This is a genomic window from Streptomyces sp. NPDC058773, from assembly GCF_042746015.1.
GTDB lineage: Bacteria > Actinomycetota > Actinomycetes > Streptomycetales > Streptomycetaceae > Streptomyces.
In genome coordinates this window covers 57392-172086 of sequence record NZ_JBHYPE010000006.1, presented here as the reverse complement: position 1 = coordinate 172086, position 114695 = coordinate 57392, and the positions used below count along the sequence as shown (strand labels likewise).

Below are 114695 nucleotides of genomic sequence, written 5' to 3'. Positions count from 1 at the left end.
ATGACCAGCGTGGCGTACCCCGCGGACGGCCACAGCAGCCAGTCGTGCGGCAGCAGCCGCCCGCCGCCGTAGCCGAGGTACTGCACCACGCACGGCAACGGGCCCGCGGCCGCGCGGGGGTACAGGAACCAGCCGCGGACGGGGTGCCCGCCGAAGCCGGCGAACGTCACGTCATGGGTGCGGAGCAGGGCGAGCCCCGTATCGATCTCGGTGAAACGCGGGTCCAGGTCATGGGTCCGGGCCTCGACCAGAGTGCGCCGCCAGAACGCGTCAAAGCCGGCCGGTTCGGGACGCGGCGGGCAATAGGCGTGCAGCTCCTCCAGAGGAAGGTCGGTGAACACGGGAAACCTCCGAGCCGTAGGCTGGCTTGCTGTCTGACGCCAACGGTGCCCAGGGTCCGGACAATTCAGACGTGCATTGTTCCAGGTTGGTCACCGAGTCCCGTATAACCGAGTAAAGAAGCGATCATTTCCCCATGAGCTTTCCGCCGCCCCCGCCTCCGAACCAGCCGAACCAGCCGCCCAACGCCGCCCCGGGCGGCTTCGGTCCGCCGGCCGGTGCATACGGGCCGGGCGGACAGGGACAGGGCGGGTACGGCCAGGGTGGCTACGGCCGGCCCCCGGGCGGCCACCAGGCCCCCGGCGGCTTCGGCCCGCCCGGGAGTGGCTACGGAACGGGCGGCCCCGGCGGCTGGCAGCAGCCGCCCGGCCCGCCCGGCGGTGGCGGCAACGGCAAGACCATCGCGGCGATCATCGGCGGTGGCGCGGTCGTACTGGCCGCCGTCATCACCCTCATCGTGATGAACACCGGTGACGACAACGGCAAGCACCGGGCCCAGCCGTCCAGTTCGAGCACCGGCGCCACCCCGTCCGAGAGCGCGTCCCCGACGTCCTACGACGAGCCCACCCCCACGGACGAGCCCACCGGCGGCCCCACCGACAGCGACTTCGAGAGCAGCCTGCCGTCGCCCCCCGCGGGGAAGATCCCCTTCTATCTGCTGAAGGTCGGCGACTGCTACGACCGCCCGGCGGACGGCGGCGCCAACAACGACGAAGCCTCCTGCAACGGTCCGCACGACGCCGAGGTCGTCACGCTCCACCGCCTGGGGTCCGGCCTCACCAGCGAAGCGGACATCAAGAACAAGGCGTCCTCGCTGTGCCGCAACGAGCTGGCGCGCAAGGCTGCACGGCAGCCCGCGGGCACCGCCGAGGGCACCCACATCGAGTACCCCAACCTCAACGGCTACCGGCTCGGCATCAAAACGGTCAGCTGCAGTCTGACGGGCAACAGCACCGGCACCAAGAAGCTCAACAAGCCGCTGTCCTGAAGCACCGCCCGGGACGGCGGCCCAACGGGGCGGGGGCAAAACCCTTCCGGCGTTCCGCCCCCGCCCCGTCGGCGCGGCGCACCACAGCGGACCGGTGCCCGCCGGGTCCGCCCACGCTCAGCGGTCGACCCGCTTGCCGGCCGGTCCGGTGTCCGTGACCTCGCCTACCTCGGCGGCCGCCGGATCCAGCACCCGCGCCAGAAACGTCCTGGTCCGCTCGTGCTGCGGGGCACCCACCACCTGCTCCGGTGTGCCCTGCTCGACGATCACACCGCCGTCCATGAACACCACCCGGTCGGCGACCTCCCGGGCGAAGCTCATCTCATGGGTGACGACGAGCATCGTCATCCCCTCCTGCGCCAGCCCGCGCATCACCGCCAGCACATCACCGACCAGCTCCGGGTCCAGCGCCGAGGTCGGCTCGTCGAAGAGCATCAGCTCCGGGTCCATCGACAGCGCACGGGCGATCGCCACCCGCTGCTGCTGCCCGCCCGACAACTGCGCCGGATAGGACGCCGCCTTGTCGCTCAGCCCGACCCGTTCGAGGTTGGCGCGGGCGATCCGCTCCGCCTCGGTGCGGTCGCGGCGCAGCACCCGCCGCTGGGAGATGGTGAGGTTCTCCAGCACGGTCAGATGCGGAAAGAGATTGAAGGACTGGAAGACCATCCCGATCCGCCGCCGGACCCGGTCGATGTCCACATCCGGGTCGGTGACCTCGGTGCCGGCCACCACGACCCGGCCCGCGCTCGGCTCCTCCAGCAGATTCACACAGCGCAACAGGGTCGATTTCCCGGACCCCGACGGCCCGATGACACACACCACCTCACCGCGCGCCACCGAGAAGTCGATCCCGCGCAGCACCTCCAGCTCCCCGAAGGCCTTGCGCAGCCCCTGTACGTCGATGGCCTGCGGGTCCACCGTCTCCGGTGCCGTCTGCTCGGTCGTCACGCCGCTCACCTGGCCTTCGCCGTACGGGCCTCCAGCCGACGGACCAGCTGGCCGAGGGGGAGGGTGATCACGAGATAGAGCAGCCCGGCGATCAGGATCGGGGTCAGACTCTTGTGCTCATTGAGCGCGTCCCGGCCGAAGTTGGCCAGTTCGAACTGGCCGAGGGAAAGCCCCAGCAAATACACCAGCGAGGAGTCCTTCGTCAGCAGGATCAGTTCATTGGTCAGCGGCGGCAGCACGATACGGAACGCCTGCGGAATGACGATCGAGGCCATCGCCCGCCCCTGCGACATCCCCAGGGAACGCGCCGCCTCCGTCTGCCCCTTCGGGACGGCCTGAATTCCCGCCCGGATGGTCTCCGCCATGTAGGCCGCGCCCACCAGACCGAGCGACAGCATCACGGTGACGTTCATATCGAGTGCGACCTCGAAGGCCAGCGGCACACCGAAGCCCAGCGCGATGAACACCAGCAGACAGGGAATGCCGCGGAAGAACTCGATATAGGTGACCGCGATCCAGCGGTAGGGCGGCACCGACGACAGGCGCATCAGCGCCAGTACCAGCCCCAGCGCCAGCCCGAACCCGAAGCCGAGCAGGGTGTAGAGGACGGTGTTCACCAGCGCCGTGGTGATGATTTCGGGGAACAGCGCCTTCGCGACCCCGACGTCGAAGAACGCCAGCCGCAGCTGGTGCCAGTCGGCGATCAGCGCGAAGACCACAACGGCGGCGACCAGCACGCCGTACTGCACGCCGCGGATGATCCGCGCGCGCTGTCTTTTGGACACAGACATGACGGGCGGCCTCAGCTCTGCGGGGTGGTGCCGAACCACTTCTTGTAGATCCGGTCGTAACTCCCGTCGGATTTCGCCTTCTTGAGCACCGCGTTGATCTTCTTGCGCAGCGCGTCATTGCCGGTGCGTACGCCGATGCCGTAGTGCTCGCCCGTATTGAATTCCGCGGTGACCTTGGTGTCCGGGTTCTGCTTCACGTAGTCGAAGAGCACCCCGTTGTCATTGATGCCCGCATCGACCTGGCCGGACTTCACCGCGGTCAGCAACAGCCCGAGGTCCTCGAACTCCACCAGTTCGACGCCCTTGCCGTGGTCCTTGGCGTAGATCCCGCCGGTGGTGGCCTTCTGGTAGCCGAGCTTCTTGCCCTTGAGGTCCTCGATCTTCTTGAAGGGCTTGCCCTTCTTGGTCAGCAGCGCCTGGGTGGCATTGAAATAGGGGTCGGAGAAATCCATGACCTTGTCGCGCTGGGGCGTGATCGTCATGCCCGCGGCGGCCAGATCGCATTTGCGGATGGTGAAGTCCTGGCCGGTCTCGATGCCTTCGAAGGGCGTGTTGACGATCTCCTGCTTGACGCCGAGATCCTTGGCGACCAGATCCACCAGATCCACGTCGAACCCGACGACCTTGCCGTCCTTCTTCACCTGGAACGGGGCGTACGGAAGGTGGGTGCAGGTTTTGAGAGTGCCGGAAGAGACCAGTTCCAGTCCGCCGGAACCCTTCTTCCCGTCGGACTTGGTGCTGCTGCACCCCGCCAGTACGACGACGGCCGTGGCGACGGCTATGACAGGCAACGCGGAGCGAGCGGACACAGGTCCTCCAGAGCGGATACAGATCTCCAAGCCATGCATGCTGCGATGTGGCTGCATACTGCCACCGGCCAGGGGCTCTGTCCCCGCCTCGTCGGTTGCGTCTGTGTAACGCCTTCGGACCGCGTCCGGGCCCGCCGGTGCCGCCGGCCCCGCTCCAGGGGCGCCGGTCAGCGGCCCAGACCGGCCGCCAGCTCGGCGATGGCCTCCGGCCCCACCCGGCAGCAGCCCCCGATGAGCCGGGCCCCGTCCGCGGCCCAGCCGGCGACCCGGTCCGCGCAGAACGCCGGGCTGCCGCACCACGCCCGCGCCTCGGCGTCCCAGCTCTCCCCGCTGTTCGGATAGACCACCACCGGCCTGCCGGTGACCTCCGCCGCCGTCCGCACCGCCCGGTCCGCGTCGTCCGGCGCGCAGCAGTTCACCCCCACCGCGATCACCTCGTCCACGTCCGCCGCCACCGCGAACGCCTCCGCGAGCGGCTGCCCGGCCCGGGTACGGTCCCCCGCGACGCTGTACGACAGATAAGCCGGAACCCCCAGCCCACGCACCGCCCGCAGCAGCGCCCGCGCCTCCTCGGCGTCCGGCACCGTCTCCAGCGCCAGCACATCGGGCCGCGCCGCCGCCAGCACCTCCAGCCGCGGCCGGTGGAACCGCTCCAGCTCCGCCACCGACAGGCCGTAGCGGCCGCGGTACTCGGAGCCGTCGGCCAGCATCGCGCCGTACGGGCCCGCCGAGGCGGCCACATACAGCGGCCCGGTGACCCCGCCGGCCCGCGCCCGCCGGGCCGCCTCACGGGCCAGCCGCACGCTCCGGGTGAGCAGCTCCGCGGCCTGCTCCGTGCCGATACCGCGCCGCGCGAAGCCCTCGAACGTCGCCTGATAGCTGGCGGTGATCGCGACCTGCGCCCCGGCCTCGAAGTACGCCAGATGCGCCCGCACGACGGCCTCCGGCTCCTCGGCCAGCAGCCGCGCCGACCACAGGGCGTCGCCGAGGTCGTGCCCGGCGGCCTCCAGCTGGTTCGACAGCCCGCCGTCGAGGACGACCGGCCCCGCGGCGAGGGCGTCGGCGAGCGGCGGGGGCGTGCTGACCATGGTGCGAAACCTCTCGGTGCTGCGGGCGCGCGGATCTCCACGTCTCATCGACGAGCGTAGTGCCGGGTGGCGCGCACGGCCTCGGCCTGTACCGGCGCGCTCGCCCCTGGCCGGCACCGGTGAGCGCGGCACCGCGCGGACCGGCGCCGCCCGGGACGGCGCGGCGCCGGCGTACGGTGCGGTGCGAGGCTCAGCCCAGCGGCCGGAACACGAACGAGAAGCGCGCCGGAGCCACCTCCAGCCGGTGCTGTGGCAGCACCCCGGGTCCGCACGACTGGCTGCCGATGCCGTGCTGCGCATGGTCGAGATGGACCCACAGGTCCCCGCCGGGCCGCAGATCCGTGGTGTGCCGGGCCGCGGCCAGCTCCTCCGTCGGCCACCGGCGCGCCGTGAAGAAGAAGTCCGGGTCACCCTCGATCCGCAGCCCCCAACCATCCGTACGGATCAGTTCCGCCCAGCGCACCCCGGGCCGCGCACCGTTCTCCTGCGGCCGGACATACGGCGTCTGCAGCGCGTCCACCGGCATCGACCAGCCGCCGACCCGGGCCGCGGCCCGGGTGTCCGGATAGCCCTCTCCGGGTCCGCCCCCGAACCACCTGGCGAGGCCCAGGCTGCCGCACACCCGAATCCGCACCCCCAGCCGCGGCAGCGGAACCGGCCAGTCGCCTTCCGGTTCGACACTCAACTCCAGCCGCAGCAGGTCGTGTCGGGCCGTCCAGCGGTAGACCGTGCGCAGCGCGAGCGGAGTTCCGGCCGGGGCGACCCGGGTGCGTACCACCAAGGAGTCCGGGCCGGTTTCGACGGCGTCGACGCGGTGCCGCATCCGGTGCAGACCGAGCCGCCGCCACTCGGTGGCCGGCCGGGGCTCCGGCTGCCAGGGCGCGGCCTCGTCGTTGTCGGTCGGCGCCCGCCAGACGTCCAGCCGGGGCCCGCCGAGCCGCACGCCGCCCAGGTAGCCGAGCGTTCCCGTGCCGGCGTCGAAGGTCCCCGGGCCGAGGACGATCACATGGCCCTCGCCGCGGCGCGGGGCGGCGGTGGCCGCCGGGGGAGTGGTGGCCGGGCGCGGCCCGTACGGCAGCTGGCCCCAGGCGACCTCGTGCCCGGCGGGCGCCCAGGCGGTGTCCTTCTCCAATACGGCGTCGACCGTCCAGATCGCCTCGCCTTCGTCGCCCGGTGCGTGCGGCGGCTCCGGCAGCTCCACCACGGCCGACTCGCCGGGCGCCAACGGGGGGACCTCCAGCCAACCACTGCCGCACGGATTGCCGTCCACCTCGTGGACGTAACGGAATTCCAGGTGGCCGAGGCCGGCGAAGTCGTACAGATTGGTGATCCGGACCGTGCGCCCCGCACCACCGTCGGGCCCGGCCTCGATCCGCACCGGTTCGATGACCTTCTTGAACTCCAGCAGCCCCGGGGACGGCACCCGGTCGGGCAGCACCAGCCCGTCGCAGACGAAGTTCCCGTCGTGCAGCTCCTCGCCGAAGTCGCCGCCGTAGGCGTGGAACACCTCACCGGCGGGCGTCCGCTGCCGCAGCCCGTGATCGATCCACTCCCAGACGAACCCGCCCTGACAGCGCTCAAAGCGCTCGAACAGCCGCTGGTACTCGCTCAGTCCGCCCGGACCGTTGCCCATGGCATGCGCGTACTCACACAGCACGAACGGGAGCGACCGCCGCCGGGCGTCCAGCTCCGGGTCGGACAGTGGTGCCTCCGCGCGCCGCCCGATGCGCTCCACCTCGGCGTGATCGGCGTACATCCGGGAGTAGACATCGGTGTCGGCGCAGCTGCGGTCGCCCTCGTAGTGCAGGGGGCGGGACGGATCGCGCTCGCGCATCCAGGCGGCCATCGCGGACAGCCCGCGCCCCGTGCCGCACTCGTTTCCCAGCGACCACAGCACGATGCTCGGGTGGTTCTTGTCCCGCTCGACCATCCGCCGGGCCCGGTCCAGCAACGCCGGTTCCCAGCGCGCGTCATCGACCGGATTGTCCCGCCAGCCCTGCTGGGCGAATCCATGCGTCTCCAGATCGCATTCGTCGACCACCCAGAGGCCCAACTCGTCGCACAGGTCGAGGAAGGCGGGGTGCGGTGGATAGTGGCTGGTGCGCACCGCGTTGATGTTGTGCTGCTTCATCAGCAGCAGATCACGGCGCATCGTCTCCGGGCCGAGGGTGCGCCCGGACTCCGGGTGGAACTCGTGGCGGTTGACGCCGCGCAGCAGGATCCGCCGGCCGTTGACCTTCAGCAGCCCGTCCTCGACGCGGACCGTACGGAACCCGATCCGCAGCGGAATCCGCTCGCCCGGGGTGGCCAACTCCGCGTCGTAGAGGTGCGGTTCCTCCGCCGTCCAGGGACGCACCGGCACCGTGGCGCTCTCCCCGGTCGCCAGATCGAGACCCAGCGCGGGGACGACCACCCGGCCGGCCGGTGCGCACTCCACCCGCAGGGTGCCGTGCCCCGTGACGTGATCGAAGCCGGCCTGCACGAAGTGGTCGGCGACCGCGCCCCCGGGGCGGCGGTGGAGCTGGACGTCCCGGAAGATTCCGGGCAGCCACCACTGGTCCTGGTCCTCCAGATAGCTGCCCGACGACCACTGGTGGACCCGCACCGCCAGCACATTGCGGCGCGGCCGCAGCAGCGGCCCGACCTCGAACTCGTGCGGCAGCCGGCTGCCCTTGAAGTGGCCCAGCTCCACCCCGTTGAGCCAGACCCGGGCGCAGGACTCCACCCCGCCGAAGTGCAGCACCGCGGACCCTTCGCCCCACCCCTCGGGCAGATCGAAGAGCCGCCGGTGATCACCCGTCGGGTTCTCGTCCGGCACCCGCGGCGGATCGACCGGGAAGGGGTAGGCGGTGTTGGTGTAGGCGGGCGCCCCGCCGGACTGCGGCCGGTCACCGCCCCCGTACGAGCCCTCGGCGGCGAAGCGCCCCTGGAGCGGCCAGTGGCCCGGCACCCGCAGCTCCGGCCACTGCGAGTCGTCGAAGTCCGGCCGGGCGAACGCCTCGTCCTCGGCGGTGGCGCGTGCCGAGAGACGGAACCGCCAGGCGCCGTGCAGCGAGATCCGGGCGGCATCCGAGCGCGCGTACCAGGCGCGGGGTGGCAGCACCCCGCTACTTGGCGAGCGGTCCTCGTAATAGGGGTGGTGTGGCGGGTGGCCGGGGTGCGGTGCGCTGTCCGTCTCGTCGGGGGTCCGCGCGGGCGGTGCGGACGACTCGGGGTGTGGCGCGTGCGGCGAAGTGCCGGTCACTGGTCCTCCTGCTGCGGGCGAGGTGCCTGGCGGTGGGGGATCGCTTCAGCGAACCATGCGCGGCGGCGCGGCGCAGCCGGATGGGGAGGATTGACCACACGGGGCGGTGTGCGGGGGCGGGCCGTCCGTCCCGGCGTCAACGGCCGTCCCTGCGTGGCTGACCGCCCCCGTCCCCCGCCTCACCCCTCCGCCGACAACCCCGCCAGCGCGCCCGCCGGATCGTCCGCGGCCGGACCCGCGGGCATCCACTGGCCGCCCTCCTTGCGATACGGCCACCAGCGGCCGTCCCGCCCGTAGCGCAACTGAGCCGTCCCGCCCACCACCGTCCAGCGGTTACGGATCGCCCGCAGCCGCGGCCGGGTCCCGTCGTCCTCCCACGCGGCCGCCAGCCGGGCGGTGGCCCGTGCCAGCGCCTCGGGCTCCGGCGTCCAGTCCTCCTCCAGGACCGCGAGCCCCGCCGCGCCGCCCAGCTCCCAGGCCCGTACGGCCGCCGCCAGACCCCGTCCGTCACGCCCCGAACCGGCCGCCAGCCGCGCCGATATGGCCGCCCCGGGACCGGCCGCCGCCAGCCGCACCGCGTCCTGGGCAGGTGTCAGGACGGGCGGCGGCGCACTCTCGGAGTGCCCGTCGGACAGCGCATCGGCCAGCAACCCCCGGGCCCGCGCCGCCGCGTCCCCGATGAGGAACTCCAGCGCGGCCACGTCCACCCCGGGCGCGGGCGGGGTGCCGCCACCGAGCGCCGGCGGGGCACCCGGCGCGTCGACCGGCGGGGGCGGCGCCGGCAGCGGCGGCAGAATGTCGCGCGCCGCGTACGCCTCCACCGCCGGCACCCCCGCGCCGGACCGCTCCGCCGCCGCCTCCGCGCCCGACGGCGCCTCCGCCCGCGACGCGCTGCGCGCCTGCAGCTCGTCCAGCAGCTCCCGCTCGCTGCGGCCGCGCATCAGCAGCAGGACGAACGGGTCCTGGTCCAGCAGCCGCGCCAACTGGTAGCACAGCGCCGCCGAATGCGCGCAGTGGTCCCACGCCCCGCAGCTGCACTCCGCGTCCAGGTCACCGATGCCCGGCAGGAGTTCGACCCCGGCCGCGGCGGCGTCCTCGACGAGCACCGGCGGCATGTCACGGTCCAGCAGCGCCGCGAGGTGCCCGGCCCGGTCCGCGACCAGGTCCAGGAAGCGGTCCCAGTCCGCCGGGCACAACTCCTGCAGCAGCACATCGGACCGGTGCCGCGTGTGGTCGCGGTCCTGCACCACCGCGGTGATCCGGCCCGGCCGCACCGACACCGCGCCGACCGCACCGGCCCGCGCATGCCGCCGGCCCAGCTTCACCTGCTGACCGTCCAGTGCGGTGTCCTCCAGCGCCTTGAGCCACGCCTGCCCCCACCAGCTCCGGGCAAAGGCCCGCCCACGCGCCGCGGGCAGCGCCTCGAACGTCCGCTCCGCACCGGCGGAAGCCCCCTCGTCCCGGTACACCGGCCCCTCGTCTCCAGACGTGTTCATCGCTCGTTCCCCCGCAGTGCGACCAGCTCCGCCAGTTCGGCGTCGCCGAGTTCGGTCAGCGCGGCCTCGCCGGAACCGAGTACCGCATCGGCCAACTGCTGCTTACGGGAGAGCATTTCGGCGATCCGGTCCTCGATCGTGCCCTCCGTGATGATCCGGTGGACCTGTACCGGCTGGGTCTGCCCGATGCGGTAGGCGCGGTCGGTGGCCTGCGCCTCCACGGCCGGATTCCACCAGCGGTCGAAGTGCACGACATGCGCCGCCCTGGTGAGGTTCAGCCCGGTACCCGCCGCCTTCAACGACAGCAGGAACACCGGCGCCGCCCCGTCCTGGAAGCGCCGCACCATCTCCTCGCGCCGCGCCACCGGCGTCCCGCCGTGCAGGAACTGCGTGGGCACCCCGCGCGCCGCCAGGTGCCCCTCCAACAGCCGTGCCATCTGCACGTATTGGGTGAACACCAGCACGCTCGCACCCTCGGCGAGGATGGTGTCCAGCAACTCGTCCAGCAGCTCGACCTTCCCCGAACGCCCCGCGATCCGCACCGCTTCCGCCACCCGGCCCGGACCGCTCTCCTTGAGGTACTGCGCCGGGTGGTTGCAGATCTGCTTGAGCGAGGTGAGCAGTTTGACCACCAGGCCCCGGCGGGCGAACCCGTCCGCCCCGGCGATCTCGTCGAGCCCCTCGCGCACCACGGCCTCGTACAGCCCGGCCTGCTCCTGGGTCAGCGCCACCGCACGGTCGGTCTCCGTCTTGGGCGGCAGCTCCGGCGCGATCCCCGGGTCGGACTTGCGGCGGCGCAGCAGAAACGGCCGCACCAGCCGGGCGAGCCGCCCGGCTGCCGCCCGCGCCTCCGGGGACGCCGCCGCACCACCCTCGACGGCCTGCGCATAACGCGTACGGAACCGGCCCAGCGGCCCCAGCAGCCCCGGTGTCGTCCAGTCCAGGATCGCCCACAGCTCCGACAGGTTGTTCTCCACCGGGGTACCGGTCAGCGCCACCCGGGCCTTCGCGGGCAGCGTCCGCAGCGCCCTGGCGGTCGCGGAGAAGGGGTTCTTGACGTGCTGCGCCTCATCGGCGACGACCAGCCCCCAGCCCGCCTCCGCCAGCTTCCCGGCATCGAGCCGCATCGTCCCGTACGTGGTGAGCACGATCTCGCCGTCGGCCAATGCGGCCAGACTGCGCCGCCCGGCGTGGAACCGGCGTACCCGTGTGCCCGGCGCGAACTTCTCGATCTCCCGCTGCCAGTTGCCCATGAGGGAAGTGGGACACACCACCAGGGTGGGTCCTGCCGACTCGGGAGCGGTCTGCCGGTGCAGATGCAGCGCGATCAGCGTGATCGTCTTTCCCAGCCCCATGTCGTCGGCGAGACAGGCGCCCAGCCCCAGCGAGGTCATCCGGTGCAGCCAGCCGAGTCCGCGCAGCTGGTAGTCGCGCAGTGTCGCGGTCAGCCCCGGCGGCTGCTCCACGGCCGCGCCGTCGCCGCCCTCCGGGTCGGCGAGCCGGTCGCGCAGCAGGGCCAGCCCGCCGGTGGCCGCCACCTCCACCCGGCCGCCGTCCCCGTCCTCCACACTGCCGGTGAGCGCGGCACCGAGCGCATCGAGCGGTGTGACCTTGCGTTCCTGCCGTTGTCGGGCGGCCCGCACCGCCGCCGGATCGATCAGCGCCCACTGACCGCGCAGCCGCACCAGCGGCCGCCCCGCCTCGGCGAGCCGGTCCAGCTCCGCCCGGTCGATCTCCTCGTCCCCCACCGCGAACCGCCAGCTGAACGAGAGCAGCGCATCCGCCGACAGCAACGACGGCAACGACCCCGCGCCCGTCCCCTCCGCCCCGTCACCGTCTCCCGCGTCGGGCGGCCCCACCACGGCCCGCGCGGTCAGCGTGCGCGCCAGCTCCTTCGGCCAGTGCACCTGCACCCCGGCGGCGGCCAGCGCCCCGGCGGCCGGCCCGAGCAGCTCGGCGATCTCCTCATCGGCGAGTTCCAGCGCGTCGGGCACCGCCGCGGACAGCAACGGGGTCAGCGGCGCCCAGGCATCCGCGGCCCGCCGCAACGTCAGCAGCGTGTCCGTCCGCGCCCGCGCCCCGAACGACTGCCCCGCCGTCGAAGTCCCCGCCCACACCTCCGCGGCATCCGCGACCAGCGCGGGGTCGGTGAGACTGTGCAACTGCAGCACGGCCCTGAACGTGCAACGGGAACCGTCGGGGCTCCCCTCGCCTTCCCCGGCGACCTCCCCGTGCAGCCCGCTTCCGGATGTCCCCGCCTCGTGGGCCCGCTCCTCGTCCGGCTCACCGGGGCCCCTCGCCCCGACGAGCCCACTCAGCTCCTCCGCCTCCGCGCCGTGCACCTCCACCCGCAGTGAGATCCGTACGCCCGCGTCATGCCCCGCGGCGACATCCGCCGCCCAGGCGCGCTGTTCGGGAATGTGCTGCGGAGCGTTCACCGCGAACGCCGGCGCCCCGGTGGCCGGCGCGGCACCGGGGGAGCGCGGCAGCCCGTCCGCCACCGCGTCGAGGAAGGCCCGTACGTGCCGTTCGGGATCCGGCAGCTCCCACGGGGCGGTGTCCGGGAGCGGGGCGGCGTGCGCGTATGGCGGCATCGCGGCGGCGAGATCGCGCAGCCGCGCCAGATCCGCCGGGTCGAGCGGCCCCAGCCGCCAGGCGTCGTATCCGCCCGGACTGACCCCGGGCAGAATCCGTCCACGGGCGGCGAGCTGCAGCGCCAGTACGGACGCCGCTCCCCAGAAGGCGGCAGCCGGATGGGCGCCCCGGCTCGCCCGCGCACGCGTGAGCAGCGGCATCGCCTCGGCCACCGTCAGCACCCGGGCCGGCACCTCGCACCACGCGACCCCGTCGCCGTCATCCGGCAGGACCACGCCGAGCGACGTGTCCCCCACCGTTTCACCATCGGGCCGCCAGAAGGCGATCCGCCCGGCCCGCGGCGGATCCGACGGCAGAAACACGGCTGCGCAGTGCACGAGTGCGGAGCGCTGAGCGGGGGTGACCGCGGGGAGGGATGTCACGTGGTCCCTGACTCCTCAAGTTTGACTACCGGCCCTGGAGCGCCCGAGAGTACAGGACGAAGCACCGCCGGAAGGAACCCGCAGCGCGAAAACGGCGTTCAATGGAGTACACAGAGAGTGGAGCGCGGCATGCGCCGCGGAAGGGGCGTGAAGGATGTCCACACAGGCGAAGGTCGCAGTAGGCGGCGTCGCAGTGGGAGTGATCCTGCTGTGGCTGCTGCCCTTCTGGGCGGCCCTCTTGGTCATGGTCGGAATCCCGGCCGTCGCGTATCTGACACTCGACCCCTCCCAACGGCGCCGTCTCCGCCGCGTCGGCCGCAAGCAGATCGGGCGCTGAGCGGGTTGCCGTGGGCCGGGCGCCGTTCGCCTACGGGCGGTGGTGGCCGGTCGGAGAGGATGCCCGGTAAGCCTCCTCCACCCCCAAAGGGGCGCGGGGAACTGCGCGCCCAGCCACCACCGCACCCGCGGCCGCACAACACCCCGGCCCACGCAAACGGCCCCGCCCGTCAGACCGGCCGCGCCGCCAACTCGTCGAGTGAGGACAGCAGGGCGGGCAGTTCGGGCCCCCGGCCCACCGGATGCACCTCGCCCGGCTCGTCGTCCAGCAGCACGAACGCGATGTCATCGGTACGGGCAACCATGCTCCACCCGGGCCCGTCCACCCGCAGCGTCCGCGCCTCGCCCGCCGCGAACGACGACCGCACCCGTCCGGGCGGCGGCGGATCGTTCACGTAGCCGCGCGCCTCCTCCAGCACCCGCCGCACGCCCTTGTGCGCCGCATCGCCCGGCTCGGCGAAGCTGATGTCGTTCTCCACCTGATCGCGCCACGCCGCCCATTGCATGGCGATCTCGTCCGCACCGAGCCGCCGCTGCGCCGGCCCCCACTCCTCGGCGTCCGGAGGCGCGAGCGGCGCCGGGTCGCCTTCCTCCGGCTCCGGGTCGTGCGGCTGCGGCACACCGGGCGCCGCCACGGCGAGCGCGAGCGGCCAGCCGGGCAGCGCCCCGACGATGCTGTGCTCGTCGGGCGAGAGGTCGTACTCCATACCGCAGTCCCAGGCCGCGATCGCGCAGGCGACCAGCGACACATCCTCCGTGACCACGGTCCAGCGCGCGCCGTCGCCGTCCTGACCGAGGACCAGCCCGTAACCCTCCGCGTACGGTTCGAGGCCCAGTCCCGCGCACACCTCGGGGTAGTCGTCGCCGAGCACGCTCGGGAACTGCGCGGGCGTCAGCAGCACCGCCGTCAGCACGAACAACTCGTCGTTGTCGGCGCTCTCGGTCGTGGGCACGCGGGCCTCCCCATCCGTTCCATTGCGGAGTACGTCGGCGCACCCTAATTCGCTTGGTGCGACCTTGTCACCAGCCATACGCTGCGCGGATGTGTTTTTACAGCCGCCGGATGCACTTCGTGTGCCTGCCCTGCCGGGCCGCGTGGAAGAAGGAGGCGGGCTCCCGGGGGCCCGGCCGCTGCCCGCAGTGCCGGGGTGAGTTGATCGACGCGGGCGCGGACCTGGCGGTGCCCAAGCGGCGCGATGCGGCCGGCTGGCGCGCGCTGGAGGCCGTGCTGTGTGCGGGGCTGACCTTCCACGGCGGATGCTGCGGTACGGGACCGGGTTACCGCCCGCGCACACCGCGCGAGGTCCAGGAGCGGCTGGCGCTCGCGGGCCGCACCGGCATGCCGGTCAGGACCGCGCTGGCCGTGGTGGATGCCACGGTCACCGACCGCTACGGCGCCGACGCGAGGACCCCGGGGCGCGGGACCCGCAGCCGTCACCGGCCGTCCGGTGTGCCCAAGCGCACACAAGAGGGCTCCGGGCGCGACTGATTCCGGCCACGGCGCGGCGCGATCCGGCGCCCGCAGAGCCGTTCAAGTGCCGTCCCCGCCCCTAAAATTAACCCTTCGGCGAACGAAGGGACGGTTGTCAGGTGCGGCGCTACGACTGGTTGCGGGAGATCCGGCGGCTCGACCCGGAGCGCGACTTCCTGCGGATCTACCGCATCACCGCGACGCATGAGTTCCCCTGGGACTTCACCCGGGCCCTGGAGCTGGCGCTCTACCGCACCTATGCCGTGCCGAGCATCGGCCGTCTGCTCGCCGAGACGGCGGAGCTGACGGACCGTACGCAAAAGCGCTACGACGACACCGCGCTCCTCCTGGACGGCGTCGTCGAGCACGGCTTCGACAGCGACGACGGCCGGACCGCGATCCGGCGGATCAACCAGATGCACCGCAGCTATGACATCAGCAACGAGGACATGCGCTATGTGCTGTGCACCTTCGTGGTGATGCCCAAGCGCTGGCTCGACGAGTACGGCTGGCGACGGCTGAGCGCCCATGAGCAGCAGGCCGTCGCCGCCTACTACCGGACGCTCGGCCGCCACATGGGCATCTCCGGACTCCCGCAGACCTACGAGGACTTCGAGCAGTGCCTCGACGCCTATGAGCAGGCGCACTTCGGCTGGGACGAGGGCGCACGGAGGGTCTCGGACGCGACCCTGGACCTGATGGCGGGGTGGTACGGCCCCCTCGCCCCGGTGGTGCGCGGCGCCAGCATGGCCCTCCTGGACGACTCGCTGCTGGACGCCTTCCGGTACGAGCGGCCCAAGCCCGCGGTCCAGAAGACGGTGCGCACCGCCCTGAAGCTGCGTGCTCGGGCCGTACGGCTGATGCCACCTCGCCGCACCCCGCACTACGCCCGCCAGAACCCCGAGATCAAGGGGTATCCGAACGGGTTCCGGCTGGCCGAGCTCGGTACCTTCCCCGCCTCCCGCCGCACCGGCAGCTGCCTGGTTCCGCACGGGGAGGATTCGGCGGGCTCCTGAGGCACCGGTGCCGTCCCACGGCGTCCCGCCCGGCGGACGGCGTGGCGTCATCCCCGGCGGGCCGTGCCGCGTCACCCCCGGCGGACCGCCAGCGCCAGGTAGCGGGCGTCCTCGTCCTCGTACCTGATGAGGTCCCAGCCGGCGCGGGCGAGCAGGGGCCGCAGATTCGGCTCCGCACGCAGGTCGCCGGGTGTGATCCGACGGCCCTTGCGCGCGGCGAGGGCCGCCCGCCCGATGGGGTGGAAGAGCGCCAGACGGCCACCGGGGCGCACGGCCCTGGCCAGTTCGGCGAGGCCGCCCGCCGAGTCCGGCAGATGGGAGAGGAGCCCCGCGGCGAAGACGGCGTCCAGCGCGGCGTCGGGCAGCGGGAGCCGGGCCACGTCCGCCAGCAGCAGCGCCGCGTGACGGGCCCGCCCGGCCTCCACGGCGGCTCGCAGCATCTCGGGCGTGAGGTCGGCGCCCAGCACCGTGCCACGCGGTCCCACGGCCGCCCGCAGCGCGGGCAGCGCGCGCCCCGTACCGCAGCCGGCGTCCAGGACACGGTCCCCCTCCTGGAGGGCGAGTTCGGCGACGCCTGCCTCATAGGCGGGGCCGTCGTCGGGGAACTTCGTGTCCCAGGCCGCGGCGCGTGCCGCGAAGAACGCCCGGACCTCGTGCGGACGGTCGGCGCGGTGATCGCTCATCGGGCTCCTCCAGGAGTGGGACGGCCGGCGGGGGAGGGGGCCCATCTTGCCGCACCGGCCCGGCCGTGCACGGGGCGCACGCCCGCCGAGGACGGAACGGACTCCCGGCGGCGGATGCCTCGCGAAGCTCCAACTATCACGAATCCGGGGCTTGATGGGTTTCTTGATCGGAAGACGTGACCGCTTTGGCGAATCCGCGGAAATCGCCGTCAACGGGCGGTACGGTCCTCGCCATGGATTGCGGACGGCCTTCTGCCGCCGCAGGCTCCCCTCGTCGAGCCATGGATCCGCATACCCCGTGACGCGCAGGACCCTGCTTCCTGGAGGAGACGGCCGATGAACGCCGCACAAGGGGCCCCGGAGGGCGCAGCCTCGGGCCTCGACGCCGAGTTGAACCTGAAGATCTTAGTCGCGGGCGGCTTCGGTGTGGGCAAGACAACCCTGGTGGGCTCGGTCAGCGAGATTCACCCGCTGCGTACGGAGGAACGTCTCAGCGAGGCCGGCGAGACGGTCGACGACACCGTGGGAGTGGGCCGCAAGGGCACCACCACCGTGGCGATGGACTTCGGCCGCATCACCATCCGGGAGGGCCTGTCCCTCTACCTCTTCGGCACCCCGGGACAGGACCGCTTCTGGTTCCTGTGGGACGACCTGTCGGAAGGCGCGCTGGGCGCCGTCGTCCTGGCCGACACCCGGCGTCTGCAGGACTGCTTCCCGGCGGTCGACTACTTCGAGCGCCGCGCGATCCCGTTCCTGGTGGCCGTCAACTGCTTCGCGGAGTGCCGGTCCTACGGCGCGGACGAGGTGGCCCGCGCGCTGGACCTGGACCGTGGCACCCCCGTCGTGCTCTGTGACGCGAGGGACCGGGACTCCGGCAAGGAGGTACTGGTGCGGCTCGTCGAGCACGCGGGGCGGCGGCACTCCGCGAAGGTGCTGGATTCGGTGGGATGACCGGCCGCGGCGCGGGGCGCCGTGCCGGACGGCCCGCGCCGCGCAGTCCTCAGCTCGCCAGGGCCGCCACGGCGATGACCTTGTCGATCCTGACCCGCACCAGCACCTCGCCCGGAACGCCGTTGCGTGCCCCGAACTCCTCCGCCCGCTCCTCGCCCATGTAACGGGCCGCGATCCGGGTCGCCCAGTGACGGACCTCCGGCAGATCGCTGCTGACCTCCGCAGTTCCCTGGACCACGGCGAAGGAGAACGGCGGCCGGTCGTCATCGACGCACAGCGCCACCCTGCCGTCGCGGGCGAGGTTACGTCCCTTGACGGTTCCCTCCCCGGTGTTGAACACCAACTCGTCACCGTCCAGGAGGAACCACACCGGTGCGACGTGCGGCGCGCCGTCCTCCCGGACGGTCGCCAGCTTGCCGGTACGGGTGCCTTCGGAAAGGAACCTCTGCCACTCGTCCTTCGTCATCTTGTGTGCCATGCCGACATCTTCGGCCATGCGGCACGAACCGGTCCGGCGTGGCGCGCCGTACCGCGGGGCCGCTTGCCGAGACGGCGGAGGTGGGACAGGCTGGCAGGACGGCCTTCGAACGGACCACGGGCCGCGGTCCGGCCAGGAGTGCGGGCCACGACACGGGGAGGAAGCAGCAATGGCATTGAGCAGCGGACTCGACTGGCTGCTGGACGACCTGACCAAAAGGGTGGAGAAGGTACGGCACGTCTTGGTGCTGTCCAACGACGGCCTGGTGACCGGGGCCAGCGAGAAACTGCAGCGGGACGACGCCGAGCATCTCGCGGCGGTCGCCTCGGGACTGCACAGCCTCGCGAAGGGCTCGGCGCTCCACTTCGGCGTCGGCCGGGTGCGCCAGACCATGGTCGAGTACGACGACGGGGTGTTGTTCGTGACGGCGGCGGGGGACGGCAGCTGCCTCTGCGTGCTGGCCGGCGCCGATGCCGACCTGGGCCAGGTCGCCTACGAAATGACGCTGCTGGTCAATCGTGTCGGTGAGCATCTGGGCGTCGCGGCCCGCCAGCCGGAAAGTTATCCACAGGTCTGAGGCGGGGGTTGACCCACTGTCACCGCCCGCGGCTAAAGTCGTCACTGTCAGTGATCGATCGAGTTGCGGGGGAAATGACATGACAGTGATGTGCGACGGGCAGCAGACCCTCACGATGGGGCGAGCCGCCCGCGAACTGGAGCTGAGGAACGGCGAGTTCGAGCTCGCCACCCAGCTCGGAAAGGTGCGGACGGTCCCCTCCGGGACCGGCGGCCGCCCGGGAGCCGCCGGATCGCTCGGCCGACGCCGGGTCCCGGCGGAGGAGATCACCCGCCTGCAGGCCGAGCCCGGCTTCCCGGACGCGCTCCGCGAACGCATCCGCACGGTCAGCACCAACGAAGCAGCCGCGCTGATGGGCATCGGCCCCGGACGCGTCCTGCGCCTGACCCGGGCCGGCTGCTTCGGCCCCGTCAGGTTCTACGTGAACCGCTTCGGCGCGGTGGTCTGGCTCTATCTCGCCGCCGAGGTCGCCGACTTCGCCGACCGCGAACCCGACCTCATGCGGGGCAACACCCCCGCCGCGATGCGGGTGATGCTCGACAGCGGACAGGACTGGCGGGCCCGCCAGTGGCGCAGCCGACGGGTCGCCCAGCTCATGCGGCAGACCCAGGATCCCTGGGAAGCGGCAGCGGTGATCGCCGCCGTACTGCCCCCGGAGGAGCTGGCCTCGGTGGCCGAGGACCCGCGCGAGCGGTCCCTGCTGCGCAGCCTCAGGCCCGTTATGGCATCCGTGATCACGGTGACCCCGGCCGCCCGGGATTCCTACGAACGCGTGCTGACGGCCGACGAGTTCGATGAAGTCATGTGGTACCGCGTCAACCTCTCCCGGGAACTCGAAACGGCCCGCAGGGAAGACCCGGGACGCCTGCGGACACCCGCCACCGCGCCCTCCGCCGCCCGCCCGGGTCAGCCGCCGAGCTTCCGGAACAGTCCCTCCTGGACGACCGAGACCAGCAGCTTGCCCTCCCGGTCGTAGATCCGCCCGCGGGCCAGCCCCCGGCCTCCGGTGGCGATCGGCGACTCCTGGTCGTAGAGAAACCACTCGTCCGCGCGGAACGGACGGTGAAACCACATCGCATGGTCGAGCGACGCCATGTCGAACCCGCGCGGACCCCAGAGCGGTTCGACGGGGATGCGGACGGCGTCCAGCAGCGTCATGTCGCTGGCGTAGGTCAGCGCGCAGGTGTGGACGAGCGGATCGTCCCCCAGCGGTCCGACCGCACGCATCCACACCGCGCTGCGCGGCTCCGCACCCTCGATCTCGTCCGGCGTCCAGCGCAGCCGGTCGACATACCGGATCTCGAACGGCATCCTGCGCGCCATCCGCTCCAGCCCCTCGGGCAGGCCGCGCAGGCGCTCCCGGACCTCGTCCGCGACCGTCGGCAGATCCTCCGGGCCGGGCACCGCCCGGCGCATCGGCAACTGATGATCGAAGCCGGGCTCCGGCTTGTGGAAGGAGGCGGTCAGATTGAAGATCGTGCGTCCGTGTTGGACGGCGACCACCCGCCGTGTGGTGAAGGACCGCCCGTCGCGGACCCGCTCGACCTGGTACACGATCGGCACGCCCGGCCGGCCGGGCCGCAGAAAGTACGCATGGAGCGAATGGACCGGGCGGTCCCCTTCCGTGGTCCGCCCGGCCGCCACCAACGCCTGGCCCGCAACCTGCCCGCCGAAGACCCGCTGCAGCGATTCCTGGGGACTGCGGCCCCGGAAGATGTTCACCTCGATCTGCTCGAGATCCAGCAGATCGACCAGCCTCTCGGCAGGATTGGTCATGACCGGTGGCCCTCCGTCGCATCCCTCGGCGCCTTCGGCCGAAGCCGCCTCACAACTGCCCCACGTCCGTGACCCGCACGACCGCGCGCCCCTCCTCGTCCGAGGCGGCCAGATCCACCTCCGCGGAGATGCCCCAGTCGTGATCACCGTTCGGGTCGGCGAAAGTCTGCCGCACCTTCCACAGCCCGTGCGCGGTGTCCTCCTGAATCTGCAGCAGCTTCGGGCCGCGCGCATCCGGGCCGGTGCCCAGCTCGTCGTACTCGTCCCAGTAGGCGTCCAGGGCCTCGCCCCAGGCGTCCGCGTCCCAGCCGGACTCGGCATCCATCTCGCCGAGCTCCTCGGCCTTGTCCAGCGCCGCCAGCTCCACCCGCCGGAACATCGCATTGCGCACCAGCACCCGGAACGCCCGCGCATTGGCCGTGACGGGACGGACCTGATCCGCCCGCTCCGCGGCCTGTTCCGCCGTCTCCACCTCCGGATTGGCGAGCTGCTCCCACTCGTCCAGCAGACTGGAGTCGACCTGCCGCACCATCTCGCCAAGCCAGGCGATGATGTCCTCGAAGTCCTCGGACTTCAGATCGTCCGGCACGGTGTGGTCCAGCGCCTTGAACGCACTCGCCAGGTAGCGCAGCACGATCCCCTCGGTACGAGCCAGCTCGTAGAAGGACGTGAACTCCGTGAAGGTCATGGCCCGTTCGTACATATCGCGGATGACCGACTTCGGAGACAGCGGATGGTCGCCGACCCACGGGTGACTCTTGCGGTAGAGCCCGTAGGCGTGGAAGAGCAGCTCCTCCAGCGGCTTGGGGTACTCGACGTCCATGAGCCGTTCCATGCGCTCTTCGTACTCGACGCCGTCCGCCTTCATCTGGGCGACCGCCTCGCCCCGTGCCTTGTTCTGCTGCGCGGCCAGGATCTGCCGCGGATCGTCCAGCGTGGACTCCACCACCGAGACCATGTCCAGCGCGTAGGACGGCGACTCGGGGTCCAGCAGGTCGAACGCGGCCAGCGCGAACGTCGACAGCGGCTGGTTGAGTGCGAAGTCCTGCTGGAGGTCGACGGTCAGCCGGACGATCCGGCCCTCCGCGTCCGGCTCCGCCAGCCGCTCCACGATCCCGCCGTCCACCAGCGAGCGGTAGATCGCGATGGCTCGCCGGATGTGCCGGATCTGGTTCTTGCGCGGCTCATGGTTGTCCTCGAGGAGCTTGCGCATCGCGTCGAAGGCATTCCCCGGCCGGGCGATCACGGACAGCAGCATCGCGTGCGTCACCCGGAACCGGGAGTTCAGCGGCTCGGGTTCGGAAGCGATCAGCTTCTCGAAGGTGTTCTCACCCCAGTTGACGAAGCCCTCCGGCGCCTTCTTGCGCACCACCTTCCGGCGCTTCTTGGGGTCGTCGCCCGCCTTCGCCAGCGCCTTCTCGTTCTCCACGACATGCTCGGGAGCCTGCGCGACCACAAAGCCCGCCGTGTCGAAGCCCGCCCGCCCGGCGCGGCCGGCGATCTGATGGAACTCCCGCGCCCGCAGCGTCCGCACCCGCGAGCCGTCATACTTGGTCAGCGCGGTGAACAACACCGTACGGATGGGGACATTCACGCCCACACCAAGGGTGTCCGTACCGCAGATCACCTTCAGCAGCCCCGCCTGCGCCAGCTTCTCGACGAGCCTGCGGTACTTCGGCAGCATGCCGGCGTGGTGCACGCCGATGCCGTGGCGGACGTACCGCGACAGGTTCCGGCCGAACTTCGTGGTGAACCGGAAGTTCCCGATGAGCTGAGCGATCTCGTCCTTCTCGGCCCGCGTACACATATTGATGCTCATCAGGGCCTGCGCCCGCTCCACGGCGGCGGCCTGCGTGAAGTGCACGATGTAAACGGGGGACTGGCGGGTCTCCAGCAGCTCGGTGAGCGTCTCCGTGAGCGCCGTCGTGCGGTACTCGTACGACAGCGGCACCGGCCGCGTGGCCGACCGCACCACCGACGTCGGCTTCCCCGTGCGCCGGGTCAGGTCCTCCTCGAAGCGCGACATGTCGCCGAGCGTCGCCGACATCAGAATGAACTGCGCCTGCGGCAGTTCGAGCAGCGGGATCTGCCAGGCCCAGCCGCGGTCCGGCTCGGCATAGAAATGGAACTCGTCCATCACGACCTGGCCGATGTCGGCGTCCTTGCCGTCCCGCAGCGCTATCGACGCGAGCACCTCGGCGGTGCAGCAGATGACCGGTGCGTCGGCGTTGACCGATGCGTCACCGGTGAGCATGCCGACGTTCTCGGTGCCGAACAGCTTGCACAGATCGAAGAACTTCTCCGAGACCAGCGCCTTGATGGGGGCGGTGTAGAAGGTGACCTGATCATTGGCGAGGGCGGTGAAGTGCGCACCGGCCGCCACCAGGCTCTTACCGGAGCCGGTGGGGGTGGACAGGATGACGTTCGCCCCCGAGACCACCTCGATCAGCGCCTCCTCCTGGGCAGGGTAGAGCGAGATGCCCTGCTGCTCGGCCCAGCCCGAAAAGGCTTCGAAGAGGGCATCGGGGTCGGCGTCGTTCGGCAGATGATCGATGAGGGTCACGCCCCCATACTGCCTGTCTTCGGCCCGGATCAGGGAACCGACGGCCAAGAGAGAGCCCGGCCGGAGACCGACGGCGCTGCAAGCCGGCCGCTCTGGGCGCCGGCCGGACCTGCGAAGATCCCTGCGGCAGCCTTGGTGGCCCGCGCGATATCCGCTCTGAGCTGCGGAAACATGGATCTCGCGAGGTGCGGGCGGATCGTCCCTCGCAGGGGCTTGGGGCTTCCCGGTCCTGAGGGCGGCTAGGCCGCGGTGGGCTGTCGCGGCTCTCAGAAGCCTCGGTGTCGGGGGAGGCATTCACGCAAGGTCTTTACAACCTGTACACGGCTGCATGCGCACTGTCGCTGTCGGCGGTCCTGCCTTGTATGGCGGTGGGCTCGGTGCGTGGCGGAGATCACCTGAGGGTGGCTGAGGCGGCGGCGCCATGGCGCCCGGAGTGCCCGCGCTGATGGGGGGAGGCTGGTGCCGGCTCAGGGGCCGGCGTCGGTTCGGGGGCCGGTGCCGGTTCAGCGTCAGGTGGTGGCGGAGGTGGTGGGCGGGGGTGGGAGGGGGAGGGGGAGCCCCCCCCGGGCCGTCTCTCCGCCCCGCCCGCCCCAGCCACTGGCCCGCCTGCGGCCGCCGCCCCCCAGTTCGTTTGTCACGCCCCACCGCGCACCCCCCCCGCCGACGCCCGTGCCCCAGTCGCGCCCTGTGGGTGCGCCCTGCTGGTGTGTCCTGCCTCAACGACACGCTGCGACCGCCTCACCACCGGCAACTGGCGCTGCATCAGGAAGGTGTGGTGGCGATGAGCTTTCCGTGGGCCCCGCACTCCTCCGGTAGCTGGAGTGGGCTGTCCCGGCCGGGCGGGGAGGGGTTGGCACCCGCTCCTCGGGCGGAGATCATCTGGCGCTACGCTGAGTCGCCGATCGGGCGTCAGTGGCACGGCCTAATGGCGCGAAGGCCAGACATCGCGCAGCGGCATGCGCAAGAGAACAAGGGGTGGAAAGAACCATGATGGGACCGGCGCACTCGCTGTCCGGGGCTGCGGCCTGGCTGGGGGTGGGCGCGGCGGCGGGTGCCGCGGGATACCCGATGCCCTGGCCGGTGCTCGTCTGTGGGGCTCTGATCTGTGCCGGAGCGGCGCTTGCCCCGGACCTCGACCACAAGTCCGCGACCATTTCGCGGGCGTTCGGCCCGCTGTCACGGATGCTGTGCGAGGTGGTCGACGCCATCTCGCACGCGGTCTACAAGGCCACCAAGATGCGCGGTGACTCGAACCGCAATGGAGGTCACCGTACCCTCACCCACACCTGGGTGTGGGCCGTGCTGGTCGGCGGCGGGATGTCGCTACTGGCGATGCAGGGCGGCCGTTGGGCGGTGCTCGGCATCCTCTTCGTTCATATGGTGCTCGCCATCGAGGGGTTGCTGTGGAGGGCGGCACGGGTCTCCAGCGATGTGCTGGTGTGGCTGCTGGGTGCGGCCTCGGCGTGGATCCTGGCCGGCGTTCTCGATCAGCCGGGTAATGGTGCGAGCTGGCTGTTCACCGAGCCGGGGCAGCAATACCTCTGGCTGGGGCTGCCGGTCGTACTCGGCGCGCTGGTCCATGACATCGGCGACGCACTCACCGTCTCTGGCTGCCCCATCCTGTGGCCGATCCCGATAGGCCGTAAGCGCTGGTACCCCGTCGGCCCGCCCAAGGGCATGCGTTTCAAGGCCGGAAGCTGGGTGGAGCTGAAGGTGCTGATGCCGCTGTTCATGGTGCTGGGCGGGATCGGCGGTCTGGGCGCGCTCGGGTACATCTGACCTGTGGGGCGGATTGGACACCTGAGAATGTGAGTCCCCCCGCCGTCTGCGGTGCAGCGCGGTGGGGTGCTGGTGTGGTGGCGAGGGGCCGGCAGCGGGCGGTTCGCCATTGCGCGGCGCTCGTGACCGCAACGGGGATGGCCTGTCGGGCACGGCAGTACGGCGCCGGACCGGTTGCTTGTCGAGTGGATCGACGAGCGGACCTTCGTTTGGCTGCGTGACATTCCTTGCCTGTTTTTCGATGCCTGCGCAGGCACCCTTCCCTTGGTCGCGGCTTCTGCCCTGGATGATCGATTCCCAAGGTCGGCGATCGTAGGCGGCCTGCGTTCAGCCGGTGTGACGTTTCCGGTCAGTCTCCTGCGGGGGCAGGCACCAACGCGACGTCCGTTTCCTGCCGGCACACACACGTGCGTCGGGCCAGCGTGGGCACATGACCAGGTACACCGCGCTCCCCGTTGCTACAGCCGTCCTCAAAGAGTTGCGGGTTGCCGATGACGCGGGCCGCCCCTGCGCCCCGTACATCGCGACCCGCGACGACGTGGGCTCCCCGCTGCGCTGCTGCCTGCGCCCCATCACGCTCGGCGAGCGGATTGCCCTTGTTTCGTACGCCCCGTTGCGTCGTTGGGCCGCCGCGAAAGGTGCCGATCCGGGCGCGTACGACGAACAGGGCCCCGTCTTCATCCACGCCGATGACTGCGGTGGGTTCACCCCCGGCGAGAGCTATCCCTTCGCCCGGCCGGGCGCCCTGCGTACCGTGCGCCGCTATGACGCCCGGGGTCATATCGCAGGTGGCCGCCTTCTGGAGATTCCGGCCGACGCCACGGCCGGCTTCGATGCAGCCTTCGACGATGCTTTCAACGATCCGGACGTGGAGCTCGTGCACATCAGGGCACTGGAATACGGGTGCTTCCACTTCGAGGTGCGACGACTCTCCGCTGAGGAGCAGTAGCCGCCGAGCTACCTGAATGACCGATTTCAAGGCATCGGCTGCCCGCAGGGGACGAAGGGCCCAAAGTTCGGTTGTGACGGCAGACTTGGACTCCCTTGTCACCGCGCCCCACGTGGGTTGGCGATATCAGCCCAAAAGCAAAGGCAAGGAGATCCACCTCTCCTTGCCACTCTTAACTTATAGCGCACAGGGGGCCTTGCGGCAAGCCCCCCGTTGTGCCGCAGAATCGCCCGCCGAAGCGAGTAGTTGCGGAAATGGGTGGGGCGAAGTGCGGGTGTTGTTGTCGACGTATGGGTCGCGTGGGGACGTCGAACCGTTGGTGGGGCTCGCGGTGCGGTTGCGGGAACTCGGGGTGGGGGTGCGGGTGTGTGCGCCGCCGGATGAGGAGTTCGCGGAGCGGCTGGCCGCTGTCGGTGTGCCCATGGTGGCGGTCGGTCCGTCGGCGCGCGAGCTGATGGCTGCGGCACCGCCGCCGTCAGCCCTGCCCCGGTACGCGGCCGAATTGATCGCCGCCCAGTTCGATGTGGTCGCCGCGGCGGCTGAGGGGTGTGAGGTGCTGGTGGCGACGGGCATGCTGCCGGCTGTGGCCGGTGCGCTGTCGGTGGCCGAGAAAATGGGCATCCGCTCCGTGTACGTGACCTTCCAGCAGCTCGACCTGCCGTCGCCGCACCACCCGCCACTGGCGTATCCGGGCCGCCCGTTCCCGCCGGGGGAGACCGACAACCGGGTGCTGTGGGACCTGGATGCCCGGAGCGTCAATGCGCTGTTCGGCGCGGCGCTCAACACGAACCGGGTGGCGAACGGTCTGTCCCCGGTGGACGACGTGCGCGCCTACGTCGTCGGCGACCGGCCGTGGCTGGCGACGGACCCGGTCCTGGACCCGTGGAGGGAGACACCGGACCTCGATGTCGTCCGGACCGGCGCGTGGTTCCTGCCCGATGAACGCCCGCTGCCGGCCGGGTTGGTGGCGTTCCTGGACGCCGGTGAGCCACCGGTATATGTGGGCTTCGGCAGTATGCCCATGCATGCGTCGGCGGATGTCGCCCAGGTGGCCATTGAGTCGGCCCGGGCACAGGGCCGTCGCGCGCTCGTCAGGCGCGGGTGGGCCGAGCTGGCCCTGCTCGACGACCGGGACGACTGCTTCGTTGTCGGCGAGGTGAACCAGCAGGAACTCTTCGGCCGGGTGGCCGCCGTCGTGCACCACGGTGGCGCGGGCACCACCACTACGGCGACCCGGGCCGGTGCGCCGCAGGTGGTCGTACCCCAGGCTGCCGATCAGCCGTACTGGGCCGGACGGGTTGCCGACCTGGGCATCGGGGTGGCACACGACGGTCCTGTGCCGGGCTTCGAGTCGTTGTCGGCCGCGCTCAAGGTGGCGCTGGCACCCGAGACCTGCGCACGAGCGAGGGCCGTGGCCCGCGTGATCAGCTGCGACGGGGCGGCGGCAGCCGCGAAGCTGCTGCTCGACGCGATCAGCTGAGAGAGGTCTTCGCTGCCGGCTTGGCCGCCGGTGTCCGCGTGAATTGTGCCGGGTGCTGAGCCAGTTCGGGAGCGGAGGAACTGAGAACCGAGGTGCTTCGCAGGCCCTTGGCCGCTGATGCCTGCCTGAACGGTGCGCGGGCCGCCGAGCCAGTTCGGGAGCACGAGCGCGCAACCAGGGAGCACCAGCCCCGCAACCCAAGGCGCTTCGCCCCCCCAGCCCCCCCATGGCGCGAGCCGCCCGAAAACGGAGTAGATGACATGAACCCACTGACCACCGCCCTGACCACCTCCCCGGCCACGTCCCTCACCACCCCCGTCTTCGACCTCCCCGAACACCTCTCCCCCAAGGCCGATCCGGCTCTGACAGCCCACGACGAGCAGTACTTCGCGGCTCTCGCGGAGAGCCTGGAGCAGACGATTGCCGAGTTGTCCGGTCGGCTCGATGCCGAGCGGCGGGCGCCCGGTGGGGTGGGACGGCAGGCGATGGAGCGGGACGCGGAGGTGCATCGGCTGACCGCTCGGCTTCGGGCGCTGCGTCGGTTCGGGCTGGATCTGTGCCTCGGCCGCATGGTCGGGACGGATCGTCCCGAGCCGGTGTACGTGGGACGGCTCGGTCTCACCGACGGCGCGGGGCGTCGGCTGCTGCTCGACTGGCGGTCCCCGGCGGCCGAGCCGTTCTTCGGCGCCACGCACGCCCATCCGATGGGTCTGGCGAGCCGTCGCAGATACCGCTGGACCCGCGGCCGGATCAGTGACTACTGGGACGAGGTGTTCACCGCGGACGGGTGTGCCGGGCACGCCGCGCTCGACGATCAGTCCGCCTTCATCGCGAGCCTGGGCAGCAGCAGGTCGGCACGGATGCGCGATGTGCTCGGCACCCTCCAGGCCGACCAGGACGCCATCATCCGCGCGGGTTCGCGCGGTGCGCTGGTCGTCGACGGCGGGCCGGGGACGGGGAAGACCGTCGTGGCGCTGCACCGCGCCGCCTACCTCCTGCACTCCGACCCCCGTCTCGGTCACCGTCGGGGCGGTGTGCTGTTCGTCGGACCGCACCGGCCCTACCTGGCCTACGTCGCCGATGTGCTGCCCAGCCTCGGCGAGGAGGGCGTGCAGACCTGCACCGTGCGGGACCTCGTCGCCGAGGGGGCCGCCGCGGCGGACGAGACCGATCCGGACGTGGCGCTCCTGAAGTCGTCGGCGGACATGGTGCGGGCGATCGAGGCGGCCGTCAGGCTCTACGAAGAGCCGCCCGCCGAGGGGATGACGGTCACGACGGACTGGTCCGACATCTGGCTGAGCGCCGACGACTGGGCCGAGGCGTTCGACGCACCGGAACCGGGCACGCCGCACAACGAGGCGCGTGAGCAGATCTGGGAGGAACTCGTCACGATCCTGCTGGAGAGGCAGGAGGGTGATGTGCCGCCCGACCTCTTCCGGCGGTCGCTGCTGCGTGACGAGGAGCTGGTCACCACCCTCAACCGTGCGTGGCCGCTGCTGGAAGCGGCCGACCTCGTCGGAGACCTCTGGTCGGTGCCCGCCTACCTGCGGATGTGCGCGCCCTGGCTCGGTCCCGAGGAGGTACGGAAGCTGCGGCGCCGGGACCCCCAGGCCTGGACGGTGTCCGACCTGCCGCTCCTGGACGCGGCGCGGCAGCGGCTCGGCGATCCGGAGGCGGCACGGAGGCAGCGGCGGCACAAGGCCGCTGTCGCCGCCGAACGCATGCGCATGGCCGATGTCATCGATGACATCGTCGCGGCTGACGCCGACGGCGAAGGCGCGGTGACGATGCTGCGCGGACAGGACCTCCAGGACCGGCTGGTCGACGAAACCGCGCCGGCCGGCGTCGACCCGGACCGGCTGGCCGGCCCGTTCGCGCACATCGTCGTGGACGAGGCGCAGGAACTGACCGACGCGGAGTGGCAGATGCTGTTGCTGCGCTGTCCGTCCCGGAGTTTCACCATCGTCGGGGACCGCGCCCAGGCCCGGCACGGGTTCACGGAGTCGTGGCAGGAACGGCTGGAGCGGATCGGGCTGGACCGGATCAACCTGGCCTCCCTGGGCATCAATTACCGGACGCCGGAAGAGGTCATGGCGGAGGCCGAACCGGTGATCCGGGCCGTGCTTCCGGACGCCAACGTTCCGGCCTCGATCCGCAGCAGCGGGCTCCCCGTCGTCCACGGATCGGTGGCTGATCTGGACTCCATCCTCGACACCTGGTCGGGCGGCGCATGCCGACGGGACCGCCTGTGTCATCGGCGATCCCACCTTCCGGGCGACGTCCCGTGTCCGGTCGCTGACCCCGGAGCTGTCGAAGGGGCTGGAGTTCGACCTGGTCGTCCTCGTCGACCCGGAGCGGTTCGGCAAGGGGGTTGGAGGGGCGGTTGACCGCTATGTCGCGATGACGCGGGCGACCCGGCAGCTCGTCATCCTCACCAGCTCCCCCTGAGGTGAGGTGCCCTGATGCGAGCCCTGCTGCCACCCCCTGATGTCAGTCCCGAGAACAGCTCACCCTGCCGTCGGTGAATTCGTGGGATGCGGAAGGATGTCCAGGCTCCTGCAACCGATGATTGAGGGAACCGACAACGTGACCCACCAGCCGCCGCAGACGCCGCAATCCGGATATGGTGCCCCGCTGCCGCCCTATCCCGGCGCACCGGTTCCGCCGCAGCACGGCGCTACGCCCCCGAACGGACAGCCGGGCCCGGCAGGAGGCGCGGGCTTCGCACCGCCGCCTCCGCCGCCGCCTCGCCAGCGCACCGGACTGATCCTGACCGTTGTGCTGGCCGTCGTCGTGCTGCTCGCCGGTGGCGGCTATCTGCTGTGGTCGCAGCTCGGCGGCGGGGACGACACCGAGGCGCGACAGGGGCAGCAGCAGAGCCAGGAAGGGGAGCAGGGCCAGGGGCGGAACGGCTCCAAGGGGGCGGCGCTGGCCATCCCCAAGGTGGTGAAGTCGGCGCCGGCGGAACTGCGTTACGACGCGAAGTCGACCTCGCAGATGTTCCCGCCGGAGAAGCGGAAGCCCGCGTCGTTCCCGGAGCTGAAGGGGCTGGCCCAGGCCGACTCGGTCTACCACCCGGGGAACAATCCAGAGGTCATGCTGACCGTTCACACCGGTGGGGGCACGGTGGCCGACCCCGCGCAGCGGGTGGTGGCGGCGCTCGCCCCGAACCAGATGGCCGTCGGGCCGAAGGACTTCGGTCTCCAGGACCCCGGCGCGAAGGGAGGCGTGCTCCGCTGCGGCATCTCCAAGGGGGACGGCATCTACATCCCCCTGTGCGTCTGGGCCGACAGCACCTCGGTCGGCGATGTGGTCGGCGTGGGCGACGCGTCCTCGCCCTCCCTCAAGAAGGTCGACCTGAAGACCCTGGCCCAGCAGACGCGCGATCTGCGCAAGGCGATGCAGGGCGGCTCCGCGGGCTGACCGTCCCGCAAGGCGGCGCACGCACGACGACTCCGCCAACTGCCCCGTCCCGCACAGTGAAACGGCGGCGCAGACCCAACGCGGTCTGCGCCGCCGTACCGTACCGGCAGGAGGTACCAGCCGTACCGGCAGTACCGGCACCACCAGCCGGAACTCAGCTCACCCGTGCCAGGACCGCCAGAGTGCCGCGTAGGCGCCGTCGGCGGTGACCAGTTCATCGTGGCTGCCCAGTTCGCTGATCCGGCCGTCCTCGACGACGGCGATCACATCGGCGTCGTGTGCGGTGTGCAGCCGGTGGGCGATGGCCACGACCGTACGGCCGTCGAGCACTCTGCCCAGTGAGCGTTCCAGGTGGCGGGCCGCCCGTGGGTCGAGCAGGGAGGTCGCCTCGTCCAGCACCAGGGTGTGCGGATCGGCCAGCACCAGACGGGCCAGCGCGATCTGCTGCGCCTGCGCGGGAGTCAGGGAGCGGCCGCCCGAGCCGACCTCGGTGTCCAGGCCCTTGTGCAGGGCCCGCGCCCAGTCGTCGGCGTCCACCGCGCCGAGTGCGGCCCACAGTTCGGCATCCGCCGCGCCGTCGCGCGCCAGCAGGAGGTTGTCGCGGAGCGAGCCGACGAAGACATGGTGTTCCTGGTTGACCAGCGCCACCTGTTCGCGGATGCGCTCGGCCGGCATCGTGGAGAGTTCGGCGCCGCCCAGGGTGACGCTGCCGACGCGGGGCCCGTAGACACCGGCCAGCAGCCGGCCCAGCGTCGACTTGCCGGCGCCGGACGGCCCCACCAGTGCCAGCCGGGCCCCCGGCCGGACCCGTAGCGAGACCTCGCGCAGCACATCGGTGCCCGCGTGGTAGCCGAAGCTCACCTCGTCGGCGTGCAGGTCACGGCCGTTCGGTCGCAGGTCCGCTGCGGTGGTCTCCGGCGGGATCTCCCGGACGCCGACGAGCCGCGCGATGGACACCTGGGCCACCTGCAGCTCGTCGTACCAGCGAAGGATCATGCCGACCGGCTCGACCATCATCTGCCCCAGCAGCGCCCCCGTCGTCAGCTGCCCGGGACTGATCCAGCCCTGGAGGACGAAGGCGCCGCCGAGCAGCAACACCGAGCCCAGCAGCAGCACGTACCAGATATCGACGACGGGGAAGAGCACCGAGCGCAGATAGAGCGTGTAGCGCTCCCACTGGGTCCATTCCTTGATGCGGCGCTCCGACAGCGCGATCCGGCGGGCGCCCAGCCGGTGGGCCTCGACCGTCCGTCCCGCGTCCACGGACTCGGTGAGTACGGCGGACACCGCGGCGTAACCGGCGGCCTCCGACCGATAGGCGCTCGGCGCCCGCCTGAAGTACCAGCGGCAGCCGGCGATCAGCAGCGGCAGCGCGATCACCCCGGACAGGGCCAGCGGCGGCGCGGTCACGGTCAGCCCGCCGATCAGCAGCGCCACCCACACCACGCCGATGGCCAGTTGCGGAACGGCCTCGCGCATCGCGCTGGAGAGCCGGTCGATGTCCGTGGTGATCCGTGACAGCAGATCGCCGGTGCCGGCCCGCTCCAGTACGCCCGGCGGCAGTGCCACGGACCGGACGAGGAAGTCCTCCCGCAGATCCGCCAGCATCCGCTCACCGAGCATCGCCCCGCGCAGCCGGACCATCCGTACGAACACCGTCTGGGCGGCGAGCGCGACGGCGAACAGGGCGACGGTGCGCCCCAGTTGGAGGTCACGGGCGCCCGCGGACAGTCTTTCGACGACGCCGCCGAGCAGATACGGGCCGGCCATGGAGGCGATCACCGCGGCGGCGTTCACCGCGACCAGGACGGTGAATGCCCTGCGGTGACGGCGGATCAGGCCGCCGACGTAGCTGCGGACCGTTGCCGGTGAGCCGACGGGGAGGGTGGTGAGGGTCTGCGGGGCGTCCGGATCGTGGTCCGGGGGCGCCAGGCCGATCATGCGGGCTCCTCGGTCTGGCCGGCCGACAGCGCCGGCTCGGGGTCCGTTTCGCGGGTGACGACCGCGCGGTAGGCGGGGTGGGTGTGCAGCAGTTCGCGGTGCGGAGCCGCGGCGACGACCTTGCCCTCCTGCAGGAACACCACCTGCTCGGCCCGGTCCAGGAGGAGCGGGCTGGAGGTGAGCACGACCGTGGTGCGTCCGGTCCGGAGTGTCCGCAGTCCGTCGGCGATCCGGGCCTCGGTGTGGGCGTCTACGGCGCTGGTCGGCTCGTCGAGGACCAGCACCTCGGGGTCGGTGACCAGCGACCGGGCCAGGGCCAGCCGCTGCCGCTGCCCGCCGGACAACGACCGTCCGCGCTCGGTGATGTAGGTGCGCATCGGGTCTCCCGAGTCGTCCGCCGAGGCTTGCGCCAGCGCGGTCAGGACATCGCCGCACTGCGCCGCGGCCAGCGCATCGGCCGCCGCCACCTGCCCGGAGCCCGGCACGTCGAGCAGCTCGCCGAGCGTGCCGGAGAGCAGCATCGGGTCCTTGTCCTGGACGAGGACGGCGCTGCGGGCGGCGTCCCGGGGCAGGTCGTCCAGCGGGGTGCCGCCGAGGACGACGGACAGGGCGGTCCGGTCGTTGTCCTCCTCGTCCGTCTGTGCCGGGTGTCCGCCGAGGCGTTCGGCGAGCCGGCCCGCGGTGTCGGGGTCGCCGCAGACCACCGCGGTCAGCCGGCCGGCCGGGGCGGTCAGCCCGCTGACCGGGTCGTGCAGTGTGCCGCTGGGTGCCGTCCCCCGGTCCTCGGTCCGTCCGCCGGCCGGCCGGTGCTGTGCCAGGACGCGGGCCGTGCGCTTCGCCGAGGGCTTCGCGAACGAGTAGGCCTGGGCGATCTCTTCGAAGTGCCGCAGCGGGGAGAGCAGGAAGGCGACCGCGCTGTAGATGGTGACGAGATCGCCGACGGCGATGGTGCCGTCGAGGGCGAGCCGGGTGCCGTACCAGACCACCGCGATGAGCAGCAGACCCGGCAGCAGTACCTGGACGGCCGAGATCAGGGACCACATCCTGGCGCTGCGGACGGCGGCCTCGCGGACCTCCTGGGAGGCGCTGCGGTAGCGGCCGAGGAAGAGTTCCTCGCCGCCGATGCCGCGCAGTACCCGCAGCCCGGCGACGGTGTCGGAGGCCAGCTCGGTGGCCCGGCCGGCCTTCTCGCGCTGGGTGTCGGCGCGGCGGGTCGCGGGCGGCAGCAACGGCAGGACGGCCAGCGCCAGTACGGGGACGCCGAGGGCCACCAGGATGCCCAGTTCCGGCTGGTAGAACGCCAGTGTCACCGCGACGCCGACCGTGATCAGCGCCGACGCGGCGAACCGGGAAAGGGCCTCCACGAACCAGCCGATCTTCTCCAGGTCGCCGGTACTGACGGTGACGATCTCGCCGGCCGCGACCCGTCGGGTCATGGCCGAGCCCAGTTCCGTGGTCTTACGGGCGAGCAGCTGCTGCATCCGGGCGACGGCGCTGATCCAGTTGGTGACGGTCACGCGGTGGAGCATGGTGTCGCCCACCGCGATCAGTACGCCCAGGGCCAGGAGCAGACCGCCGGCCAGGAGGAGCCGTCCGCCGTCGCGGTCCACCACGGCCTGCACGGCGAGGCCCACCGGCAGCGGGGAGGCGGCGATGGCGCCGACATTCAGCAGGCCCCAGGCCAAGGCCTTGAGCTGGCCGCCCAGCTGCTGTCCGCAGAGCCACCGGAGGAAGGCGCCGCCCGTACGGACGTCGGGGACGCCCGGGTCGGGGTGCGGAAGGTCACGAAGGTGCATGCTGTTCCAGCCGGAGTCGTGGTGAGGGGCGGCAGCGGGCCGTCCCGGCAGGCGAAATGCCCTCCCGGGCGGGCTCGTCGCCGGGAGGTCTTCGCAGATTGGCCCGCGGGCTGGGCGGATTTCAAACGGTTTTTCCGCTGTGACCGCACGATCCGGACAATCGTGCGGCGACGGGCGCGCGACGGGCGTGCGCTGAACGGTCGTCGGAGCCGTGGTGCGACCATGGGGCCATGCGGACAGCGGGCAGTGCGATGCGGAGGGCGGCGGTGGCCGCCGCGGGGCTGGTTCTCGTGGCGGGCTGCGGCGGTGGTGCGGACAGCGCCCAGGGCGGCGGCAAGGACGACGGCGCGGCGAAGGGGGAGCGCCCCGGAGGGGCGGCCCGCGGCGGCTCCTCCACCACGCACCCCACGCACATCCCCGACGTCGGCGCGGCGCTGCGGTCCCGCATCCCGGCCGCTGCCCGGCAGGTCGTGGCGGTTTACGGCGAAGGCGTGAACTCCGCCGACGCCACCGTCGTCCTCTACGACAAGGGCGCCAAAGGCTGGGACCGCAAGGGGAGTTGGGGCGCACACAACGGCCGCCGCGGCTGGACGGTGAACCATCACGAGGGCGACAAGCGCAGCCCCGTCGGCGTCTTCTCGCTGACCGATGCGGGCGGCGTCCTCGCGGACCCCGGCGCCAAGCTGCCCTATACGCACTCCTCGGCGTTCACCCCGCCGGCGTACTGGCCCAAGTCCACCCGGCACGACTTCGACTATGTCGTCGCGATCAACTACAACCGCGTCAAGGGGGCCTCCCCTCTGGACCCGACGCGGCCGCAGGGGCAGTCGAAGGGGGGCGGGGTCTGGCTGCATCTGGACCACGGCAGCGGCACCTCCGCCTGCGTCAGCCTCCCGGAGTCCGGGATGCGGGCCCTGCTGCGCACCCTCGATCCGGCGCGGCACCCCGTCGTCGTCATGGGGGACAAGGCGCATCTCGCGGGGTGAGGTCCGCAGGCACCGTGCTCGCTCCCGCCCGGGGCGGACCGGGCGTCACCTCCGCCCCACCCCGCGGCGCCTGAGGCGCCGGGCCCGGCCGGCGTGCGGCCGCCCGCCGGGCCCCGGAACGCCGCCGGCTTCTACTCGGGCTTCTTCGAATCCATCCCCGGCCGCGCCTTCTTCCACAGCCCGCGGGTGAAGTCGGGGATCTCCTGCGGGGCGCCCTTCGCCTTGATCGAGAGATCGCTCAGCGGCACCGGCGCGGTCCACGTCGCCGCGTCATAGACGTCGAAGTCCGGTACGAGGCCCAGCCGCATGCACTGGATCAGCCGGAAGACCAGCATGTAGTCCATCCCGCCGTGGCCGCCGGGCGGGTTGGCGTGCTCCTTCCACAGCCAGTGGTCCCACTCCGCGTACGTGCTGAAGTCGCCCCACTCGTCGTTGCTCTGGTCCGGCTCCAGATAGATCCGCTCGGGGTAGTCCTCGAAGACGCCCTTGGTGCCGCCGAGGCTGTTGATCCGGCTGTAGGGGTGCGGGGTGGAGACATCGTGCTCCAGCCGGATCACCCGCCCCTTGGCGGTCTGTACGAGGCTGATGGTCCGGTCGCTCTCGATGTACGACTCCTTCCAGCTGGGGTCGTCCGGCGGCATGTGCGCCTTGCGGTAGGCGGCGAGACCGAGCGCGGGCGTACCGAAGCTGGAGATCCGTACGGCGCGGTCGCCGCGGTTGATGTCCATGTAGTTGGCGACCGGACCGAAGCCGTGGTTGGGGTAGAGGTCACCGCGCAGCCGGGTGTGCCACAGCCGGCGCCAGGGCCCCTCGTAGTACTTCGGGTCGAACATCAGGCCGCGCAGATCGTGGTTGTAGGCGCCGGCGCCGTGCAGCAGATCGCCGAACAGCCCGGCACGGGCCATCCGCAGGACCCGCATCTCGTTGCGGCCGTAACAGCAGTTCTCCAGCTGGAGGCAGTGTCTGCGGGTGCGCTCGGAGAGGTCGACCAGCTCCCACAGCTGGTCCAGGCGCAGCGCGAGCGGGCATTCGACGCCCACGTGCTTGCCGTTGAGCATCGCGGTCTTCGCCATCTCGAAGTGCCGGTCCCAGGGCGTGGCCGCGTAGACGAAGTCGATGTCGCCGCGCTTGCAGAGGTTCTCGAAGTCGTGCTCGCCGTTGGTGTAAACGGCGGGCGCCGGCTGCCCCGCGTCGGTGACCTTCTTGGCGGCCTTGGCGGTCTTCTCCTTGACCGGGTCGCACAGGGCGACGACCCGGGCACCCGGCACCGTGAGGAAGAGGTCGATCATGCTGCCGCCCCGGTTGCCGAGGCCGATGATGCCGACGCGTACGGTGCCGCGCCGCTCGAACGGCACTCCGATCATCGTCCGGCCCGTGGCGCGCGGGGAGGCGGCGGCCGACGCGGGGCCCGCCGCCGCGGGTGCGGCCGCCTCGGCCGGTGCGGCGGAGAGCCCGCCGAGCCCCAGGCCGGCGCCCGCCGCGCCGGCGGTCCACAGCACCGAACGGCGGCTCGGCCCGGCCTCGTTGTGGTCGTGGTTCTGCGATGGTGCCTCGTTCATCGGTCCTCCAGGAGCGGTGGTGTACCGGGGCATACGTGAACCTCGGTGAGGACCCTGTCGGCCGTCGGGCGGGGGCACAAGAGGGCCGATTGGACTCTTGTTACGGCACACTTGGACTCTTTGCCGCATGAGCGGACCGATCGCGGCAAGGCCGGACGCACCGCCGCCAGATCCTTTCGCAAGTCGCTGAAAAGTCTTGCGGAAAGCCTTGACGTGTCCACGAGGCGAACGGCAGGCTCCGGTACGGACATCCCCCCATGGCGGCCGGCGCGTGGCTGCTTCGTGGGCGCGGTGCGCGCTGCCGCGCCCCATGACCAAGGAGCCGCAAGATGCAGCAACGTACCCGTGTGGTGGGCGGGGCGCTGGCCGGAGTACTGGCCGCGGCCGGCCTCGCCACCTTCGCGCCGTGGTCCTCCCAGGCCGCCCCGCCCGGCGAAAAGACCGTCACCGCCACGCTGTTCGAGTGGAAGTACGCGGACGTCGCCAAGGCCTGCACCGATCAGCTCGGCCCGGCCGGCTACGGCTCCGTCGAGGTCTCACCCGCCACCGAGCACATCAAGGGCGGCCAGTGGTGGACCTCCTACCAGCCCGTCAGCTACAAGATCGCCGGACGGCTGGGCGACCGGCGGGCGTTCGCCTCGATGGTCAACGCCTGCCACGGCGCGGGCGTCAAGGTCATCGCGGACGCCGTCATCAACCACATGGCGGCCGGCGCCGGCACGGGCACCGGCGGCACCAGGTACACCAAGTACGGCTACCCCGGCACCTACCAGGACCAGGACTTCCACGGCTGCCGCAAGAGCATCTCCGACTACGGCAACCGCCAGGACGTGCAGACCTGCGAACTGGTGGGCCTCGCCGACCTCGACACCGGCCGCGACGAGGTCCGCGGCACCATCGCCAAGTACCTCGACGATCTGCGGTCCCTGGGCGTGGACGGCTTCCGGGTGGACGCCGCCAAACACATCTCCGCCGCCGACCTCGCCGCCATCAAGGGCAAGATGCGCGACCCCGGCTACTGGGTGCAGGAAGTCATCCACGGCGCCGGCGAGGCAGTACAGCCCGAGGAGTACACCGGCAACGGCGACGTCGACGAATTCCGTTACGGCAGCCACCTCAAAAGCGCCTTCCAGGGCGGCAACCTCACACAGCTCAAGTCCGTCGCGGACGGCAAGCTCGCCAGCGACAAGGCCCGTACCTTCGTCGACAACTGGGACACCGAGCGCAACGGCTCCACGCTCACCTACAAGGACGGCGCGGCCTACACGCTCGCCAATGTCTTCATGCTCGCCTCGCCCTACGGGTCCCCGAACGTCTACTCCGGCTACGAGTGGACCGACAAGGACGCCGGACCGCCCAGCGGCAACGACGGCTGGACCCGCCTGCACGCCCAGCGCGCGATCACCGGGATGGTCGGCTTCCGCAACGCGGTGGGCCCGGCGGAGCTGACCGACTGGTGGGACAACGGCGGCAGCGCGATCGCCTTCGGGCGAGGCGGCAAGGGGTTCGTCGCCCTCAACAACGGTGACGCGGAGCTGAAGCAGACCTTCGCGACCTCGCTGCCCGCCGGCACCTACTGCAACGTCGTCGCGGCCGCGCCGTCCGCCTGCGACGGCCACACGGTCACCGTCGGGGACGACGGGAAGGCGCAGCTGACGGTCCCCGCCAAGACAGCCGTGGCGCTGCATCTCACGCGCTGACCGACCCGCGCTCCCGCACCCGCCGGGCGGACCTGACCTGCCCGGCGGGTGCGGGCCCCGCCAGGGCACGCCTCAAGCGGGCCGGCTCGCCAGCTCCAGCGCCTGGAGGACCGAGTGATAGCCCCGGCCCGCCGTCGCATGGTCCATCCCGACCTCGCACATCCGGTTCGCCGACAGATGCGCGTCGAAGTGCCGGGCGGTCACCTCGGCCGCCTCTTTCGCGGTGGCCGACTCGGTCAGCTCCCGGTGCAGCATCCCGCGGTCACCGGCGAACGCACAGCAGCCCACGTCGTCCGGCACCACGACCTCCCGCGCACAGGCCTCGGCGACCCGGCGCAGCTGCGCCCCGTCGCCCAAGTGCTCCATGGCGCAGGTGGGATGGAGCACCGCCGAGCCGACCGTGCGCAGAATCTCCAGACGGGGCAGCAGCTCCCCGGCGGCCCAGACGACCGAGTCGACGACGGTCAACTCGGTATGCAGGGCGCGATTGGCGGGCGTCAGATACGGCACGACGTCCTGGGCGAGACCCAGCGCACACGAGGACGCGTCCACCACCAGCGGCAGCCGTCCGCCGGCCGTCCAGCCCCAGGCCGCCTCGACGATGCGGTTGGCCATCACCCCGGCGCCGCGCCGGTACCCCTTGGAGGCCCAGATCGTGGCGCAGCACGTACCGGCCACCCCCGGCGGAATCCACACCGGCCGGCCCGCCCGCCGCGACACCGCCACCACCGCCTCGGGCAGCGACAGCCCGCGGAACCCGGCGGGCGGCCCGAAGATCCGGTTCACACACGCCGGGTAGTAGACCGCGACCGCCTCCGCCCGCCGGGTCGCGGGCCGCTTCCGGGGGGCCGCGCCGGGCATCTCCGGCAGCCACTCGGGCACCAGATCGGGGCGTACGGCCTTACGGGCGGCGCCGGTCACCGGCCTCAGCGCCCGTCCACCGATCCGGTCGGCGGTGGCCACCGCCAGCCACGCCGCCCGCTCGACGGCCTTGAACCGCCGCGCCGACTGCGCGGCGACCCACTCCTCGCGCGGAGAGTGGCGCCGGTGCCGGAACTCCTTCATCAGCGCGCCGGTGTCGATCCCCACCGGGCAGGCCGGACCGCAGAGCGAGTCGCCGGCGCAGGTGTCCACCGCGTCATGGCCGTAGGCGTCCAGCAGCGCCGTGGTGACGGGGGAGCCGGCCGGCTGGCGCAGCATCTCGCGGCGCAGCACGATCCGCTGGCGCGGAGTGGTGGTCAGGTCCCCGCTGGGGCAGACCGGTTCGCAGAAGCCGCATTCGATGCACGGGTCGGCGCGGGCCTCGACCCGGGGGATGGTCTTCAGCCCGCGCAGATGCGCCCGCGGGTCGCGGTCGAGGAGGATGCGTGGTGCCAGGATGCCGTGCGGGTCCACGGTCTCCTTGATCCGCCACATCAACTCCGTGGCCCGCGCGCCCCATTCGAGCTCCAGGAACGGCGCGATGTTCCGCCCGGTGGCGTGCTCGGCCTTCAGCGATCCGTCGAAGCGCTGGACGGTCAGCCGGCAGAACTCCTCCATGAACGCGGCGTAGCGCGCCACCTCGGACGGCTCCGCCGCGTCGAAGCCGTGCCGGGACTGGAGTTCCAGCAGGGCCGCACAGGCCTCGGCGAGCCGGTCCGGCGGCACCGCGAAGTCCTCGGTGATCAGCGTTGTCCCCGGCGGCCGGGAGCCGCCCACCGCCGTCACGAACGCCTTGCGGGCCTTCCAGTAACCGCCGATCGCGCCCGCGTCCCGGGTGAAGGCATTGGTGACGGACGGGACCGGCGCGATCGGTTCCAGTTCCGTCAGCACCCGCGCCGCGGCCCGTTCGTACGCCTGCTGTCCGGCCTCGTCGGGGGCCCGGAACTCCACCAGCAGTGCGGTGGTCTCCTTGGGCAGCTCCGCCCAGTCGGCGGGCACCCCGGTCACCCGCACCGAGGCGCGCAGCGTGTTGCCGTCCATCAGCTCCACGGCCCGCGCGCCCGCCGCGCTGAACCGCGGTACGGCCGCGGCCGCGGCGCCGAGCGTCGGGAAGAACAGCAGCGCACTGGAGGCGTACCGGTCCAGCGGCAGGGTGTCGAAGACGGTCTCGGCCAGGAAGCCGAGGGTGCCCTCGGAGCCGACCGCCAGTCCGCGCAGGATCGCCGCCGGTGTCGCACCGTCGAGGAAGGCGTCCAGACGATAGCCGTTGGTGTTCTTGATCTCGTACTTGGCGCGGATCCTGGCCACCAGCTCCGGATCGGCCTCGATCTCCGCCTTGAGCGCCAGCAGGCCCGCGCACAACGCCGGTTCGGCGTGCGCCAGCTGCGCGTCGGCGTCCGGTGCCGCGGTGTCCACGACCGTGCCCGACGGCAGCACGAGGGTGGCCGAGGCCAGCGTGCGGTAGGAGTTACGGGTGGTGCCGGCCGTCATCCCGGAGGCGTTGTTGGCGACCACACCGCCCAGCGTGCAGGCCACGGCGCTCGCGGGGTCGGGCCCGAGCACCCGGCCGTACCGGGCCAGCGTGGTGTTGGCGCGGAGCACGGTGGTCCCCGGCCGGATGCGGGCACGGGCCCCGCCGTCGAGCACCTCGATGCCGGACCAGTGCCGGCGGACGTCGACGAGGATGTCCTCGCCCTGCGCCTGGCCGTTGAGCGAGGTCCCGGCGGCCCGGAGGACGACCTTGCGGCCCCTGGCGTGCGCGTAGGAGAAGACCGCGGAGATGTCATCGAGGTCCTCGGCCACCACCACGACCTGCGGCACGAAGCGGTACGGGCCGGCGTCGGAGGCGTAGCGGACCAGGTCGGAGAGGCGGTGGAGCACCTTGTCCGCACCGAGCAGGGCGGTCAGTTCACCGCGCAGCGGCTCGGGGGTGCCGGACGCCCGCGGGCCGGCCACCCGGTCGTGGGCCGGGCCGCCAGGGGCGTGGGGCCGCAGGGTCTCGGGGTCCGGCTCCAGCAGGGGCATGGTGACACTCCTCCGGTTGACGGTGCGTCAGGGCCGGTCCGGCGGTCCGGCCGCCCGGTTCACGGGACCGCCGGACGGACCTGGCTCACTGCGGGGTACCCGGGCCGTCGACCAGGGTGGACAGCAGTCCGCCGAGCACCTCGCGCTGATCGGCGGTGAGTGGTGCCAGGATCTCCTCCGCGGCGGCCTTCCGCGCGCTGCGCAACGCCCGCAGCGTGGCCCGGCCGGTGTCGGTCAGCTCGATCCGGATCACCCGCCGGTTGGCCGGATCGGGCACCCGTCGCACCGCGTCGTGCGCCTCCAGTGCATCCACCAGCGTGGTCACCGCGCGCGGGACGACCTCCAGCCGCTCGGCGAGGTCGGCCATCCGCGGCGGGGCGTCGCGGTAGTGGTCGACGATCCGCAGGAGCCGGGACTGTGCGGGGGTGAAGGCGATGTCCAGGTCTGCCAGATGGTGCTTCTGGGCGCGGTGCATCCGGCGGGTCAGCCGTACCAGTTGCTCGGCGAGGTTGCTGGTGCTGACCGTCGGCTCGGGGGAGGGCATACCGCGAGGATAGCGGACAGCAGGACATACTTCATTGTGAGCATAGGTAACAATGAGCTAGGCTCCACGATGTTTGACTCCCGTCCGCCTTGCCCGTCCGCCCCTGCCTCCCTGCCCGCCCCGCCTCGTTTCCGCACCCCTCGAAGGAGCCCATGCGCAGCGACGAACCCCAGTGGACCCCGCCGCCCAAGGACCCGGAAAAGCCGGTCCAGTTGCGGCGGATTCTCGCGCTCTTCCGCCCCTACCGCGCCCGGCTCGCCCTCGTCGGCCTGCTCGTCGGCGCCTCCTCGCTGGTCTCGGTCGCCTCGCCGTTCCTGCTCCGCGCGATCCTGGACGTGGCGATCCCCGGCCGGCGCACCGGACTGCTCACCCTGCTCGCCCTCGGCATGATCGCCACCGCGATCACCACCAGCGTCTTCGGTGTCCTGCAGACCCTGCTGTCCACCACGGTCGGCCAGCGCGTCATGCACGACCTGCGCACCGCCGTCTACGCCAAACTCCAGCGGATGCCGCTGGCCTTCTTCACCCGCACCCGTACGGGCGAGGTCCAGTCCCGGATCGCCAACGACATCGGCGGTATGCAGGCGACCGTCACCTCCACGGCCACCTCCCTGGTCTCCAACCTCACCTCCGTCCTCGCCACCGTCTGCGCCATGCTCGCCCTCGACTGGCGGCTGACCGTGGTCTCCCTGCTGCTGCTTCCGCTCTTCGTCTGGATCAGCCGCCGGGTCGGCAACGAGCGCAAGAAGATCACCACCCAGCGGCAGAAGCAGATGGCCGCCATGTCCGCGATGGTCACCGAGTCCCTCTCGGTCAGCGGCATCCTCCTCGGCCGCACGATGGGCCGCGCCGACTCCCTCACCCGGACCTTCGCCGGTGAATCCGAGCGCCTGGTCGACCTGGAGGTCCGCGCCAGCATGGCCGGCCGCTGGCGGATGGCCACCATCGGGATCGTCATGGCCGCCATGCCCGCGCTGATCTACTGGGCGGCCGGTCTGGTCCTCGAACTGGGCGGCCCGGCCTTCTCCCTCGGCACCCTGGTCGCCTTCGTCTCGCTCCAGCAGGGCCTGCTGCGTCCCACCGTCTCGCTGCTCTCCACCGGCGTGCAGATGCAGACCTCGCTCGCCCTCTTCCAGCGCATCTTCGAATACCTCGATCTGCCGGTCGCCCTCACCGAACCCGCCGAGCCGGTCCGGATCGCCGCCCCGCGCGGCGAAATACGCTTCGAGAACGTGACGTTCCGCTATGACCCGGAGGCCGCCGCCACCCTCGACGGCATCGACCTGACCGTCCCCTCCGGCGGCAGCCTCGCCGTCGTCGGCCCGACCGGCAGCGGCAAGAGCACCCTGAGCTATCTCGTACCGCGGCTCTACGACGTGACCGGGGGCCGGGTCACCCTCGACGGCACGGACGTCCGCGACCTCGACTTCGACACCCTCGCGCGCGCGGTCGGCGTGGTCTCCCAGGAGACCTACCTCTTCCATGCCTCGGTCGCCGACAACCTCCGCTTCGCCAAACCGGACGCCACCGACGAGGAGCTCGAACGCGCCGCCCGGACCGCCCAGATCCACGACCACATCGCCGCCCTCCCCGACGGCTACGACACCCTCGTCGGCGAACGCGGCTACCGCTTCTCCGGCGGCGAGAAACAACGCCTCGCCCTCGCCCGGACCATCCTGCGCGACCCGCCCGTCCTCGTCCTGGACGAGGCCACCAGCGCCCTGGACACCCGCACCGAACACGCCGTCCAGCAGGCCATCGACGAACTCTCCGCCGGCCGCACCACCCTCACCATCGCCCACCGCCTCTCCACGGTCCGCGACGCCGACCAGATCGTCGTCCTGGACGCCGGCCGGATCGCCGAACGCGGCACCCACGACGAACTGCTCGCCGCCGACGGCCGCTACGCGGCCCTGGTACGGCGTGACGCACACCTCACACCCGCCGCGGAGCAAGTGATGACCCCGTAAGTGACCCACGGGTAAGGTCGGAGACGCGGCGGCCAGTTCATTGGTCGGGGTGGCCGCCGCAGCTACTTCCGGGCTGCCTGGTGGTTCCCGCCGTCCAGCAGGAAGCCCAACGCTTCGCGGAGATCCGCGAGCCCGCGGTAATGCACGCCGGTCATCCCGAGCGCGACCGCGGCTTCGACGTTCTCCCGGCGGTCGTCCACGAAGAGACACCGGTCCACGGCGACCCCCGCCCGCCCGGCCGCGATCTCGTAAATCTCCCGGTCGGGCTTGACCACCCCCACCCGGGCGCTGCTGACGACATGATCCGCGAGGTCCCTCAGACCTTCTCCGTCGTGCCCGTGCCCGATCCGGACGCCGCGCTCACCTTCATCAACGCCCACGACAAGCCGCTCGCCCTGCATGCCTTGACCACCGACCGGCGGACCAGACGGCGGCTGCTCACCGAGACCTCCTCCGGCGCGGTGGGCTTCGGGCTGCCGAACGCCCATCTCACCGTCCCCGGGCTGCCCTTCGGCGGTGTCGGCGAGAGCGGTCTCGGCCGCTACCACGGACGGCACTCGGTCGAGACGTTCAGCAACGCCAAGGCCGTGCTCGACAAGCCGCTCTTCCCCGACACCGTGCGGGCCGTCTATCCGCCGTTCACCGCGGCCAAGGAGCGGCTGCTCCGCCGGATCATGTGAGGCGCGGGGACGGCCCTCCGGCATCCGGCCGGTCGACGAGCGCCTGCGTCAGCCGCATCAGGCGCTCCCGGGCCTCGGCGTCGTAGGCCTGGGCGTGTGCCCGGCTGTCGGTGAACTGGTCGAAGTAGCGGCCCGTGGTGGTGGCGAGATCCGGGTCGAGGAGCAGCCGGACGGTGGGGCGTACCCCCTCGTCGATGCCGGTGACCGGCGTCAGGCCGTACGCGCGCACCCCGTCGGTGTCCATCAGATGCGCCGGATGCAGCGCGTTGACCGTGACGCCGGTGCCCGCCAGTTCGGCCGCCAGATGGAAGGTCGCCATGATCAGCGCCAGCTTGCTCCGGCAGTAGGCGCGCAGCCCCTCGTAGTCCCGCTCCAGCATGAGGTTGTCGAAGTCGACGGCCTCCTGGCCGATCGAGGCGACGTTGACGACACGGGCCGGCGCGGAGGCGGTCAGCAGCGGCAGCAGCGCCCGGGTGAGGGCGTACGGGGCGAGGTGATTCACGGCGAACCGCAACTCATGCCCCTGGCGGCTGACTTCACGCCGGAGCGGCTCGGTTCCGCCGCCCGCAACGGCGTTGTGGATCACACCGTCGAGCCGGGGCTCCGCCGCCCGGATCCGGCCCGCCATCGCATGCACCTCGTCGAGGTCGGCCAGATCCGCGAGGTAGGTGCGGACGGTGGCGTCGGGGGCGACGGCGCGCACCTCGGCCGCCACCTTCCCGAGACGGGTACGGTCCCGGCCGTGCAGCAGAACGGTGCCACCACGGGCGGCGAGATCGAAGGCGAGGCCACGGCCCATCCCCTGGGTGGCGCCGGTGATCAAGGTGGTTCGTCGCGTCATGGCACCAGGCTGTCGGCACGGTGGGCGGACCGGGAGTGCGTGCTGATCCTGGTGTCGCCACCACCAGGTGCCGGGCGGTGTCCCCGACGGTCGCCGGGCCTCCGGACCCGCCGGGCCGGCCTGCTCCGGAACCGGTCCTTCGGCGAGGCGGCGCCGGTACGGTGGACGTCCGCCACGGGCCTGAGGCCCGTCTCTTCGGATTGCGAGAAGTCCGATGAACCAGATTGCAGCCGACACTTATCTGGCCGCGGCGGTGGTGGTGCACCACGCCCGTGTGCTGATCGTGCGCCGTAGCTACCGCGAGCGATTTCTGCCCGGCGCCTGGGGTGTGCCGTGCGGGAAGCTCGACCGTGGGGAGTCCGCCGAGGGCGGCGCCCTGCGGGAGTTGAAGGAGGAGACCGGCCTGCTCGGCGTCATCGTCGCGCACACCGGCTCGACCAGCTTCCTGAGCGACTACCGGGGCCGCCGCGTCCACAACCATCAGGAGAACTTCATCGTCCGTCCGCTCACGCTGGATGTCGTCCTGCCCAGCGCGGACCAGGCCTACCGCTGGGCACGGCCCGACGAACTGGCCGGGGCCGGGGTGGACGCCTACAACCTCACGGTGATCCGGCAGGCGCTCGGCGGCCGGCTCGACGCCGCCGGGCTGCGCGCCGTCACGGCGCGCTTCGGACACCCGGGACCGTCCCCGTTCAATAGCCCAAAGAGCCTGCCAGCGCGTCGAGTTCGGCAAGGTAGACGGCCGGCGGCAGGGGAGTCTTGGGCGGTGGATCCACCCGCTCGACGCGGACGGTCCGCACGTCATCACGGGGCCTGACCTCATCGGCGGCCGGGGCCGGACGGCTGGCCCCGTCGGCGTCGCCGGCCCTGGCCGTGCCGCCGGTCCGGCCGGGGCCACCGGTGCGGACCGGGGCCGCGCCGCCGTGCGGGACGGAGCCGCTGCCGTCGGCGCGGCCGCCGCTCCTGACGTAGACATCGGTCACCGACCGCTGCGGGGCGGTCTCCAGGAACAGCGTCACCGTCGGCTCCTCGCTCACCACCCGGTGCAGCGTACGGGCGGCCAGCCCATAGCTCCGCCCGGCGCCGTACTGCTCGGTGCACAGCAGCCGCAGCCGTGCGTCGCCGACCCGGCGCAGCCGCCAGGCACCGCCGGGGCCGTCGATGCTCTCCCGGTAGGCGACCGCGGGGACGCCGTCCGCGGCGGGCGCGTAGCACTCCATCCGCACCCGGCCGCGCACCACCGCGGAGGCGATCGCACAGCGGTGGTTGTGGATGTCCTCGGACACCGCGCCCGCCGTCCCGTGCCAGAGGTGCAGCCGCAGCATGAACCGCGGCGCACCGGACAGCAGCAACAGCTTGTCGAAGCCCAGCACATGGCGGTACGACAGCCGGACGCACTCCGCGAGCTCCAGATCGCCGACGGCTAATCGGCGCACCAGCGGACCGAGCGTGCCGGGCCGCGCCAGCTGGGCGATCACCTCGCGCGCCGACTCGGGCGACGGCGGCTCCGGGCCCCCGCCCAGCCCCTCGACGAGCAGCCGCCGCGCCTCCTCGACCTGCATCTCCGCCTCCCCTTCGCCGACCCCCTGTCCCGCCCCGCCGCGCGAGCCGCGTCGGCCCCGTCCCGCGCCCCGGCGGCCCGATTCGCAGCGGCCGGCCACCCGACCACGTCGGCCGTCCCGCACCGGCCACCGACCCGCGTCGCCCATGCGTCCCGCACCGACCGTCCGAGCCCGTACCCGCACGGCCCACGAGCGTCACCGGGCCGCCATCGCCCCCGCCTCCGTCCCCGTCCTAGGCACGCGGTCCGCCGCCCCCCGGCCGGTAGACCATCAACGCGTACCGCCGCAGCACCGAAAGACCCTGATACGCCATCCACACCGGATGGCCCATGGGCCCGTCGTCCCACCGCCACACCCCGCCCCGCTGCATCCCCTGCACCCGCGCCACGGCGGCGGTCAGCTGCGCCTCCCACCCCTCCGGCCCCACCTCCTCGGCGGCCACCCGCCGGGCGCCGTCCGTCATCAGGGCGCGGGCCACCCACGCGGCGGCGAAGTGACGTACGGACAGCAGCTCCTGATGCAGCGGGTCCTCCTGGACCGGCCGCCGTACCTCCTCCTGGCAGTTCTGCAGATCGGACGCGCCGCCGCCGGGCGACTCCGGGCCGGCCAGCAGCCAGCGCAGCCCCTCCTCGCGCACCGCACGCTGCCGTTCGTCCTCGCCCAGTACTCGTGCGGCCCGGTCCAGGGCCACCACTGCCCGCGCGGTGTGCACCGCGGACGGCGCCGGATTGCCGAGCCCGGTGGCCAGCGCCGCGCCCCAGCAGCGGTGATGGCCGCGCACCGGATCGGCCGTGGCGCCATTGACCAGCACCTCGCGCAGTCCGGCCAGCGCGTCGGCCCCGGGCGCCGCCCGCAGCAGCCCGCGCAGCACATTCGTGACCACGTAGGTGTTCGCCAGCCCCGAGGCGTCGTGGTCCGGGTCCCACAGCACCTCGCAGGACCGGATCTCGGCCTCCAGCAGCCGCGGATCGGCACCGGCCCGCGCCAGCGCACCCAGCACGATCGCGGACACCTCGGGGCGCGCCCCGCTGCCCTGCGAACGGGCCGCCCAGCCGCCGCCGGGAAGCCGCAGCCGCCACAGCGTCTCGGCCACCTCTCCGGCACGTATGAGGCCGTCGTCGGGCGCGATGTCGAGCAGCAGATGCAGCCCGTACGCCGTGCCGAACGCTGTCGGGTGCACCGGCGGCTCGCTCTCCGCGAGGGAGTGCGGCCAGCCGGTGAGCGGTCCGCGGCCGGCCACCTCGATTACCGTGAGGCCGCGCCGGAGCGCCTGGTACGTGCCCTCCACCAGCTCGGGCAGCGACCCGGCGGGCGGGGGCACGGGAGCGGGCGGCGGCACCGCGGAGGCGGCCGCGCCGCGCGCCCGCAGCAGCGCCGCCGCCAGCCACACCACCGCACCGACGCCGGCCCCGGCGGTCGCCGCCACGCAGTAGCGCGCCGCCTCACCCGCGAGATTCTGCGGCAGGACCCCCAACAGTGCCTGGAAGACGGCGAACGCGGCGGCCGGCACCCCCAGCCGCGCCAGCCAGGGCAGCAGCCGGGACGGCGCGAGGGCCCGCGCAGTGGCCGCGGCCGGCGGGCCGGGGTCCGGCGCGGGCTCGCGGTCGGCCGCACCGGAACGCTGTGGTGGTAAGCCCTGCCGCAGGACCATCTGCTGCCCCCTCCCCCCGGGCGCACGCCCCCGCACCGCCTGTGCGGCGAGCATCCCGATCAGTGCAGTAATCCCCACTGACAGCGGGGTCGCACACCTGTCGCAGCCCATCCCGGCCACCGGGCCCGGCCAGGCCTTCGGCCCCCGGCTCGAAGGCCGCGGGGCCGAAGGCGGGTCCTTCCGGGAACGATGTCAGGCCACGGCCATCGCGCACTGGCCGCGGTCGGCCTTCATGGGGCCGGTGGCGGTGGGGCGCACGTCGAAGTCGAACATGGCGGTGGGCACGTACAGCGAGCAGCAGGCGTTGGGGATGTCGACGATGCCGCTGATGCGTCCCTCTATGGGGGAGGAGCCGAGCAGCAGGTAGGCCTGCTCTCCGCTGTAGCCGAACTTCTTGAAGTACTCGACGGCGTTGAGGCAGGCCCGGCGGTAGGCCAGCGTCGCGTCCAGGTAGTAGTTCGTGTCCGTGTCGTGGTCGACGGACACCCCGATGAAGGTGAGGAACTCGGTGTACCTGGGCTCGACGTTGCCCGGTATGAAGACGGGGTTGGTGGTGATGCCGTACGTCTCCATGCCGCCCTTGATCAGATCGACGTGGAAGTCGATGAAGCCGCCCATCTCGATGGCGCCGCAGAAGGTGATCTCTCCGTCGCCCTGGCTGAAGTGGAGATCGCCGCCCGAGAGCTTGGCGTCCTTGACGTACACGGGGTAGTAGACCCGTGAGCCGCGGGTGAAGTTCTTGATGTCGTGGTTGCCTCCGTTCTCACGGGCCGGCACCGTGCGTGCGCCTTCCGCGGCGATGCGGGTGGCGAGGTCTCCGGTGGCCGTGCCGGCGAGCGCGTTGTTGCTGTCCGGTGGTACGGCGAGCGGCGGGACCCGGTTCGGGTCGGTGTCTATCAGCGCCTTCTCGCGGGCGTTCCAGCGGGCGAGCATCTCGGTGGACGGGGCCGTTCCGAACAGACCGGGGTGGGTGATCCCGGTGAAGCGGATCCCGGGGAGGTGGCGGGAGACCGCCTGCTGCCCGTGGAAGTCCCATATCGCCTTGTAGGCGTCCGGGAAATAGTCGGTCAGGAAGCCGCCGCCGTTCGCCTTGGCGAAGATACCGGTGTAGCCCCAGCCCTGGCCCGCCGCGTCCCCGGACTGCTGCGGTACGGGGCCGAGGTCGAGTATGTCGACGACGAGCAGGTCGCCTGGTTCGGCGCCCTCCACGCCTATCGGACCGCTGAGCATGTGAGGGATCGTCAGGTCGATGTCGCGTACGTCGTTGGCGGTGTCGTTGTTGCCCACCTGGCAGTCGGTCCAGTCGCGGCACTCCATACGGAACTCCGCGCCGGGCTTGACCATGGCGACGGTCGGGATGTCCGGGTGCCACCTGTTGTGCCCGGGGACGTCCTGGTCACGCATCGATTTGCTGTGGTCCACATTGAAGAGAATTTCGGGCATGACAGCTCCTCATTTCTGATCCGGTCACGTTGGTGCGCCGACACCTCCGGCTTCCGGGGCCTGTGGGGCCGGCTTCCGCGAATTCCGGGTGAGCGGCCACAGCGCGCCGAACACCACCACGCCGAAGGCCGCGAGTGCGATGGCGGTTTCGGTGGGGTGTTGCCAGTAGCCGGAGAGCAGCAGCGCCGCGGGAATCGCGCCGGTGACCCAGCCCTCGATCGCCGTGACATAGCCCGTATAGGTGGTCAGACTGTCCAGCTTGAGCCCGAGCAACAGGAAGAACAGGAACCACAGGAATGCCCAGTACAGCCAGATGACCCCGAAGGGATAGTCCTTCAGGATGTGGAAGCTGGCGAATGAGTATCCCAGGGCCGCGACGGCCACGAACAACGAGTAATAGCCGACGCCGGTGGTGTCGAGTCCGCCCAGCAGCCCGATCCCTACATAGAGGTAGGTGAAGCCGAACAGGTAAATGCCGGACGCCGCCAGGATCTTCATGGGATCCCCGGCGGCGGCGATGATGAGGTAGGTCGGCGTCAGTACCTGCAGTGCGCCTACGAAAAGGTTGAACACCGCTGCTGACTTGCCTTCGACCTTCCCCAGCAACAGCATTCCGTTGAGGAACAGCACCGCACCGACAAAGAGCAGTCCCACGTTGCCCACGGGGACGCACCTCCTCAGTCCGCGTGGGGGACGGAATCAGTCGAATCCCGTCTGCGACGTTCTGCCTGGCCGACCACCGGCCTCAGGGGCGCGGCAACCGCGAGAGCGCGGGATGCGGATGTCTCGGCACCCTCTTGCCCGGCGGCACCTCGGAGACCACCGCCGGGGCCTCACGGGCCTGCTCCTCCCGTTCATGGAGGGTGGCGGCCCCGTGCGGGGTCCGCGTGAGGCCGGGCGAGGAATACACGCGTCGCGCGGCGTCTGCGCAAACAGGGCAGCCATGGGTCCGGGGCGCCGTCCCGATCGCCAACTTCACGTCGAAAGGCCCACAGTGGCTGCACAGGTATTCATAGGTTGCCATCAGCAGCCTCCGGACTCCGGTGGACGCCGGTCAACCCGAGTGTGTGCGGCGCGCCCCGATTGGCATGCGCCACAGTTCATTTCGTCTCTCTTTCCAGGAGATGTCCGGTGCTTCCAGATGTCAAGTCGCGGACGGCCGGGCCCCGCCCGCGGTCACCACGCCCCGACGGCGAGCCCCGCGGCCGCCGCCGCCAGCCCCGCCCCGATGCTCGTCGCGGCGTACAGCAGGGACGTCCTCACCTGTCCTTTCTCGCACAGGCGGACCAACTCGTAACTGAACGTGGAGAACGTCGTATAGGCACCGCAGAAACCGGCGCCGGCGATCGTCAGGACCTGGGCCGGCACCCCGTGCCGTATGCCGAGGCCCATCAGCAGCCCCAGCACGAACGAGCCGGTGACGTTGACCAGCCAGATCCCGCGCGGAAACAGCCCCGGCCTGCGGTACTGCACGTACTGGTCGAGCACATGGCGCGCGACCGCGCCGACCGCGGCCGCGACACCGACGGCGAGCAGGGTGATCACCGGACCCACCAGCCGTACCGGCCGGTGCGGCCGTGCCGGGCCCGCCGGGAGAGTGCCAGCCGCCCGACGAGCAGGCCCAGCACGGTGGCGGCCAGACCGGCCGCGATGCTGCCGAAGACGTTGACCGCCGCGGCGGCGTGGTGGCCGTGGTGCAGCAGCCGGTGGGTGTCGACCATCCAGGTCGAGAAGGTGGTGTACGAGCCGAGGAATCCGACGCCGGCGAACGCCCGCACATACCGGGTCGGCGGCCAGATCTCCAGGACGTACACCAGCAGCAGCGCCAGCAGGAACGCCCCGGACACATTGATGGCGAACGTCGTCAACGGGAACTTTCCCACCGGCGTGGGGAACGCCAGGCCCAGCAGATAGCGGGCCATCCCGCCCAGCAGCCCGCCCAGCGCGACCACCACCAGGACGCCACGGGGCAGCCGGGCGCGGAACGGCTCGCGTCGTGCGGGCCCACCGTCCGGCTCGGGCATCCAGTTCTCTGCCGCAGACCTCATCGAATTGCCGCATCACTGTCCCCCGGCACAAGCCCCTCCATTATCACCGGGGATTGCCGCGTATCGACGGGGATTGCCGCGCCGATGCCCACGCGACTAAAATTTGATCATTGGCGGCGACCGGTCCGGGGCGACCGGCCGGCCTGCCGGAGCAGTGGCCACCACCTATGGAGGACGGCCATGGCAAAGATCCTTGCGGTGCTCTATCCGGATCCCGTGGGCGGATATCCCCCCGAATACGCCCGCGACGAGATTCCCACCATCACCGGCTATCCGGGCGGTCAGACCGCGCCGACCCCACAAGCCATCGATTTCACCCCGGGACAACTGCTCGGCTGCGTCTCGGGAGAACTGGGACTGCGCCGCTTCCTGGAGGAGCGGGGCCACACCTTCGTCGTCACGTCCGACAAGGAAGGAGAGGGCTCCACACTCGACCATGAGCTGCCCGACTCCGACGTGGTGATCTCCCAGCCCTTCTGGCCCGCCTATCTGACCCCCGAACGGATCACCGCGGCTCCCCGCCTCGGACTCGCGATCACCGCCGGGATCGGGTCGGACCACGTCGACCTGCCGAGCGCCATCTCGCACAACATGACGGTGGCGGAGGTGACCTTCAGCAACAGCATCAGCGTGTCCGAGCACGCCGTCATGCAGATCCTGACCCTGGTGCGCAACTACCTGCCCTCCCATGAGTGGGTGACGACCAAGAAGGGCTGGAACATCGCGGACAGTGCCGCGCGCTCCTACGACCTCGAAGGCATGGACGTCGGCGTCCTCGGCTCCGGCCGCATCGGCCAGGCCGTGCTGCGCCGCCTCAAGCCGTTCGACGTCGCCCTGCACTACTGCGACGTCCACCGGCTGCCCGAGGACGTCGAGGCGGAGCTGGGCCTGACCTACCACCCCGATGTGCGTTCCCTGGTCTCCGCGATCGATGTGCTCTCCATCCACACCCCGCTGCATCCACAGACCCAGAACCTCTTCGACGACGAGCTGCTCGGGGCCATGAAGCGTGGGTCGTACATCGTCAACACCGCACGCGCGCTGATCGTCAACCGCGACGCCGTGGTCCGCGCCCTCAACAGCGGGCAGCTGGCCGGCTACGCCGGTGACGTCTGGTATCCGCAGCCGCCACCGCCCGACCATCCCTGGCGCACCATGCCGTACGAGGCGATGACCCCGCATGTCTCCGGTACGTCGCTGTCGGCGCAGACCCGCTACGCCGCCGGCACCCGGGAGATCCTGGAACACTGGCTCGACGGGCGGCCCATCCGCCCGGAGTACCTGATCGTCGACGGCGGCGGACTCGCCGGTGCGGGAGCGCGCTCGTACACGGTCGCCGGCTGACCCACGGCGGCCACGGCACCCACGGCCACCCACCGCCTACGGCACAGTATCGAAAGCAGCGGAATACTCGGTATCCCCTTCAGCGATCTTCGAAAGCGCCGGCATAGGTGCCGGCGCACGGATCCAGCATTCCTGGAATATCCCGCAGAAGATCCACCAGGCCCTGTGAGCGGACTCACGCCGAAATTCCTGGACGGGCGTGAGGCGAGACCTTTAGCGTCCGTATTTGGAATGATTTTCCCTTATGCGAAGGCAGCGGCGCCGCGCATACTGTTCTGCAAGAAAACCAAGGTGACCGCCGGGAAGGTGGATCAGTGAGCACCACGGACGCCGTGTGGGTCCGGGGCGTGAACGGCATTCAGCTGCATCACGTGACCGACCTGCAGGATGCCGGACGATTTCTGGGTAACGCAGCCATGGCGCTGCGGTCCGCACATGTGCGGACCGGCTCCGACCGCTACTCCGGCCTCGCCGCCGAGCTCAAGAGCCTGGTCGAGCGGGTACGGGAGCTGGAGGACGAGGCCCGGACGAGCATGCACGACCTGCACGCCAACGACCCCGAGCGGTTCACCCGCTGCCGGGACGGTCACGAGCCCTGGCCCGGCGAGATTCCGGCCGGCTTCATCCCCCGCCACACCTGCCGCGACGAGTGCCTCTACCACGACCGCGACGTGCTCGAAGCGATCATGCAGTGCACCTGCGGCCGCCCGCCGTGCCAGGCCTGCGAAATCGGCGGAAAGCTCTGACGGGCACCGGCCCGACCGCGTACTGACGGGCACCGGCCCGAACGCTCAGTGAGGGAGCCCCCTGGATGGGGGCTCCCTCTGGTCATGTGGCCACATGGCGAACGGCAGGGCAATGACCTCGGAGGTCATGGCCGCGGTGCGGCCTGGCGCGGACGATCTGACGTGTTCGAGACACGGCAGACGGGGTGGGGCTCAGAGTGGGATTCATGCAGCAGCAGCAGCAGCAGCGGACGGGGCGGGGGGCGCCCCTGGTCGGTCGCCGAGGCCGAGCGCACGGCCATGGAACAGGCGGTCCAGGCAACAGGTGGTTGATTCCGGCCGTGGCGCGACGGCCGGCCCGCGTACGGTGCGTGACGGCACCGGACGTAACGGCGTTCGCAACGGCCGGAGTTCGGCAGATGCCGGACCAAGGCTCCGGTGACTGTCCACCCGTGAGGCGCGGGGCGCGGCCGGCCCGGGCCCCGGTCCGCCGCACCCTGGACCATCCCCGCTTTCCCGGTACATGATCACCTGTCGGCTCATCCTGCCCAGCCGCAGGCCGAGGAGAAAACCGGGAGCGGAGGACCATGTCGAACGCCGAGCACATCGCCGAGGACCGGGCGCCCGGCGGCGCCCGACCGCCGTCACGGATACGGCAGTTGGCCGCCGCCTCCATCGGCAACGCCGTCGAGTGGTACGACTGGTACGCGTACTCCTTCCTCGCGGTCTACTTCGCCGGGCAGATCTTCCCGGAGGGCGCCGGCAACTCCCTGGTGCCGCTGCTCTCGACCTTCGCGGTCTTCGCGGTCGGCTTCTTCATGCGGCCGGTCGGCGGTCTGCTGATGGGCGCGATCGCCGACCGCCACGGCCGGCGGACCGCACTGACCCTCACCATCCTGCTGATGGGCGGCGGCAGCCTGCTGGTCGCGCTCACCCCCACTTACGGGGCCGCCGGAGTGCTGGCCCCGCTCGTACTGGTCTTCGCGCGCCTGGTGCAGGGCCTGTCGGTGGGCGGTGAGTTCGCGGCCTCCACGACCTTCCTCGTCGAATCGGCCGGGCCCGGCCGGCGCGGGCTGTTCTCCAGCTTCCAGTACGTGTCCACCACCGCCGGCCAGCTGCTGGCGTCCGCGACCGCGGCCCTGCTCGCGGCGCTGCTCACCGAGCAGCAGATGGGGCAGTGGGGCTGGCGGGTGGCGTTCCTCATCGGTGCGCTGCTGAGCCTGCTGGGCCTGTGGATCCGGCGCGGCGCCCAGGAGACCCTTCCCCGGGCTCTCGACGCGGTTGGGGCAGGGGAGATCCCGAACGCGCAGCGGGCGGCGGACCGCCCCGGCCTCTTCGAGGCGCTGCGCCGCCACCCCCGCCAGTCGCTGCTCATCTGCGGTATCACCGCCGGCGGAACCATCGCCTACTACACCTGGACCACCTACCTGCCGACCTACGCGCAGGTCAACGCGGGCTTCGACAAGGGCGATTCGCTCACCGTCGGCACTGTCTCGCTCGTCTTCTTCGCCCTGCTCCAGCCGCTCGGCGGGCTGCTCTCGGACCGCATCGGCCGCAAACCGCTGCTGCTCGGCTTCTCCCTGGGCTTCGCCGTCCTGGCCGTTCCGCTGCTGCATCTGGTCACCGATGCCTTCCTCTCGCTCCTGCTGGTGCAGTGCGCGGGCATGGTGCTGCTCACCGGATACACCTCGGTGGCCGCTGCGGTGAACGCCGAGGTGTTCCCCGCGCGGGTGCGTGCCGCCGGCATCGGCTTCCCCTACTCGCTCACCGTCGCTCTCTTCGGCGGCACCGCCCCGTACGTCGGCACCTGGTTCAAGCAGGCCGGCCATGCCGATCTCTTCCCCTGGTACGTGGCCGGGCTGTGCCTGGTGTCGTTCCTCGTCTATCTGACGCTGCCGGAGACGGCCCGGCAGGAGCTGGAGAAGTAGGCAACCGGCTCCCGGCGGACACGACACGAAGGCGCCGCCCGTCCCGGGACGGGGACGGGCGGCGCCTGGGGGGTGAGGTCGGTCAGACGAGCCAACCCACGAAGTGCAGGATGTTGGCCAGCAGGCTGGTGAGGATGTCCATGGGGCTTCTTCTCCTTGAGGTTGCGGGACTCAACTCTCCGGTCCAGCAAGGGATTTCCACCGGAGTCGCGGGGACGGTCTGCAGCACGTCGCTTGCGCCCCGTCATCATGGCTCGTTGCTTTGAGTCAATTGAAGGCCTCCTCTTTTCGATCATGCTTTTCGGTGAACGCCCGCCCGCACGCGCGTTTGTTCGCATGATGTGGAGTCTTCGCAATGCCCCATATGGCGCTCCTTCCCCCCTTTGAGCAGGCATGACGGAGCTTGTGCGGGCATGGTGGCCGCACCGCGCGTGACCTTTCTCATTGGTGATCCCATTGCCGAAATACGGCCGGGCGCTATTCGCCTGGAATTGACGCGCAATCAGAAGTCCCGGGCGCCGGGCAATGGCGGACATATACCCGGAAGTGAGATCACTGAACTCGCCGGTAATGAAACGGTGCGTCAAGAACTCCGTATTCCCGCCGGAATCCCCCTGCGCCGGTGTCCGAGTTTCACAAGACGATCACGTGTTAGCGTCCGTCGCCGCGAACCGAATACGCGAAAGGAAACTCCGTGGGCCACCTGCACCACTTCAGCGCGGGCTGGATATCTCCGGTCCTCGCCTATGCCATGGCATGCGTGGGATCCGCCCTCGGGCTGCGCTGCACGGTAAGGGCGCGAGAGGCCGAGGGGCGCTCACGCCGCAATTGGCTGCTGACCGCCTCCGTCGCCATCGGCTCCGGCATCTGGACCATGCACTTCATCGCCATGCTCGGATTCGGGGTCACCGGCAGCCCGGTCCACTACGACGTCCCGCTGACCGTGCTCAGCCTGCTGATCGCCATGGTGGTCGTCGGCGCCGGTGTCTTCACCGTCGGCTACGGTGCCCCCGGCCTGCGCTCGCTGCTGCTCGGCGGTCTGGGCACCGGCGTCGGCGTGGCCGCCATGCACTACCTGGGGATGGTGGCCATGCGCCTGCACGGGCACGTCGGCTTCGATCCGGGCCTGGTCGCGCTCTCGGTCCTCATCGCGGCCGGCGCCGCCACCGCCGCCCTGTGGGCCGCGCTCAGCGTGCGGGGCACCGTCGGCGCGGTCGTCGCCTCCCTCGTGATGGGGCTCGCGGTCAGCAGCATGCACTACACCGGAATGGCCGCCGTACACGTCGAATTGACGCCCAGTCGAGCGCCCCTGTCCGGTGTCACCGCAATGGAATTCATCTTTCCGCTGGCCGTCGCACTCGGTTCATTTCTCTTCCTCACGGCAGCCTTTGTCGCATTGTCCCCGACCGCCCGCGAGCGCGCCGCAACCGCCTCCGTCGATTCGCTGCGCTGATGCTGAACTCCCCGCCTCGCCCGACCTGTTGAGGAATTCATGCCCGTACGACAGAACCCGGACCGATCCGGGCCCGCAGGGGAGACCCAGCCGCCCGGGAACGGCCGCCCCCGGCATGCGATGCCCGCCGTTGCCAAGTCCTGGAAATGCGCCACGGATTACCGGGTCCGCCTGATGCCCCGGTCGGTGCGCGCAAAGATCGTCGCGCTGCTCATGGTCCCCGTGGTGTCCCTGATCGCCCTCTGGGCGTTCGCCACCGTCACCACCGCGCGGAATGTCTCCGACCTCCAGCGGCTCAAGGACGTCAACACCACCCTCGTCGCCCCGGTCGGGGACTTCGTCTCCGCCGTACAGGAAGAGCGCAGTGCCGCGGCACGCGCCCTCGCCGCCCCGGACCCCGGCCGGCAGCAGACGCTGCGTGAACGGCAGCGGGCGACCGACTCCGCCGCGGTCGCCTTGCGGGACGGCATCGACGCCGGCAGTGCCGACGCGGCGACCGTCGACCCCCAGCTGCCCGGCCGTATCGACCGGCTGCTGCACGACGCCGACGGGCTGGCCGCGTTGCGCGGACGCCTCGACGACCACAAGCCCGACCGGGACGATGTGGTCGCCGGCTACACCGGCGTCGTCGACGACGGCTTCGCCACCGTCGGTGCGCTGACCGGCCTGGAGAAGACGGCGGTCGCCTCGGAGGTGCGCGTCGTCCTGGAACTCTCCCGGGCCCGCGAGGCGCTGGCCCGCGAGGACGCCGTCCTCGGTGCCGCCCAGCTCTCCGGCCGGATGTCACCGGGACAGTTCGACGCGTTCACCGGCGCGGTGCACACCCAGCGCGAACTGTTCACGGCCGCGGTCGACGATCTGCGTCCCCGGGACGCCGCGGCCTACCACCGGATCCTGGACGGCGCCGCCTACCGCGGCCTGCGCGCCGCGGAGAACGCCGTACGGGACGCCGGCGCGGGCACCCCGGCCGCCGCCGCCGTCCCCGCCGTGCGCTGGACCGATGTCAGCGACACGGTCCTGCACGACCTGCGGACCGCACAGCGGGCCGCGAGCACCGGGGCGGCCGATGACGCCGACCCGCTGTCCGCCGGCACCCTCGGCGGACCCGGTGTGGCCGTCGTCCTGGGCCTGGCCGGCGTCCTGCTCTCGCTCCTGATCTCGGTCAAGATCGGCCGTCGGCTGGTCGTCGAGCTGGAGGAGCTGCGCAACTCCGCGCTGCGGGTCGCCCGCCGGGACCTGCCCGCCTCCATGCGTCTGCTGCACGCAGGCAAGAAGGTGGACATCGACGCCGTCGCTCCGCTCGGCGAGCGTGGCACCGGCCGCGACGAGGTGGGACAGGTCGGCGAGGCCCTGGTGGCGGTGCACCGTGCCGCGCTGGAGGCGGCGGCCGGCCGCGCCGAGGCGCTCAGCGGTATCTCCGGTGTCTATGTGAGCCTCGCGCGGCGCAGCCAGCTGCTGCTGCACCGCCAGCTCGCCCTGCTGGACACCATGGAACGCCGTACCGAGGACCCGGTGGAACTGGAGGACCTCTTCCGGCTCGACCATCTGACGACCCGGATGCGGCGGCACGCCGAGAGCCTGATCATCCTCTCCGGGGCCGCTCCCGGCCGGGGCTGGCGCCACCCCGTACCGCTGCTGGACGTGGTACGCGCGGCCGTCGCCGAGGTGGAGGACTTCCCCCGGGTCGAGCTGCACACCCTCGCCGACGCACGGCTGACCGGCGGTGCGGTGGCCGACCTCACCCATCTGTTGGCCGAACTCGTCGAGAACGCGGTGATGTTCTCGCCCCCGCAGACCAAGGTGCACATCCGTGCCGAACGGGTCGGCGCCGGGATCGCCGTGGAGATCCACGACCGCGGCCTCGGCATGGAGAAGGAAGCGCTCGACGAGGCCAACCGCCGTATCCAGGACGCCGAAGAGATCGACCTGCTGGACACCGAGCAGCTCGGCCTCTTCGTCGTCAACCGCCTCGCCCACCGCCAGCACGTCAAGGTCGCCCTCCAGCCGTCGGCGTACGGTGGCATCACGGCCGTGGTGCTGGTGCCCGATGCCCTGCTCGCCAAGGGAGCGGAGGAGCCGGCGGACCCGCGCAGCGCGGAGCCGTCCGAGGAGTCGCTCTTCCAGTGGCGGCGGCCGGCCACCCTCCGGACGCCGACGGCCCTGGCGCCACGCCGGGAAGCGCTCCCGCCCGCCGCGACCGACACCGCGGCGGAGCGGTCCGCAGCCGAGCACCGCACCTCGGCCACCGCGGCCCCCGCGCCGCAGTCCGAAGCCGCGGCGGACGCCGACTCCGCGCTGCCGCGCCGGGTGCGCCAGGCCAGCCTCGCGCCCGAGCTGCGGACGAGTCCGGACCAGCAGCCCGAGTGGGTCCCGCGCACCGAGGGCATGCCCGCGCCGCGCCGTTCCCCGGAACAGGCCCGCGCCACCATGGCATCGCTCCGCGCCGGCTGGGCGCGCGGCCGTGGCGCCACACCTCCGCCGCACCCCCCGCAGTCGGCGCCCCAGGAGCCACAGGACCAGCCGCACCCGTCCGGCCCGCGGCAACCGAACGGGGCGAACGACAATCCGTCACGAGGAGAAGGAACACCATGACCGGCGACGCACAGCTTTCCGGCGAACTCAACTGGCTTCTGGACGACTTGGTCTCCCGTGTGCTGGAGATCCGCTCCGCCGTGGTGCTCTCCGGCGACGGACTGGCCGTCGGGACCTCCAGCGGACTGACCCGTGACGAAAGCGAGCGCTTCGCGGCGATCGCCTCCGGCTTCCACAGCCTCGCCAAGGGAGCGGGCCGGCACTTCGCGGCCGGCCAGGTCGTCCAGACCATGGTCGAGCTGGAGGGCGGCTTCCTCTTCGTGGTCGCGGCCGGTGACGGCTCGTGTCTGGCGGTCTTCGGCGACGCCGAGGCCGATATCGGCCTGGTCGCCTACGAGATGGCCCGGCTCGTCAAGCGGGTCGGCGCCCACCTCGGTACGCCCGTGCGCGCCGGAACGGAGTGACCGGCTGCCCATGACCGACTCCACCCCGCGCTGGTACGACGACGAAGCGGGGCCGATGGTCCGGCTCTTCGCGATGACCTCCGGGCGGGCCCGGCCGAGCAGCGCGGCCTTCGATCTGATGGCCGTGGTGCACGCCGAGCCCCTGCCGGACGAGGCCCCCGCGCTGTCGCCCGAGCAGCACACCATCCACACGCTGTGCGGCGCACGTCCCCGCCCGGTCGCCGAGGTCGCCTCCGACTCCGGACTGCCGCTCGGCGTGGTCCGGGTGCTGCTGAGCGATCTTCTGGCCGAGGGGCTGGTCCGCGTCAACCGCCCGGTGCCGCCCGCCCAGTTGCCCGACGCGCACATACTCAGGGAAGTGATCGATGGACTCCGCGCGCTCTGACTCCTTCATGGCTCTCAAGATCCTGGTGGCCGGAGGGTTCGGCGTGGGCAAGACGACTCTCGTCGGCTCCGTCAGCGAGATCCACCCGCTCAACACCGAGGAACGGCTGACCGAGGCGGGCCGCCCCGTCGACCGGCTCGACGGGGTCCAGCAGAAGACCACGACGACCGTGGCCATGGACTTCGGACGGATCACCATCCACGACGACCTGGCGCTGTATCTGTTCGGCACGCCGGGACAGGACCGCTTCTGGTTCCTGTGGGACGAGCTGGCGCAGGGCGCGCTCGGCGCGGTGGTGCTCGCCGACACCCGGCGGCTCGCCGACAGCTTCGCGGCCATCGACTACTTCGAGCACCGCAGCATCCCGTTCGTCGTCGCCGTCAACTGCTTCGACGGCGTCCGCGCCCACCGGGCCGAGGAGGTGGCGCGGGCCCTGGACCTCGATCCGGCGACCCCGGTGCTGCTGTGCGACGCCCGGGAGCGGGCGTCCTGCAAGGAGGTGCTGATCGCTCTGGTCGAGCACGCGGTAGCCGCCTACGAGGCGAGGGTGCCCACCAACTCCGTTTCCGCATAGGAGGGTTGAGGTCCTTCCATGAGCAGCCGGTGGATGTCGACCGCCACGGCACGGCCCGCGCGGTTGGCGCCGATGGTGCTCGCCGACGGTCCGTAGCCGACGAGATGCACCCGCGCGTCACGGAGCGTGCGGGTGCCGTCCATCCGGATGCCGCCGCCCGGTTCGCGCAGCCGCAGCGGCGCGAGGTGGTCGAGGGCGGGGCGGAAGCCCGTCGCGTAGAGGATCACATCGGCCTCGGCCGTGCGGCCGTCGTCCCAGGCCACGCCGGTGGGCGTGAGGCGGGTGAAGAGCGGCAGCCGCGTCAGCACACCGCTCTCCCGGCCCTGCCGGACCGCCTCCGACATCGGCAGCCCGGTGACGCTCACCACGCTCCGGGGCGGCAGCCCCTGCCGGACCCGCTCCTCCACCAGCGCGACCGCGGCCCGGCCCTGCTCCTCACCGAACGGCCCCTCGCGGAACACCGGCGGCCGGCGGGTCACCCAGGTCGTGGCGGCCGCGACCGGCGCGATCTCCAGCAGCTGCTGTACGGCCGACGTCCCGCCGCCGACCACCACGACCCGCGCCCCGCGGAAGTCCTCCGGACCCGGGTACTGCGCACTGTGCAGCTGCCGGCCGCCGAAGACCTCCTGCCCGGGAAACCGTGGCCAGAACGGCCGGTCCCAGGTCCCGGTGGCATTGATCAGCGCCCGCGCCGCATAGTTCCCCTCCGACGTCTCGACCAGCAGCCGCCGTCCGCCGTGGGCAGCGGTCGCATCCGCCCAGGAGGGGCCTTCATCGGCCTCACGCACCGCCGTCACACTCACCGGCCGGTGCACCCGCAGCCCGAAGGTCCGCTCATAGCGGTCGAAGTACGCGCCGATCACCTCGGACGACGGCTGCCGCGGATCGGCGCCGGTCAGCTCCAGCCCCGGCAGCGCATGCATCCCGTGCACCTTGTCGTACGTCAGCGTGGGCCAGCGGAACTGCCAGGCACCACCCGGGCGAGGGGAGTGATCGAGCACCACGAAGTCGCGTTCCGGCTGGTGGCCGATCCGCCGCAGATGGAAGGCGGCGGCCAGTCCCGCTTGCCCGGCACCGACCACCACGACCTCGACCTCACGCACCCCGGTGTAGTTCATGCTTCTACTAACCAGGGGAGGGGCGGGTGTCTTCCCGGCGGAGCACGAAGTGCTCGATGCCCAGCGCGTGGTACTCCTCGATCCGGTCGGCGACCTCGGCATGGCTGCCGACCAGCGCGGTGGCCGCGCCACCACGCACCGGACCGACCCCCGCCCACAGACCGGGCGAGATCTCCAGCTCGTCCGGCGAGCCGCCGTACAGCGCCGGCATCCGCTGCCGCCCGACCGACTCGCCCGGATTCTCCTTCGTGGCGCTCCGCGCGGCTGGCCGCTCTCACGCCAGTGGCCGGCCAGGCGCCAGCGGATCAAAAAATCCAGGTGCGTATGAGCTGGTTCGCACTCCTATACTCGTGCGAGCTCATGGAGGGGGAGGCGGAGACAGTGAAGCTTGCTGAGGCACTGGCGGAACGTGCGGAGGCGACGCGCCGTGTGGAACAGCTTCGAGCGCGCGTCGTCAGCAGTGCGCGGCACCAGGAGGGGGAGACCCCCGCCGAGGACGCAGCTCAGCTGTTGGCTGAGACCGGCGAGGTGCTGGACGCTCTGGAAGTGTTGATCCGGCGGATCAACCGGACCAATGCCACCGTGGAGATGGGCCCGGACGGGACGCTCACCGATGCTCTCGCACGCCGGGATGTCCTGCGCTTGCGTCACTCCGTGGTCACCGCAGCGGCGGACGCGGCGGCGGGTAAGGGCGAGCGGGGATACGGCCGGCAGCTTCGGTCCGAGCTGATGATGCTTTCCGCGCTTCCGGTCGCGGAACTGCGCGGTCAGGCGGATGCGCTCGCCCGGGAGATCCGCGAGGTCGATGTCCGGATCCAGCGTACGAACTGGGAGGTCGACCTGCTGGACTGAGGGTCCAGCAAGCCGGGACGATGTGGAGCAGGTAGCAGCTTCGGAGGCGTGCACACACCGAGGGCTGGCGGTTTTCCAGCCCCTCCTGGCGCGTGATGAGCAACGCGGGGGTTCGACTCCCCATCAACACAGTGCAGCTCAGCACCGCGTACAGGTGACAGTGCACAGCGCACAGCACATCACCACGTGCAGATCCGAGGCTGCGAGGGCGGGCTCGGGGCTTTCCACATCGCGGCACCATGAAGAACGGCGCGGACTCCGGCGGGCACTGTTGGCTTGGCGGCGCTCCTGCGTCTATGCGCGAACGAGGCTTCCGCGAAAGTCAGGTCGTTGGAGAACGCCGCCACCGGCGGTCATCGAAGCGGCTTCCGATCTGGGCCTCCACGCGCCCGTGCTCATCGACCAGGTTCGGCTTGTGGAGCGAGATCTCGGCCCGCCGCTCCTGAAACGAGCCAGCGCGGTCGCGCAATACAGGCAACCGATGGGCGGAGCGATGCCCGTGGACAAGCCGACGCGGAACTACACGACAGCGGACCCGTCCGTACGAAAATGAACGCATGAGCACTGCATTCACCACCCGCACCCTGGAGATCACCACCGGCTCGACGGAAACCGTCGCCGACCTCACCGCCGACTGCGCCGCCTTCCTCCGCGAGTCGGCCGACGGCCGCGACGGCCTGCTGAACATCTTCGTGCCGCACGCGACTGCCGGCATCGCCGTACTGGAAACCGGCGCGGGCAGCGACGACGACCTGCTGGCCGCACTGCACGACCTCCTCCCCGCCGACAACCGCTGGCGCCACCGCCACGGCACCCCCGGCCACGGCCGCGACCACGTCCTCCCCGCCCTCGTCCCACCCCACGCCACCCTCCCCGTCGTAGCGGGCCGCCTGGCACTGGGCACTTGGCAGTCGATCTGCCTGGTCGACACCAACGTCGACAACCCGAACCGTCAGGTGCGGCTGAGCTTCCTGGGCTGACCGCCGAGATCGTCCTGAGGGAGCCGTGAATTCTTCGCACCCTGAGGCGCCGAAACGGCGGGACCTTGCGTGGTGTGGACCCGGACCTGTCTCTGCGGCGAGCGCATCATCGGCTGGTGGTGAGGGGCGGCAAGATCGGCCACATCGAACTGCACCCCGCATGCTTCCGTGCCGGCGTCGACCGCCGTCTTGCGGCCGTGACCGCGCCTCCGGCGGGCGGTACCTCCGACGGAGGCGAGGCGCCGTCAAAGCGGCGGCCGACGCCGGGCCGGGGCCGTTCAGGGGGCCGGGTTCTTGCGGGCGAGGGTCAGGCGCAGGCCCGCAGCGGTTCCGCCAGTCGCCCCAGCAGTCCCGCGACCAGGGAGGTCTGGGCGGGCACCGTGTCGGGGTGGATGAACTCGCCCCGGGCGTGGGCGTTGTCGCCGACTGCGCCCATGCCGCACAGCACGGGCAGGCCGAGAGCGGCGACGAAGTTGGCGTCGCTGGCGCCACCGACGGCGGCGTCGGGCAAGTCGCCGCGGCCCTGCTCGCGGGTGACCTCGCGGGCGAGGGCGAGGAGGCGGGCGGAGGAGGCGGTCAGGGTCATCGGTGGCCGGTTCCAGGAGTGGTCGATCTCGATGCGGACGCGGCGGTCGCTGGCCCTGATGGCGTCCAGCGCATCGTCGACCCGGAGTTGTTCGGCCTCGCTGCTGACTCGGATGTCGATACTGGCGGTGGCCTGCCCGGCGACGACGTTGGTGCCGGAGCCGCCCTTGATGAGCCCGGTGTTGATCGTGGTGCCCTTGCCGGGCGCGGCGACGGCCGCGGCGGCGACCACGAACTCGGACAACGCGGTGATCGCGCTCGCCCCGTCCTGAGGTGCGAGCCCGGCGTGTGCCTCGACGCCGGTGGCCGTTACCCGGAAGATCCCACAGCCCTTGCGGGCGGTCTTGACCGCACCGTGGGCGGACGGCTCCAGCACCAGCGTGGCGTCGGCCTTGTGCGCGACCTCCTCGATCACCGGCCGCGAGGACAGCGAGCCGATCTCCTCGTCGCCGTTGAAGAGAAAGGTGACGGTGGGCACCGGTACTCCGCTCGCCCTGGCCAGCTTCAGGGCCCAGATTCCTTGGACCAGGCCGGTCTTCATGTCGAAGATGCCGGGCCCGCTGAGCTTCGCCCGGCCGTCGTCGGACCTCTCCGGGTGCTCCCATCCGGCGAGGGTGCCGGTCGGCCACACGGTGTCGTAGTGGCCGATCAACGCGACGTGCCCGGCGCCGGTGCCGGTGTAGGTCAGAGTGAGGGTGTCGCCGCACTCGCCGCCGGAGTGGCGCCGTGCGTGGTCGGGGCGGCCGAGCCGGTGGACGGCGAGTGCGTGCAGGAGGTCCAGGCCCGCCGCGAGGCCAGGCAGGTCGTAGCTGCTGGTCTCGTGGCGGACGAGAGTCAGGATGTCGGTGACGATCTCTGGCGAGACGTCCTGGGCGCGGGCGGTGAGGACGCCGGCGGAAAGTGCGGTCATGGTCTGCTTTCTCGTACGGGGCTGGGGGCGGTTTCCGCAGAGGGCTGGGTCAGCTGACACCGAAGGGCAGGCCCAGCAGGTACCAGGCCACGAAGAACGCGATCCAGACGACCCAGACGACGGCGGCGATCGGGATCGTGAGGGAGGCCAGGGTGCCGATGCCGGCGGACTTGCGGTATTGCTGGATGAAGCCCAGGGCCATCACGAAGTACGGGCTCATCGGGGTGACGCAGTTGGTGACCGAGTCGGCGACTCGGTAGACGGCCTGGGTGGTCTCGGCCTCGATACCGATGAGCATCAGCATGGGCACGAGCACCGGTGCGGCCAGCGCCCACAGCGCGGAGCCGCTGGTGATGACGAGGTTCATGAACGTGATCAGCACAGCGAGGGCGACCAGCACGGTCCAGCCGTGCATGTGCAGGTCACGCAGCGTCTCGGCGCCCTTGACGGCGAGGATGTTGCCGATGTTCGTCCACGTGAAGTAGGCGAGGAACTGAGAGATCGCGAAGAACAGGACGAGGATCGGCGCCATCGACCGGGTGCCGTCGGCCATCGCGGCGACGATGTCGCGGGCGGCGGAGAAGGCGCCGGTCATCCGTCCGTAGACGGTGCCGAGCACGGCGAAGAACACACCCAGGACGAGTGCCATCCCGCCTACCAGAGGGGAGTCGACGAGGCCGCCGTCCTCACCGCGCAGTGGTGAGGACGAGGGGAGCATGGCCACCACCAGGAACGCTATGAGGCCGAGGGCGACCAGCCCGGTCATGCGCAGTGCGCGGCGCTGCTGCCCGGTGACCTCGATCGTCTCCAGTTCTTCGGCGTCCGGCGCGGCAACCGGCTCGTCGGGCTCCAAGTCCCGGCGGCGGGCGAGGACCTTGTCGACGACGAGGGTGATCACCAGGGCCACCAGGACCGACGAGCCGAGCCCGAAGAAGTAGTTGGCCAGCGGGGTGACGACGTAGTCCGCGTCGATGGTGTGGGCGGCGGCGGTGGAGATCGAGGACAGCAGCACGTCGGTGGTGGTGAGCGACGGGGAGGCGTCGTAGCCGGCGGAGACCGAAACGTAGGCGACGATGCAGCCGAGCACCGGGCTTCGGCCCGCCGCACGGAAGATCAGTGCGCCGAGCGGCATGAGGGTGACGTAGGCGGCGTCGCCGGCGACATGGCTGACCATGGCCGTCATCGACAGGGCGAAGGTGAGGTACTTGCCCGGCACCCGCGCGACCATGCGGCGCAGCAGAGTGGAGAACAGTCCGCTCCGCTCCGCGACGGCGATGCCGAACATCACGGTGAGGATGGTGGCCAGCGGCGGGAAGGCCGCGAAGTTGTCGACGGCCCCTTCGACGGCCATGGTGAGGCCGTCCTTGCTGAGCAGGTTCTGCACCTTGATGATCTCGTGCGTGCCGGGGTGCACGGCGCTGACGCCGACCGTGGCCAGTACGGCGCTGAGGACGGCGACGACCCCGGCGAGGATCCAGAACAGCCAGAAGGGGTTGGGGAGTTTGTTGCCTATCTTCTCGATCGCCGCGAAGCACCGGAACGCGGTGCGCAGGATTCTCGACTGTGGCTCGGTGGCAGGAGGCTGAGCGGAGGTGGCACTCATCGGAACCTCTTCTTGCATACGAGGGATGTTCCTGCGAACAGTGGCATCCAAGTGAGAGATTCTCTAGCCTTTGGATGTAACGGTAGGATTAACCGGCAGATTAAAGTGGGGGACCATGACCCGCCCTCTCCTCGACGAGCTCGACCGGCGCCTCATCGGCGCGCTGCACGTGGCCCCCCGGGCCGCCTGGGACGACATCGGCGGGATCCTGGCCGCCGACGCCAGCACGCTCAAGCGCCGTTACGACCGGCTGCACCAGGCCCGGATGGTCCGTGCGATCGGGCATGCCTACTGGGGCATGCACTCCACGGCGATGCCGGTCCACGTCTTCCTGGACGTCACCGGCGAAACCCCGCTCACCGTCCTCCACCGGCTCAGCGATCTGCCCCACCTCCAGCTCCTGGCGCAGATCTCCGGCGACGACCCTCTCTACGCCGTTATCCACGCCCCGTCCGAGGCCGCTACCAGCGAGGCGATCGACCGGCTGTACTCCGTCCCCGGTGTCCGCCGCGTCAACGCCCTGCCGGCCCTCAGCACTCTGCGCCGGGGTATGACCTGGGACCCCCAGTTCCTCACTGACGCCGAACGCGCCGACCTGCTGAAGCTCACCGGCGCCCGCCGGGAGGGCACCGCGACCGCGACACCTCCGGCCAAGCCGCTCACCGAGGCCGAACGCGCCGTCGTCGCCCAGCTGATCCAGGACAGCCGCGCATCCGCCGCGAGCATCGCCCGAGCGGCCGGCCTGGCCACCTCCACCGCGCACCGCGTCGTCCGCCGGGTCCTCGACGAGGGATGGGTCAAACCGCGTCTGGAGATGGTGTCGGAATGGCTCGGCTTCCAGACCCCCTTCCTGCTCCGCTTGCGAGTGGCCCCAGGCGGAACGCCCGACGTCATGCGCCGCATCGACCAGCTCCCCCAGACCCGGCTCGCCGCCCACGTCGCCAGCGACATGTCCGTCCTCGTCATGGGTCTGGTCACCGACCGCGCCGCCCTGGCGCTCTTCATCGACCACGAGCTGGCCAAGATCCCCGGCATCCTCGCCGTCAGCGTCGACATCATGCTTGCCGAACCGCGCCGCTACTGGCTGGACCGGGACCTGACCTCCGGTCTCGGCGCATTCCACGCGCCGACGCTGCTCTGAGAGAGGAGCCCCGGTGCTCGCGGAGCCGGTGCGGCTCCGCGAGCCGCCCCACCGCTGCCGGGCGGAGAGGTTCAGGGTATGTCGTGCACCTGGATGGCGGCGGCCGGGCAGACGGCGGCCGCTTCACGGGTGAGGGCGTGCTGGTCGTGCGGGGGCTCCGGCTCCAGGACGACGACGATTCCGTCCTCGTCGCGCTGGTCGAAGACCTCGGGGGCGATCAGGACGCACTGCCCGGCGCCGCAGCACTTCTCCTCGTCGACGGTGATCTTCATGTGGGGGTCTCCTTCTGTTGGGGGGCGTACGTGTGCTGTCGTGCCGTCACCAGCGGACGGGGACCTTGCTGAGGCCGCCGACCAGCAGTCCTTCCAGGCGTTCGAGGTCGGTGGCGGGGATGTCCAGTGCGAGGGAGGGCAGCCTGCGCAGCAGAACTTCGAGGGCGACCTGGAGTTCGGTGCGGGCCAGGGCCTGACCCAGGCAGGAGTGGGGTCCCGCGCCGAAGGCCAGGTGAGGGTTGGGAGTGCGGGCCAGGTCCATCTCGGCGGCGTTCTCGAAGGCGGTCTCGTCCCGGTTCGCCGCGCCCATGGCGCACACCACCGTGGTGCCGTTGGGGAGGACCTCGCCCCCGATCTCGACGTCCTCGGTGAGGAAACGCCGCAGGCCGAACCCGCCGTTGGCGTCGAAGCGCAGCGCCTCCTCGACGGTGCTGCGTACCAACGAGGGGTTCTCCAGGAGCCTTTCCCACCGGGTGCGGTCGGCCAGCAGCATGGCGACCATCTTGCCGATCATGTTGGCCGTCGTCTCGTGTCCGGCCACCAGCAGACCTATGCCGGTGCCCAGCAGCTCTGCGTCCGTCAGCGCCTCACCTTCGCCGCTGCTCTCCTCGATCAGGGTGCCGAGCAAGTCGTCGGTGGGCTCGGCGCGTTTGGCGGCGATGTGGCCGGACATGTAGGCGACGAGTTCGCCGACCGCCGTCTGCCGTTCCTGTGCGGAGTACCGGCTGAGGTTGAGGAAGTTGTCGGACCAGTAGGAGAAGAGGTCCCGGTCCTCGGCGGGCACGCCGAGCATGTCGCAGATCACGTAGACCGGCAGCGGGAAGGCGAAGTGCGCCTTGAGGTCCCCTGAGCTGCCGCGGCCGGTCATCTCGTCGAGGAGCTGGTCCGCGATCGCGGTCATCTGGGGCCGCAGGGCGGCCATGCGCTTCGCGGTGAACCACCTGCCCACCATCCGGCGCCACCGCTGGTGCTCCTCGCCGTGCTTCGGCACGGAGAAGGGCGGCTCCGAGGTGTCCGCCGCGGCCGACGTGGTTCCGTCGGTGAGGTCCTTCCGGGCGAAGCGGGGGTCCGCCAGCATCTCCCGGACGTCGTCGTAGCGGGTCAGCAGCTTGGCCTGGCTGCCGTCGGGCACGGTGATGGTGGCCACCGGGCATGTGCCGCGCAGCTCAGCCCACTTGGCGGCAGGCTCCAGCGCGGTCTCGTAGGCGAGCGGGTACTGCAGTATCTGCTCGTTCGGGCTCATGTGCTTCTCCTTCGCGGGAATTGACGGGGGCGGCGTGGGGGTGCCGCCTATGGGCGGTGACCTCGCACCCGCTTCCCACGCCTGTCTGCGCGTCTGCGGAGGGCTGACGTGCCTGGTGCGGCGGGTCATGGTGCGGAGCGGACCGCGGTTGCCGGCTGTCCGCTCCGCGGAGCGAGGTGCTTTTGGCGGAGCAGCCGGGCCTGTTTGGGCATGTTCCAGCCCAGGACGCCGGTCACCTCGCCGTTCTCCCGGTACACAGCGACGAAGCGTCCTCGGGCCGGGTCGCCTTCGGCGATGTGGGTCTCGGCGGCCGGGGTGGGCAGACCGTGCACCTGGAGCTTGGCGTCGTACTGATCGGTCCAGAAGTAGGGCGTCGGGGTGTAGGGGCGTTCGGCGCCGAGGAGGTTCGCCGCGACGGCCTGGGCCTGCTCGGTCGCGTTCGTACGATTCTCCAGGCGCAGCCGCCTGCCCAGCACTTCGTGATGCCAGGACGCCGTGTCTCCGACGGCGAAGACACCGGGCGCGGCACGGCAGTAGGCATCGCACTCCACGCCGTCGCCGAGCGCCAGCCCGCTGCCCTCCAGCCACTCGGTGGCCGGCCGCGCCCCGATCGCCACGACGACCGTGTCGGCGCGCAGCACCTCTCCCGAGGCCAGACGGACCCCGCACACCCTGCCTCCGCTGCCGGCCAGGGCCTCGACAGGGACGCCGAGGCGCAGAGCCGTCCCCCGCTCGGTGTGAAGACGCGTGAGGAAGCCCCCCACCCTGCCGCCGACCTGACTGCCCAGCAGCACGGACCCGAAGCCTGCGACCGTGACCTCCACGCCCATGCCACGGGCCGAGGCAGCGATCTCCGCACCCAGCACACCTTCGCCCACCACCACCAGGCGGCGACCGGCCGCCAGGTCACGGCGCAGCGCCAGCGCGTCGTCGAGGGTGCGCATCACATGCACTCCCGCGAGTTCTTCCTGGTCCGGCAATGTTCGGGGGCGCAGCCCGGTGGCGATGACCAGCGCATCGCCACGCACCACGCGCCCCGTGGCGGTGGTCACCGCACGCTCTGCCGCGTCGCACATGACAACCGGCTCAGCGCGGATGAACTCCGCCTCCAGCGAGGCGAGATGCTCCTGCGAGCGCAGCTGAGTCCGCGACGGCTCCCAGGCGCCGGTCAGCAGCTGCTTCGACAACGGCGGGCGGTCGTAGGGGAGATGACGTTCGGCGTCCAGGAGGGTCAGCCGTCCCTCGTAGCCCTGGCGGCGCAGCGCCTCCGCTGTCGCCAGGCCGGCCGACGAGCCACCGACGATCACCACCTTGTCGGGGCGGGTCACCGCGCCGCGCTCGCCGGGTCCATGGAGCCCCGGGGGGAAGCCGCTCCGGGAAACGGTCCTCGGACAGTTCGGTTCCACATGTGAACGACTGCTTTCCTCACTTCATTCGACAGGGATCTGCGCGGCACGGCCACGCGCGACGGGACGGGACGGGGTCTCACGGGCCCGGGCGGAAGCCCGGTGCCGCAGCCTCGAATCGTTCCCGACAGATGTAGGTTAACCGACAGCTGTCGTATTGCAAGAGGCTGTGGACCTTGGGGCTGTGTCAGCGGGGCGGATGTGCGCGCGGATGCGCCGGGTCCGGCGGCTCGGGGTCTGGAGCTCGCGGCGGCAGGGGGAGGGGGCCGGGGGCGCTGTGAATGTGCGCCTCAAAACCCCTCTGCGCAGGCTGATGGGCGAAAGCGCACATCAGAGGAGGGCACCGTGCCGACCGGGCGGGCGCGGAGCCGGTGGGGGCCGCTGCGGGAGAGGCGGAGAGCCGATCGCGGTGCGCGGGCCGGTGGTTCCGGCATGAGCGCACGCACACCGTTCGGGTGCAACGGGGCGCGCGGGCGGGGGGTGTGTAGCGGGTCAGGGAGGGGCGGCGCCCGGCAGGGGCGGTCTCAGCGCCTCACGGGTGCGGCTCGCTCCGGCGCCGGGTTCTCGGCCGGCGTCCCTGCGGGCGGGGTGGCTCAGGCCGGGCGGGCGAGTGACGCGGCGACCAGCTGCGGCCAGATCGCGGTGGCGAAGCGTTCCGGCGTACCGGGGCAGCCGTGGTGGAGCCAGTCTGCGATGGCGCCGAGAAGCGCTCCGGAGACAAAGGCGGCTGCGGAGTCGCCCGTACCGCCCTCGGGGTCGGTGAGCCGGGCGGAAAGCCTCGACCGGATGGATTCCGTCATGCGCTGCAGAAGGTGGTTGATCACCCGGGCGCTGCCATCGGCGCCGAGAAGGGCTTGATAGAGCGCGTGATGTTCGGCGACATGGGCGAACACCGCTGTGAGCGACGGGTGCGCGCCCTCCTCCGAGGAATCCCCGGTCACCGAGAGCGCCGAGGTGGCGGAGAGTAGCTGGTCGAACATCTCCGTGCATGCCGAGGCGGCCAGGTCATGCACGTCTGTGTAGTGCTCGTAGAAAGTCGAGCGATGCACGTCGGCGCGGCCGGTCACGTCGGAGACCGAGATCTGGCTGAGGTCGCGGTCGCCGATCAATTCCAGCAGTGCGCCCTCCATCGCGGTACGGGAGCGGCGGGAGCGGCGGTCACTTTGCTGAACGGGCACGGAGTCATTGTAGTGTCACCCACACCTGTGGGATACCCGACAAGTGTCGGAGTCATGCGAGACTTCGCCGGAACGGCATCTCCGGCGGTTCATGAAACCCGGCCCGTAGCCCCGCACGCCCCAATCCCCCGGCAGTTCTGCCGGCCATCGAGAAGGTGGAAGACATGAGCCAGGCAGTAGTCGTCGTCATCGGTGTCGGCGGGATGGGAGAGTCCATTGCCCGCCGTCTGGGCTCCGGAGCTCGGCTCCTGATCGCAGACTTCAACGCCGAGGCCCTGGAAGCCGTCCGCGCGCAACTGGAGAAAGACGGGTACGCCGTAACGGCCGCCCCGGTCGACGTCTCATCCCGGGAATCCGTCCGCGCGCTGGCTCGCCAGGCCGCCGGCCTCGGACCGGTGCGGACCGTCGTCCACACGGCCGGACTCTCGCCCGCGCAAGCGTCCGTCGCCGCCATACTCGCCGTCGACCTGTTGGGAGTCGCACTCGTGCTGGAGGAATTCGGCCAGGTCGTCGCCCCAGGCGGTTCCGGCGTGGTCATCGCCAGCATGGCCGGCCACCGAAACTCCGGGCTGTCCGGCGAAGAAGCCGTGCAACTGGCCGTGACACCGGCCGACGAACTGCTCTCCCTCCCGGTCGCCGCCGGCGAGCGATTCTCCGACCCAGGGGCGGCCTACACCTTCTCCAAGGCAGCCAACCTGTTGCGCGTGAGGGCCGCGAGCTCCACCTGGGGCGCACGGAACGCACGGATCAACTCCGTGAGTCCCGGAGCGATCGCCACCCCCATGGGGCAGGCGGAACTCGCCGGCGAACACGGGGACATGATGCGAAGGATGATTGCCGCCTCCAACGCCAAGCGAGCCGGAACAGCGGCCGACATCACCGACGCCGTCGCCTTCCTCGTCGGCCCGTCAGCAAGCTTCATCTCCGGCACCGATCTGCTCGTGGACGGCGGCGTCACGGCACTCGCCACCGGCTGACGTCACCGGCTCGGCTGATGCCCCTCAAAGACTCACCTCAGTGCCGCCGCCCCCTTAACCTCCGCCGCCTGATCAACCTCGGACTCACCCACCCTGGCGGCAGCCGGCAACTCACCAGTCACCACATGGCCAATGGGGCCGCCCGGCCTCCAGTCTGCACTTCCCGGAGAAGCTGTCACCGATGCAGCGCCGGGTGCCGGGCGGGCGAGCCCGGCACCCGGTGGCGGGCTCAGGAGGCATGCCGTTCCTCCGGAAGCGGCTCACGGGTTGAGGGCGATGACGCCAGGGCGGCCGCCGTCGCCAATGCCAGGCATGCCGCCATGATGACGGCCATCGGCAGCGGGCTGTGGGTGCCGAACAGTCCTACGAGGGGGGCGGCGGCCGCGCCGAAGGCGAACTGGCCGCCGCCCAGGAGTGCCGAGGTTGCCCCCGGGGCGTGCCGGCCGCGGCTCTGGGCGAGGGTTGTCACGGCGGGGAAGAAGACGCCGAAGGCGGTGACGGAGACGAACAGGCACAGCCAGGTCAGGAGGAGGCCGGCACCGGCCATGATCTGGGACAGCGTCAGAACAAGCGCCCCAGCCAGCGCGACGGCGATCGCGCTGCGCTGCAATGCCTCGGGGCGCCACCGGCGGGCGAGACGGCCGTACGCCAGACTGCCGGCCATGTTGCCCAGGGCGTTCACCCCGTAGACCATGCTGGACACCGCCGGTCCCAGCCCGTACACGTCCTGGAAGATGAAGGACGTGCCCGCGATATAGACGAAGATCGACGCGCCGCCGAAGGTCAGGGCCAGTACGGGGGCCAGCACGGTGCGCCGGGCACACAGCCTCCCCATCGACCGGGCGGTGTCCCGGACGCTGCGGGAGGCGCGTGCCTCCCGCGGAAGGGATTCCGGTACCCAGCACAGCACCCCAATCACGAGCAGCGCTCCGGCGACCGCCAGCACCACGAACACGACACGCCACGATGCGACGGCGAGTAACCCTCCGCCCAGCAGCGGCGCCAGGACGGGGCCGAGGGCGGAGACCGAGGCCAGTACGGAGAAGGCACGCGCCGACCGGGCGTCGTCGTACAGGTCCGTCACCGTGGCACGTGCCACCACGATGCCCGCCGCGCCGGCGAGTCCCTGACCGACCCTGGCAACGTCCAGGATCAGGATCGACGGCGCGATGCTGCAGACCAGTGAGAACATCACGAACAGTGAGGTCCCGGTGAGCAGCACCGGCCGGCGGCCGACGGAGTCACTGAGCGGTCCCAGCGCGAGCTGCCCCACGATGATCCCGATGAGAAACCCGGTCAGCGAGACCTGTGCCCCGGCGACATCGGCCTGCAGGCTGCGGGCCATCTCCGGCAGGCCGGGTACATACATATCGGTGGCGAGCGGGCTGACGGCGCTCAGCCCGGCCAACACCACCAACAGCCGGGTGTTGGTGCGACGGAGGGACTTGTTCGCGGTGGATGACGCCGCATCCCCTGTGGCAGGGACGGGTTGACGGGTTGACCTCTGCGCTTTCATAGTGCGGGTGCCGCCCCCTCCGGAGCGTTGTCCGCGTGGGCGGTCCGGCCGCCGGCCGGACCGGCGGGCATCTCGCTCACGGCCAGTTGCTGCATCAGCTCTGCGGCGAGTCGCAAAAGGCCTCGCTCGGTCGGTGACAGGGTCTTGTGCAATGCCGCCGCGAGCCAGGCGTTCCCGTCGCGCACATGCTCGCGCAGCGCATCGACGCCTTTCGTGGTGATGTGCACCTCCTGGCGGCGCCGGTCCTGCTCGTCCCGCACCCGTATGATGCAGCCCCGCTCCTCCAGGTCGTTCAGCACCCGTGTCAGTGACTGCGCCTGCAGTCCTTCGACGGCGGCCAGCTCCGTCGGTGTCGACGGACGGCCGTGCAGCACATTCGCCAGTACGGACGCCGCCAGGCGGGTCAATGACTCGCCGTTCCCGGGCTGTTCGGCACGCAGCCGGGAGGACAGCCGCGAAACGCCCCAGCGCAGCCTCTCCGCGGTTTCGGTGTCTTCGTCGGTAGCTCTCATGGTGCCAAGCTAACACGTATGAGATGTGGGCCAGTTGTCCGGTTTTTCGGCCTGAAAAGCAAAGCTGTTGCTGACTTCTGAGGGGCATGAGGTGTCTCGGTCCGCAGCAGGTGTGCGGTGCGAGGGGGTGCGTCGGCTTCGATGTGGGGGCGTACATCAATCGCCGTGCAAGAGCGGTTCAAGACGCGCGGCACAGGCTGAGGACATGCAACAGGCAGCAGGGCCACGTCGGCGCCGGGACATCCGAGCTGGGAGCGAACATGCATGACCGCCGTGCCATCTTGGTGACCGGGTCGACCTTCGGGATCGGCAGAGCCATCGCCACTCTCGCTGCCGCCCGCGGGATGCAGGTGGTGCTGAACTCCGCCCGCTCCTCCGAGGCCGGCGCGGAGTTGGCCAGGTCGCTGCCCGGCGCGTGCTACGTCCAGGCGGATGTGGCCGATCCGGATCAGGCCCGACTCCTGGTCGAGCGCGCGCTGGAACACTTCGGGCGGCTCGATGTCCTGGTGAACAATGCAGGTACGACACGTCGCATCCCGCACGAGGACCTCGCCGCAGTCGACCGGACGGTCTGGCAGGAAATCCTCGATGTGAATGTGGTCGGCACCTGGCAGACCACGCAAGCAGCCGTGGAAGCCCTGCGCCACACATCCGGCTCGGTGATCAACATGTCTTCCGTGGCCGGTGGTTCACTGGCCGGAAGCTGTATTCCTTACGCAGTCAGCAAGGCGGCGATCAATCACATGACGCGGTTGCTGGCCGGCGCTCTCGGTCCCGGGATCAGGGTGAACGCGGTCGCCCCCGGTCTGATCGACACCCGCTGGACCCAGGGGTTCGACGACATCCGCGCACATGTGGAGTCCACGGCGCCGTTGCGCCGCATCGGCACCCCGGAGGAGGTCGCCGAAGCCGTCCTCTGGCTGGCCGACGCCGAATACACCACCGGTGCGGTGCTCGGTACTGACGGCGGTGCCCACCTTCTGTGACGGGACGAGCGGATGGAGCAGGAAGAATCGCCATGGAACTCGCGGTCAACATCGGTATCGACGACGCCTTGGACCTCGCCCGCGCCGCCGAGGAACTCGGCTACCGGACCGTGCTCGCCTCGGACAACTTCCGCAGCGACGCAATCACGGTGCTGTCCTACGTCGCCGCGCACACCGAGCGTATCGGGCTGCTCCCCGGAGTGCTTCAGCTGCCGGCCCGCAGCCCGGCAGCCACCGCTACCGCGGCCGCCGCACTGCACGTCCTGTCCAAGGGCCGCTTCGCGATCGGGCTCGGGGTCTCCAACCCGGATGTCTCGGAGGGCTGGCACGGGGTGGGATTCGATCAACCGGTGTCCCGGCTTCGCGAGTACACCACCATCCTGCGCTCCGCCCTCGCCGGTGAACAGGTCCGCTTCCAGGGCCGGCACCATCGACTGCCGTACGGCGAACGCGACAAGGCGCCACTCCAGCTGGCCATGGCCCCGGGCGCGGGCCGCGTACCGCTCTACATCGGCGCCTCCAGCCCGCGCAGCCTTCGGCTGACCGGTGCCGTGGCCGACGGATGGATCGGAGCCTTCACCTCCGTGGCCGATGTGGCCGACGCTGTCGCGGAGATCCGCAGCGGCCGTACAGCAGCCGGTGCTGACGGGGCATTCGATGTCCTGCCGTGCATGGCCACCTACATCGACGACGGTGTCGAGAACGCGGCGGACGCCCTGCGGCCGCACTACGCCAGGCTGCTGGGCGTCGGCGATGTGGAGACGAACTTCTACTGCCGGCTGCTGCGCCAAGGGGGGTACGCCGACCGGGCGGAGGAGATCCACGACCGTTTGCACCATGGCGATCACGACGGTGCCGCGGCTGCCGTTCCGCTGGAATTCGTCGACGACACCGCGTTGATCGGCCCCGGGCGGCGGGTGGCACGGCGGATGGACGACTACGCCGCGGCCGGAGCGACCTGTCTGGGAATCATGATCACTGCCGCCCGTGCGACCACACAAGAGAGGATCCGGCAGCTCGGTGAAGCCAAGCGGGCCCGAGCGCTCATGCGCAGTGACCAGGGCGCCGACAGCATCCGGACCTGTGGGTAGCCGGGCTCGCCCCGTCAGCAAGGAAGGAATCTTCAGCATGCCCATGAGGTCGCCGGAGGCGCGCTTGAGCTCCGCAACCCCAGCTGTGCAGGACCTCGCCACGGTAGCGGGCAAATACGCCCAGCAGGCCGACTCCGAGCGGCGACCGGCCGATGAGGTGGTCGCAGGGATACGGCTGGCGGGGTTCGCCCGGCACTTCGTTCCCTCCTCGTTCGGGGGTGACGAGGGCAGCTTCACGCGTTTGCTGCCCCAGGTCTGTGCCGTTGCCAGTGAGTGCCCTTCCGCAGGCTGGATCGCCTCACTGACGGCCCACACCGGCCGTATGGCGGGGTATCTGCCGGAACAGGGCCAGCGGGAACTCTGGCACCACGGGCCGGATGTCTTGGTGTCCGGTGCTCTGGTTCCCAGCGGAAGGGCGACCCCGACGGCCGGGGGGTGGCGGGTATCCGGGCGGTGGAATTACGTGAGCGGGGCGGATTTCGCCGACTGGACGCTGGTGTGCACACAGGCCGAATCCGGTGCCGGTCCCCAGTCGTGGTGTTTGGCGATTCCGCGCGCCGACTATGCCACCGAGGACACCTGGTTCAACGTGGGCATGCGGGCCACCGGCAGCAACACCGTCGTCGTGGACGACCTGTTCGTCCCCCGGCACCGCTCTTTCCCCCGGGCCGACTTGGAAGCCGGGCTTTCCGACGGCCGTGCCAGTTCCTGCTACCGGGCCCCGCTCAGAGCGGTGAACGGCCTTTCGTTCGTGGTCCCCTTGCTGGGAGCGGCGCAGGGCATGGCGGGCCACTGGATCGACTGGATCGGCCGGAAGACCGACACCCATACCGGCACCCGGACCCGTGACCGGCAGTCGGTGCAGTCCGATCTGGCCCACAGCACCGCCGAGATCGCAGCGGCCGAACTGCTCGTCCACAGCATCGCGGAACGAGCGGATTCCGGTGCCGGTCTGCGCCCGTATATCGCCCTGCACATGCGCGACTGGTCGTTCGCCGGCGAGTTGCTGAAAAGCGCGGCGCAGCGCATTTTCCAGGCGTCGGGGACATCGGGGCAGCATGAGAACGCGCCCGTTCAACGCTTCTGGCGCGACATCCACAGCGCCGCCAGCCACTTTGCTCTGCAGCTGACCCAGGCGGCCGGTCCGTACGCCGAGGAGACGTTCCGCGGCGAAACAGCCTGCCGCAGCAACGAGACCACCTGAGAAAGGGACAACGTGACCACACCACCCCAGGCCCCCGACAATGATCACTACCTTCTCTTCATTCTGCTGAAGGTGGCCCGGCCGGAGGACCAGGCCCGGCTGGCCGCGGCCGTGCAGCAGCACATCGATTCCTGGATACGGCACTGCGCCGGATATGTTTCCACGCGATTGCACCTGGGCACTGACGGACTTTCTCTGATCAACCGGGCGGAGTGGGTGGACGAGGAGCACTACGTCACCCATTTCCAGGAAGATCCGCGCAAGAAGGAACTCGACCGTTCCATCGCGGAGTTCGCGACCGAAGCGCCCCAGCCGTTCCCCTGCCGGGCGTTCTGAGATGCCCGGCAGGGACGACCCGGCCGGGGAAGCGGCCCTGTTATCGCCGGCGGAGCTGGTCGGCGCCTGGCAGCTCGTCGAATACGGCGAACTGCGGGCGGACGGCACCCTGGGAGAAGGGCCGTTGGGGCCGCGCCCCCGTGGCGTACTGATCTATGAACCCCATGGCCATATGTCGGTGTCCATGATGCGCGGCGACGCCGCATCCGGGGCAGTCGGCGTGAGGACCGGCCCGGCCGTATCAAGCACCGGATTCATGGGGTACGCGGCGACCTGGCGCGTGGTGGGCAGGCGCATTCTGCATCACGTGCAAGTGAGCACGCACGCCTATCAGCTGGACCAGGAGCTGATACGCGAGGCCAGGCTGGAGGAGGGCCGTTTGACGCTTGGCGGCACGGTTGTGCTGGCGGGCCGGCCGCGGCACCGGGTGCTCGTCTGGCGGCGCAGCGCACCCCGCACCCATGACCCGGCGCCGCCGGACGCCGCCCGGGGTGTGGTCCATGAGCGCTGAACCGGAGCTGAACGGGCAGGTGGCGGTCGTCACCGGCGGCGGGCGTGGCATCGGCCGGGCGGTGTGCCGGGAATTGCTGGCCGCGGGCGTGCGCGTGGTGGCCGGAAGCCGGAAGGCCTCGGTGGATCTGGCGGATTCCGGCGCGGCGGAGGGCCACTTGGTGGCCGTCGACGTGGACCTCGCCACGGCGGACGGACCACGGAGGCTGGTGCAGGAAGCCATGGCACTGTTCGGCCGGGTGGACGTACTCGTCAACAATGTCGGTGGATTTCCCGACGGTGCACCCCGGCTGGGCGGATTCCGCTCGGTCTCCGATGAGGACTGGGCGCGCACCTTCGATTTCAATGTGCTCAGCGCCGTCCGCGCGGTGCGGGCCGTCCTGCCACCGATGCTCGCGCAGGGGCGGGGCGCCATCGTCAATGTCTCCTCGATCAACGCCCGGCTGCCGGCGCCCAATGTGATCGACTACTCAGCGGCCAAGGCGGCGCTGAACAGCCTGTCCAAGTCCCTCTCGGCGGAGTTCGCCGCCTCCGGAATTCGGGTGAACACGGTGTCGCCGGGGCCGGTACTCACTCCTCAGTGGACCGCTCCCGGCGGGCTGGGGGACCAGCTCTCAGCGGCGATGGGAACGGACAGCGATTCCGCGATGGCCGCGATGGCGGAGGCGATCGGCGGCATCCCGATGGGGCGTTTCGGCACGGCCGCCGAGATTGCCCGGGTGGTCGTCTTCCTCGCGAGTCCGGCGGCCGGCTATATCGCGGGCAGCGACATCGTCATAGACGGCGGATTGGTCAAGACGCTCTGAGGCGTACGCATTCCCCGGTCAGCAATCTTTCCCCTACCGATAGTTCCCGACCAGCCGCAGCCCGTATCGAGAAAGGGGCTGCGGCATGCCCGGAAAGTACATCTTCCTTGGAGGACCGATGAACAGTGACAGCCGACAGGTGGCCCTGGTGACCGGAGCCACCAGCGGAATCGGCATGGCCATCACCGAGCACCTGGCCCATCGGGGAATGAGCGTCTATCTCTGCGCACGCGACGAAGAAGGCCTCCACGCGACCGTGAAGGCCTTACGCGACCAGGGCGCGGAGGTGGACGGACAGACCTGTGACGTGGCCCGGGCCGAGGACATCCGACGTTTCGTGCGCTCGGCCCGGGACCGTTACGGCACGGTCGATGTCCTGGTGAACAATGCCGGACGCAGTGGTGGCGGCGCCACGGCGGAGATTCCCGATGAGCTCTGGTTCGACGTCATCAACACCAATCTCAACAGCGTGTTCCTGATGACCAAAGAGGTACTCACCACCGGCGGCATGCTGGAGAAGAGCCGAGGACGGATCATCAACATTGCCTCCACCGGCGGAAAACAGGGGGTCGTGCACGCATCGCCCTACTCCGCCTCCAAACACGGTGTGGTCGGGTTCAGCAAGGCGCTGGGACTCGAACTCGCACGGAGCGGTATCACCGTGAACGCGGTGTGCCCCGGATTCGTCGAGACACCTATGGCCGAGCGGGTGCGCACACACTACGCGTCGATCTGGGAGGTGTCGGAGCAGGAGGCGCACGACCGCATCACCGCACGCGTACCGATCGGACGCTATGTGCACACCGAGGAAGTCGCTTCCATGGTCGACTACTTGACCGGCCCCGGCGCGGACGCCGTGACGGCCCAGGCGCTGAACGTCTGCGGCGGACTGGGCAACTACTGATGCCCGCCCGCAGTCCCCGGCCCCGTGGTGGAGGGGAGACGAGATGACGTTCAACGTGCCGGTACAGCCGTTCGACGCCGACGACGACACTCTGCGCGCTCATCTGCGTGACGCGGACTGCCCGGCGCTCCTGATGACCCTGGCGCATATCACCGGTGACCCCTCGGTCCTGCCGGAGGGCACCGGGGCGCACGGTTGGCTGCACCGCACCAACGGCGGCCTGTCCGCGGAGCAACAGGCCGCCGCCCGTGCTCAGGGGCTGCATCTGCTGCAGCGCCTGAGGGACGCCGGCCCCTCCGCGCCGACACCGCAACCGGACCCCGAGTTGCTGCGCCGCATCACCAGTTGGGCGATGGGCGCGGATGCCACCGACCTGGTGCCGTTGCTCAGCGAGGAGATTGTGCTCGCCGAGCGCGATCCCCGGGCTCCCCGCTGGCGCATGGCGCAGTCTCCGGCGAACGAGGGCTTCCGTGTCGTCATCATCGGTGCCGGCCCCAGCGGCCTGCTCGCCGCACTGCGGCTGGCACAGGCCGGCGTGCCCTTCGTGGTGTACGAGAAGAATCACGAGGTGGGCGGGACCTGGCTGGAGAACCGCTACCCCGGGTGCCGGGTCGATGTGCCCAGTGTGCTCTACAGCTTCTCCTGTGCCACGAAACCGGACTGGAGCGAGTACTTCTGCCGACAGGACGAACTCCTCGGCTATTTCCAGGCCTTCGCGAAGGAATTCGGCCTCTATGAGCACATCCGGTTCCACAGCGAAGTCACCTCGGCCCGCTGGGACGAGCAGGGGGCGTGTTGGCGGCTCGCGGTGCGCACCGCTGAGGGCACGCTGGAGCAGCGGGCATCCGTGCTGGTCAGCGCCGTGGGGCAGCTGAATCGGCCCCGGCTGCCGGACCTTCCCGGCCGGGAGCGCTTCACTGGCCCGTCCTTCCATACGGCCCGCTGGGACGACTCGGTGCAGCTCGCCGGCAAGCGGGTCGCGGTCATCGGGACCGGAGCCAGCGCATTCCAGCTCGTCCCAGAGGTGGCCAAGGAGGCGCGTGAGCTCCTGGTGTTCCAGCGCACCCCGCCCTGGATGCGCCCCAGCCCCGGGTACGGCGCCGCCGTACCCGCCGGCGCCCGCTGGCTGTCCGCCCACCTGCCGTACTACGCGGCCTGGTACCGCTTCGCGCAACTCGCCCCCGGGCTCCACGGCGCACCGTGGACGGTGGATCGCGGCTATCCGCCGACCGAGCGTGCCGTATCGGCCGCCAACGAGGAAACCAGGGCGGTTCTGACCGAGGCGATCCAGGCGCAGTTGGCGGACGCACCGGAGCTGTTGACCCAGGTGATGCCGCGCTACCCGGTGGGGTCCAAGCGCGTGGTCCGTGACAACGGCGCATGGTTCTCCACCCTCAAGCGTGACGATGTGCTGCTGGTGACCGACGGGATCGAGGAGATCACCCCCCAGGGGCTCCGCACCGCCGACGGGCGCCACCACGAGGCCGATGTGTTGATCTACGCGACCGGCTTCCAGGCGGAGCGCTTTCTGGCGCCGATGACGGTGACCGGGCGGGACGGAATCGACCTGCACACGACCTGGGACGGGGATGCCAGGGCCTATCTCGGCATGACCGTCCCGGGCTTTCCCAATCTGTTCTGTCTGTACGGACCGAATACCAACCTCGTAGGCCAGGGCGGCAGCGTCCTGTACTTCTCCGAGTGCGCGGTGCGCTATCTACTGGATGCCGTACGGCTGCTGCACCGGCGGGGAATGCGCCGGCTGGACGTGCGTCAGGACGTCCACGACCGCTACAACGCCCGGATCGACCGGGCCACCGCGGAGCGGGCCTGGGGATGGACCTCGGTCCGTACCTGGTACGTCAACGACAAGGGGCGCTCACCGCAGAACTGGCCCTTCTCCGCTCTGGAGTACTGGGACGCCACCCGCGCGGTCGACCCTGATGACTACGAGATCAGCTGACCGGGTGTGAGTGTGGCCCCGGGCGAGTGATCGCCCGGGGCCACACCTCACACCGGCCCGTCGCAGTCCGGTGACCGGCCCGGTCTCCAGCCACGCAACCTGTCCTGCGCGAGGTCCAGGACACTTTTGAGGAGGTCGACATGCGCGAAGGACGACAACCCGGCGACGCACTGCTGCAGGAAGTCGCCGGCGGGATCTTCGCCTATGTGCAGCCCGACGGCGGATGGTGTCTGAACAACGCCGGGGTCATCGTCTCGGACGGGGAGTGCGCGCTGGTGGACACTGCGGCGACCGAGACCCGCGCCCGGGCGCTGCGGCGCGCCGTCCGCTTCGTGGCCCCGGCCCCGCCGAGCCTCGTCATCAACACCCACTCGCACGGGGACCACACCTTCGGCAACTTCGTGTTCCCTGAAGCGGTCGTCATCGGACAGGAACGGGCGCGTACCGAGATGTCCGAGGCCGGGCTCCATCTGACGAGCCTGTGGCCCGAGGTGGCGTGGGGCGAACTGCGGCTGGTCGCACCCCAGGTTGTTTTCGACCGCCGGCTGACCCTGCACATCGGGACCGTCCGTGCCGAGCTCCGGCACCCGGGCATCGCGCACACGGCCGGTGACGCCACTGTCTGGCTGCCGCGCGAGCGGGTGCTGTTCACCGGCGACCTCGCGATGTCCGGCGTCTCGCCGTTCGTCCCGATGGGATCCGTCGCCGGTAGTCTGGCCGCCCTGGACGCCTTGCGGGCGCTCGAACCCCGCGTCGTCGTCACCGGCCACGGCCCGGTGGGAGGACCGGAGATCCTCGACGACACCATGGCGTATCTGCGACTCGTGCAACGCCTGGCCGAGGACGGTCTCGCCGCCGGACTCGGTCCGGCGGCGATCGCTGAGCGAGCCGAGCTCGGCCGCTTCGCCCGGTGGCTGGACGCCGAGCGTCTGGTACCAAATCTCCACCGCGCCCTGGCGGAGGCGTGCGGAGCCGAGCCGGGCAGTCCGCTCGACATGACCGCGCTGTTCGCGGAGATGACCGCTTTCCACGGCGGCGTGCCGGCGTGTCATGCCTGAACCGCCGCTTCCACGGACCGCTGCCAGGGTGTGAAGGTTCCTTGCTGATAGAGCACCGGGCGGCGCGGGTGTACCCGCGTCGCCTCCATCCGCCCCACCAGCACTGTGTGATCGCCGGCGTTCTGGGTGTGGACCACGGTGCACTCCGCGCTGGCCAGGATGCGGTCGTCATCGAGCAGTGGCGCCCCCGTGCAGGAGGGGGAGGGGCGCCAGACCAGACCGTCGAACTTGCGCGCCGACTGCCCCGCGAAGACACGCCCGAGCTCCTGCCCGCCATCGGCGAGCAGATGCAGCACGAAGCCACCGGAGGCGAGCACCGAGGGGAGCGTACGGGAGACCCGGCTCGCGCAGACGAGCAGCAGCGGCGGATCGTCCGAGACCGCAGTGAAGGAGTTGCAGGTGAAGCCCTGCGGCGTGCCATCCGGGGCGGCGGCGGTCACCACCGCGACGGCGGTGGGCACGGAGCCGAAGAAGGACCGGAAGCTGTCCGTGTCCGCGGACATGTGTTCTCACCTCCGTTCGACGGGGTCACACCGAAACGGTCCGGGCGTGTTCCAGTGTGCTGCGGCTGTTGTGGCTCAGCGCGTCGCGGACGTGGGCACGGGCGTCCGCCAAAGTGGCATGGGCTCCCAGCACACGCGGCACGGCCTCGGGACGCAGCGCCACGGTGTGGTGGGAAGTGGCCACGGTTCCCTGGGGTCCCGTGCTGAAAGTCCACTCACCGCTGTGCCCGGCCAGCAGCGGTGGTGTGAGCTGCTGCTTGTATGCGATCCAGTGCGGGGCGCGGCACACCCGCACCGAACGGGTGGTGTGGGCCGCGCCGTCGGCGGTGGTGGTGTCCATCTCCAGGTACTGGATGCCCAGTGACGGTTCCTCCAGCGCCACCCGGGACACATGCGGCAGCCACGTGTGCCACCGGTCGGCCCGTTCGACGAACTCGTAGGCCTGCTCGACCGGTCCCGGCACGGCGACGCTGTCCGTGAAGGAGAACACCACCTCGCCGACGGGGTGCCCCGAGCCGGCGGCCCGTGCCAGCGCGGCCAGTTCGCGGGTGCTGTTGGCTTCCAGGGCCTTTTCGGCACGGGCGAGATCCTCGGTGGTGGGGTTGACGAGGGCGAAGCGGTGCCGCAGCACGACTTCGGTCGCCCCGCCGGGCAGCACACGGAACAGCCAGGCACCCGACATCGAGCGGAAGGGAGGATTGCTGTGTTCCTGCCGGAACGAGACCAGACGGCGCCGTGGATCGAGGGTGCGGCGGGAGGTCCAGTGCGCCACCCGGTCGGCGACCACGGCCCATATCTCGAAGCACTCGGTGCGCTCGGTGCGCTCCAAGTGGTGTACCGCAACAGTCGGTTCGAAGACGGCCGGCCACAGGGTGACATCGGCGACGAGTGCATAGAGAGCATCGGCGGGCGCATCGATCACCAGGGCGTGTTCGGTGCGGTGCAGAGTGGGGCGCGGCATGCGGAAGACCTCCTTGACCGGGGGGGTGGGCTCAGGCCGTGGCTGCCAGAGCGCTGTTGACCATGTCGAGCAGGGCCCGGGGCGTCGGTGCCTCGGCGATCCGCTCGTCCGCGACTGTCACGCCGTATTCGCGCTCGATCACGGCGGCGCTCTCCATCCGGGCGAGGGAGTCGTAGCCGAGGTCCTCGAAGGGGGTGTCGAGGATGTCGCCGGCCGGGTCGGCGGCGTCGACCTCGCCGGCGCAGGTGGTGAGGATGCGGCGCAGATCGTTCAGGGTCATTTTCGGCATGAGTGCTTCTCCTCAGCTCTGATGAGGCGCGGTCACGATGACCGCGGAATTGAATCCGTGACGGCCCCGGGCCAGTACGAGCACGGAGCGCACCGGGGACTCCCGGGGGCCGCCGGTTACCAGGTCCAGGCCGTAGTCATCGGGGATGTCGGTGCTGTGTGCGGTGGCCGGGACCACCTGGTCGCGCAGGGTCAGCAGGGCGGCCGCCAGATCGGCCGGCCCGCCGCCCGCGCACATCCGGCCGGTCAGCGACTTGGGCACGGTGACCGGGACGCCCCGCGGCCCGAAGAGACCGCGAAGCGCAGCCGCCTCACTGCGGTCCGGGCCGGGCAGCCCCGCCCCGTCGGCGAAGACCGCACCGATGTCGCCGGGAGCGAGCCCGGCGTCCTCCAGGGCGAGCGCGGCCGCCCGGCCCAGGCCGGGCGGCCGGCCGCTTCCCGGCGCGGGGTCGAAGGTGGCCGCGTAGCCGGCGATCTCGCCGTACACCCGGCCCACCCCGCGTTGCGCCGCCGAGCCGGCGTCCTCGGAGATGAGGATGGCGCCGCCCTCGCCCGGAACGTGGCCGCCGGCCGCGGCGTCGAAGGGAAGGTAGGCGCGGGTGGGGTCGTCCACCGTGCTCACCCGGCCGCCGGCCAGTTGAGCGGCCCACCCCCAGGGATCGAGGGCCGAGTCGACCCCGCCGGTGAGTACCACCCGGGTGCCGGCCCGGACGGTACGGCGGGCGTGGCCGATCGCGTCGAGGCCGCCCGCCTGTTCGCCGACCAGCGCGGCGCCGGGCCCGCGCATACCGTGCCGGATGGAGATCTGACCGGTGTTGACCGCGTAGAACCAGGCGAAGGACTCATACACGCTCACGTACTCGGGCCCCTGGCTCCACAGCTTCCGGAATTCCCGGTGGGTGAAGTCGAAGCCGCCCTGTGCGGTGGAGGTGACCACACCCATGCTGTAGTCGGTCAGACCGCAGTCGGGGCCGATGCCGGCCTCGGCCAGGGCTTCTTCAGCGGCGGCCAGGGCATAGCGGGTGGAGACATCGGTCTGCGGCAGCAGCCGGGAGGGGATGTGGTCCCGGGGCTCGAAGCCGTCGATCTGTCCGGCCTGCCGGGCCGGGTAACGGGCGGCGTCGAAGCGGGTGAGCTCGCCGATGCCGTTCTCCTCGGCGAGCAGCGCCTTCCAGTAGTTCTCCCGTCCCACCCCGTTGGGGGCGACGACACCGATGCCGGTGATCACAGTGCGGGGGATGCTCATGTGCGCACCTCGGGACGATGCAGGACCATGGCGCTCTGGAAGCCGCCGAAGCCGCTGCCCACGGTCAGGACGGTGTCGGTCCGCTGCTCGCGTGCGGTGATCGGGACGTAGTCCAGGTCGCACTCGGCATCGGGGGTGTGCAGATTGGCGGTCGGCGGAACCGTGTGGTGCTCGATGGCCAGCAGCGACGCGGCGATTTCCAGGGAGCCGATGGCACCGAGGGAATGACCGATCATGGATTTGATGGAACTGACCGGCACGTCATAGGCATGGGAGCCCAGACTGCGCTTGAAGGCGGCGGTCTCATGACGGTCGTTCTGCTTGGTGCCCGAGCCGTGCGCGTTGACATAGTCGACCGCCGTGGGATCCAGGCGCGCCTGGTCGAGGGCCACCCGGATCGCTTCGGCCATCTCCCGTCCGTCCTTCTTCAGACCGGTCATGTGGTAGGCGTTGCAACGGGTCGCATAGCCGCCGACCTCGGCGTAGATCCGCGCACCGCGGGCCTGGGCCGCGGCGTATTCCTCCAGGACGAACATCGCGGCGCCCTCGGCGAGGACAAAGCCGTTGCGCGTGGCGTCGAAGGGCCGTGACGCGTGTGCGGGGTCGTCGTTGCGGGGGGTGGTCGCCTTGATGGCGTCGAAGCAGGCGACGACGATGGGCGAGATGGGGGTGTCCGTCGCACCGGCGATCACGGTGTCGGCACTGCCTTCCCGGATCAGCTGTACCGCGTATCCGACCGCGTCCAGGCCGGAGGTGCAGCCGTCGGAGACCAGGGTGACCGGCCCTTCGGCGCCCACGGCCCAGGCCACTTCGGCCGGCATGACGCCGGGGGAGAGGTAGTCGGACATGTAGGGCGACAGATGCGCCGGATCCACCAGCCAATCCCGGCCGGAGTCGGACATCACCAGGTATTCGTTTTCCAGGCTGGTGGCGGAGGCCACCGCACTTCCCAGTACCGCTGCGGTGCGGTGCGGAACCCGCGCGGTGGAATCCAGGCCGCTGTCCGCCAAGGCTTCCTTGGCGCAGGCGACGGCGAACTGCGTGGCCCGGTCCATCCGCCGGATTTCCTGCGGGGTGAATCCCTCCTCCACGGCGTCGAAATCGGTCTCGCCGGCTATCCGTGAACGAAAGGGCTGGGCGTCGAAGAAGCTGATCTCGCGGGTTGCGGTCCGCCCCTCGCTCAACAGGTCCCAGAATTCTTTGGAACGGGTCGCCCCTGGGGCCCGCACGCCCATCCCGGTTATTACTACCCGCCGGGTCACTGGATGACTCCGGTGTTGATGCTCACAGTGTGGATTCCTTTCGGACTGACGGCTTTCGTCAACAACTCTCCGGACCGTGGCTTGAGCCAATGTTGAGCCCTGGTTGACGCTCCACTTTCTGCCCGCATGGGCTCAAGAAGTGGGGTGCCACGAACGCCCATTGCGGATCGGCGACCGGCAGGCAGGGACGGGAGCGCCGCCACGTTCAAGTCGGCCTCAAGAGCCCTGCAAGCATTCCGTCAAATGCTGTGCCGGGCAGCACTCGTGCCGCGGCGAAAGGATCGGTACAAAAGTGCAATTTGTGGTGGGCACCGTGGGAGATTTCCAGGAGCAGCAGGTGAAGGTCGTCCGACTGGATGACCGGTCGATCGGGGTGTTCCGGATCGATGGCCGCTTCTACGCACTGCGCAATTATTGTCCGCATCAGGGTGCCCCGTTGTGCCAGGGGCATGTCCTGCCGGATCTCGTCGCACCCAGGCAGGGAGAGGTCGGGGTGGACGAGCAGACGTGGTTCATCGCCTGCCCGTGGCACGGGTGGGAGTACGACATCCGTACCGGGCAGTCCTACTTCGGTGCCGGCCACGCCCCGGCGCGCACGTACCGCGTGCACACCGAATGCGCCGCGAGCCCGGAGGACGCCCGGCGCCGGCCCGGCCCGTACGTCGCCGACTCCTACGAGGTCATCATCGACGACCAGCGCGTCATCGTCGACACCTCCCGTCGTGCGGAAACATCCCAGAACTGAAAACCACCCAGGCGTGGGCCGGTGTACGCACAGAAAGGTGTCCGGCATGTCTGATGATTCGTTCACCAAGATTGTTGACACGGATGTGCATCCGTTTGTCCTTCCGCACGAGATCAGCTCGCGACTGCCCGCTCCCTGGCGGGCCAAGTTCGACAAGTACGGAATCCAGCCACCGGTCCCAGGAATCGCGTATCCCCGGTTACGCAACGGCGGATACCGCGCGGACACCTGGTCGGACACGTTTCCCGGAAACGATGTGGGTCTGCTGAAGGAGCAGTTGCTCGACCGCTACGACATGGCGGCAGCGGTATTGATCCCGCTGCATGCGCACAGCTTCGGTGCCGAGCAGGCGGAGTTCTCCGAGGCGCTGAGTGTGGCGCTCAACGACTGGCTGGCGGAGAGGTTTCTCGATGCGGACGAGCGCCTGATCGGATCCATTTCCGTACCGTTCGAGACCCCGGTCCTCGCCGCCCGGAGGATACGTGAACGAGCGCGGGACACACGCTTCCAGCAGATCCTGGCCCCGGCGAACACCGAGTTGCCGATGAGTTCCCCGCACTACTGGCCCATCTTCGAAGCGGCTTGTGAGACCGGACTTCCGCTCGGCATACACAGCGGCGGAGTGGCGAGCTATCGGCTCACCGGAGCACCGACTTACTACCTCGAAGAACATGTGGAGTTCAGCGGAGAAATGCAGTCCGTGGCCGCCGGTCTGATCCTGGGCGGCGTCTTCGAGCGCTTTCCTTCCCTGCAAGTGGTCCTGGTCGAGGGAGGGGTGGCCTGGGCAGGGCCGTTCCAGTGGTCCATGGACGAGATCTACCGCACCTGGCACCGGGCTCTGCCGGGACTGCGTGCATTGCCCTCGGAGTATTTCCGGGAGCACTTCTGGCTCACCACCCAGCCGATCGAGGAGCCCGCCCGTACCGATGACCTGGTGACAGCAATCGAACTGGCGGGAATGACACAGCGACTGCTGTTCGCCTCCGACTATCCGCACTGGGACTTCGATTCGCCCGAGCATGCTCTGAAGGGACTTCCCAAGGCGATGCGCCAAGCCGTGTTCCATGAGAACGCCTCGCACATATACCGGCCGAACCTGGGGGTGCAGGCGTGACGGGCACGATCGACACGGACCTGCACTGTGCCCCGCGGACCATGGGCGAGCTGGCGGAATATCTTCCGGCCTACTGGCAGCAGTACGCCGCCGAGGGGGCTATCCGGCTCACCGACCGCCAGCGGTCGGTATACCCCGCGCCGGACGACGGGGACGTGACGACGACCGCGGTCCCTGCCACCGCCGAGGAGATACCCGATTGCCGGGGAAGCAGTCGCACACCCATCCGGGCCACTCTGCTGACCTGCACCGTTCTGTTTGATCTGAGCCGGAACCCGGAGTTCGAAGCGGTCGGGGCCCGGGCGCTGAACACCTGGATGCGGGAGACCTTCCTCGCGGTGGACCCGGCGCTCTTCGGCAGCGCGGTGATTCCGACGCTGGATACGGAGCGCGCGCTCGCGGAGGTGGAGCGCATCGCCGAGGACGGCCGGTTCGTCCAGATTCTGCTCCCCGTACGCAATGACTTCCGGTACGGGGAACCGCGTTATCGGCGGGTTCTGGAAGCCGCCGCCGCAGCCGATTTGGTCGTGTGTCTGCATGCCGGTGGCCGTACCGGGCTGAGTTCCTCACCCACCGGATATCAGTCGAGCTTTGTCGAGGACACCCTCCTCGGTCAGCACCGGGCGGCACAGAATCAGCTGGTCAGCATCGCCACCAGTGACCTCCTCGTGCGCCATGAACGCTTCCGGCTCACCCTCGCAGAATGCGGCTTCTCCTGGCTCCCGCCTTTGCTGTGGCGGCTGGACAAGGACTGGAAGAGTCTGTGGCGGGAGATTCCCTGGCTGGACCGGAAGCCATCCGACCACGTCCTGGACCGGGTCCGCTGCACGCTGGAACCCGGTCATCTGCCCGTGGACGACGAGGAGTTCCGGGCGGCCGCAGACATGTGTGAGGCGCCCCGGACCCTCATGTACAGCAGCGACCACCCGCATCGCTACCGCAGTGCCGCACAGCGTCTGCTGTCCCTGCTCGATGACGCGGACCGCGGCCGCATCCTGCACGGCAACGCCCGGGAGCACTACCGGCGGCTGCCGGCCGAGTAGGGGAGAGGGCCGACCGTGGATATGGGACTCCAGGGCAAAACCGTATTGGTCACCGGGGGCAGCGGCGGGATCGGACGCGAACTGGTCCGCGCGTTCGGTGCCGAGGGCGCACGGGTGGCCTTCACCTACCACCGTGATGACGACACCGCGCGGCGCCTCGAACAGGACGGCAACGGACGCGTGCGGGCGCTGCGACACCGGTTGGACGAGGAGGGCGGCGCCGGACGCATCCTACGTGCGGTGACCGAATGGGCCGGCCCGGTCGACGTACTGGTCAATAACGCGCTGTTCCAGCCGGAGAACCCGGAACTGCAGGTCTGCGACCTCGCGGCGAGCCCCTGGCGGGACATGCTGCGCTGGAACATCGAGCCGGCGGTCGAATTCTCCTCGGCCGCCCTGAGGCAGATGCGGAAGACGGGGTGGGGGCGGATCATCCAGGTGTCCAGCAGCCTCGTCTCCCAGGGCAAGGCGGGCTTCGAATTCTATGGCGCGGCGAAATCCGCACTGCACGGATTCAACCGGTCCCTGGCGTTCAGTGCCGGCCGGAGCGGAGACATCCTGTGCAATGTGGTGGTCCTCGGCCTGACCCGTACCGAAAACAACGAGGTTAAGCCCTGGTTCCCCGAATACCGCGCCGAGTTCCTGGCCGGATCCCCACTGGGACGCCTGGCCGATGCTGCTCAAGTGTCCAAGATGGTGGTCGTCCTCGGATCGGCAGCCAATCAGGTCATGACAGGCCAGGAAATCCATCTCAGCAGCGGAACAGTGGGCAAGTAACCAGGTACGGAACGAGGTTGTGGGAAATGGATCTGGGGATCAAGAACAGGGTCGCCCTCGTGACCGGCGGCTCCGGAACGGGCGTCGGCTCGCATACCTGCCGGGCGCTGGCGGCCGACGGAGCGAGAGTGGCGGTGACGTACCGGACCAACGAGGCCGCCGCCAAAGAGCTGGTCGACGAGATCGAGCGGGACGGCGGCCAGGCCCTCGCCGTCGCATATGACCTGGCCGACGCCGCAGGGATGGATCGCTGTGTCGACACCGTTGCCGACACCTGGGGAGCGGTGGACATCCTGGTGGCCAACGCCATGTCCGGCCCCGCGCCGATGTCGGAAACCCCCTTCGGTGAGGTACCCAGGGCTGTCATCCAGCGGCGGATCCGCACGGACCTGGAGGCGACGCTCTTCACGGTGCAACGTGTGATCCCCCTCATGGCCGCCCAGAACTGGGGCCGCATCGTGCTGATCTCCTCGCTGGGCTGTGAGCGTGGCTGGGCCGGCGACGCGCCTTTTGAGATCGCCGCCGGCGCGAGCAAGAGCGCACTGCTCGGCGTCGCGCGAAGCCTGGGAGTGGAATTCGGCCGGCGGGGTGTGCTCACCAATGTCGTCACACCCGGGGGCATCATGACCGAGCAGCTGGAGGCCCTTCTGACGCCCGAGCGGCTGAGCATCCTGCAGGCCCGGATCTGCTCCGGACGCTTCAGCACCCCGGACGAGGTGGCGCGCACCATCGCCTTTCTGGCCTCGGCAGCCAACGGAAACATCTGCGGGGAAAACATTCATGTGGACGGCGGCTCTTAGCTACAGCCGGTGGTTTCACGGTGAGTGAGCAGCAAGTGGGCGGCCTCTCGGACGAGCCGGCCGGTATGCCTTTGACCTCAGGCCCAGTTGAGTTTCTACGGGTGGTCTCGTCAGATCACCCCCTCCGGGTCACAGCGGCTTCCTCCGATCGGTTCCGCGCGGGGATGACAGAATCGGGAGGTGCGCGCGGAGCGGAGAAGGAGAGCCCCTGCTGGGGTGGTTGTGGTGACGGGAAGTTCGGGCCGGGTCGGATCGGCCCTGGCGGCAGCTTTCGACGCGGCCGGCTGGATGGTCCGCGGCGTGGACCGGGTGCCCGGACGTTGGACGAGTGCCGTAGCAGACCTACGAGATCGGCGCGTGCGGCGGGCCGCATTACAGTCGGCTGACGTCCTGGTACATGCCGCCGCGCTGCACGCCCCGCACGTCGGGCGCCAGGCCGATGAAGAGTTCCGTGCCGTGAACGTCGGCATGACTGCACAACTGCTCGACGACGCTGCCCGCCTCGACGTCCGGCGTGTCCTCTACATCAGCAGTACGAGCGTCTATGGACACGCCCTGGTGCCCACCGACCGCGCGGTCTGGGTGGACGAGCAGCTTACGCCGCTTCCCCGGGACATCTACGACGAGACCAAACTGGCCGCCGAGGATCTGGTCGCCGCCTGCGGCGTTTCCTCGGTCACGCTGCGCATAGCGCGATGCTTTCCGGAGCCACTGCCTGTACTGGCCCGCCGCCTGCTGCACCGGGCGGTCGACGTGGCCGACGTCGCGACGGCGGGGGTCCTGGCCGTGACGCACTCCACCGTGACCGGCACGTTCAACATCTCCGGGCCGCACCTGTTTCAGCGAGAGGACTGCCTTGCCCTTCACCGTGATGCGGGCGCGCTCCTCGCCGGCCGGGCTCCGGACGTCTTCGAGGCGTTCCGCGACCGGGGGTGGCCAGTGCCCGATCGCCTGGACCGGGTGTACGACTCGACCGCCGCCGCGAACGCCTTCGGATACCGCCCAGTTCGCGGAGTCCGGCAACTGCTGCGCGATGCCGCTGACGGGCTGAGCACATGAGTGTTCCGACGGCAGTCCCGCCGGGCGCGGCGCCCAACGCCGCCGCAATGCCCTCGCACGCCTTCCCTAAGGGGTGTCCCGTAACTGCCGGCCAGTGAGATGATCTTGGTGTGGCTGGTGTGATCACGGCGTCGGAGCCTTCCTGGATAGCCCCGTTCACCGGTCTGAGCCTGCGCCGCTTCGGCAAGTTGGTGACCGCGCTGCGCCGCGAGAGCGCCGACGAGGTGCGTCTGGGGCGGCCGTAGGGCCTGTCCCTGGAGGACCGGGTGGTGGGTTGGGCCGGCCCCCCGTATCGGCAGTCACAGCAGGACTGACGTCCCAGCGACGTGGGCCTGGCTCAGGTGGAGACAGGAGCTCGGGACAGGGCGGTCCGCAGCGCGAAGGCTCCGAGCAGGCCACCTGCCGTCAACCGCTGGGCGGTCATGGCGCGGGGCCGGGCGGCCAGAAACCCCGACACCCGCGCTGCGCCCAGCATGATCAGAGCGTTCACGGAGATCCCCACGATGATCTGCACACCACCGAGCTGGAGCAGTTGCCCCCAGGCCGGACCTGCCTGCGGGTCCAGGAACTGGGGCAGAAGGGCGGCATACATAAGAGCGATCTTGGGGTTGAGCAAGTTGGTCAGCAGCCCCATCGAGAACAGGCGGGCATTGGAGACCGGAGACAGGTCCTGGGCCGGAGCGAAGGGCGAGCGGCCGCCAGGCTTGAGCATGCCCCAGGCGAGGTAGGCCAGGTAGGCGGCCCCGGCAAGCTTGACCACCATGAACGCCACCGGCACGGCGACGAACAATGCGGACAGGCCCGCAGCCGCGGCCAGCAGATAGCACACGAACCCCACGGCGGTCCCACTGAGGCTGACCAGGCCCGCCCTGCGGCCTTGGGCGATCGCACGGGAGGCGAGGTGGATCATATTCGGTCCCGGAGTCAGGGCCATGCCCAGTTCGACCAGGGCCACTCCTCCGACTGCGGTCAGAGTGATCACCGGTCAACCTCCTGGTCGTTGGTCGGGCACCTGGTGCGGAATGGGTCGCCCGGTTGCAACGGACGGCTACGAGGCATCAGCAGCGCCCGTCTAGCCTGCTACAGAATACGGTCTTGCCGCTCGGCATCTTCATGCACCCCCGCGGGGGCCACTCGCCTATGCCTAGAGGTTGAGGTTGTGCGGGCGGGCAATGCCGCGCATCGCGTGATGGACCCCATCGCCTCGGAGCCGGCAATCCCGCAGGATCTTCCAGCACTTCCTGCGGGCGAAGACGTGCTCGACGCGAGCCCGGACCTGTTTGTGGGACTTGTTGTGGGCGACTTTCCAGGCGGGCAGCTCCTCGCCCGTGCGGCGAGGTGCGGCATCACCAGGCCGGTGCCTGGGTAACTGCCGTCGGTGATCGTCATGGTGGCCCCGACGGCATCCTTGGCGCCAATTCCGCCCATGCCTTGCAGTCGTTGCGGTTGCCGGGCAGCGGGCGGCCGACCACCACGACGAGCTGGGTGTCCGCATCGATGACGACCTGATGGTTGGTGGAATATCGGTAGTTTTTCGACTGCTCGGCGATGGTGTGGTCGCGGGTAGGGGCCAGGGTTCCGTCCACGATGAGCACGGCATTCTTGCGGAACAGCCGGCGCGGCTGCAGCGCGAGCAGGGGGCCGGCTTGGGCGATGACGCGGTCCGCGGCGGACTTCGAGATGCCGGACATCGAAGCGAGTTGACGCATCGTCATGTTGATTCGCCAGTAAGTCACGACCAGCAGCACCCGGTCCTCCAGGGACAGGCCCTACGGCCGCCCCAGACGCACCTCGTCGGCGCTCTCGCGGCGCAGCGCGGTCACCAACTTGCCGAAGCGGCGCAGGCTCAGACCGGTGAACGGGGCTATCCAGGAAGGCTCCGACGCCATTTGCGAGACATCCCTTAGCCACCCGCACAATGAGCATGACTCAAGCAGGCCGAAAGCAAGGAGGGTTGTCGGCGGTGCCGGTCAATGTGAGACTCGGCGCTGCCGAAGCGCCGTGGTACTGCGACGACGCGGCATCGGGAACCCTCACACAGGGAGGTGCGGCCTGTGATCCCCAGGACCATTCATATACTCTTCGGGCGCTTTCCGGATTTCAGCGGAAAGCCTTTTCGCCGATTCATCACCTGGCCATCAAGTCTGCCCACGAGGTGAACCGTCCGGATGCCATCAGGAGCGGCTGGCCGGGGTGGGATCGGCCGGCGCCCTCACCGCCGTGGACTCTCTTACGTAGATCTCACACTGCTCTGTCACGGGCGCCGCACGCAATTGACATCGGGACCATACGCTGCCAGCGGCCCTGTTCACCGGTCTCGTGAGCCCGGTGATACCTCAGCCCCGTCATGGAGGTTGGAGTGCTCCACGCGCATGTCCTCGGACCGCTGACTCTCTGTGCACAGAAGGGAGAGCGGTTGCTCTCCTCCAACAAACAAAAGCAGCTGATCTCCCTTTTGCTCTTCAATCTTCCGCACCCGACCTCCACCGCAATGATCATCGATGAGCTCTGGACGGATGGTCCGCCGAAGAGCGCCACCGGAACCCTGCAGACCTATGTCTGCCACCTCAGGAACTTCCTCGCGGACCTCATCGGAGTGCCTTCGTCCGTTATCGCGGCAGAATTCCTTGTCCACCGACCCCCGGGCTACTTTCTGGAGCCCTCTTGGATAGAGCTGGACGTGCAGCACTTACGTGAGGCCGAACGCCGGGCCTATGCGGGAGTTGACACGCAGGACTTCGGCGCGGTGGTTCAGCACTGCGAAAGCGCGCTGTCGCTCTGGAGCGGCCAGACGCTCATGAATGTGGAGGCCGGGCAGCATGTGCAGGCCGAGATCGACGGCCTGGAGCGGGCGCGGATGTCCCTGGTCGAAGTGAAGATCGAGGCGGAGATCTCGCTGGGAAGGAACCAGAAGGTTCTGGGAGAACTCTCCAAGCTGACCTCGCAATTCCCGCTGCATGAGGGAGTGCACTACAACTACATGCGGGCGCTGTCCAATTCCGGTTACCGGACACGGTCCCTGGAGATTTTCCAGACCATGCGCACGGCGATGGTGGAACAGCTCGGTATCGAACCCTCGCTCAAACTCCAGCACCTGCACCAGTCAATCCTCAATGGCCGCCCTGCGGACTTTCCGTCAGAGCTGATGGCCCCGGGCCCGCTCAGGAAGTCCGCATGAGCCGGGGCGCCCCGAAGGCCCAGCACGCCCGGTCCGGTCACCCGGTTCCGCCGCCCGTCGCAGGCAGGCCGGCTTCCCCGCAGGTTGGGGGAGGAGCCGCCCGACCGCGGCCCGCACCCCGCCCCCTCCGCCTCCGGCGGCTCACGATGTTCGGGCCGGCCTTCGTCGCCGCCATCGCCTACGTCGATCCGGGCAACTACGCCACGAACTTCGCAGCCGGCTCCGGCTATGGAGGATCTCTGCTCTGGGTGCTGATCGGCTCCAATGTGATCGCTGCCCTGGTGCAGATGCTCTCCGCAAAGCTGGGGCTGGCCACCGGCCGGAACCTGGCGGAACTGTGCCGGGACCGGTTCTCCCGTTCTGCCGCTGCCATGCTGTGGTTTCCGGCCGAGCTGGTGGCCATTGCCACGGACCTTGCCGAGGTGGTCGGCGGGGCGATCGCCATCCATCTGCTCTTCGGTCTCCCTTTGCTGGTGGGGGGCGTGGTCACGGCGGCACTGTCATTTCTGCTCCTCGGCCTCGAAGAGCGCGGCCACCGGAAATTCGAGGCAGGAATCGCGGTATTCCTGGGCCTCATCGTGGCCGCGTTCCTCTGGGGCGGCTCGATGGCGGACGCCTTCGCCGTCGATGTCACGCCCTCGCTTCCCGGGCAGCAGGCGCTACTGCTCACCGTGGGGATCGTCGGCGCCACCGTGATGCCACATGTGATCTATTTGCACTCCGATTTGACGCGTCGGCACATTCACCCTGAGGCGGAGCCCGGCACCGCGTCGCCTCACCGGCCCGCCGACCCTCGGCACAGCAGTCGGTTACTGTGGCAGATCAGGCTGGATGTACTGATCGCCCTGGGGGTGGCCGGCTTCGTCAACGCAGCGATGCTGATGATGGCGGCGCGGGTGTTTCACGGCCGGAGCACGCAGGTGGAGAGTCTGGAACGGGCCTACACCGGCCTCCAGGACTCTGTGGGCGGCAAGGCCGCGCTGGCCTTCGCGGTCGCTCTTCTGGCGTCCGGTCTGGCCGCTTCCTCGGTCGGCACCTATGCGGGACAAATAGTGATGGCCGGCTTTCTGCGCAGGTCCCTGCCGATCGCGTTACGGCGGCTGTGCACGATGGCGCCCGCCATTGCTCTGCTGGCACTGAACATCAGCCCAACCGATGCCCTGGTGTGGTCCCAGATCGCGTTGTCCTTCGGTATTCCCTTCGCCCTCATTCCTCTGGTGCGGTTTACCGGAGATCGCACGCTCATGGGCCCGTTCGTCAATGGAAAGGCCACCATGGCGGGGGCGACGGCGGCGGCAGCCGTCATCATCCTGCTCAACGTGGTGCTCCTCGTGCAGGCCGTCGCGGGCTGAGTGCCGACGTCTCAACCAGTGGTGTGCGCGCGGTACAGCTCCGCATAGGTCGAGTTCGTCGCCATCAGTTCCTCGTGCGGCCCCTGTCCCACGATCCGGCCGTTGTCCATCACCAGGATCGTGTCCGCGTTGCGGATGGTCGACAGCCGGTGGGCGATGACAAAGGTCGTTCGCCCGCGCCCCAGGCCGGCCATGGCGCGTTGGATGTGGGTTTCGGTGCGGGCGTCCACGGAGCTCGTGGCCTCGTCCAGAATCAGGACGGGCGGTTGCCGCAGAACGGCACGCGCGATGGTGATCAGCTGTTTCTCGCCCGCGCTCAATCCCCCGCCACCCTCGTCGAGAGCGGTCTCGTAGCCGTCCGGCAGGGTCCGGATGAAGTGGTCGGCTCGGGCCGCACGCGCCGCCTCGACGATCTGCTGCCGCGTGGCGCCGGGGTCGCCGTAGGCGATATTGCTCGCGATCGAGCCACCGAACAACCAGCTGTCCTGCAGCACCATGCCGATATGGGAGCGCAGTTCCGCCCGGGACATGGCGGTGAGGTCTATGCCGTCCAGCGTGATGCGGCCACGGTCCACTTCGTAGAAGGACATCAGCAGATTGACCAGGGTGGTCTTGCCCGCGCCCGTGGGGCCGACGAGCGCAACGGTCTGGCCGGGCTCGGCCCGCAGGGAGAGATCGCGGATCAGCGGTTTGTCCGCCGCATAGCTGAACGACACCTTCTCGAAGACCACGCGACCGGTCACGGTGCCGGGACGCTGTGGAGTCTCCGGGTCGGGGCGTTGCTCCTCGGCGTCGAGAAGACCGAAGACCCGCTCTGCGGACGCGATGCCGGACTGGACGACATTGGCGAGCGAAGCGGCGGCGGTGACGGGATTGTTGAACTGCAGGGTGTAGGTGATGAACGCCTGAATAGCGCCGACCGACATGGCACCGGCGGCGACCTGCACACCGCCGATCACCGCGACCAGCACGTAGGTGACGTAGCCGAGGAACGCCAGCGTGGGTTCCATCGCACCAGAGAGGAACTGGGCCCGGCGACTGGCCTGGTACACATCCTGGTTGTAGTGGGAAAAGGTACGCGCGGTCTCGCGGTGCAGCGCGAACAGCGTCACCTGCACATGCCCGGTGATCGACTCCTCGAGGTGACCGTTGAGCTGACCGGTGGCCGCCCACTGACGCTCGAACTGTGGCCCGGACCGCCGGCCGAGCCTGCGGGTGACTCCGGCGGTCAGCGGCAGCATGAGCACGGCCACCGCGGTCAGGAGCGGCGAAATGAACAGCATCATCACCAGCACACCGATCACGCTGAAGACCGAGGCCAGGATTTTGGTGAGGGACTGCTGCAGCATCATGGAGACGTTGTCGATGTCATTGGTGATACGCGACAGCACCTCTCCTCGGCTTCGGCCGTCGAGGAAACTCAGCGGCAGCCGGGTCATTTTGGCCGAGGCCAGCCGTCGCAGGTGATAGGCGGTGTGCTGGGCGACGGACTGCGCCAGCAGCCCTCGCCCCAGTGCACAGCCCGCCGAAACCAGGACCGTGACCAGGGCATGCAGCAAGACGCTGCCGACGGCCGGGAAGTCGACGCCACCGGAGCGCTCGGTGCCCTGCACCACCAGGTCGGTCGCCTTTCCCAGCAGCTTTGGGATGGCGAGGGACAACACGACACTGGCCATGCTCAGCAGCACACAGAAGACCAGCTGTCTGCGCCTGGTGCCCATCAACGCCAGCAGTCTCCGGCCGGAAGGGGCGAAGGAGGTGGGCTTGTCGTTCTCGGTATCGGTGTTCCGGCGGCTCATCCGACCGACCTGACCTCGGTTGACTGGGACAGCACGATCTCCCGGTACGCATCGTTCTCCGCCATCAGTGCGGCATGGGTACCGCTTCCGGTCACCCGGCCCTCGTCGAGCACAATGATCCGGTCCGCCGCACGGATCGTGGCGGCCTGCTGGGAGACGATCACCCGGGTCGCACCCGCGGTCTCCTGGTGCAGAGCGGTCCACAGGCGTTCCTGGGTCACGGCATCCAGTGCGGAGAAGGAATCGTCGAAGAGGTAGACGAGCGGTTTCCGTACCAGGACCTGGGCGATAGCAATCCTCTGCCGCTGGCCGCCGGAGAAGTTGATCCCGCCTTGCGAGACCGGTGCGTTCAGCCCTTCGCCGGCCGCCTCGACGAAATCGCGGGCCTGCGCCACCTCCAGGGCATGCCACAGCTGCTCGTCGGAAGCCGCGGGATCGCCGTGCCGCAGATTCGTGGCGAGGGTCCCGGAAAACAGATAGGGCTTCTGGACGACGAGTCCGATGGAGGCGGCCAGGGTGCCCTGGTCGAGGGTGCGAAGGTCGTGGCGGTCCAACCGCACGATGCCCCGCTCGGGGTCGTACAGCCGCGGCACCAGATTCAGCAGTGTCGACTTTCCACTGCCCGACGAGCCCACCACTGCCACGGTCTCACCTGGGCGGGCGTCCAGCGAGACGTCCCGCAGGACCGCTCGCTGTGCTCCCGGATAGCGGAAGACCGCGTTCTCGATGGTGAGGTGCCCGCTCAAGCGGACCGCGCCGGCGGCTTGCCGGGGAGCCACCGGACGGGGCGAGGTGGTGAGGACCTCCTGGACACGGCCGGCGCAGACGGCGGCACGAGGCATCAGCATGAAGGCGCCCACGGCCATGAGCACGGCTTGCAGGATCTGGGTGAGATAGTGCAGAAACGCGATCACCGTGCCCGGCAGAAGAGAGCCCTCCGCCACCCGGTGTCCACCGAACCACACCACCACGATTCCGGCGCACTCCATGATCAGGGTGAAGGCCGGCATCATCAGCGCCTGGGTTCGCCCCAGCCGAAGGGCTACCGACCGGGTGTCGCGGTTGGCGCGCTCGAAACGGCGCTGTTCGTAGGCGTCGCGGACGAACGCCCGGATCACACGGATTCCAGTGATCTGCTCCCGCACCAGCACATTGGTGCGGTCAATGCGTTCCTGCAAACCCGCCGACAAGGGCATCATCCGGCGCACGATCAGGCCCAGGCTGATCGCGAGCGCCGGAAGTACGAAAGCCAGCACCAGCGACAGCGGTGCGTCCAGACGCAGCGCCATCACCACGCTGCCCACCGCCATCATGGGCGCCACCACCATGAGGGTGAGCACGGTCAGCACCCATTGCTGGATCTGCTGTACATCGTTGGATGACCGCGTGATCAGGGATGCCGCACTGAAGTCGCGGATCTGCAGGGCCGAGAGGCGCTGGATGCGGGCATAGACCGCCTCGCGCAGATCGCGCCCCATCGCCATCGCCGTGTGGGCGCTGAAGTGGACCGCGGCTACGGCACAGGCGCCCTGGAGCACGGACACCGTGAGCATCAGCAGACCGGTGCGGAGGACCTGGGCGCTGTCTCCTCTCAGCACGCCGCTGTTGACGGCCTGGGAGTTGAGCATCGGCAGGGACAACGCCGCGGCCGTCTGGGCCAGCTGGAGGATCACCACGAGAGCCAGATATCTACGGTAGGGGCGTAAGTGGACACGTACGAGTCGGAACAGCACAGTCTCTCCGCATCGCCGATAAAGTGACACCGAGTGCAACTTTGCCATAGGGGGCTTGATGCTGTCAGTGCCAACATGTAACCGATCCGGGGCAGTTAAGGTGGCCGATGTGCATCCCGACGGAAGCCCCGCCCTGGACCGCGACCTGCCCCTGCGGGAGCGTAAGAAGCTGCGAATGCGACGTGCGCTGGCTGATACCGCGCTGCTGCTGTTCAGCGAAAACGGCTTTGAAGCGGTCACCCTTGACGAACTGGTGGACGCCGTCGAGATCGCCAAGCGGACATTCTTCCGCTACTACTCGTCCAAGGAGTCGGTCGCGATCGCCGCGGAGGCCGACCTCTGGCAGGCGACCGTCGATGAGTTCGAGGGCACCGACGTGCGTGGCCTTGTCCTGGATGCCCTGCGCGGCGCACTGATCGCCGCGATCAAGGGCATGGACGAGGACTGGGACTGCCGCTTCGTTGCCACGCGCCGGCTCGTCGCCACCACACCCGCGCTGCACAAACACAGCATGGTGCTCTCGGACTGGGCCCAGTCGCGTCTGGCGGCAAGGCTGGAGACCCGGTTCGGCAGGGACCGGGCCCCCGTACTGCGGCTGCTGTGCGAGATCGCGCTGGGCGCCTACTGGGTCGGAGCACTGACCTGGACGGCCCGCCAGGAACGAGGCGAGGGAACCGGCGGCTCGGAAGACCGGGAGGCGCTCGCCCGATGCGTCGAGGAAGCCTTCGACCTCATTCCGTCAGCTCTCCGGCTCAGCGCCGAATAGCCTCTGCCGCCGAGGTCGTCGCATCTCCGGCCCGGACGCGTCCAGGCCGTCTCACCCGCCGCTCGCCCCGTCCGTTGATGCGGCATCCGCACCCGCAGAGGTTGCCGGGTCCGCGCCCGAGAAGAGGAAGTCCCGTACCTGGGCCACGAACGCATCGGGCTTTTCCTGCGTCACCACGTGCCCGCTGTCGATTTCGGCATAGCTGCTGCCGGCGATCAGCTGGTGCAAACGCCGGGAACTCTCCACCGGTATGAGGTGGTCGTGGCGCAGCCCCACGACGAGAGTGGGTGCCGAGATTCCGGAGAGGCGGTCTCGCAGGTCTGCCCGCAGACAGAGCCCGATCCTGTGGTCGATGCCGTCAGGGGCGGCACGGGAGATCAATGCGCTGAGTTCATCGGTGCCCAGGGCGGACAGATACGGCGGACTGAACGCGACCGACAGCGCGAACCGCACCCCCAGTTCAGGGTCGGCCTGCGCCAGCCGGCGCCAGGTCTCGCATACGAGCTGATGCCGGGAGTCTGTGCCGTCGGCCCAGCCGGCCACCAGCACCAGTCGGCGCACCAGCCCCGGATGGCGGGCGGCGACGGCAGCGGCGACGACGGCGCCCAGCGACACTCCCACCAGATCCACCGGCTGGGCCGCCGCGCTGCCGGTGACCGCCGCCACTTGCTCGACCAAAAGATCCAGCGACAACTCGCCCTCGGGCACCGTGGAGGCACCGCATCCGGCGTAGTCCGGCACGATGACGGTGCGCCGGTCGCTGAAGCGAGGGGACAGCAGGCCGAAGGCGGACGCGCCATCTGCATGGGTGCCGTGCAAGAGGACCAGACCCCTGCCGGAACCTTCCTTCGTGTAGGACACCGTGGTGCCGTTCACCTCGAGGTGACGCATGCCGGGCTCCCATGTCATCGATTCGGACGGCCTTTTGCTGATCGCGGACAGGGCGGCCGGGTGACTCAGGTCAAGGTTGCCGGCCCGCTCTTGGGCGTCCGGTCGTAGTCATGTCCAACCGTGCGGGAACGGGTTTTGAGCCGGCCCGCTTCATGGACAAGAACGTCATGGACCGTGCAGCTGGGGGCGACCTCGGGGACCCGGTCCGTGCCACTGGTGAGAACCAGCGCATACACCGTGGATTCGAGGGTGTCGTCGTCGTTTTCGGTGAGGGCCAGCATGTTGAACCAGTGGCGTCGCTGGACGGGATTCCCCTCGAACTTCTTGTGGAAGTCGACCAGCTCCTTCACGATGCCTCCCGGAGTGCGGGCCGGCGGCCTGCCGGGGGTATGTGTGAACTCCCCATCGCTGGTAAAGGTGTGCGCATACCCCTCGAAGTCCCCCTCATCCAGCATCCGCATCTGGATGGCGTAGAACTGCTGGACAGCGACGTACAGGTCAGTGAAACTCCGTGCGGAACTCATCAGGGAAACCTTCCCGTTGCTGGACTTCATCCCCGGCGCCCTGCCTGGTGGACGCCGCTACCGCGCCCGCCAGGGAGCCGACGCATTGAGCATGACCGTGCACGCTCGAACGGCTCTTGAACGCCGGTTTGCGCGAGGGCCGATGCCGGGACGGATCATCTGCATCCGCCACAGTCGTATTCCAGGGCCGATCCGGCGGCGTCACGGATGCCTGGGGAAGCGGTGCCGTTCTCCCCTGTGAGTGGCTGGGGCGCTGTGCCTGGTCGTTTCGCGCGCGCCTCGGCCGGGGCAGCGGACAGATAGAGCACCACATCCAGGCCCGCTCCCTCGTGAGAGCACAGTTCCAGTCTGCCGCCCGAAGCGGTCATCAGTCCGGATGCGATGGAAAGTCCCAGACCGCCGCCCTTTCCCGGCGACCGCTGCCATCCCCGCATGAGGGCCAACTGCCGCTCGGTTTCCGACAGTCCGGATCCCTCGTCCTTGACATGGATCTGCACCACCGCATCGTCTGCCCTCAGATTCGTCCGAATGGTGCTGCCTGTCGGACTGTGTTTGAGAGCGTTGTCCACCACGATGTCCAGAACTTGTTCCACGGCGCCCGGCTGCGCCAACGCCCACACCTGTGCCGGGCCATCCAGTTGCAGCCCGACTGAGCATCCCAGAGCGACGATGGACCAACCGTTCAGCGCACTCTCGATTTCGCCGCGCACCTCCACGGTCTGCAGCTCCTGACCGGCGGGCAGCGGCTGAGCACGAGCCAGCATGACTTCCAGGGTCCGGTCCATCCGGTCGAGATCTCTGAGCGCCTGTTGGTATGTTTCCGTTGCGGCGGACGGCAGAAAGGCACCGAGCCTTTCCAGGCGCAGCCGGAGAGCGGTCATCGGGTTCCGCAATTGGTGGGCCATATCGCTCTGTCCGGAGCGTCGGAGTTCGCCCGCGGATCGTGCGGCAGGGGCGAGCAGATCGCGGTGCCCGGGACTTCGTCGCTCGACACCGCCCAGCGCATCGGATTGCTCCGGAAGCGCCTTCGTCACAAGGGCATTGTGGTTGCTTTTGCTCCTTCCGGTCCATGGCGAACGTGTGCGACGCGTGACGAGCAGCAGCCCGGCACCGCTCAGTGCGATCAGCAAGAAGGTGCCGGCCAGTACGCGCCGGTCCACCGTCGTGGGGCCGGGCAGATCTACTGGTGGGCAGTGCTCTGCACCGGTGCCCGGGGAGGCTGTTGCCTGCGGCGCCGGAGAGGCGGATCGTTGTCTGACGGTCTCCGGTAATCGGCGGCGATCAGTGGCCGAAAAGGTGATGGGACCGTCCAGTGCTATCCAGGGGGCGCCGATGCCCCGTGGACGGATGCCACCCGGCTTGCCCTGGACTGTGTGACCCTGGTCGATGGGCCGGGAGGCAGGGACAGCACGCCGCGGGTCGACGGCTGGCGATCTTGTGCTACCGACAGCGGTCAAATGCTGGCCGCCCCGGCCCCGGGCCGGGCTGTGAGCGGTAATGCCATGGAGGAAGAGGGCAGGGGCCATCTGCAGCCCCACAGTGAGAATGGCAATGAGCGCCAGTGATAGACGGAACATAAATCTCTTCAATTTCGCGTCACAAAACGAAGACCGACTCCGCGCACTGTCTCAATCCAGCCGGGTTCCCCCAGCTTTCGGCGCAGCGCGGCCACATGGGAGTCGACTGTGCGGGACCTGCCGATCCACCGTTGCATCCATACGTGCTCCACTAGGTATTCCCGGGTGAAGACCCGCCCGGGGGCGCTGGCGAGGAGCGCCAGCAGTTCGAACTCCTTACGGGTGAGGGATATGTTGGAGTCGCGAAGGGAGACCTGCCGCCTTTCTTGGTCGATCTTGAGCGGTCCGCGGCATAAGATCTGCTCCCCGGCCGAGGCTTTGGAATCAGCAGATGGTGCATCAACGGACGGCGCAAGGGAGCGGCTGGTGGTTCCACGTCGCAGGACCGCAGCCATTCGAGCGAGTAATTCATGGAGTGCGTAGGGTTTGGCCACGTAGTCGTCGGCGCCGAGCCATAACCCGAGCGCCTGATCGAAGGTGTCCGAACGTGCACTGACAACGATAATGGGGACATTGCTCACACTGCGCAGATGGCGGCAGACCTCAAAACCGTCAACGTCCGGAAGATTCAGGTCGAGCAGCACGATATCCGCCGTGACCTGCCGACGTGTCGCATCGATTCCGGCGGCCATGTGCTCCACCGTCCAGCCGTGTTGCTGTAGCCCCTCCATCAGGGCCTGCGCCACCCCCTCATCGTCCTCAACAAGCAATGCCTTCATGTGTAACACCTCCGAATAGCCGGAACTTCCGAGCGTGCGCAACATCGTGATGGAGATCAGAAATGTGTGAGACCTGTACCCTTCGCGTCAAGTTGCCACTCGTTCGATGACCGGATCTTGATGGTGACGAGCGAGCATGCTGGGCTGCGCATGGAACGCGGCCGAAATGTATTGCTTGTCTGCTATATCCCTCATCTTGGCTAATATCTCCCTGGTTCAGGCTTCCCCTGTATTGCTCTGCTGTGTAAACATTTCTCCCTTGATGGTTCGCTTTGGCCGTAACGGGGGGGGTGCGGTCCGGTGGCCGAAATGAACTCGGCCATGGGTAACGGCGGTGACGTGCAGGGGGGGATGGAATGACCGAAGAGGTATATGGGGGGCATTTCTCTCTGAGGGCCGGAGCTTCTGTGGTCAACGAGGGTCATGGCCCTGCTCCGGATCGTATGAGCCTTTATGAGGGCCTGATCAAGGTGGCACGATCGGGCTGCTCGGGTAGGGGGAGGATCATGGATACCAAAAGGCAGCGGTTCTGCACTCGGTGCGGCACCCGGCTCAGCCGGTTCAGCGCCGATAGCCGATGTGCTCCTTGTCGGCGAGGGGTGGCCAAGTGGGTTGAGCCTGCCTTCTGGGAAGACAAAGTACGGCGAAGAGGCCGCCACCTGGCTGCTCTTCGCCCATAAGCTGCAGTATCTGCAGCAGGCCCCCCGCTGTCCCCCACAGCGGCGGCGGGCGAGCATTTTGCGTACCGGAAGCCGCTGTTGTGGCCTCGCCTCATTACGAGCGTGTGCTCGTCCTTCTCGCGATGGCGCTCATGGAGTCCTTCGGTATCACGGCCTGGCTTTCCGTCGACGCCGGCGATGAGCAGCGCGAAGGCTTCGCGCTGGAACCCGGACATAAGGCCATCATTGCCACCTGAGTCCGTGTCGATGATGGCGTAAAGATGGCCGATACCAGCAGGCCCGGCGTGCTGCGAGGTTGCGCCGAAGTGCCAGGCAGTGCCCGCCGGCACTCCGTCACCGCGGGAAGTCGGCCATGGCAGCGATTGGTCGCGACGGCCGACTATCTCCGGCTCGACCCTCGCTGGTTGGCCCGGCGTTGTCGGCAACTCGCGCCCGGACCGTCCGGAAAACCCATACGACCAGCACTGCCGCATGCGCGAGCACGCGGCCGGGGCGCGCAAAACCCCGATCCCAGGCGACCAACGCGGTCACCGACTTCGCAAGGCGAGCCGCGGCGGCAGGCCACCGGCCTCCCTTCGCACCCCGCCGGGCCGACGGGCCGGGTGCAAAGACAGGCGCTTCCTCGAATCCGCACCACTCGTCTGCCGGGCCGCCGCCGTGCGGCCCGTCCCGCACGAGGAGTTACGCGTGAGACGAACCGCTCGCGGCATACCGGCAGTTCACTGCATACCGGCGCCGCGCCCCGCAGGTAGATCCCTGGACCTCGCCACACCCACGAAGCGGTCCGCCCCCGCCGCGGTCCCGCGCAGCGCCCCGCGCACGGTGTCCCCCACCCTCCCCCGACTCCCCGAAACGGCCCAGACGTTGCCCGGGGCCCTCCCCCTGGCCGGCGGACCGTGGACCGGCGGCGGCACGGTCGTCAAAACGACCGGCCGGGTGTTCTTCACTTACCAGGGCCGCAACGCCTCCTGCTCCGGCGACGCGGTCACCAGCGGCAACAAGAGCACCGTGATCACGGCCGGGCACTGTGTGAAGCTCCAGGGTGCCTGGCACACCAACTGGACCTTCGTCCCCGGCTACCACGACGGCCAGGCCCCGTACGGCAAGTGGCCGGCGGCCAAGACGCTCTCCACTCCCCAGGGGACGGCGAGCGAGGACATCAACTACGACGTGGGGGCCGCGGTGGTCGCCCCGCTCGACGGCAAGAAGCTCACCGACGTCGTCGGCGGCCAGGGCCTGTCCTTCAACGCCGGCTACAGCAAGGCGATGTACGCCTTCGGCTTCCCCGCGGCCGCCCCGTACGACGGCAGCAAGCTCATCTACTGCAGCGGCACCACCTTCAAGGACCCGCTGTTCTCCAAGGACCACGGCCTGTCCTGCAACATGACCGGCGGCTCCGGCGGCGGCCCCTGGTTCACCTCGTTCGACGAGAAGACCGGCACCGGCCTCCAGTCCTCGGTCAACAGCTTCGGCTACCAGTTCCTGCCCAACACCATGTTCGGCCCCTACTTCGGCGACGACGCCAAGAACCTCTACAACGAGGCCCAGTCCTCGTGAGTCATCCGGGCTGACGGTGGTTCGGGGGCCGTACGGGGAGGTGCGTGCGGCCTCTCAGCCGTGCGGGCGACGTGGCCATGCACCGATCACCCGCCCGCTCCTGGGCCACATCCGGAATTCGGACTTCCGATTCGGCCGCTACGACAGGATTATCCCCAGGAGGGATCCGATGATGACGGAGGAAATCGCGGAAACTTGATAACGTGCGGGGACATCGTACTTCTCTCTTTTGACTCCCGCATTGATCTCCGTGGCGTACTTGTGCATGAGTTTCCTGGCGGGAAAGAGGCCGATCGTGAGCCCCACCCATGCGAAGGAATACAGAACCAGCATGTGCTGCACGGGCCAGTGCTGGTATTGGATTCGGCCGACCAGGATCATACCGATGCAGCATGCTGCGGATACGAGAGGAAAGACCGTCCTGCCCTTTCGCCCTGGAACCCATTTAGTCATGGAGAAGCAGAAGAGGGATGTGGCAGCGGCGGCCAGGATTAACAGGTAGACGAGGGGGAGCGAAGCAAGCATGAAGTGCCCCTTTCGGCATGCCCAAAGGCTGGCGGTCACGTGTGCCGCCAGCCCTTGGAGCGGATCCTAACAAGGTTCTGGTTACAGCCCCAGCAATCCGGTGATCGGCGATACAAGGTCGTGACCGAACTGCGTGATCTTCGTTGCGACGTTGCCGGCACCCAGGGCTCCGATCCACTTGGACTGGCCGAAGGTGATCAAGCCCAGGGCTGCGCTTCCCGCGGACTGCCAGAATTGCTGGCTCGCGAATCCGTGCTCGATGCCCGTGAACACCGCGCTGAGCCCTCCGAGTGCTAAGGAGGCAATGGCGAATCCGCCGGCGAGAGCTTCGAGAACGGGTGCAGCCGGCGGGAATATCAGGCCGGCGATGCCGAGTCCGGCGGATATGAACCCGGTGGCGATGCTGAGCTTGTTGGTGGTGTCCGCCCACCACCCCGCGTCCTTCCACCACGGCGTGTCGCCGCCGTTGACGCTGTCGTTATCGGACGAGTCGACAGGGTTGTTGTCGCTCTCCCTGGCTTTCCGCGCTTCCTCGGCTGCCTTTTTGGCGGCCGCCGCGCGTTCGGCCTTCCGCTTGGCCACGGCGATCCGGTGAGCCTGGCTGGCCGCCGCTGCCGCGGTCTTGGCGTCCTTGCCCGCCTGAACCGCCGAGGCGCGGGCTTGGGTGGCGGAGACCTGCGCACTATTGGCGGAAGCCACAGCTCGGTGCGCAGCGCTCAGAGCGCGATTGGCGGAGAAGTTCGCCGACCGCGCGGCCGAACGGGCCGTGGCGGCTGCCTTCTTCGCTTCGTTCGCGGAGGCCTGCGCAGCCGCGGCCGACTTGTCCGCAGCATCCGCATTCGCCTTCGCCTCCTTCGCGAATGACAGCGCACGTTCAGCCGACGCCTCAGCCTTGTCCGCCCAATCCGCCGCCTCCGTTGCTGCGCTGCGCGCCTTGGCCGCCGCTTGCTGGGCACGGGCCGCGTCCTCCTGCGCCTTGTGCGCGATTTTGGCAGCGGCGGCGATCGAGCCCTGGATGGCGGCGATGTGAGTGGCGGAGTCGTGGTCCAGCTGGGCGGTCTTGTGCTGCACTGTGGCGACAAAGTTGCGGCGCATCCACGCCGGCCCCTCCATCGCTGCCTGTGCGTGGGCCTTTGTGTAGGGACCCGCCTTGGCGAGGATGGTGGCGGTGGTCACCGCGTCGTCCTCCTTCAGCGCCTCCTGGTAAGTGGTGTCGAAGAATGCGTGCAACGCGGTTGCGGTACCCGCGTTGACTGCTTCATTCGCGGCCTTTTTGACTGCGGAGCCGGGACTGTTGGCGAGGATGCGGAAGATCTGAACGCGATTGTCCATCGCGGCCGCCTCGATCGCACCTGTCTCCAGGAACGTGGTGGCGGCGTTCGGTGCGTCGCTCTCCAGCGCCTTCTGAGCCGCCTCGGCGATGGCCTGGCTGGAGGTCTGGGCGAGGTAGAGGACGGTCTCTTGGTCGTCCTGCTGCTGCGCGAGAGCCCGATCGGCGTCAATCCACGCGTGGATGTCGGCTTCTGCCCCCGACAGGGCGAAGCGGGCCGCCTCTTTGGTCCAGGTGCCGTGTGAGTCGAGGAAGGCAGTGGCGGCCTGGCGCCCTGTGGTGGTGGCCAGTTCGAGGTCGTTCGCCTTCAGTGCTGCCTCGGCGCGGGCGATGAGCTCTTTCGTGGCCTTGTCGGTCTGCTCCTTCTGCGTACGCTTATCGGCGAGCTCGGACAGCTCCTGCTCTTCGGCCTGCGCGAGCTGCCGAGCCTCTTGCAGGGCCTGCTTCATGTCCTCGTCCAGACGCTGCCATTCGGCCTCCCGCGCTTTCTTCTCCACTTCGACAGCCTTTGTGACCGCCTTCGTGGCGTTGTTGGCCGCTTCGGTGGCTGCATTGGCGAACTCGGTCGATTTCTTGGCGTATTCGAGGGCCTGCCCCGCATACTTGGCCGCCCACTCGGCAGCGTCTGCGGCCTTCTCGGCATGGTCGGCTGCGGAGTTCGCGGTATCACGTGCGGTTCGCGCCGCCCCGGCGGACGCGTTGGCAAGCGCCTGGGCGGTCCCGGCCGCGTTGGTGGCGATGGTGGCGTTGGCATTGGCGATGGACGCCTGTCGCTTGGCTTCAGCCGCCTGGGCCTGGGCCTTGCCCGCCGCGACGGCTGCCGCGGCTGCGCTGCCGGCTGCGGAAGCCGCATTACGGGCGGCGGAGGCGGCGGCGGATCCGGCGGAGGCGGCCTGCGCGGAGGCGGTGGCGGCGTGGTCGGCGGCCTTCGCGGCGCTTCGGGCCTTGGCGGCAGCGTTGCGTGCAACGATCGCCGCGTTCTTTGCGGCGCTCGCCTGCGAGGCGTCCTTGGAGGCGGCGATCGCGGAGTTGTAGGCGCGGGCGGCGGCGTTCCCCGCACTGGCGGCGGCCTGGCTCGCCGCTGTCGCTGCCCAGGCGGCGCGGCGGGAGGCGGCAACTGCGGCGTGAGAGGCGCGGATGGCTGTTCGGGCGGCGTCCGCCGCACCCTTGGCAGCACTCGCCGCCTTGCGGGCTGCCTTGCCGGACTTGGCCACATCGTCCTTCGCGGCCTCGGCTTCAGCAGCCGCCTTCTGTGCGGCTTCCTTCGCCTTCTCGGCTGCCGTTACGGCGCGGGCGGAGGCCTCCTCGGCGAGCTTCGTCTTCGCGTCGGCCCGTTTGCCTTCGCGTTCGACGACCGCGACGAGTTCCTCGATCGTGGCCGACTCCTGGTCACGGGCCCTGGCGATGTGCTGGCCGGTGTCGAGGAACCACTCGATTTCCTGGGCGCTGCCGGAGAGGGCACGGGAGGCGTACCTCTGCACCTCAGGCCCCGCCTCTGTGAGCATCTTCGACACCTCCACCCGCATGTCTTCCAGGCGGGCGGTGTACTGGCCTCCGGTGAGGAAGCTTGCCAGAGCCGACTGGGTGTCGGTATCGAGGACGGAGCCTGCCTCCCGTCGCACGGCCTTGTCGCCGGTCGCCATCACTGTCGTGGTGGCGACTCGGAGATCTTCCATGGTGGCCGGCTCGTAGCCGCCCTTGAGGAACGCGGCGATAGACGCATCGCCGCCGTCGATCGCCTTGACGGCCTCGCGGCGGGTGCCCTTTCCGGCCCCTGCGAGGGCGGTCATGATGGCGACTCGGTTGTCCTCCACCGTTGCCATGGGCAATTCATGATCAAGAAATGTTTTGATTTCGGCATCGGAGCCGACGAGGGCGGCTTCCGCGGCTGCTCGGGTGGCTTTCCCCCCGGTCAGCCACGCCTTGACGGCCTTGGCCCGGTCGGTGTCGGGCAGGGTGAGCGGATCTTCGTCGGTGCCACCCTCCGCGGCATCTGCCACAGCCGCCAGAGGGTTGAGGACGAGGCTCGATGTGGCAGCTGCGGCAGTAGTAGCCGCTGCTGCGGCAAGTAAGCGCCGTCTGCTCCAGTAACTGGTGTCCAAAGCGGTCCTATCGGATGGCGCGCCCGGCGGCAGGCACACAGACGACGGCGTGCCGACGAACACGTTCGTGTGGGTTTCCCGCCCATGTCTCGGTAGCGATAGGTGAGTTGACCAGCAACACGAGAGGGCGCTTGCGTGACCATATATACGTGAAGCACTCGCCGGATACCTGTGTACATCCTGTGAAGATGTGAGAAGGAACACAAAGACCATACGGGTGGTAATGAGCGGATTTGCCCGGACTTATCGAGTGGTGGGGGACACGAACGCGTGTTTCGATTTCCGGCACCTCCGCGCCCGTACCGCCACCGCACTTGGCGAAGATCGCCCCGAATAGGGGAGCGCGGATCAACTCACCTTTCACGCAAGGGACTTGAATGAATCTCGCACGGCGGACCCTCGTCATGGGTGCGGCAGCGGCGGCCTGCGCGACCACGGTCATCGCCCCCACCTCGCACGGATCCTTACCCCAACTGCCGATGGAGACGGTTGCGGACGCCCAGCCGGGCCATGCGATCGAAGACTTCGTCCACCCGGACGCAGACAAGATCAAAGAAGAAAAGGGGATCACTCTCAAGCGCGGTGACGGCCGCATCATCCTCGCCGAATGCGGCAGCTCAGCAGGGCTGATGGAGGTGTGGTCGCGAAAGAACGACAAGGTCTGCTTCCGCATCACAGGTACTTCCGGGTACCTCACCATGGAGATCCCGGCCGTGTTCGCGGTCAAGGGAAGCGCCGATCACGCTGCCGACATCACTCTCACCACGCCGGACAGCAAGAAGGTGGAAGTTGAGGTCGGCAAGGACACCTGGACTCCGGTCGGAGAATCCACCGACCCGCAGGCCCGCGAACACCTTCTGGTCGAGATCGGCGTAGGTCAGGACAGGCCAACGCCTCCGAAGTTGTCGGGAGATGCCGATCATCCGTGGTTGGCCCGCGTCACAGTGAACAAGCCGGGCTATGAGGGTGGTCGAAGCTGCAGCGGTGCACTCATTGATCGGACATGGGTGCTGACTGCTGCAAGCTGCCTCACGGAGAACCCGTCCCGCCCGCTGCGGGCCGCGGCTGCGCCAACGCTCGACGCCACCGCCACCTTCGCCGGGCAACCCCCGGTAAAGATCAATTATTTGATCCCGCGGAGCGACCGGGACGTGCTGCTCGCCCGGCTGGCCACCCCGGTCACCGGCATCAACCCCGCCACGCTCGCGGGAAGCGTCTCCGCTGAGGGAACCGCGCTGCTGGCTGCGGGGTTCGGCCGCACCGCCACTGAGTGGGTGCCCAGCAGTCCGCACCACAGCACCGTGACCCGGAAGGGCGACGCCGCCACCACCCTGGAGCTGACAGGCGGTCGGATCTGCAAGGGCGATGCCGGAGGCCCCGTTCTCGACGACAACGGACGCATCACGGCGGTTCAAAGTCGCGCGGACCATCCCGGCTGTTTTGGTCAGTCCGGACAGAGCGCCGATGCGATCGCGGCCCGCACTGACAACATCTCCGGGTGGCTCAAAAGCAGCACCTTCAGCGGCAAGGCAGCGTTCGGCTTGGATGAGGGCGCTGGTGCGCGGCGGTTGTCGGGTGGTGTGGCTGAGGAGTTCGTGGCGCAGTTGGGCGGCGGGGCCGAACTGGGTGTTGCCGGCCGGACGGGTACCGCCCTGCGTCTGAACGGGACGTCGTCGTATGCGGCTACGGCCGGACCGGTGGTGGACACCACGAAATCGTTCTCGGTATCGGCCTGGGTC

At 69.9% G+C, this 114695-nt stretch carries 96 protein-coding genes and 6 pseudogenes (1 of these 102 cut by a window edge); 51 read left to right on the top strand and 51 right to left on the bottom strand.

All coding sequences use genetic code 11. The annotated features are described in order from the left end of the window. Positions 1–341, bottom strand: the start of a protein-coding gene (locus ACFW5B_RS08155) for an acetylxylan esterase (RefSeq protein WP_386434998.1). Its footprint begins 625 nt before the window's first position; 341 of the gene's 966 nt are visible here — the first part of the coding sequence; it begins with the start codon at positions 339–341; its stop codon lies off the left edge, out of view. A 134-nt stretch (positions 342–475) separates the two neighbouring features. Between ACFW5B_RS08155 and ACFW5B_RS08150 the strand changes: the two genes are divergently transcribed. Continuing rightward, on the top strand, positions 476–1327 hold the full coding sequence (locus ACFW5B_RS08150) for a hypothetical protein (protein ID WP_386434995.1): 852 nt from the start codon (positions 476–478) through the stop codon (positions 1325–1327). A gap of 117 nt (positions 1328–1444) precedes the next feature. Here ACFW5B_RS08150 and ACFW5B_RS08145 read toward each other — a convergent pair whose 3' ends face one another. From ACFW5B_RS08145 to ACFW5B_RS08115, 7 genes are all read right to left on the bottom strand, one after another. After that, complete coding sequence (locus ACFW5B_RS08145) at positions 1445–2275, bottom strand: amino acid ABC transporter ATP-binding protein (protein ID WP_386434993.1); 831 nt, start codon at positions 2273–2275, stop codon at positions 1445–1447. A gap of 5 nt (positions 2276–2280) precedes the next feature. Next, positions 2281–3066 carry an amino acid ABC transporter permease gene (locus ACFW5B_RS08140; protein WP_386434990.1) on the bottom strand — a complete coding sequence of 262 codons (786 nt, stop codon included), beginning with the start codon at positions 3064–3066 and terminating at the stop codon, positions 2281–2283. 11 nt (positions 3067–3077) lie between these two features. Beyond that, on the bottom strand, positions 3078–3875 hold the full coding sequence (locus tag ACFW5B_RS08135; RefSeq protein ID WP_386434987.1) for a basic amino acid ABC transporter substrate-binding protein: 798 nt from the start codon (positions 3873–3875) through the stop codon (positions 3078–3080). A 167-nt stretch (positions 3876–4042) separates the two neighbouring features. After that, a complete protein-coding gene (gene mmuM / locus ACFW5B_RS08130) occupies positions 4043–4963 on the bottom strand; it encodes a homocysteine S-methyltransferase (protein ID WP_386434984.1) in 921 nt (306 codons plus the stop codon). 190 nt (positions 4964–5153) lie between these two features. Beyond that, complete coding sequence (locus ACFW5B_RS08125; RefSeq protein WP_386434981.1) at positions 5154–8207, bottom strand: glycoside hydrolase family 2 TIM barrel-domain containing protein; 3054 nt, start codon at positions 8205–8207, stop codon at positions 5154–5156. Positions 8208–8386: 179 nt separating this feature from the next. Next, positions 8387–9703, bottom strand: a complete 1317-nt coding sequence (locus tag ACFW5B_RS08120; RefSeq protein WP_386434978.1) for an SWF or SNF family helicase — start codon at positions 9701–9703, stop codon at positions 8387–8389. Beyond that, complete coding sequence (locus ACFW5B_RS08115) at positions 9700–12720, bottom strand: SNF2-related protein (RefSeq protein WP_386434975.1); 3021 nt, start codon at positions 12718–12720, stop codon at positions 9700–9702. Before ACFW5B_RS08115 ends, ACFW5B_RS08120 begins: the two co-directional genes overlap by 4 nt. Before the next feature lie 154 nt (positions 12721–12874). On the opposite strand from ACFW5B_RS08115, the gene ACFW5B_RS08110 reads away from it, so the two are divergent. Continuing rightward, positions 12875–13057 (top strand): hypothetical protein, encoded by a 183-nt coding sequence (locus tag ACFW5B_RS08110; protein WP_386434972.1) that lies wholly within the window; start codon positions 12875–12877, stop codon positions 13055–13057. Positions 13058–13226: 169 nt separating this feature from the next. Here ACFW5B_RS08110 and ACFW5B_RS08105 read toward each other — a convergent pair whose 3' ends face one another. Next, on the bottom strand, positions 13227–14009 hold the full coding sequence (locus tag ACFW5B_RS08105) for a hypothetical protein (protein WP_386434969.1): 783 nt from the start codon (positions 14007–14009) through the stop codon (positions 13227–13229). An 89-nt stretch (positions 14010–14098) separates the two neighbouring features. On the opposite strand from ACFW5B_RS08105, the gene ACFW5B_RS08100 reads away from it, so the two are divergent. Both ACFW5B_RS08100 and ACFW5B_RS08095 read left to right on the top strand, forming a co-directional pair. Then, entirely contained in the window at positions 14099–14545 is a 447-nt protein-coding gene (locus ACFW5B_RS08100; protein WP_386434967.1) for a hypothetical protein, read from the top strand. Between the two features lie 101 nt (positions 14546–14646). Next, on the top strand, positions 14647–15543 hold the full coding sequence (locus tag ACFW5B_RS08095; protein WP_386434964.1) for an oxygenase MpaB family protein: 897 nt from the start codon (positions 14647–14649) through the stop codon (positions 15541–15543). Positions 15544–15614: 71 nt separating this feature from the next. Here ACFW5B_RS08095 and ACFW5B_RS08090 read toward each other — a convergent pair whose 3' ends face one another. After that, entirely contained in the window at positions 15615–16226 is a 612-nt protein-coding gene (locus tag ACFW5B_RS08090; RefSeq protein WP_386434961.1) for a class I SAM-dependent methyltransferase, read from the bottom strand. Between the two features lie 336 nt (positions 16227–16562). On the opposite strand from ACFW5B_RS08090, the gene ACFW5B_RS08085 reads away from it, so the two are divergent. Beyond that, complete coding sequence (locus tag ACFW5B_RS08085; RefSeq protein WP_386434959.1) at positions 16563–17177, top strand: ATP/GTP-binding protein; 615 nt, start codon at positions 16563–16565, stop codon at positions 17175–17177. Between the two features lie 49 nt (positions 17178–17226). Here ACFW5B_RS08085 and ACFW5B_RS08080 read toward each other — a convergent pair whose 3' ends face one another. Next, a complete protein-coding gene (locus ACFW5B_RS08080) occupies positions 17227–17655 on the bottom strand; it encodes a PPOX class F420-dependent oxidoreductase (RefSeq protein WP_386434956.1) in 429 nt (142 codons plus the stop codon). Between the two features lie 169 nt (positions 17656–17824). Between ACFW5B_RS08080 and ACFW5B_RS08075 the strand changes: the two genes are divergently transcribed. Together ACFW5B_RS08075 and ACFW5B_RS08070 are read left to right on the top strand one after the other, a co-directional pair. Beyond that, complete coding sequence (locus ACFW5B_RS08075) at positions 17825–18232, top strand: roadblock/LC7 domain-containing protein (RefSeq protein WP_386434953.1); 408 nt, start codon at positions 17825–17827, stop codon at positions 18230–18232. Between the two features lie 79 nt (positions 18233–18311). Then, positions 18312–19208, top strand: coding sequence for a DUF6397 family protein (locus ACFW5B_RS08070; RefSeq protein WP_386434950.1), 897 nt, complete (start codon positions 18312–18314; stop codon positions 19206–19208). Here ACFW5B_RS08070 and ACFW5B_RS08065 read toward each other — a convergent pair. Both ACFW5B_RS08065 and ACFW5B_RS08060 read right to left on the bottom strand, forming a co-directional pair. After that, positions 19139–20008 carry an acyl-CoA thioesterase gene (locus tag ACFW5B_RS08065; protein WP_386434947.1) on the bottom strand — a complete coding sequence of 290 codons (870 nt, stop codon included), beginning with the start codon at positions 20006–20008 and terminating at the stop codon, positions 19139–19141. The two genes, ACFW5B_RS08070 and ACFW5B_RS08065, sit on opposite strands and share 70 nt — an antisense overlap. A 49-nt stretch (positions 20009–20057) precedes the next feature. Further along, on the bottom strand, positions 20058–22571 hold the full coding sequence (locus ACFW5B_RS08060; RefSeq protein WP_386434945.1) for a DEAD/DEAH box helicase: 2514 nt from the start codon (positions 22569–22571) through the stop codon (positions 20058–20060). A 987-nt stretch (positions 22572–23558) separates the two neighbouring features. On the opposite strand from ACFW5B_RS08060, the gene ACFW5B_RS08055 reads away from it, so the two are divergent. The 5 genes and pseudogenes from ACFW5B_RS08055 (at position 23559) to ACFW5B_RS08035 (ending at position 30202) form a co-directional block, all read left to right on the top strand. Beyond that, positions 23559–24350 carry a metal-dependent hydrolase gene (locus ACFW5B_RS08055; protein WP_386434942.1) on the top strand — a complete coding sequence of 264 codons (792 nt, stop codon included), beginning with the start codon at positions 23559–23561 and terminating at the stop codon, positions 24348–24350. A gap of 430 nt (positions 24351–24780) precedes the next feature. Continuing rightward, positions 24781–25299 carry a DUF1203 domain-containing protein gene (locus ACFW5B_RS08050; RefSeq protein ID WP_386434939.1) on the top strand — a complete coding sequence of 173 codons (519 nt, stop codon included), beginning with the start codon at positions 24781–24783 and terminating at the stop codon, positions 25297–25299. A 274-nt stretch (positions 25300–25573) separates the two neighbouring features. Beyond that, a complete protein-coding gene (locus ACFW5B_RS08045; RefSeq protein WP_386435183.1) occupies positions 25574–26779 on the top strand; it encodes a glycosyltransferase in 1206 nt (401 codons plus the stop codon). A 260-nt stretch (positions 26780–27039) separates the two neighbouring features. Beyond that, positions 27040–29227 (top strand): annotated as a pseudogene (helR, locus tag ACFW5B_RS08040) (RNA polymerase recycling motor ATPase HelR). 117 nt (positions 29228–29344) lie between these two features. Next, a complete protein-coding gene (locus ACFW5B_RS08035) occupies positions 29345–30202 on the top strand; it encodes a hypothetical protein (protein ID WP_386434936.1) in 858 nt (285 codons plus the stop codon). 159 nt (positions 30203–30361) lie between these two features. Here the strand turns inward: ACFW5B_RS08035 and ACFW5B_RS08030 are convergent, their stop codons facing one another. Both ACFW5B_RS08030 and ACFW5B_RS08025 read right to left on the bottom strand, forming a co-directional pair. After that, on the bottom strand, positions 30362–32143 hold the full coding sequence (locus tag ACFW5B_RS08030; RefSeq protein WP_386434933.1) for an ABC transporter ATP-binding protein: 1782 nt from the start codon (positions 32141–32143) through the stop codon (positions 30362–30364). Beyond that, positions 32140–33939: an ABC transporter transmembrane domain-containing protein gene (locus tag ACFW5B_RS08025; RefSeq protein WP_386434918.1), complete on the bottom strand. Its 1800-nt coding sequence runs from the start codon at positions 33937–33939 to the stop codon at positions 32140–32142. The genes ACFW5B_RS08030 and ACFW5B_RS08025 overlap by 4 nt, the downstream gene beginning before the upstream one ends. 230 nt (positions 33940–34169) lie before the next feature. Between ACFW5B_RS08025 and ACFW5B_RS08020 the strand changes: the two genes are divergently transcribed. Then, positions 34170–34925 (top strand): hypothetical protein, encoded by a 756-nt coding sequence (locus ACFW5B_RS08020; RefSeq protein WP_386434915.1) that lies wholly within the window; start codon positions 34170–34172, stop codon positions 34923–34925. Positions 34926–35056: 131 nt separating this feature from the next. Here ACFW5B_RS08020 and ACFW5B_RS08015 read toward each other — a convergent pair whose 3' ends face one another. Then, a complete protein-coding gene (locus ACFW5B_RS08015) occupies positions 35057–36484 on the bottom strand; it encodes a Gfo/Idh/MocA family protein (protein ID WP_386434912.1) in 1428 nt (475 codons plus the stop codon). A gap of 329 nt (positions 36485–36813) precedes the next feature. Between ACFW5B_RS08015 and ACFW5B_RS08010 the strand changes: the two genes are divergently transcribed. Then, a complete protein-coding gene (locus ACFW5B_RS08010) occupies positions 36814–38184 on the top strand; it encodes an alpha-amylase family protein (protein ID WP_386434909.1) in 1371 nt (456 codons plus the stop codon). A gap of 72 nt (positions 38185–38256) precedes the next feature. On the opposite strand, the gene ACFW5B_RS08005 is transcribed toward ACFW5B_RS08010, so the two are convergent. Together ACFW5B_RS08005 and ACFW5B_RS08000 are read right to left on the bottom strand one after the other, a co-directional pair. Further along, on the bottom strand, positions 38257–41130 hold the full coding sequence (locus ACFW5B_RS08005) for an FAD-binding and (Fe-S)-binding domain-containing protein (RefSeq protein WP_386434906.1): 2874 nt from the start codon (positions 41128–41130) through the stop codon (positions 38257–38259). 85 nt (positions 41131–41215) lie between these two features. Then, the gene (locus ACFW5B_RS08000) at positions 41216–41674 is read right to left on the bottom strand and encodes a MarR family winged helix-turn-helix transcriptional regulator (RefSeq protein ID WP_386434903.1); all 459 of its coding nucleotides are present in this window, start codon (positions 41672–41674) and stop codon (positions 41216–41218) included. A 152-nt stretch (positions 41675–41826) separates the two neighbouring features. Between ACFW5B_RS08000 and ACFW5B_RS07995 the strand changes: the two genes are divergently transcribed. Further along, a complete protein-coding gene (locus tag ACFW5B_RS07995) occupies positions 41827–43644 on the top strand; it encodes an ABC transporter ATP-binding protein (protein ID WP_386434900.1) in 1818 nt (605 codons plus the stop codon). 62 nt (positions 43645–43706) lie between these two features. Here the strand turns inward: ACFW5B_RS07995 and ACFW5B_RS07990 are convergent. Then, positions 43707–43967 (bottom strand): annotated as a pseudogene (locus tag ACFW5B_RS07990) (HAD-IA family hydrolase); the annotation flags it as partial. An 18-nt stretch (positions 43968–43985) separates the two neighbouring features. Between ACFW5B_RS07990 and ACFW5B_RS07985 the strand changes: the two are divergent. Further along, positions 43986–44324: pseudogene (locus ACFW5B_RS07985) on the top strand (aldehyde dehydrogenase family protein); the annotation flags it as partial. Here ACFW5B_RS07985 and ACFW5B_RS07980 read toward each other — a convergent pair. Continuing rightward, positions 44317–45165, bottom strand: coding sequence for an SDR family NAD(P)-dependent oxidoreductase (locus ACFW5B_RS07980; RefSeq protein WP_386434897.1), 849 nt, complete (start codon positions 45163–45165; stop codon positions 44317–44319). The pseudogene ACFW5B_RS07985 and the gene ACFW5B_RS07980 overlap by 8 nt on opposite strands. A 214-nt stretch (positions 45166–45379) precedes the next feature. Here ACFW5B_RS07980 and ACFW5B_RS07975 point away from each other — a divergent pair, with 214 nt between their 5' ends. Next, positions 45380–45982 (top strand): NUDIX hydrolase, encoded by a 603-nt coding sequence (locus tag ACFW5B_RS07975; RefSeq protein WP_386434894.1) that lies wholly within the window; start codon positions 45380–45382, stop codon positions 45980–45982. A 977-nt stretch (positions 45983–46959) separates the two neighbouring features. Here ACFW5B_RS07975 and ACFW5B_RS07970 read toward each other — a convergent pair. From ACFW5B_RS07970 to ACFW5B_RS07945, 6 genes are all read right to left on the bottom strand, one after another. Further along, the gene (locus ACFW5B_RS07970) at positions 46960–48456 is read right to left on the bottom strand and encodes a hypothetical protein (protein ID WP_386434892.1); all 1497 of its coding nucleotides are present in this window, start codon (positions 48454–48456) and stop codon (positions 46960–46962) included. 114 nt (positions 48457–48570) lie between these two features. Further along, a complete protein-coding gene (gene fmdA / locus ACFW5B_RS07965) occupies positions 48571–49821 on the bottom strand; it encodes a formamidase (RefSeq protein WP_386434889.1) in 1251 nt (416 codons plus the stop codon). A 24-nt stretch (positions 49822–49845) separates the two neighbouring features. Next, entirely contained in the window at positions 49846–50484 is a 639-nt protein-coding gene (locus ACFW5B_RS07960; protein WP_386434886.1) for an AmiS/UreI family transporter, read from the bottom strand. Between the two features lie 82 nt (positions 50485–50566). After that, a complete protein-coding gene (locus tag ACFW5B_RS07955; RefSeq protein ID WP_386434884.1) occupies positions 50567–50845 on the bottom strand; it encodes an FmdB family zinc ribbon protein in 279 nt (92 codons plus the stop codon). A 152-nt stretch (positions 50846–50997) separates the two neighbouring features. Then, positions 50998–51366 carry a fluoride efflux transporter CrcB gene (gene crcB / locus ACFW5B_RS07950; protein ID WP_386434881.1) on the bottom strand — a complete coding sequence of 123 codons (369 nt, stop codon included), beginning with the start codon at positions 51364–51366 and terminating at the stop codon, positions 50998–51000. Next, positions 51363–51845: a fluoride efflux transporter FluC gene (locus ACFW5B_RS07945; RefSeq protein ID WP_386434878.1), complete on the bottom strand. Its 483-nt coding sequence runs from the start codon at positions 51843–51845 to the stop codon at positions 51363–51365. Before ACFW5B_RS07945 ends, crcB begins: the two co-directional genes overlap by 4 nt. Before the next feature lie 204 nt (positions 51846–52049). Here ACFW5B_RS07945 and ACFW5B_RS07940 point away from each other — a divergent pair, with 204 nt between their 5' ends. The 8 genes from ACFW5B_RS07940 to ACFW5B_RS07905 all read left to right on the top strand — a co-directional run bounded on the left by ACFW5B_RS07940 (position 52050) and on the right by ACFW5B_RS07905 (position 61274). Next, the gene (locus tag ACFW5B_RS07940; RefSeq protein WP_386434875.1) at positions 52050–53213 is read left to right on the top strand and encodes an NAD-dependent formate dehydrogenase; all 1164 of its coding nucleotides are present in this window, start codon (positions 52050–52052) and stop codon (positions 53211–53213) included. Positions 53214–53527: 314 nt separating this feature from the next. Next, the gene (locus ACFW5B_RS07935; protein WP_386434872.1) at positions 53528–53959 is read left to right on the top strand and encodes a hypothetical protein; all 432 of its coding nucleotides are present in this window, start codon (positions 53528–53530) and stop codon (positions 53957–53959) included. A gap of 566 nt (positions 53960–54525) precedes the next feature. Further along, entirely contained in the window at positions 54526–55866 is a 1341-nt protein-coding gene (locus ACFW5B_RS07930; RefSeq protein WP_386434869.1) for an MFS transporter, read from the top strand. A 694-nt stretch (positions 55867–56560) separates the two neighbouring features. After that, a complete protein-coding gene (locus ACFW5B_RS07925) occupies positions 56561–57319 on the top strand; it encodes an MHYT domain-containing protein (RefSeq protein ID WP_386434866.1) in 759 nt (252 codons plus the stop codon). 39 nt (positions 57320–57358) lie between these two features. After that, positions 57359–59911 carry a nitrate- and nitrite sensing domain-containing protein gene (locus ACFW5B_RS07920; protein WP_386434863.1) on the top strand — a complete coding sequence of 851 codons (2553 nt, stop codon included), beginning with the start codon at positions 57359–57361 and terminating at the stop codon, positions 59909–59911. Beyond that, complete coding sequence (locus ACFW5B_RS07915; RefSeq protein ID WP_386434860.1) at positions 59908–60315, top strand: roadblock/LC7 domain-containing protein; 408 nt, start codon at positions 59908–59910, stop codon at positions 60313–60315. Before ACFW5B_RS07920 ends, ACFW5B_RS07915 begins: the two co-directional genes overlap by 4 nt. Positions 60316–60325: 10 nt before the next feature. Continuing rightward, a complete protein-coding gene (locus tag ACFW5B_RS07910; RefSeq protein WP_386434857.1) occupies positions 60326–60700 on the top strand; it encodes a DUF742 domain-containing protein in 375 nt (124 codons plus the stop codon). After that, entirely contained in the window at positions 60681–61274 is a 594-nt protein-coding gene (locus ACFW5B_RS07905; RefSeq protein WP_386434855.1) for an ATP/GTP-binding protein, read from the top strand. Before ACFW5B_RS07910 ends, ACFW5B_RS07905 begins: the two co-directional genes overlap by 20 nt. Here the strand turns inward: ACFW5B_RS07905 and ACFW5B_RS07900 are convergent. Continuing rightward, on the bottom strand, positions 61235–62392 hold the full coding sequence (locus ACFW5B_RS07900; protein ID WP_386434852.1) for an NAD(P)-binding domain-containing protein: 1158 nt from the start codon (positions 62390–62392) through the stop codon (positions 61235–61237). The genes ACFW5B_RS07905 and ACFW5B_RS07900 overlap by 40 nt on opposite strands. A gap of 40 nt (positions 62393–62432) precedes the next feature. Beyond that, positions 62433–62624, bottom strand: a pseudogene (locus tag ACFW5B_RS07895) (alkanesulfonate monooxygenase); the annotation flags it as partial. 149 nt (positions 62625–62773) lie between these two features. Between ACFW5B_RS07895 and ACFW5B_RS07890 the strand changes: the two are divergent. Together ACFW5B_RS07890 and ACFW5B_RS07885 are read left to right on the top strand one after the other, a co-directional pair. Next, positions 62774–63244 (top strand): DIP1984 family protein, encoded by a 471-nt coding sequence (locus tag ACFW5B_RS07890; protein WP_386435179.1) that lies wholly within the window; start codon positions 62774–62776, stop codon positions 63242–63244. Positions 63245–63801: 557 nt separating this feature from the next. Then, on the top strand, positions 63802–64224 hold the full coding sequence (locus tag ACFW5B_RS07885; protein WP_386434850.1) for a secondary thiamine-phosphate synthase enzyme YjbQ: 423 nt from the start codon (positions 63802–63804) through the stop codon (positions 64222–64224). A gap of 307 nt (positions 64225–64531) precedes the next feature. Here the strand turns inward: ACFW5B_RS07885 and ACFW5B_RS07880 are convergent, their stop codons facing one another. Both ACFW5B_RS07880 and ACFW5B_RS07875 read right to left on the bottom strand, forming a co-directional pair. After that, complete coding sequence (locus ACFW5B_RS07880) at positions 64532–65719, bottom strand: M20 family metallopeptidase (RefSeq protein WP_386434847.1); 1188 nt, start codon at positions 65717–65719, stop codon at positions 64532–64534. Between the two features lie 49 nt (positions 65720–65768). Continuing rightward, entirely contained in the window at positions 65769–67322 is a 1554-nt protein-coding gene (locus ACFW5B_RS07875; protein ID WP_386434844.1) for an AbgT family transporter, read from the bottom strand. A gap of 115 nt (positions 67323–67437) precedes the next feature. On the opposite strand from ACFW5B_RS07875, the gene ACFW5B_RS07870 reads away from it, so the two are divergent. Further along, positions 67438–68463, top strand: a complete 1026-nt coding sequence (locus tag ACFW5B_RS07870; protein WP_386434841.1) for an AsnC family transcriptional regulator — start codon at positions 67438–67440, stop codon at positions 68461–68463. Between the two features lie 71 nt (positions 68464–68534). Here ACFW5B_RS07870 and ACFW5B_RS07865 read toward each other — a convergent pair whose 3' ends face one another. From ACFW5B_RS07865 to ACFW5B_RS07850, 4 genes are all read right to left on the bottom strand, one after another. Continuing rightward, positions 68535–68735 carry a ferredoxin gene (locus ACFW5B_RS07865; protein ID WP_386434839.1) on the bottom strand — a complete coding sequence of 67 codons (201 nt, stop codon included), beginning with the start codon at positions 68733–68735 and terminating at the stop codon, positions 68535–68537. Between the two features lie 46 nt (positions 68736–68781). Next, positions 68782–69978 carry a cytochrome P450 gene (locus ACFW5B_RS07860; protein ID WP_386434836.1) on the bottom strand — a complete coding sequence of 399 codons (1197 nt, stop codon included), beginning with the start codon at positions 69976–69978 and terminating at the stop codon, positions 68782–68784. 125 nt (positions 69979–70103) lie between these two features. After that, on the bottom strand, positions 70104–71306 hold the full coding sequence (locus tag ACFW5B_RS07855) for an NAD(P)/FAD-dependent oxidoreductase (RefSeq protein ID WP_386434833.1): 1203 nt from the start codon (positions 71304–71306) through the stop codon (positions 70104–70106). 671 nt (positions 71307–71977) lie between these two features. Then, complete coding sequence (locus ACFW5B_RS07850) at positions 71978–72562, bottom strand: TetR-like C-terminal domain-containing protein (RefSeq protein WP_386434830.1); 585 nt, start codon at positions 72560–72562, stop codon at positions 71978–71980. Positions 72563–72726: 164 nt separating this feature from the next. Between ACFW5B_RS07850 and ACFW5B_RS07845 the strand changes: the two genes are divergently transcribed. Next, complete coding sequence (locus ACFW5B_RS07845) at positions 72727–73539, top strand: SDR family oxidoreductase (protein ID WP_386434827.1); 813 nt, start codon at positions 72727–72729, stop codon at positions 73537–73539. Positions 73540–73768: 229 nt separating this feature from the next. On the opposite strand, the gene ACFW5B_RS07840 is transcribed toward ACFW5B_RS07845, so the two are convergent. Further along, on the bottom strand, positions 73769–74953 hold the full coding sequence (locus tag ACFW5B_RS07840; RefSeq protein WP_386435176.1) for a multidrug effflux MFS transporter: 1185 nt from the start codon (positions 74951–74953) through the stop codon (positions 73769–73771). A gap of 98 nt (positions 74954–75051) precedes the next feature. Beyond that, positions 75052–75567, bottom strand: coding sequence for a MarR family winged helix-turn-helix transcriptional regulator (locus ACFW5B_RS07835; protein WP_386434824.1), 516 nt, complete (start codon positions 75565–75567; stop codon positions 75052–75054). A 260-nt stretch (positions 75568–75827) separates the two neighbouring features. On the opposite strand from ACFW5B_RS07835, the gene ACFW5B_RS07830 reads away from it, so the two are divergent. The 9 genes from ACFW5B_RS07830 (at position 75828) to ACFW5B_RS07790 (ending at position 84425) form a co-directional block, all read left to right on the top strand. Next, positions 75828–76553, top strand: a complete 726-nt coding sequence (locus ACFW5B_RS07830) for an SDR family NAD(P)-dependent oxidoreductase (protein WP_386434821.1) — start codon at positions 75828–75830, stop codon at positions 76551–76553. A gap of 32 nt (positions 76554–76585) precedes the next feature. Then, positions 76586–77644 carry an LLM class flavin-dependent oxidoreductase gene (locus ACFW5B_RS07825; protein ID WP_386434818.1) on the top strand — a complete coding sequence of 353 codons (1059 nt, stop codon included), beginning with the start codon at positions 76586–76588 and terminating at the stop codon, positions 77642–77644. Between the two features lie 85 nt (positions 77645–77729). After that, positions 77730–78848: an acyl-CoA dehydrogenase family protein gene (locus ACFW5B_RS07820; protein WP_386434815.1), complete on the top strand. Its 1119-nt coding sequence runs from the start codon at positions 77730–77732 to the stop codon at positions 78846–78848. A 12-nt stretch (positions 78849–78860) separates the two neighbouring features. Next, the gene (locus ACFW5B_RS07815) at positions 78861–79184 is read left to right on the top strand and encodes a hypothetical protein (RefSeq protein WP_386434812.1); all 324 of its coding nucleotides are present in this window, start codon (positions 78861–78863) and stop codon (positions 79182–79184) included. A gap of 1 nt (position 79185) precedes the next feature. Then, the gene (locus ACFW5B_RS07810; RefSeq protein WP_386434809.1) at positions 79186–79695 is read left to right on the top strand and encodes a lipocalin-like domain-containing protein; all 510 of its coding nucleotides are present in this window, start codon (positions 79186–79188) and stop codon (positions 79693–79695) included. Then, the gene (locus ACFW5B_RS07805; protein WP_386434805.1) at positions 79685–80500 is read left to right on the top strand and encodes an oxidoreductase; all 816 of its coding nucleotides are present in this window, start codon (positions 79685–79687) and stop codon (positions 80498–80500) included. Before ACFW5B_RS07810 ends, ACFW5B_RS07805 begins: the two co-directional genes overlap by 11 nt. A gap of 118 nt (positions 80501–80618) precedes the next feature. Beyond that, positions 80619–81404 (top strand): 3-oxoacyl-ACP reductase, encoded by a 786-nt coding sequence (locus ACFW5B_RS07800; protein ID WP_386434802.1) that lies wholly within the window; start codon positions 80619–80621, stop codon positions 81402–81404. Between the two features lie 43 nt (positions 81405–81447). After that, positions 81448–83367: a flavin-containing monooxygenase gene (locus ACFW5B_RS07795; protein ID WP_386434799.1), complete on the top strand. Its 1920-nt coding sequence runs from the start codon at positions 81448–81450 to the stop codon at positions 83365–83367. A 140-nt stretch (positions 83368–83507) separates the two neighbouring features. Further along, a complete protein-coding gene (locus tag ACFW5B_RS07790) occupies positions 83508–84425 on the top strand; it encodes an MBL fold metallo-hydrolase (RefSeq protein ID WP_386434796.1) in 918 nt (305 codons plus the stop codon). Here ACFW5B_RS07790 and ACFW5B_RS07785 read toward each other — a convergent pair. Genes ACFW5B_RS07785 through ACFW5B_RS07765 form a run of 5 tightly spaced genes read right to left on the bottom strand, consistent with a single transcriptional unit; the run spans position 84416 to position 88685 of the window. Beyond that, positions 84416–84928 (bottom strand): flavin reductase family protein, encoded by a 513-nt coding sequence (locus ACFW5B_RS07785; RefSeq protein ID WP_386434793.1) that lies wholly within the window; start codon positions 84926–84928, stop codon positions 84416–84418. The two genes, ACFW5B_RS07790 and ACFW5B_RS07785, sit on opposite strands and share 10 nt — an antisense overlap. A 25-nt stretch (positions 84929–84953) precedes the next feature. Beyond that, positions 84954–85889, bottom strand: a complete 936-nt coding sequence (locus ACFW5B_RS07780) for an aromatase/cyclase (RefSeq protein WP_386434790.1) — start codon at positions 85887–85889, stop codon at positions 84954–84956. Between the two features lie 31 nt (positions 85890–85920). Next, complete coding sequence (locus ACFW5B_RS07775; protein ID WP_386434787.1) at positions 85921–86178, bottom strand: acyl carrier protein; 258 nt, start codon at positions 86176–86178, stop codon at positions 85921–85923. Positions 86179–86190: 12 nt separating this feature from the next. Further along, positions 86191–87423 (bottom strand): ketosynthase chain-length factor, encoded by a 1233-nt coding sequence (locus ACFW5B_RS07770; protein ID WP_386434784.1) that lies wholly within the window; start codon positions 87421–87423, stop codon positions 86191–86193. After that, on the bottom strand, positions 87420–88685 hold the full coding sequence (locus ACFW5B_RS07765; RefSeq protein ID WP_386434781.1) for a beta-ketoacyl-[acyl-carrier-protein] synthase family protein: 1266 nt from the start codon (positions 88683–88685) through the stop codon (positions 87420–87422). The genes ACFW5B_RS07770 and ACFW5B_RS07765 overlap by 4 nt, the downstream gene beginning before the upstream one ends. Before the next feature lie 292 nt (positions 88686–88977). Between ACFW5B_RS07765 and ACFW5B_RS07760 the strand changes: the two genes are divergently transcribed. From ACFW5B_RS07760 to ACFW5B_RS07730, 7 genes and pseudogenes are all read left to right on the top strand, one after another. After that, complete coding sequence (locus ACFW5B_RS07760) at positions 88978–89430, top strand: Rieske (2Fe-2S) protein (RefSeq protein ID WP_386434778.1); 453 nt, start codon at positions 88978–88980, stop codon at positions 89428–89430. A 46-nt stretch (positions 89431–89476) separates the two neighbouring features. Then, complete coding sequence (locus ACFW5B_RS07755) at positions 89477–90544, top strand: amidohydrolase family protein (protein ID WP_386434775.1); 1068 nt, start codon at positions 89477–89479, stop codon at positions 90542–90544. Continuing rightward, positions 90541–91587, top strand: a complete 1047-nt coding sequence (locus ACFW5B_RS07750; protein WP_386434772.1) for an amidohydrolase family protein — start codon at positions 90541–90543, stop codon at positions 91585–91587. Before ACFW5B_RS07755 ends, ACFW5B_RS07750 begins: the two co-directional genes overlap by 4 nt. A gap of 21 nt (positions 91588–91608) precedes the next feature. After that, a complete protein-coding gene (locus tag ACFW5B_RS07745; protein WP_386435173.1) occupies positions 91609–92364 on the top strand; it encodes an SDR family NAD(P)-dependent oxidoreductase in 756 nt (251 codons plus the stop codon). A 26-nt stretch (positions 92365–92390) separates the two neighbouring features. Next, positions 92391–93164, top strand: coding sequence for an SDR family NAD(P)-dependent oxidoreductase (locus tag ACFW5B_RS07740; RefSeq protein WP_386434769.1), 774 nt, complete (start codon positions 92391–92393; stop codon positions 93162–93164). A 216-nt stretch (positions 93165–93380) separates the two neighbouring features. Then, a complete protein-coding gene (locus ACFW5B_RS07735; protein WP_386434766.1) occupies positions 93381–94223 on the top strand; it encodes an NAD-dependent epimerase/dehydratase family protein in 843 nt (280 codons plus the stop codon). 110 nt (positions 94224–94333) lie between these two features. Then, positions 94334–94465, top strand: a pseudogene (locus ACFW5B_RS07730) (IS5/IS1182 family transposase); the annotation flags it as partial. 95 nt (positions 94466–94560) lie between these two features. On the opposite strand, the gene ACFW5B_RS07725 reads toward ACFW5B_RS07730, so the two are convergent. Both ACFW5B_RS07725 and ACFW5B_RS07720 read right to left on the bottom strand, forming a co-directional pair. Further along, the gene (locus ACFW5B_RS07725; protein ID WP_386434763.1) at positions 94561–95205 is read right to left on the bottom strand and encodes a LysE family translocator; all 645 of its coding nucleotides are present in this window, start codon (positions 95203–95205) and stop codon (positions 94561–94563) included. 162 nt (positions 95206–95367) lie between these two features. Continuing rightward, positions 95368–96112 (bottom strand): annotated as a pseudogene (locus ACFW5B_RS07720) (transposase family protein). 527 nt (positions 96113–96639) lie between these two features. On the opposite strand from ACFW5B_RS07720, the gene ACFW5B_RS07715 reads away from it, so the two are divergent. Then, entirely contained in the window at positions 96640–97401 is a 762-nt protein-coding gene (locus ACFW5B_RS07715; protein ID WP_386434761.1) for a BTAD domain-containing putative transcriptional regulator, read from the top strand. Further along, positions 97398–98753, top strand: a complete 1356-nt coding sequence (locus tag ACFW5B_RS07710; RefSeq protein ID WP_386434758.1) for an Nramp family divalent metal transporter — start codon at positions 97398–97400, stop codon at positions 98751–98753. The genes ACFW5B_RS07715 and ACFW5B_RS07710 overlap by 4 nt, the downstream gene beginning before the upstream one ends. Positions 98754–98764: 11 nt before the next feature. Here ACFW5B_RS07710 and ACFW5B_RS07705 read toward each other — a convergent pair whose 3' ends face one another. Together ACFW5B_RS07705 and ACFW5B_RS07700 are read right to left on the bottom strand one after the other, a co-directional pair. Further along, positions 98765–100552 carry an ABC transporter ATP-binding protein gene (locus ACFW5B_RS07705; RefSeq protein ID WP_386434755.1) on the bottom strand — a complete coding sequence of 596 codons (1788 nt, stop codon included), beginning with the start codon at positions 100550–100552 and terminating at the stop codon, positions 98765–98767. Beyond that, complete coding sequence (locus tag ACFW5B_RS07700; RefSeq protein ID WP_386434752.1) at positions 100549–102285, bottom strand: ABC transporter ATP-binding protein; 1737 nt, start codon at positions 102283–102285, stop codon at positions 100549–100551. Before ACFW5B_RS07700 ends, ACFW5B_RS07705 begins: the two co-directional genes overlap by 4 nt. Positions 102286–102394: 109 nt before the next feature. On the opposite strand from ACFW5B_RS07700, the gene ACFW5B_RS07695 reads away from it, so the two are divergent. After that, the gene (locus ACFW5B_RS07695) at positions 102395–103051 is read left to right on the top strand and encodes a TetR family transcriptional regulator (protein WP_386434750.1); all 657 of its coding nucleotides are present in this window, start codon (positions 102395–102397) and stop codon (positions 103049–103051) included. Between the two features lie 51 nt (positions 103052–103102). Here ACFW5B_RS07695 and ACFW5B_RS07690 read toward each other — a convergent pair whose 3' ends face one another. The 4 genes from ACFW5B_RS07690 to ACFW5B_RS07675 form a co-directional block, all read right to left on the bottom strand. Continuing rightward, the gene (locus ACFW5B_RS07690) at positions 103103–103942 is read right to left on the bottom strand and encodes an alpha/beta fold hydrolase (protein WP_386434747.1); all 840 of its coding nucleotides are present in this window, start codon (positions 103940–103942) and stop codon (positions 103103–103105) included. A gap of 65 nt (positions 103943–104007) precedes the next feature. Beyond that, on the bottom strand, positions 104008–104466 hold the full coding sequence (locus ACFW5B_RS07685) for a nuclear transport factor 2 family protein (protein ID WP_386434744.1): 459 nt from the start codon (positions 104464–104466) through the stop codon (positions 104008–104010). 155 nt (positions 104467–104621) lie between these two features. Further along, positions 104622–105500: a sensor histidine kinase gene (locus ACFW5B_RS07680; RefSeq protein WP_386434741.1), complete on the bottom strand. Its 879-nt coding sequence runs from the start codon at positions 105498–105500 to the stop codon at positions 104622–104624. 551 nt (positions 105501–106051) lie between these two features. Next, positions 106052–106762 (bottom strand): response regulator transcription factor, encoded by a 711-nt coding sequence (locus tag ACFW5B_RS07675; RefSeq protein WP_386434738.1) that lies wholly within the window; start codon positions 106760–106762, stop codon positions 106052–106054. A 760-nt stretch (positions 106763–107522) separates the two neighbouring features. On the opposite strand from ACFW5B_RS07675, the gene ACFW5B_RS07670 reads away from it, so the two are divergent. Further along, positions 107523–107678 carry a hypothetical protein gene (locus tag ACFW5B_RS07670; protein WP_386434735.1) on the top strand — a complete coding sequence of 52 codons (156 nt, stop codon included), beginning with the start codon at positions 107523–107525 and terminating at the stop codon, positions 107676–107678. A gap of 451 nt (positions 107679–108129) precedes the next feature. Beyond that, on the top strand, positions 108130–108999 hold the full coding sequence (locus tag ACFW5B_RS07665; RefSeq protein ID WP_386434732.1) for a trypsin-like serine peptidase: 870 nt from the start codon (positions 108130–108132) through the stop codon (positions 108997–108999). A 138-nt stretch (positions 109000–109137) separates the two neighbouring features. On the opposite strand, the gene ACFW5B_RS07660 is transcribed toward ACFW5B_RS07665, so the two are convergent. Beyond that, entirely contained in the window at positions 109138–109524 is a 387-nt protein-coding gene (locus ACFW5B_RS07660) for a hypothetical protein (protein WP_386434729.1), read from the bottom strand. 81 nt (positions 109525–109605) lie between these two features. After that, entirely contained in the window at positions 109606–112854 is a 3249-nt protein-coding gene (locus tag ACFW5B_RS07655; RefSeq protein ID WP_386434726.1) for a hypothetical protein, read from the bottom strand. 479 nt (positions 112855–113333) lie between these two features. On the opposite strand from ACFW5B_RS07655, the gene ACFW5B_RS07650 reads away from it, so the two are divergent. Then, positions 113334–114695: trypsin-like serine protease (locus tag ACFW5B_RS07650; RefSeq protein WP_386434723.1), on the top strand; the 1362-nt coding region annotated here is incomplete at its 3' end.

Bases quoted from the DNA above. Each gene is read 5' to 3' on its own strand.
- ACFW5B_RS08150 (WP_386434995.1), top strand. From the start codon at position 476: ATGAGCTTTCCGCCGCCCCCGCCTCCGAACCAGCCGAACCAGCCGCCC.
- ACFW5B_RS08140 (WP_386434990.1), bottom strand. From the start codon at position 3,066: ATGTCTGTGTCCAAAAGACAGCGCGCGCGGATCATCCGCGGCGTGCAG.
- mmuM (WP_386434984.1), bottom strand. From the start codon at position 4,963: ATGGTCAGCACGCCCCCGCCGCTCGCCGACGCCCTCGCCGCGGGGCCG.
- ACFW5B_RS08120 (WP_386434978.1), bottom strand. From the start codon at position 9,703: ATGAACACGTCTGGAGACGAGGGGCCGGTGTACCGGGACGAGGGGGCT.
- ACFW5B_RS08110 (WP_386434972.1), top strand. From the start codon at position 12,875: ATGTCCACACAGGCGAAGGTCGCAGTAGGCGGCGTCGCAGTGGGAGTG.
- ACFW5B_RS08100 (WP_386434967.1), top strand. From the start codon at position 14,099: ATGTGTTTTTACAGCCGCCGGATGCACTTCGTGTGCCTGCCCTGCCGG.
- ACFW5B_RS08090 (WP_386434961.1), bottom strand. From the start codon at position 16,226: ATGAGCGATCACCGCGCCGACCGTCCGCACGAGGTCCGGGCGTTCTTC.
- ACFW5B_RS08085 (WP_386434959.1), top strand. From the start codon at position 16,563: ATGAACGCCGCACAAGGGGCCCCGGAGGGCGCAGCCTCGGGCCTCGAC.
- ACFW5B_RS08080 (WP_386434956.1), bottom strand. From the start codon at position 17,655: ATGGCACACAAGATGACGAAGGACGAGTGGCAGAGGTTCCTTTCCGAA.
- ACFW5B_RS08075 (WP_386434953.1), top strand. From the start codon at position 17,825: ATGGCATTGAGCAGCGGACTCGACTGGCTGCTGGACGACCTGACCAAA.
- ACFW5B_RS08070 (WP_386434950.1), top strand. From the start codon at position 18,312: ATGACAGTGATGTGCGACGGGCAGCAGACCCTCACGATGGGGCGAGCC.
- ACFW5B_RS08065 (WP_386434947.1), bottom strand. From the start codon at position 20,008: ATGACCAATCCTGCCGAGAGGCTGGTCGATCTGCTGGATCTCGAGCAG.
- ACFW5B_RS08055 (WP_386434942.1), top strand. From the start codon at position 23,559: ATGATGGGACCGGCGCACTCGCTGTCCGGGGCTGCGGCCTGGCTGGGG.
- ACFW5B_RS08050 (WP_386434939.1), top strand. From the start codon at position 24,781: ATGACCAGGTACACCGCGCTCCCCGTTGCTACAGCCGTCCTCAAAGAG.
- ACFW5B_RS08035 (WP_386434936.1), top strand. From the start codon at position 29,345: ATGATTGAGGGAACCGACAACGTGACCCACCAGCCGCCGCAGACGCCG.
- ACFW5B_RS08030 (WP_386434933.1), bottom strand. From the start codon at position 32,143: ATGATCGGCCTGGCGCCCCCGGACCACGATCCGGACGCCCCGCAGACC.
- ACFW5B_RS08025 (WP_386434918.1), bottom strand. From the start codon at position 33,939: ATGCACCTTCGTGACCTTCCGCACCCCGACCCGGGCGTCCCCGACGTC.
- ACFW5B_RS08020 (WP_386434915.1), top strand. From the start codon at position 34,170: ATGCGGACAGCGGGCAGTGCGATGCGGAGGGCGGCGGTGGCCGCCGCG.
- ACFW5B_RS08015 (WP_386434912.1), bottom strand. From the start codon at position 36,484: ATGAACGAGGCACCATCGCAGAACCACGACCACAACGAGGCCGGGCCG.
- ACFW5B_RS08010 (WP_386434909.1), top strand. From the start codon at position 36,814: ATGCAGCAACGTACCCGTGTGGTGGGCGGGGCGCTGGCCGGAGTACTG.
- ACFW5B_RS08005 (WP_386434906.1), bottom strand. From the start codon at position 41,130: ATGCCCCTGCTGGAGCCGGACCCCGAGACCCTGCGGCCCCACGCCCCT.
- ACFW5B_RS08000 (WP_386434903.1), bottom strand. From the start codon at position 41,674: ATGCCCTCCCCCGAGCCGACGGTCAGCACCAGCAACCTCGCCGAGCAA.
- ACFW5B_RS07995 (WP_386434900.1), top strand. From the start codon at position 41,827: ATGCGCAGCGACGAACCCCAGTGGACCCCGCCGCCCAAGGACCCGGAA.
- ACFW5B_RS07980 (WP_386434897.1), bottom strand. From the start codon at position 45,165: ATGACGCGACGAACCACCTTGATCACCGGCGCCACCCAGGGGATGGGC.
- ACFW5B_RS07975 (WP_386434894.1), top strand. From the start codon at position 45,380: ATGAACCAGATTGCAGCCGACACTTATCTGGCCGCGGCGGTGGTGGTG.
- fmdA (WP_386434889.1), bottom strand. From the start codon at position 49,821: ATGCCCGAAATTCTCTTCAATGTGGACCACAGCAAATCGATGCGTGAC.
- ACFW5B_RS07955 (WP_386434884.1), bottom strand. From the start codon at position 50,845: ATGGCAACCTATGAATACCTGTGCAGCCACTGTGGGCCTTTCGACGTG.
- ACFW5B_RS07945 (WP_386434878.1), bottom strand. From the start codon at position 51,845: ATGCCCGAGCCGGACGGTGGGCCCGCACGACGCGAGCCGTTCCGCGCC.
- ACFW5B_RS07940 (WP_386434875.1), top strand. From the start codon at position 52,050: ATGGCAAAGATCCTTGCGGTGCTCTATCCGGATCCCGTGGGCGGATAT.
- ACFW5B_RS07930 (WP_386434869.1), top strand. From the start codon at position 54,526: ATGTCGAACGCCGAGCACATCGCCGAGGACCGGGCGCCCGGCGGCGCC.
- ACFW5B_RS07920 (WP_386434863.1), top strand. From the start codon at position 57,359: ATGCCCGTACGACAGAACCCGGACCGATCCGGGCCCGCAGGGGAGACC.
- ACFW5B_RS07915 (WP_386434860.1), top strand. From the start codon at position 59,908: ATGACCGGCGACGCACAGCTTTCCGGCGAACTCAACTGGCTTCTGGAC.
- ACFW5B_RS07910 (WP_386434857.1), top strand. From the start codon at position 60,326: ATGACCGACTCCACCCCGCGCTGGTACGACGACGAAGCGGGGCCGATG.
- ACFW5B_RS07905 (WP_386434855.1), top strand. From the start codon at position 60,681: ATGGACTCCGCGCGCTCTGACTCCTTCATGGCTCTCAAGATCCTGGTG.
- ACFW5B_RS07900 (WP_386434852.1), bottom strand. From the start codon at position 62,392: ATGAACTACACCGGGGTGCGTGAGGTCGAGGTCGTGGTGGTCGGTGCC.
- ACFW5B_RS07885 (WP_386434850.1), top strand. From the start codon at position 63,802: ATGAGCACTGCATTCACCACCCGCACCCTGGAGATCACCACCGGCTCG.
- ACFW5B_RS07880 (WP_386434847.1), bottom strand. From the start codon at position 65,719: ATGACCGCACTTTCCGCCGGCGTCCTCACCGCCCGCGCCCAGGACGTC.
- ACFW5B_RS07875 (WP_386434844.1), bottom strand. From the start codon at position 67,322: ATGAGTGCCACCTCCGCTCAGCCTCCTGCCACCGAGCCACAGTCGAGA.
- ACFW5B_RS07870 (WP_386434841.1), top strand. From the start codon at position 67,438: ATGACCCGCCCTCTCCTCGACGAGCTCGACCGGCGCCTCATCGGCGCG.
- ACFW5B_RS07865 (WP_386434839.1), bottom strand. From the start codon at position 68,735: ATGAAGATCACCGTCGACGAGGAGAAGTGCTGCGGCGCCGGGCAGTGC.
- ACFW5B_RS07860 (WP_386434836.1), bottom strand. From the start codon at position 69,978: ATGAGCCCGAACGAGCAGATACTGCAGTACCCGCTCGCCTACGAGACC.
- ACFW5B_RS07845 (WP_386434827.1), top strand. From the start codon at position 72,727: ATGAGCCAGGCAGTAGTCGTCGTCATCGGTGTCGGCGGGATGGGAGAG.
- ACFW5B_RS07835 (WP_386434824.1), bottom strand. From the start codon at position 75,567: ATGAGAGCTACCGACGAAGACACCGAAACCGCGGAGAGGCTGCGCTGG.
- ACFW5B_RS07830 (WP_386434821.1), top strand. From the start codon at position 75,828: ATGCATGACCGCCGTGCCATCTTGGTGACCGGGTCGACCTTCGGGATC.
- ACFW5B_RS07825 (WP_386434818.1), top strand. From the start codon at position 76,586: ATGGAACTCGCGGTCAACATCGGTATCGACGACGCCTTGGACCTCGCC.
- ACFW5B_RS07810 (WP_386434809.1), top strand. From the start codon at position 79,186: ATGCCCGGCAGGGACGACCCGGCCGGGGAAGCGGCCCTGTTATCGCCG.
- ACFW5B_RS07805 (WP_386434805.1), top strand. From the start codon at position 79,685: ATGAGCGCTGAACCGGAGCTGAACGGGCAGGTGGCGGTCGTCACCGGC.
- ACFW5B_RS07800 (WP_386434802.1), top strand. From the start codon at position 80,619: ATGAACAGTGACAGCCGACAGGTGGCCCTGGTGACCGGAGCCACCAGC.
- ACFW5B_RS07795 (WP_386434799.1), top strand. From the start codon at position 81,448: ATGACGTTCAACGTGCCGGTACAGCCGTTCGACGCCGACGACGACACT.
- ACFW5B_RS07790 (WP_386434796.1), top strand. From the start codon at position 83,508: ATGCGCGAAGGACGACAACCCGGCGACGCACTGCTGCAGGAAGTCGCC.
- ACFW5B_RS07785 (WP_386434793.1), bottom strand. From the start codon at position 84,928: ATGTCCGCGGACACGGACAGCTTCCGGTCCTTCTTCGGCTCCGTGCCC.
- ACFW5B_RS07780 (WP_386434790.1), bottom strand. From the start codon at position 85,889: ATGCCGCGCCCCACTCTGCACCGCACCGAACACGCCCTGGTGATCGAT.
- ACFW5B_RS07775 (WP_386434787.1), bottom strand. From the start codon at position 86,178: ATGCCGAAAATGACCCTGAACGATCTGCGCCGCATCCTCACCACCTGC.
- ACFW5B_RS07770 (WP_386434784.1), bottom strand. From the start codon at position 87,423: ATGAGCATCCCCCGCACTGTGATCACCGGCATCGGTGTCGTCGCCCCC.
- ACFW5B_RS07755 (WP_386434775.1), top strand. From the start codon at position 89,477: ATGTCTGATGATTCGTTCACCAAGATTGTTGACACGGATGTGCATCCG.
- ACFW5B_RS07745 (WP_386435173.1), top strand. From the start codon at position 91,609: ATGGGACTCCAGGGCAAAACCGTATTGGTCACCGGGGGCAGCGGCGGG.
- ACFW5B_RS07740 (WP_386434769.1), top strand. From the start codon at position 92,391: ATGGATCTGGGGATCAAGAACAGGGTCGCCCTCGTGACCGGCGGCTCC.
- ACFW5B_RS07710 (WP_386434758.1), top strand. From the start codon at position 97,398: ATGAGCCGGGGCGCCCCGAAGGCCCAGCACGCCCGGTCCGGTCACCCG.
- ACFW5B_RS07705 (WP_386434755.1), bottom strand. From the start codon at position 100,552: ATGAGCCGCCGGAACACCGATACCGAGAACGACAAGCCCACCTCCTTC.
- ACFW5B_RS07690 (WP_386434747.1), bottom strand. From the start codon at position 103,942: ATGCGTCACCTCGAGGTGAACGGCACCACGGTGTCCTACACGAAGGAA.
- ACFW5B_RS07685 (WP_386434744.1), bottom strand. From the start codon at position 104,466: ATGAGTTCCGCACGGAGTTTCACTGACCTGTACGTCGCTGTCCAGCAG.
- ACFW5B_RS07675 (WP_386434738.1), bottom strand. From the start codon at position 106,762: ATGAAGGCATTGCTTGTTGAGGACGATGAGGGGGTGGCGCAGGCCCTG.
- ACFW5B_RS07660 (WP_386434729.1), bottom strand. From the start codon at position 109,524: ATGCTTGCTTCGCTCCCCCTCGTCTACCTGTTAATCCTGGCCGCCGCT.